99 protein-coding genes and 1 riboswitch (2 of these 100 only partly in view) are annotated in these 115343 nt (G+C 45.9%); of the genes, 60 read left to right on the top strand and 39 right to left on the bottom strand.

All coding sequences use genetic code 11. The features are described 5' to 3' along the window. The 6 genes from dnm_RS26470 to dnm_RS26495 all read right to left on the bottom strand — a co-directional run. On the bottom strand, positions 1–1147 hold the 5' portion of the coding sequence (locus dnm_RS26470) for a TonB-dependent receptor, PCPU motif-type (protein WP_419836683.1). It extends 914 nt beyond the left edge of the window; 1147 of the gene's 2061 nt are visible here — the first part of the coding sequence; it begins with the start codon at positions 1145–1147; its stop codon lies beyond the left edge, outside the window. Positions 1148–1393: 246 nt separating this feature from the next. Beyond that, complete coding sequence (locus dnm_RS26475) at positions 1394–1741, bottom strand: DUF4198 domain-containing protein (protein ID WP_207679890.1); 348 nt, start codon at positions 1739–1741, stop codon at positions 1394–1396. A 281-nt stretch (positions 1742–2022) separates the two neighbouring features. Beyond that, complete coding sequence (gene tsaA, locus dnm_RS26480) at positions 2023–2562, bottom strand: tRNA (N6-threonylcarbamoyladenosine(37)-N6)-methyltransferase TrmO (RefSeq protein WP_246556099.1); 540 nt, start codon at positions 2560–2562, stop codon at positions 2023–2025. A gap of 158 nt (positions 2563–2720) precedes the next feature. Next, positions 2721–3476 carry an ABC transporter ATP-binding protein gene (locus dnm_RS26485; protein ID WP_207679891.1) on the bottom strand — a complete coding sequence of 252 codons (756 nt, stop codon included), beginning with the start codon at positions 3474–3476 and terminating at the stop codon, positions 2721–2723. Continuing rightward, entirely contained in the window at positions 3473–4543 is a 1071-nt protein-coding gene (locus dnm_RS26490) for a FecCD family ABC transporter permease (RefSeq protein WP_207679892.1), read from the bottom strand. Before dnm_RS26490 ends, dnm_RS26485 begins: the two co-directional genes overlap by 4 nt. A gap of 134 nt (positions 4544–4677) precedes the next feature. Then, entirely contained in the window at positions 4678–5814 is a 1137-nt protein-coding gene (locus tag dnm_RS26495; RefSeq protein WP_246556101.1) for an iron ABC transporter substrate-binding protein, read from the bottom strand. A gap of 781 nt (positions 5815–6595) precedes the next feature. Here dnm_RS26495 and dnm_RS26500 point away from each other — a divergent pair. Both dnm_RS26500 and acnA read left to right on the top strand, forming a co-directional pair. Further along, entirely contained in the window at positions 6596–7417 is an 822-nt protein-coding gene (locus tag dnm_RS26500) for a BRO-N domain-containing protein (protein WP_207679893.1), read from the top strand. Positions 7418–7918: 501 nt separating this feature from the next. Beyond that, on the top strand, positions 7919–10666 hold the full coding sequence (gene acnA / locus dnm_RS26505; protein WP_207679894.1) for an aconitate hydratase AcnA: 2748 nt from the start codon (positions 7919–7921) through the stop codon (positions 10664–10666). A gap of 870 nt (positions 10667–11536) precedes the next feature. Here acnA and dnm_RS26510 read toward each other — a convergent pair. Then, positions 11537–11731 (bottom strand): hypothetical protein, encoded by a 195-nt coding sequence (locus dnm_RS26510; RefSeq protein ID WP_207679895.1) that lies wholly within the window; start codon positions 11729–11731, stop codon positions 11537–11539. A 29-nt stretch (positions 11732–11760) separates the two neighbouring features. Further along, a complete protein-coding gene (gene proC / locus dnm_RS26515) occupies positions 11761–12612 on the bottom strand; it encodes a pyrroline-5-carboxylate reductase (protein WP_207679896.1) in 852 nt (283 codons plus the stop codon). 280 nt (positions 12613–12892) lie between these two features. Here proC and dnm_RS26520 point away from each other — a divergent pair, with 280 nt between their 5' ends. The 9 genes from dnm_RS26520 to dnm_RS26560 all read left to right on the top strand — a co-directional run bounded on the left by dnm_RS26520 (position 12893) and on the right by dnm_RS26560 (position 20492). Continuing rightward, the gene (locus dnm_RS26520) at positions 12893–13192 is read left to right on the top strand and encodes a YggT family protein (protein WP_207679897.1); all 300 of its coding nucleotides are present in this window, start codon (positions 12893–12895) and stop codon (positions 13190–13192) included. 207 nt (positions 13193–13399) lie between these two features. Beyond that, positions 13400–14473 carry a type IV pilus twitching motility protein PilT gene (locus dnm_RS26525; protein WP_207679898.1) on the top strand — a complete coding sequence of 358 codons (1074 nt, stop codon included), beginning with the start codon at positions 13400–13402 and terminating at the stop codon, positions 14471–14473. Positions 14474–14647: 174 nt separating this feature from the next. After that, positions 14648–14977 carry an AccI family restriction endonuclease gene (locus dnm_RS31410; protein WP_207679899.1) on the top strand — a complete coding sequence of 110 codons (330 nt, stop codon included), beginning with the start codon at positions 14648–14650 and terminating at the stop codon, positions 14975–14977. 14 nt (positions 14978–14991) lie between these two features. After that, positions 14992–15702 (top strand): AccI family restriction endonuclease, encoded by a 711-nt coding sequence (locus dnm_RS26535; protein WP_207679900.1) that lies wholly within the window; start codon positions 14992–14994, stop codon positions 15700–15702. A 9-nt stretch (positions 15703–15711) separates the two neighbouring features. Then, entirely contained in the window at positions 15712–17283 is a 1572-nt protein-coding gene (locus dnm_RS26540) for an HsdM family class I SAM-dependent methyltransferase (protein ID WP_207679901.1), read from the top strand. A 104-nt stretch (positions 17284–17387) separates the two neighbouring features. Continuing rightward, complete coding sequence (locus tag dnm_RS26545; RefSeq protein ID WP_207679902.1) at positions 17388–18539, top strand: type IV pilus twitching motility protein PilT; 1152 nt, start codon at positions 17388–17390, stop codon at positions 18537–18539. A gap of 13 nt (positions 18540–18552) precedes the next feature. Beyond that, entirely contained in the window at positions 18553–19269 is a 717-nt protein-coding gene (locus dnm_RS26550) for a hypothetical protein (RefSeq protein ID WP_207679903.1), read from the top strand. Between the two features lie 23 nt (positions 19270–19292). Further along, positions 19293–19439, top strand: coding sequence for a hypothetical protein (locus dnm_RS26555; RefSeq protein WP_207679904.1), 147 nt, complete (start codon positions 19293–19295; stop codon positions 19437–19439). A 147-nt stretch (positions 19440–19586) separates the two neighbouring features. Then, positions 19587–20492, top strand: coding sequence for an MBL fold metallo-hydrolase (locus dnm_RS26560; protein ID WP_207679905.1), 906 nt, complete (start codon positions 19587–19589; stop codon positions 20490–20492). Between the two features lie 47 nt (positions 20493–20539). On the opposite strand, the gene dnm_RS26565 is transcribed toward dnm_RS26560, so the two are convergent. Next, the gene (locus dnm_RS26565) at positions 20540–21310 is read right to left on the bottom strand and encodes a type III pantothenate kinase (protein ID WP_207679906.1); all 771 of its coding nucleotides are present in this window, start codon (positions 21308–21310) and stop codon (positions 20540–20542) included. 412 nt (positions 21311–21722) lie between these two features. Here dnm_RS26565 and dnm_RS26570 point away from each other — a divergent pair, with 412 nt between their 5' ends. The 5 genes from dnm_RS26570 (at position 21723) to dnm_RS26590 (ending at position 30637) form a co-directional block, all read left to right on the top strand. After that, a complete protein-coding gene (locus dnm_RS26570) occupies positions 21723–24224 on the top strand; it encodes a methyl-accepting chemotaxis protein (protein ID WP_207679907.1) in 2502 nt (833 codons plus the stop codon). Between the two features lie 419 nt (positions 24225–24643). After that, complete coding sequence (locus dnm_RS26575) at positions 24644–25156, top strand: chemotaxis protein CheW (protein WP_207679908.1); 513 nt, start codon at positions 24644–24646, stop codon at positions 25154–25156. Between the two features lie 702 nt (positions 25157–25858). Then, on the top strand, positions 25859–26209 hold the full coding sequence (locus dnm_RS26580) for a response regulator (RefSeq protein ID WP_207679909.1): 351 nt from the start codon (positions 25859–25861) through the stop codon (positions 26207–26209). A gap of 220 nt (positions 26210–26429) precedes the next feature. Further along, positions 26430–27080: a HAMP domain-containing protein gene (locus dnm_RS26585; protein ID WP_207679910.1), complete on the top strand. Its 651-nt coding sequence runs from the start codon at positions 26430–26432 to the stop codon at positions 27078–27080. A gap of 104 nt (positions 27081–27184) precedes the next feature. Next, positions 27185–30637: a chemotaxis protein CheA gene (locus dnm_RS26590; RefSeq protein WP_207679911.1), complete on the top strand. Its 3453-nt coding sequence runs from the start codon at positions 27185–27187 to the stop codon at positions 30635–30637. A 213-nt stretch (positions 30638–30850) separates the two neighbouring features. Here dnm_RS26590 and dnm_RS26595 read toward each other — a convergent pair whose 3' ends face one another. Then, positions 30851–31759, bottom strand: a complete 909-nt coding sequence (locus dnm_RS26595) for a LysR family transcriptional regulator (protein ID WP_207679912.1) — start codon at positions 31757–31759, stop codon at positions 30851–30853. Positions 31760–32308: 549 nt separating this feature from the next. Here dnm_RS26595 and dnm_RS26600 point away from each other — a divergent pair. Continuing rightward, entirely contained in the window at positions 32309–33094 is a 786-nt protein-coding gene (locus dnm_RS26600; protein WP_207679913.1) for a carboxymuconolactone decarboxylase family protein, read from the top strand. Between the two features lie 208 nt (positions 33095–33302). Here the strand turns inward: dnm_RS26600 and dnm_RS26605 are convergent, their stop codons facing one another. Further along, positions 33303–33548 carry a hypothetical protein gene (locus dnm_RS26605; protein ID WP_207679914.1) on the bottom strand — a complete coding sequence of 82 codons (246 nt, stop codon included), beginning with the start codon at positions 33546–33548 and terminating at the stop codon, positions 33303–33305. Between the two features lie 227 nt (positions 33549–33775). Next, complete coding sequence (locus tag dnm_RS26610) at positions 33776–34654, bottom strand: MBL fold metallo-hydrolase (RefSeq protein WP_207679915.1); 879 nt, start codon at positions 34652–34654, stop codon at positions 33776–33778. A 557-nt stretch (positions 34655–35211) separates the two neighbouring features. Here dnm_RS26610 and dnm_RS26615 point away from each other — a divergent pair. Then, positions 35212–36219 (top strand): rod shape-determining protein, encoded by a 1008-nt coding sequence (locus tag dnm_RS26615; RefSeq protein ID WP_207679916.1) that lies wholly within the window; start codon positions 35212–35214, stop codon positions 36217–36219. 327 nt (positions 36220–36546) lie between these two features. Here dnm_RS26615 and dnm_RS26620 read toward each other — a convergent pair whose 3' ends face one another. The 5 genes from dnm_RS26620 to dnm_RS26640 form a co-directional block, all read right to left on the bottom strand. Next, positions 36547–37302: a PIN domain-containing protein gene (locus dnm_RS26620; RefSeq protein ID WP_246556104.1), complete on the bottom strand. Its 756-nt coding sequence runs from the start codon at positions 37300–37302 to the stop codon at positions 36547–36549. Next, a complete protein-coding gene (locus dnm_RS26625) occupies positions 37214–39544 on the bottom strand; it encodes an FAD-dependent oxidoreductase (protein WP_207679918.1) in 2331 nt (776 codons plus the stop codon). The genes dnm_RS26620 and dnm_RS26625 overlap by 89 nt, the downstream gene beginning before the upstream one ends. Before the next feature lie 52 nt (positions 39545–39596). Continuing rightward, positions 39597–41231: a glutamate synthase-related protein gene (locus dnm_RS26630; protein WP_207679919.1), complete on the bottom strand. Its 1635-nt coding sequence runs from the start codon at positions 41229–41231 to the stop codon at positions 39597–39599. Then, positions 41195–42325, bottom strand: coding sequence for a class II glutamine amidotransferase domain-containing protein (locus dnm_RS26635; RefSeq protein WP_207679920.1), 1131 nt, complete (start codon positions 42323–42325; stop codon positions 41195–41197). Before dnm_RS26635 ends, dnm_RS26630 begins: the two co-directional genes overlap by 37 nt. A gap of 589 nt (positions 42326–42914) precedes the next feature. Further along, a complete protein-coding gene (locus dnm_RS26640; protein ID WP_207679921.1) occupies positions 42915–43358 on the bottom strand; it encodes a DUF29 domain-containing protein in 444 nt (147 codons plus the stop codon). 973 nt (positions 43359–44331) lie between these two features. Between dnm_RS26640 and dnm_RS26645 the strand changes: the two genes are divergently transcribed. From dnm_RS26645 to pspC, 5 genes are all read left to right on the top strand, one after another. Beyond that, a complete protein-coding gene (locus dnm_RS26645; RefSeq protein WP_207679586.1) occupies positions 44332–45879 on the top strand; it encodes an ISKra4 family transposase in 1548 nt (515 codons plus the stop codon). Between the two features lie 564 nt (positions 45880–46443). After that, positions 46444–50955 carry an Ig-like domain-containing protein gene (locus dnm_RS26650; RefSeq protein ID WP_207679922.1) on the top strand — a complete coding sequence of 1504 codons (4512 nt, stop codon included), beginning with the start codon at positions 46444–46446 and terminating at the stop codon, positions 50953–50955. A gap of 489 nt (positions 50956–51444) precedes the next feature. Then, the gene (pspA, locus tag dnm_RS26655) at positions 51445–52110 is read left to right on the top strand and encodes a phage shock protein PspA (protein ID WP_207679923.1); all 666 of its coding nucleotides are present in this window, start codon (positions 51445–51447) and stop codon (positions 52108–52110) included. A gap of 64 nt (positions 52111–52174) precedes the next feature. Beyond that, entirely contained in the window at positions 52175–52423 is a 249-nt protein-coding gene (locus dnm_RS26660; RefSeq protein WP_207679924.1) for a phage-shock protein, read from the top strand. Next, positions 52420–52803 carry an envelope stress response membrane protein PspC gene (pspC, locus tag dnm_RS26665; RefSeq protein WP_207679925.1) on the top strand — a complete coding sequence of 128 codons (384 nt, stop codon included), beginning with the start codon at positions 52420–52422 and terminating at the stop codon, positions 52801–52803. The genes dnm_RS26660 and pspC overlap by 4 nt, the downstream gene beginning before the upstream one ends. 381 nt (positions 52804–53184) lie before the next feature. Here pspC and dnm_RS31415 read toward each other — a convergent pair whose 3' ends face one another. The 5 genes from dnm_RS31415 to dnm_RS26685 all read right to left on the bottom strand — a co-directional run bounded on the left by dnm_RS31415 (position 53185) and on the right by dnm_RS26685 (position 57535). Further along, the gene (locus dnm_RS31415) at positions 53185–53307 is read right to left on the bottom strand and encodes a hypothetical protein (protein ID WP_276571831.1); all 123 of its coding nucleotides are present in this window, start codon (positions 53305–53307) and stop codon (positions 53185–53187) included. Between the two features lie 109 nt (positions 53308–53416). Continuing rightward, complete coding sequence (locus tag dnm_RS26670) at positions 53417–53677, bottom strand: BolA family protein (RefSeq protein ID WP_207679926.1); 261 nt, start codon at positions 53675–53677, stop codon at positions 53417–53419. Beyond that, a complete protein-coding gene (locus dnm_RS26675) occupies positions 53656–54105 on the bottom strand; it encodes a HEPN domain-containing protein (RefSeq protein ID WP_207679927.1) in 450 nt (149 codons plus the stop codon). Before dnm_RS26675 ends, dnm_RS26670 begins: the two co-directional genes overlap by 22 nt. Positions 54106–54411: 306 nt before the next feature. After that, positions 54412–56046: an HAD-IA family hydrolase gene (locus dnm_RS26680; protein WP_207679928.1), complete on the bottom strand. Its 1635-nt coding sequence runs from the start codon at positions 56044–56046 to the stop codon at positions 54412–54414. Between the two features lies 1 nt (position 56047). Next, positions 56048–57535, bottom strand: coding sequence for an MFS transporter (locus dnm_RS26685; protein WP_207679929.1), 1488 nt, complete (start codon positions 57533–57535; stop codon positions 56048–56050). A gap of 314 nt (positions 57536–57849) precedes the next feature. Between dnm_RS26685 and dnm_RS26690 the strand changes: the two genes are divergently transcribed. From dnm_RS26690 to dnm_RS26725, 8 genes are all read left to right on the top strand, one after another. Beyond that, the gene (locus tag dnm_RS26690) at positions 57850–58266 is read left to right on the top strand and encodes a secondary thiamine-phosphate synthase enzyme YjbQ (protein WP_207679930.1); all 417 of its coding nucleotides are present in this window, start codon (positions 57850–57852) and stop codon (positions 58264–58266) included. Between the two features lie 258 nt (positions 58267–58524). Beyond that, on the top strand, positions 58525–59436 hold the full coding sequence (locus dnm_RS26695; RefSeq protein ID WP_207679931.1) for a nucleotidyltransferase domain-containing protein: 912 nt from the start codon (positions 58525–58527) through the stop codon (positions 59434–59436). 217 nt (positions 59437–59653) lie between these two features. Continuing rightward, positions 59654–60448 (top strand): LolA family protein, encoded by a 795-nt coding sequence (locus dnm_RS26700; RefSeq protein ID WP_207679932.1) that lies wholly within the window; start codon positions 59654–59656, stop codon positions 60446–60448. Between the two features lie 263 nt (positions 60449–60711). Beyond that, positions 60712–61011 carry a hypothetical protein gene (locus tag dnm_RS26705; RefSeq protein WP_207679933.1) on the top strand — a complete coding sequence of 100 codons (300 nt, stop codon included), beginning with the start codon at positions 60712–60714 and terminating at the stop codon, positions 61009–61011. Between the two features lie 47 nt (positions 61012–61058). Continuing rightward, complete coding sequence (yidD, locus tag dnm_RS26710) at positions 61059–61856, top strand: membrane protein insertion efficiency factor YidD (RefSeq protein WP_207679934.1); 798 nt, start codon at positions 61059–61061, stop codon at positions 61854–61856. Beyond that, the gene (locus dnm_RS26715) at positions 61844–62731 is read left to right on the top strand and encodes a hypothetical protein (RefSeq protein ID WP_207679935.1); all 888 of its coding nucleotides are present in this window, start codon (positions 61844–61846) and stop codon (positions 62729–62731) included. Before yidD (dnm_RS26710) ends, dnm_RS26715 begins: the two co-directional genes overlap by 13 nt. Positions 62732–63011: 280 nt before the next feature. Then, positions 63012–64055, top strand: a complete 1044-nt coding sequence (locus dnm_RS26720) for an ABC transporter permease (protein WP_207679936.1) — start codon at positions 63012–63014, stop codon at positions 64053–64055. Positions 64056–64108: 53 nt separating this feature from the next. Next, the gene (locus tag dnm_RS26725; RefSeq protein ID WP_207679937.1) at positions 64109–65923 is read left to right on the top strand and encodes an extracellular solute-binding protein; all 1815 of its coding nucleotides are present in this window, start codon (positions 64109–64111) and stop codon (positions 65921–65923) included. Positions 65924–66641: 718 nt separating this feature from the next. On the opposite strand, the gene dnm_RS26730 is transcribed toward dnm_RS26725, so the two are convergent. After that, the gene (locus dnm_RS26730) at positions 66642–66851 is read right to left on the bottom strand and encodes a hypothetical protein (protein ID WP_207683806.1); all 210 of its coding nucleotides are present in this window, start codon (positions 66849–66851) and stop codon (positions 66642–66644) included. Between the two features lie 25 nt (positions 66852–66876). Here dnm_RS26730 and dnm_RS26735 point away from each other — a divergent pair, with 25 nt between their 5' ends. Then, positions 66877–68916, top strand: a complete 2040-nt coding sequence (locus dnm_RS26735; protein ID WP_246556106.1) for an ABC transporter ATP-binding protein — start codon at positions 66877–66879, stop codon at positions 68914–68916. A gap of 331 nt (positions 68917–69247) precedes the next feature. Then, entirely contained in the window at positions 69248–69985 is a 738-nt protein-coding gene (gene pyrF / locus dnm_RS26740) for an orotidine-5'-phosphate decarboxylase (RefSeq protein ID WP_207679938.1), read from the top strand. 1541 nt (positions 69986–71526) lie between these two features. On the opposite strand, the gene dnm_RS26745 is transcribed toward pyrF, so the two are convergent. Then, positions 71527–74997 (bottom strand): flotillin family protein, encoded by a 3471-nt coding sequence (locus dnm_RS26745; RefSeq protein ID WP_207679939.1) that lies wholly within the window; start codon positions 74995–74997, stop codon positions 71527–71529. A gap of 1393 nt (positions 74998–76390) precedes the next feature. Between dnm_RS26745 and dnm_RS26750 the strand changes: the two genes are divergently transcribed. The 5 genes from dnm_RS26750 to dnm_RS26770 all read left to right on the top strand — a co-directional run bounded on the left by dnm_RS26750 (position 76391) and on the right by dnm_RS26770 (position 83045). Continuing rightward, positions 76391–76621: an FmdB family zinc ribbon protein gene (locus dnm_RS26750; protein ID WP_207679940.1), complete on the top strand. Its 231-nt coding sequence runs from the start codon at positions 76391–76393 to the stop codon at positions 76619–76621. Beyond that, a complete protein-coding gene (gene hemC / locus dnm_RS26755) occupies positions 76576–77553 on the top strand; it encodes a hydroxymethylbilane synthase (protein ID WP_246556107.1) in 978 nt (325 codons plus the stop codon). The genes dnm_RS26750 and hemC overlap by 46 nt, the downstream gene beginning before the upstream one ends. A 278-nt stretch (positions 77554–77831) precedes the next feature. Beyond that, complete coding sequence (cobA, locus tag dnm_RS26760; RefSeq protein WP_207679941.1) at positions 77832–79373, top strand: uroporphyrinogen-III C-methyltransferase; 1542 nt, start codon at positions 77832–77834, stop codon at positions 79371–79373. Beyond that, positions 79354–80508, top strand: a complete 1155-nt coding sequence (gene hemW / locus dnm_RS26765) for a radical SAM family heme chaperone HemW (RefSeq protein ID WP_207679942.1) — start codon at positions 79354–79356, stop codon at positions 80506–80508. The genes cobA and hemW overlap by 20 nt, the downstream gene beginning before the upstream one ends. A gap of 754 nt (positions 80509–81262) precedes the next feature. Then, a riboswitch (cyclic di-GMP riboswitch) is annotated at positions 81263–81338 on the top strand. A gap of 264 nt (positions 81339–81602) precedes the next feature. Beyond that, positions 81603–83045 (top strand): sigma-54-dependent transcriptional regulator, encoded by a 1443-nt coding sequence (locus dnm_RS26770; RefSeq protein ID WP_207679943.1) that lies wholly within the window; start codon positions 81603–81605, stop codon positions 83043–83045. 268 nt (positions 83046–83313) lie between these two features. On the opposite strand, the gene dnm_RS26775 is transcribed toward dnm_RS26770, so the two are convergent. From dnm_RS26775 to dnm_RS26795, 5 genes are all read right to left on the bottom strand, one after another. Beyond that, entirely contained in the window at positions 83314–83493 is a 180-nt protein-coding gene (locus dnm_RS26775) for a hypothetical protein (RefSeq protein WP_207679944.1), read from the bottom strand. Positions 83494–83659: 166 nt separating this feature from the next. Beyond that, positions 83660–83824: a hypothetical protein gene (locus tag dnm_RS26780; protein ID WP_207679945.1), complete on the bottom strand. Its 165-nt coding sequence runs from the start codon at positions 83822–83824 to the stop codon at positions 83660–83662. Between the two features lie 165 nt (positions 83825–83989). Beyond that, positions 83990–84154, bottom strand: a complete 165-nt coding sequence (locus tag dnm_RS26785) for a hypothetical protein (protein ID WP_207679945.1) — start codon at positions 84152–84154, stop codon at positions 83990–83992. A 170-nt stretch (positions 84155–84324) separates the two neighbouring features. Continuing rightward, entirely contained in the window at positions 84325–84489 is a 165-nt protein-coding gene (locus dnm_RS26790; RefSeq protein WP_207679946.1) for a hypothetical protein, read from the bottom strand. Positions 84490–85830: 1341 nt separating this feature from the next. Next, positions 85831–85992: a hypothetical protein gene (locus dnm_RS26795; protein WP_207679947.1), complete on the bottom strand. Its 162-nt coding sequence runs from the start codon at positions 85990–85992 to the stop codon at positions 85831–85833. A gap of 533 nt (positions 85993–86525) precedes the next feature. On the opposite strand from dnm_RS26795, the gene dnm_RS26800 reads away from it, so the two are divergent. Continuing rightward, entirely contained in the window at positions 86526–86693 is a 168-nt protein-coding gene (locus dnm_RS26800) for a rubredoxin (RefSeq protein WP_435051582.1), read from the top strand. Between the two features lie 78 nt (positions 86694–86771). Here dnm_RS26800 and dnm_RS26805 read toward each other — a convergent pair whose 3' ends face one another. Then, positions 86772–87002, bottom strand: coding sequence for a hypothetical protein (locus dnm_RS26805; RefSeq protein ID WP_207679948.1), 231 nt, complete (start codon positions 87000–87002; stop codon positions 86772–86774). A gap of 42 nt (positions 87003–87044) precedes the next feature. On the opposite strand from dnm_RS26805, the gene dnm_RS26810 reads away from it, so the two are divergent. After that, positions 87045–88088, top strand: coding sequence for a DUF4388 domain-containing protein (locus dnm_RS26810; protein ID WP_207679949.1), 1044 nt, complete (start codon positions 87045–87047; stop codon positions 88086–88088). Positions 88089–88148: 60 nt separating this feature from the next. On the opposite strand, the gene ispG is transcribed toward dnm_RS26810, so the two are convergent. Continuing rightward, positions 88149–89228: a flavodoxin-dependent (E)-4-hydroxy-3-methylbut-2-enyl-diphosphate synthase gene (ispG, locus tag dnm_RS26815; protein WP_207679950.1), complete on the bottom strand. Its 1080-nt coding sequence runs from the start codon at positions 89226–89228 to the stop codon at positions 88149–88151. A 916-nt stretch (positions 89229–90144) separates the two neighbouring features. Between ispG and dnm_RS26820 the strand changes: the two genes are divergently transcribed. The 12 genes from dnm_RS26820 to dnm_RS26875 all read left to right on the top strand — a co-directional run bounded on the left by dnm_RS26820 (position 90145) and on the right by dnm_RS26875 (position 99168). Next, a complete protein-coding gene (locus dnm_RS26820; protein ID WP_207679951.1) occupies positions 90145–90579 on the top strand; it encodes a hypothetical protein in 435 nt (144 codons plus the stop codon). A gap of 325 nt (positions 90580–90904) precedes the next feature. Then, a complete protein-coding gene (locus tag dnm_RS26825) occupies positions 90905–92083 on the top strand; it encodes a flotillin-like FloA family protein (RefSeq protein ID WP_207679952.1) in 1179 nt (392 codons plus the stop codon). 18 nt (positions 92084–92101) lie between these two features. Beyond that, positions 92102–92452, top strand: coding sequence for a hypothetical protein (locus dnm_RS26830; protein ID WP_207679953.1), 351 nt, complete (start codon positions 92102–92104; stop codon positions 92450–92452). Between the two features lie 395 nt (positions 92453–92847). Further along, a complete protein-coding gene (locus dnm_RS26835; RefSeq protein WP_207679954.1) occupies positions 92848–93072 on the top strand; it encodes a hypothetical protein in 225 nt (74 codons plus the stop codon). Continuing rightward, positions 93063–93293: a hypothetical protein gene (locus dnm_RS26840; protein ID WP_207679955.1), complete on the top strand. Its 231-nt coding sequence runs from the start codon at positions 93063–93065 to the stop codon at positions 93291–93293. Before dnm_RS26835 ends, dnm_RS26840 begins: the two co-directional genes overlap by 10 nt. Before the next feature lie 47 nt (positions 93294–93340). Continuing rightward, positions 93341–94159, top strand: a complete 819-nt coding sequence (gene larE, locus dnm_RS26845) for an ATP-dependent sacrificial sulfur transferase LarE (protein WP_207679956.1) — start codon at positions 93341–93343, stop codon at positions 94157–94159. Between the two features lie 34 nt (positions 94160–94193). Continuing rightward, positions 94194–94961, top strand: a complete 768-nt coding sequence (larB, locus tag dnm_RS26850) for a nickel pincer cofactor biosynthesis protein LarB (protein ID WP_207679957.1) — start codon at positions 94194–94196, stop codon at positions 94959–94961. 39 nt (positions 94962–95000) lie between these two features. Then, positions 95001–95234, top strand: a complete 234-nt coding sequence (locus tag dnm_RS26855) for a MoaD/ThiS family protein (RefSeq protein WP_207679958.1) — start codon at positions 95001–95003, stop codon at positions 95232–95234. A gap of 2 nt (positions 95235–95236) precedes the next feature. Next, on the top strand, positions 95237–96097 hold the full coding sequence (locus dnm_RS26860) for a HesA/MoeB/ThiF family protein (RefSeq protein ID WP_207679959.1): 861 nt from the start codon (positions 95237–95239) through the stop codon (positions 96095–96097). A 544-nt stretch (positions 96098–96641) separates the two neighbouring features. After that, positions 96642–96803, top strand: coding sequence for a hypothetical protein (locus dnm_RS26865; protein WP_207679960.1), 162 nt, complete (start codon positions 96642–96644; stop codon positions 96801–96803). Positions 96804–97345: 542 nt separating this feature from the next. Then, positions 97346–98533 carry a nickel pincer cofactor biosynthesis protein LarC gene (gene larC / locus dnm_RS26870; RefSeq protein ID WP_207679961.1) on the top strand — a complete coding sequence of 396 codons (1188 nt, stop codon included), beginning with the start codon at positions 97346–97348 and terminating at the stop codon, positions 98531–98533. Positions 98534–98550: 17 nt separating this feature from the next. Beyond that, entirely contained in the window at positions 98551–99168 is a 618-nt protein-coding gene (locus dnm_RS26875) for a hypothetical protein (RefSeq protein WP_207679962.1), read from the top strand. A gap of 402 nt (positions 99169–99570) precedes the next feature. Here the strand turns inward: dnm_RS26875 and dnm_RS26880 are convergent, their stop codons facing one another. The 7 genes from dnm_RS26880 to dnm_RS26910 all read right to left on the bottom strand — a co-directional run bounded on the left by dnm_RS26880 (position 99571) and on the right by dnm_RS26910 (position 110300). Then, positions 99571–100143: a nitroreductase family protein gene (locus tag dnm_RS26880; protein WP_207679963.1), complete on the bottom strand. Its 573-nt coding sequence runs from the start codon at positions 100141–100143 to the stop codon at positions 99571–99573. Between the two features lies 1 nt (position 100144). Then, on the bottom strand, positions 100145–100795 hold the full coding sequence (locus dnm_RS26885) for an XTP/dITP diphosphatase (protein WP_207679964.1): 651 nt from the start codon (positions 100793–100795) through the stop codon (positions 100145–100147). A gap of 160 nt (positions 100796–100955) precedes the next feature. Further along, positions 100956–101150 carry a hypothetical protein gene (locus tag dnm_RS26890; protein WP_207679965.1) on the bottom strand — a complete coding sequence of 65 codons (195 nt, stop codon included), beginning with the start codon at positions 101148–101150 and terminating at the stop codon, positions 100956–100958. Positions 101151–101196: 46 nt separating this feature from the next. Then, positions 101197–101490: a hypothetical protein gene (locus dnm_RS26895; RefSeq protein ID WP_207679966.1), complete on the bottom strand. Its 294-nt coding sequence runs from the start codon at positions 101488–101490 to the stop codon at positions 101197–101199. A gap of 5 nt (positions 101491–101495) precedes the next feature. Then, positions 101496–101825 (bottom strand): hypothetical protein, encoded by a 330-nt coding sequence (locus tag dnm_RS26900; protein WP_207679967.1) that lies wholly within the window; start codon positions 101823–101825, stop codon positions 101496–101498. Positions 101826–102446: 621 nt separating this feature from the next. Next, positions 102447–109421: a hypothetical protein gene (locus dnm_RS26905; protein WP_207679968.1), complete on the bottom strand. Its 6975-nt coding sequence runs from the start codon at positions 109419–109421 to the stop codon at positions 102447–102449. Between the two features lie 198 nt (positions 109422–109619). Next, the gene (locus dnm_RS26910) at positions 109620–110300 is read right to left on the bottom strand and encodes a PspA/IM30 family protein (protein ID WP_207679969.1); all 681 of its coding nucleotides are present in this window, start codon (positions 110298–110300) and stop codon (positions 109620–109622) included. A 762-nt stretch (positions 110301–111062) separates the two neighbouring features. Here dnm_RS26910 and dnm_RS26915 point away from each other — a divergent pair. The 4 genes from dnm_RS26915 to dnm_RS26930 all read left to right on the top strand — a co-directional run bounded on the left by dnm_RS26915 (position 111063) and on the right by dnm_RS26930 (position 112480). After that, positions 111063–111386 carry a type II toxin-antitoxin system HicB family antitoxin gene (locus dnm_RS26915; RefSeq protein ID WP_207679970.1) on the top strand — a complete coding sequence of 108 codons (324 nt, stop codon included), beginning with the start codon at positions 111063–111065 and terminating at the stop codon, positions 111384–111386. Positions 111387–111479: 93 nt separating this feature from the next. Continuing rightward, complete coding sequence (locus tag dnm_RS26920; protein ID WP_207679971.1) at positions 111480–111683, top strand: hypothetical protein; 204 nt, start codon at positions 111480–111482, stop codon at positions 111681–111683. A gap of 378 nt (positions 111684–112061) precedes the next feature. Further along, complete coding sequence (locus tag dnm_RS26925) at positions 112062–112268, top strand: type II toxin-antitoxin system HicB family antitoxin (RefSeq protein WP_207679972.1); 207 nt, start codon at positions 112062–112064, stop codon at positions 112266–112268. Beyond that, positions 112265–112480 carry a type II toxin-antitoxin system HicA family toxin gene (locus dnm_RS26930; RefSeq protein ID WP_207679973.1) on the top strand — a complete coding sequence of 72 codons (216 nt, stop codon included), beginning with the start codon at positions 112265–112267 and terminating at the stop codon, positions 112478–112480. The genes dnm_RS26925 and dnm_RS26930 overlap by 4 nt, the downstream gene beginning before the upstream one ends. Positions 112481–112584: 104 nt before the next feature. Here dnm_RS26930 and dnm_RS26935 read toward each other — a convergent pair whose 3' ends face one another. Next, positions 112585–112746, bottom strand: a complete 162-nt coding sequence (locus tag dnm_RS26935; protein ID WP_207679974.1) for a hypothetical protein — start codon at positions 112744–112746, stop codon at positions 112585–112587. A gap of 534 nt (positions 112747–113280) precedes the next feature. Between dnm_RS26935 and rpmH the strand changes: the two genes are divergently transcribed. The 4 genes from rpmH to yidC all read left to right on the top strand — a co-directional run. Beyond that, on the top strand, positions 113281–113415 hold the full coding sequence (rpmH, locus tag dnm_RS26940; protein ID WP_207679975.1) for a 50S ribosomal protein L34: 135 nt from the start codon (positions 113281–113283) through the stop codon (positions 113413–113415). 1 nt (position 113416) lies between these two features. Next, positions 113417–113761: a ribonuclease P protein component gene (gene rnpA, locus dnm_RS26945; protein WP_207679976.1), complete on the top strand. Its 345-nt coding sequence runs from the start codon at positions 113417–113419 to the stop codon at positions 113759–113761. Positions 113762–113776: 15 nt separating this feature from the next. Next, positions 113777–113977, top strand: a complete 201-nt coding sequence (gene yidD / locus dnm_RS26950) for a membrane protein insertion efficiency factor YidD (RefSeq protein ID WP_492208009.1) — start codon at positions 113777–113779, stop codon at positions 113975–113977. 185 nt (positions 113978–114162) lie between these two features. Beyond that, positions 114163–115343, top strand: partial view of a membrane protein insertase YidC gene (gene yidC / locus dnm_RS26955; protein ID WP_207679977.1) — the 5' portion only. The gene runs 490 nt beyond the window's last position; only the first 1181 of its 1671 coding nucleotides appear in the window; it begins with the start codon at positions 114163–114165; its stop codon lies off the right edge, out of view.

Consider the following 115343-nt stretch of genomic DNA (forward strand, 5'->3'; position numbering starts at 1 on the left):
GCTGTCCCAGTTCCTGATATTCCGCACCGAGCGTCAGCCAATGGGAGTTATCAAACAGCTTAATATCTCGATACTCTGCAATATATCCCCGGGTCTCATCGTCGCTGAACACATCCTCGGAAAAATTTTCTCCTCTGTACTGGCTGACCCAGCGCCTGCCGCTTGTGATAAATCCGTGCATCTTAAAGGTTCCTGGGCCTAATGGTATCTGGAGGATAGCATCAAGATAGGTGTTATGTTTTTCCCAGTGTGGGTCGTGGTCTCCTGGAAACTGGGGGCCGGGAAGATGCCTGAGCTGATCCGCATCTTTGACAAAATCAGGATAATCAGAATCATAATCATCACGGCCCGGATCATTGATCACCGGAAAGCCGTAAAGCACATCAGCATATTTTGCGCCGATGCTGAAACTTGCCTCATGGGGTAGATGGAATGTCAGATGTCCGTTGAATGAATCCGTTTCCTGAAAATTGTTTCTGAGATATCCGTCGGTCTCCTGCCTGCTTGCTGAAAAATGATAGGAGAGGATATTTGCCGCGCCGCCGGTCATGGAGGCGGACAGATTGTAAGTATCAAAGTCTCCGTAACCAGACCTGATTTTTACATCAGGTCTGAGTTCATCTGTCTTTTTTCCCTTTTTGGTGATGATATTAATGACACCGCCGATGGCAAAAGGATGCAGGACCGAATGTCCGCCGCGTATAATTTCTATACGCTCCACGTCATCCATGTTCAAAGTGGACCAGTCCACAATATATCTCCCCATGTGACCGGTATGATTGATCCGGCGTCCGTCAATCTCTATGACCATACGCCCCTCGTTCAGTCCGCGGATGGAGACTTCATCCCCGGGACTTGAGATTAAGGGCGTGATTCGCTGGACATCTACTCCGCCGATTTCGGTCAGCACATCCGTAAGGGTGCGGACTTCTCCCGGCTTTTTGAATTCATCTGTTTTGATCACGGTCTTATCCGTTGTGATCTCAACACCGGGCTGCGGCGCGATCACTGTGAGCGTGTCAAGATAAACCGAATCAGTTTTCTCTTGTTCAGCCTGCAAAGGACAGGCAATCAGACCCATAGCAACAAGAAGCGCACACATCAGCCTGATACTTCTTAGCAGTGGTAATTTTTCAATTTTTGCCATTTTTTTCCTTACTTAACGCTATGTGCAACTTATAATGCCACAAAGGCACAAAGGCACGAAGTCTCACGAAGATTCTTTGTGTGTCTTCGCGTCTTTGTGGTATTCTCTGTCTGTCCGAGTTCTCTCCGGTTAAAAAAAGTTGCAGATGGCGTTTACTTAATTTTTCTGTAAATGCTCATGATCCGCCGGTCTCAACGAACCATGAAAGTGAAACCGGATAAGAAAAGGAAAATGATTCGTTTCATCTTAGTTTATTCCGAAAACGAACACTGCACGCATGACGTGCTTATCATAATTTTCTGTAGCATCATTTATTTCATGCTGTACCCGTAACATCCATGTGCCAGGATGGGTTATTTTCACCTTGGCGGTTCCTTGTTCATCTGTCTCTGTAAAATAGGCATAAGTATTCGGATTTTCGGTGAAGCCGTCAAATGTCGCATAAACATTTGTGGAAAGCGGCTTTCCGTCAAAGAGAATTTTGCTGATTATAACGGATTTAGGGGAGGACCGGCCAAACCCTGTATGGGCGGCATATTTGTAGCAGCTTTTTTTTAACCGAAAAGAGAATGCCACAAAGACACGAAGACACAAAGAGACACGGAGAGCTTTCGTGAGACTTCGCGCGTTTGTGCCTTCGTGGCATTATAAGCCGCGCATCGCGTCAGTTTTTTCCGGAATGACAGTCGGAGAAAACAGCATGTTCTGATATGATAATTTCAGAAAGTTACGTTCTCCCCTGAATCCGTTATAATTAGGTCAATCCCCCTATAATTAGGTCAATCCCCCGCGGGCAGCAGGCGGGTATTTTATTTATTGGGAAATCTCTAAGAAGAACAGAATTGCAAGCGCCTAACACCTAACGCCTAACCCACCTATGAAAACTCCCTTTGTATTTGTTCCATCCATTCTGATGTCTTCACCTCTTCCGAGGGATAGAATCCGGGCGCAAATGGTTTGATATCTATCACCGGGCTTCCGTCAACCGCGTCCAATCCTTTTACTATCAAAATGTTTCCCTTTCGTTCCACCAGTTGAACCACGGTTGTAAGAACAGGATTGGGACGGGCAGGGCTGCAAGTGGCGAAAATGCCCATGAGCGGCAATTCTTTTCTTCCCATGGGATGAATTTTTGTAAGAGAGCGGCTTTCAGAAGGAATCTGATGCGCCCAGTAGAGAACCATCACATGAGAAAAATCTTCAATGCCTTCTAAAATGCCTTCCAATTCTTTTTCAATAATCACCTCGGATTCTTTTTCACGTATTTCATGAATCTTTTTTTTTGCCTGGGCAAATTTTTCCTGTAATTCAATATCATCTGAGCCGACTTTCAGAAGCGGTTCCTTTATTTCGTTTCTTACTATCCCCACAGGCATGAGTGTAACCTCGCCTGACTTTCCCATTTGTTGTGACATAGCAAACCGTCCTTTTTTTAACTATATGAAATTATAAAAAATTACTAAAAAAGTGCAGAAAAAAAGGATAAGAAAAGGAAATTTTTTCCCTTTCTTATCCGACTTCCTTGTAGTTCTTACATTAAAATCACATCCCCCACATAAGGCCCTGTGAAATTCTAATTTATCGGGACAACAACAGGATAGCCCTGATAATGCTCTATTCCCACGGTTACTCCGTAAACCGCTTCAATGATTTCAGGCGTAATATCATCGCGGTCCCCCGCAGCAAATATGAGGCCGTCTTTAAGGAAAATAAATTTATCTGAATAACGCAGAGCCATGTTGAGATTATGCATGGTCATCACGGCCGAGACCTGATGTTCTTCCACAACTTCCCTGATGATTTTAAGAATTTCAATCTGATTTTTCAAATCAAGGCTGCTGGTAGGCTCATCAAGCAGGAGAAGCCTCGGTTCCTGCACCAATGCCCTGGCAATACATATCTTCTGAAGCTCTCCCCCGCTCATCTCATTGATATATCTGAGTGCGAGAGACTCCAAACCGAGTTTCCTGATCGCGGCGTTTACGATTCGCAAATCATGTTCAGAGATATTAAATCTGACATGGGGTTTTCTGCCCAGCAAAATAGCATCAAACGCGGTCATCCGGTTGGAGTCGCTTCGTTGCGCCACATAGCCCAGCCGTTTGGCGATCTCTGTTCGCCCCAGTTTCAGAATGTCCTCATTTTCAATAAGAATCGAACCGGCTCCGGGCTTGAAGATGGCGTTCATACATTTCAGAAGTGTGGTTTTTCCAACACCGTTGGGGCCCATAATGGTGACGAGTTCATTGCAGTTCACTTCAAAACTGATATCATTCAGAACGTTTTTGCTGCGGTAATTAAATGCAACGCCGTTCACCTCAAGCATCATCGTCTGTACCCCCTGACAATCAGATAAATAAAAACAGGCGCTCCCATAAACGAAGTGAGAACAGCAACCGGGAGCGTATGCGGCGATATCATTAAGCGGGCCGCAGTATCCGAGGCAAGCAGGAGAATCCCGCCGGCCACGCAGGTTCCGGGTATCAGAAAACGCTGATCATCACCGATGAGACGCCGCACCATATGCGGACACACAAGGCCGACAAATCCGATAATACCGAGAAATGCAACAATCATTGACGTAAGCAGAGAAGCGCAGAACATGCCCAGCATCCGCACTCGGTCCACATTCACCCCCAGTCCTTTGGCCGTCTCATCTCCCGCGTTTATGGCATTGTAATTCCACTGGTTAAACATAAAATACACAACGGATAATACCAGAACCGCGGTCATCAGTCCGAGTTCATTCCAACTGGCCCTTGCCACATCTCCGAATGTCCAGAAAACCATTGCCGCCAGTTCTATGTCATCTGCAAAATACTGGATAAACACAGTGGCGGAGGTAAAAAGCGAACCCAGTCCTACGCCTGTGAGAACCATCACTTCGGGGGATGATCCCCGGATTCTTGAAACACCGATAATAATGCCCGTGGCAATGAGACTGAACATAAATGCCATAAATGTGGTAAAATAAGGATGAATGATTTTCACAGCACTTGCACTGCTGCTTTGCATGACGCCGGTTCCCATAATCATCACGGACAATGCAGCGCCGAAGGCTGCGGCATGAGTGATGCCCAGGGTAAACGGCGCGCCCAGGGGATTCCTAAGAACAGACTGCATCACTGCTCCGGCAACGGCCAGTCCAATTCCCGCGACAATCGCTGTGAGCGACTGGGGCAGCCGGATGTTCCAGATAATAATATCCCACTGCTTTGACAGGCTGTTCCCCATGAGGGTCTGTATCACTTCGGCCGGAGGAATGTGAACCGCTCCCAGGGAAATGGATAAAATAAAAAGAATCGCGAGGAGAACAACTCCGCTGATAATCAATGAAACCTTTCTGCTGATGTAACGTTTATACTCTGTCGGAAATTCAACACAGGTAAGATGCATATTCTTAAATTTTCCTCTCTGAAAAATTTTGCTCCGGAGTGCCAAACTTTCAGTTCGTAGTTCCGCGTTTAGGCGGTGTCACACCGCCTAAACGCGGAACTACGAACTGAAGAACTACGAACTGAAGAAATGCCTTAAAGGGAAAGTCTGGTAAAAACCTTTCCCTGGAAAGTTTTGTTCATCTCATCAAACACAGGCGTTCCCAGCAAAAATGTGTAAATTTCATCTGCCTTATCCCCGGGACTGATATCCCTGAACCTTTCCGGATAGAGAATGGTTCCCACATAATAGGCGTCAGCCAGGATTGAACCAAAATTCTGAGCATACCAGTTGTAAGGAAGAACACCATAAACTTGTCCTGATTTCACAGCCGTCAGTTGCTGATACGCGGGATCATGTTTCAGTTCATTCACCGCGCTTGCTTCCGGGGCTGAAATCAGCGACGCGAGATCAACAAAAAGGATGTCCGGGTCCCATTTGATAATTTTTTCTTTTGCCACGTTTGCATGGGAAAGTTCGGACAGACGTTTTCCAGAATCATAAGCGACATTTCCTGAATGGGTAAGCATAAATGGCGGATATGTCGGTTCTGTGGAGCGGAGACCCAGGGGGCCTTTGAATCCGATACCGCCCACATAACAGGATTTTCTGTCTGCATTGTCAATATCTGCTGTCCTTTTATCCAAATCCTGAATGATCCGGTTAAAAAAGGAAATGACGTTCTCCGCCCGGGTTTCTTTGCACATCACCTTAGCGATTATTCTGAGGGACTGGTACATATCTTCCCGGTAATTGGAAAAGTCTCCGTGATTCAGAACAATCACCGGAATACCGGTCTTGTTTTGAAGCTCAACCGGGTCATGCCCCGAGTTCGCAAAAGTCTTAAAGATCACCTGCGGCATGGGATTCAGACTGACAATCAGTTCGGGATTGTCATTTCCTCGAAATTCTCCGAAAATCGGGTAATCTTTGAATTGCGGGTTTGCAATGGCGTAAGGTCTTGTTTTCAAATCTGACTCCCGCTTTTCCATGTCATCTGCCGCGACAATCTTATTCTGTAATTTCAGATAAGTGAGAAATCTCAGACATCCCGGGCCTGAACAAATCACATGCTCAGGACATTTTGGCACTGTGACCTTACGCCCTGCTCCGTCTGTGACGGTGATGGTCTGAGAATCCCTGTCCGATGCCAGGCTGCTATTGCCTGCCATATAAAATATGAGAACAATTGCCGGAACAGACAGTAATATTCTTGTAATAATCTTCCTCATTTTGCACATCCTCTGTTTTTTACAATGCGCTTTTACATTTTAACTAACTGTTTTTATAAATGTTTTTAATAAAAAACCTCAGCCGTCTCATGTGGCAATAAAAAAAGCCACGAAAGCATTCGCGGAATTTTTTTTCCGTCCACAGCCTTCGTGGCTTTTTGATTATTTATTTGTCAGTAGCTCGAAAAGTTTTCAGGCTGTCGCGGGGCGGACACGACGGACGGGGGAGAAACCCGGCTTTTTCCGGCCGGGGAGACACTTCGTCCGGGAAAAAAGCCGGGTTTCTTTGCCGTCCCGCATACAGCCCGGAAACTTTTCGATCTGCTGATAGTGTTAAAGCTATTTTTTTTAATGCATGTGATTTCGTATCACATAATGAAACATTTCTTTTAAAATAGAAAATAATAATTGTCAAGTTTAAATTTTGAAGATGGAAAATAAGCGAAACGCTCTCTCTCAAAATATTCCGCCTCGGAAATCAGTTGAACCGAAAAAGAACTCAGAGCCTTTGTTCCATTGATTTTTTATTTCTGAAAATCTCTATTACACAGTCAATTTTAAGAGCAATAATATATGTCAATAAAATATAATTCAACCTATTGACAATCCATTTTCAAAAGCATAATATCCGTTATAAAATTTAATAGATAAGGAGGAAAGATAACGATGAATGAATTGAGTAATCTTCCGCTAATCTTTTGATAAAATTTTGATGGAAGCAATTTTTTTTATTGTAGGTTGGGTTGAGGAACGAAACCCAACATTTCCGTGGTCCGTCAACATGAGCGATGATCATTGGTGTTGGGTTTCGTTCCTCAACCCAACCTACGCAACTACGCAACTGAAGCGGGTCAGTGAGCCGCTTCAGTTCGTTGCAAAGGATGTCTGCGAAATTCTGACTGTTCAGAATCATCGCGACGCTCTTGCAGGACTCGATGATGACGAAAAGGGGGTAGCCAAAATCTACACCCCGGGCGGTATTCAGAAAATGCTTACACTTTACGAACCCGGGTTTTATACCCTGCTGATTCGTTCAAACAAGCCAGAAGCAAAACCGTTCCGGCGATGGGTGACACATGAAGTGTTACCGTCAATCCGAAAAACCGGTTTTTATTCTTTAGCGGACAGTGTGCAATCCCCAAAAATTAAATCTCTGAGTCACATGGCAGAAGACGATGCAGCAGTGGAAAAAATGTTCCGGAAACGAAAAAAACTGCTCACGGAACTCGGATTTGACAAAAGCGAGGCGGTGCTGAAGGCTATTGAATCCATACGCAAAGACACGGGCATTGATCTGGCCGGGCGTTTCGGATTCGACATTGCAGAACTAAAACAGCGTGTTTCCGGAACACCGGAAGGGTTACACAAAAAAGAGCCGTCCGGATCCGTTTCCGAAACAGCGGAAAAGTCCCACAGGAACACAGAATCCGGATCAGGCTCCTGTGTTCCGAAAAATTACAAAGGATGGAATCTCAAGACACGGGGCAAAAACAAAAAAGGAGAGGACATCTTCAATCTGACGAAAAAGATCGGGGGAAAAAACGACAGAAATACCTCGGGGTATGGGATCAGGAAAAAGCTGACCGGATCATTGATGAACTGAACCGGAAATACGAATCAGAAGAGAAAGCATCTTTCTGAAATATGTTCCCGTCACAAAAGCCCCTGTTTTCAGGACACGCAAAGCCGGAGCTTTGCGGACAAGTGCGTTATATTCCCATCACAAAAGCCCCTGTTTTCAGGACACGCAAAGCCGGAGCTTTGCGGACAAGTGCGTTCTCAAACCGGAGTTTGAGAACGAGGGGGAAGTGTTCTGAACACTGGATACAAACTTTATAACCATTTTGAATCAATAAATTAAATATCGGAGCGTATATATATTCAGAACACCACCGAATTCAGTACCAGCAGATCGAAAAATTCGGAATATTTCACTGAAAATCTCCCCGGCTCTTTTCTCGGAAAAAAGGGGAGATGCCAACTGTCCGGACGCTCTCGTTCCTTTTGTAAAGGGACCCAAGGGATTTTCGATCTGCTAAGTATATCTCATTTAAAAGCGTGTTTTTGCCGACGGCCGGAACTGATCAAAAAAGGGAGGAAAACTATGGAACAGAATGAATTTATAAAACAAATCAACATTAAGGGTCAGGAATATAATATTTCAGATATCAACAAGATTGAAGAAAAGGGAATGGCTGATATAAAAAGGCTGCCTTTTTCAGTCAAAATTCTTGTTGAAAATCTTTTGAGAAAACTGGATGGCCGTGTTGTCACAGAGGAAGACCTGCTGAATATCGCGGGTTGGAAAAAGCAATATGACGCGCCTGTGGAAATACCGTATCACCCCGCGCGGGTGCTGATGCAGGATTTTACCGGCGTGCCCGCAGTTGTTGATCTTGCGGCCATGCGGGATGCTGTAAAAACCCTTGGCGGCGATCCAAAAAAAATTAATCCGCTGATTCCGGTGGAACTGATTGTGGATCATTCTGTGCAGGTGGATTATTACGGCACCAAAAATGCGCTGACCAAAAATGTAAAAAAGGAATATGAACGCAACCAGGAACGATACGGACTTTTGAAATGGGCCCAGAAAAGTTTTGATAATTTCAGAGTTGTTCCGCCAAATTCAGGGATATGTCACCAAGTAAACCTGGAATATCTGGGGCGGATAATCATTACCGAGGAACTCAACGGAAACCTCATGGCTTACCCGGATACCGTGGTGGGTACGGATTCCCACACAACCATGATCAACGGCATCGGGGTCATGGGCTGGGGCGTGGGCGGAATTGAGGCTGAAGCGGTGATGCTGGGGCAGCCATATTATATGTCAATTCCCCAAGTGATCGGTTTCAAAATGGTCGGAGAACTGAAACAAGGCGTTACGGCCAGTGATCTTGTGCTGACGGTCACGGAGATGCTTCGAAAAGAAAATGTCGTGGAAAAATTTGTGGAATATTTTGGCCCGGGAATGAAAAATCTGACCATTCCTGACAGGGCCACCATCGCCAATATGTCCCCCGAATACGGCGCGACCATGGGGTTTTTTCCTGTGGATGAAAAAACCATAGAATATATGAAAATGACCTATCGGGAAGACCGCGCGGAAATTGCCGAAGCCTGCACAAAAGCCCTGGGACTTTTTTACACCGGAGAAAACGACCCGGAATATACCCGGGTACTCGAACTTGATCTTTCAACGGTCGGTCCGTCCCTGGCCGGTCCGGCCAGACCCCAGGACAGAATCGCTTTGAAAGACATGGAGAAAAATTTTCATGAAATTCTGCTCGGATGCAAACATGAAAGAGATGCGGACCTGGAAAATATCTCCACTTTTCATGACGAATCAGGAACCATGACATCCCGGGACGAAACCTGCGTGCCCGGGGATAAAAGAATGTATGAGGTGAACCTGGGAGGAACAACAAAAATAGGAGACGGGAGCATCGTCATTGCCGCAATCACCTCATGTACAAACACCTCCAATCCTTTTGTTTTGCTCGGGGCAGGATTGTTGGCAAAAAAAGCAGTCGAGAAAGGGCTGAAGGTCCCGTCTTATGTGAAAACATCACTTGCGCCAGGTTCCAAAGTGGTCGTGGATTATCTTGAAGACGCGGGACTGATGCCGTATTTTGAGGCCCTCGGATTTCATCTTGCAGGATTCGGCTGCGGCACTTGTATTGGCAACAGCGGCCCCCTGCACCCGGAGATAGAACGGGCAATTTCTGAGAATGATCTTTTTGTTGCCTCGGTTCTTTCGGGGAACAGAAATTTCGAGGCCAGAATCCATCAGGCCATCAAAGGAAATTTTCTGGCATCCCCCATGCTGGTGGTGGCGTTCGCCATTGCAGGAAGAATTGATGTTGATCTCACAACGACTCCCATGGGGTATAGCCCGAACAATGAAGCGATTTATCTCAAGGATATCTGGCCCGGGTCTGATGAGATCGCACCGCTTGTAAAAGCACATGTGAAACAGGAATTTTTTAAAGCAGAATACGAAAAAATTTTTGACGGAGATACATTCTGGAAGGAACTCCCTGTTGCGGAAAGCACGACATACAATTGGGATGAGGCATCAACCTATATCAAAAATCCGCCGTATTTTGAAAATTTCAATCTCGAATTGAATCCGCGTTCTGATATTGTCAACGCAAGAGCAATGCTTTTGCTTGGCAATTCAGTGACAACTGACCATATCTCTCCTGCGGGTGCCATCCCGGAGGAATATCCCGCGGGCCAATACCTTATTGGAAAAAATGTCTCGTCTGAGGATTTCAATTCCTATGGTTCCAGAAGAGGAAATCATGAAGTCATGATGCGGGGGACCTTCGGAAATATCAGGATAAAAAATCAGCTTGTAAAGGGAAAAGAAGGGAGTTTCACAAGGAAGTTTCCCGAGGACAGCGAGATGTTTATCTATGATGCCGCAATGAAATACAAAGACGAAGGCACGCCGTTGGTGGTGCTGGGCGGCAAGGAATACGGAACCGGCTCTTCAAGGGACTGGGCTGCAAAAGGAACAACCCTTCTGGGGATACAGGCCGTCATTGCTGAGTCCTACGAGAGAATTCACCGAAGCAATCTTGTGGGCATGGGTGTGCTGCCGCTGACGTTCAGACAGGGGCAGGGATGGGAAAGCCTCGGACTGGACGGTTCGGAGACATTCTCTGTCAGGGGAATCTCAGAAATGAAACCGAGAAAGGTCTTGCAGGCAAAAGCAGTACGAAAGGACGGAACCGAGGTGAGTTTTGAGGTGGTTGTCAGGCTGAACACGGAGATTGAGGTGGCGTATTTTGAAAATGGGGGCATTCTGCCCTATGTGATGAGGAAAATTTTGAAAGAACAATAAGCCTGGTGCTTTCTTTTCGCTACAGGGATTTTGTATAAGAAAAGGATTATAAGAAGAGGATGCGGTCCTTTTACTATGAAAATATATTTTGAAAAGCCGGGTTTTTGTCTGCTGACATTTTCATGGCCGGGGGCGAAAAGGGTATGTCCCACCTTTTACACAAGGACAGGTTTTATGTGTAAGAGGCGGGGACATATCCGTTTTTTTCGCCACAAAGGCACGAAGGCACGAAGTCTCACGAAGTCTGTTTGTGGTTTCTTTGTGGCTGATTTTCTCGGATAAGAGGCGGGGACATATCCGTTTTTTTTGCCACAAAGGCACGAAGGCACGAAGTCTCACGAAGTCTGTTTGTGGTTTCTTTGTGGCTGATTTTTTCGGATAAGAGGCGGGGACATATCCGTTTTTTTCGCCACAAAGGCACGAAGGCACGAAGTCTCACGAAGTCTGTTTGTGGTTTCTTTGTGGCTGATTTTTTCGGATAAGAGGCGGGGACATATCCGTTTTTTTCGCCACAAAGGCACGAAGGCACGAAGTTTCACGAAGTCTCTCTGTGGTTCCTTTGTGTTTTTGTGTCTGATTTTTTCGGATAAGAGGCGGGGACATATCCGTTTTTTTCGCCACAAAGGCACGAAGTCTCACGAAGTCTCTTTGTGATTCCTTTGTGTTTTTGTGGCTGATTTTTTCGGATGTGTAAAAGGTGGGACACACCCATTATAACGGATTTAGGGGAGGGCGGGAAGGCCCAGCAGGTGTGCGGCATATTTGTAGCAAATCATGTTGCAAATATGCCGCCCCCGCGGGGCTTGGCGGGGGGCCTGCAAATCTGCTGCTACAAACATGCCGCCCTTACAGGGCTTATTCGGCCCTCCTCTAAAATCCGTTATAATCAGTGGTTATCGTTTTAAAACGATCTGAGCATTGGGTTTTGACATGCCTCAATATCAGGTTTAATATTCGCTCTTTGGCATCGCTTGTCAAAGAAGGAATCTCCTCGTTATATTGCACGTCCGCATTCAGACCGGAAAATTTGAGAAGCTGCAACTCGTCTTTTGGCGGAGTAACCACATGGTAACTTCCTTTTGTGCAGCCCTTTTTTACTGACTGAGTTCCTTTGAACGTCGGGTTGCCGCAGCAATGGCATCAATAATATTTTGCCTGACCTTGTTCTCTTCCATGACCTTCAGCGCCGCCTCCGTAGTCCCTCCGGGAGAGGTGACTTTCCGACGCAGTTCTTCAGGAGATTCATCCCGCGCTTTCATGAGCTGAACAGCCCCTTCCAAAGTTGCCAGTGTCAGAACGGCTGCGTCATTCGGATCAAGCCCCACATTGATACCGGCCTGTGTCATGGATTCAGCCAGATAAAATACATATGCCGGCCCGGAACCGGAAAGCCCCGTTACCGCATCCAATTCTTCTTCTTTAAATTCAACAACCTTTCCCATCGCCTCCAGAATTGTTTTGGTCATCGTCACTTCATCGGCTGTGACATAAGCATTCGCGCTCATTCCGGACATGCCGGATAATACCAGAGCAGGGGTATTGGGCATGACCCGGATTATCGGCAATTTTTGTCTGGAACCGTCATCAAGGGGAGAATAAAGCAAAGCCTCTATTTTTCTGATGGGTATTCCCGCTGCAATGGAAATCACAAGTTTTCGATCTGATATGCCGTAGCCCTCCTGGCCTGAAATTTGGGAAAGTATCTGGTTCATCTGCTGAGGCTTGATTGCAAGCACAACAATATCACACTCCGAAAAAAGCCTGACATTATTATTCATGGTATGAATGCCGTAAGTCCCGCGCATCATATTAAGACGCTCTTCACTGATATCACTTACATATATCGTTGAAGGAGAAAATATCCCGGATTGAATGAGGGCACCCACAAACGCTTCCCCCATGTTTCCGGAGCCGATAAAACCTATTTTTTTATTTAATTCTGCCATTTGTTCTCCTTGATAGTTTTCATGTATGAAATCTGTTAAATTTTACGTTGAAATAACTTGACTTATTCTAAAAAATCAAGAATAAATATAAGGTTAAAATAATGAGTTTCGGCTTTGAACCTTTCAAAGAACAAGGTAAAACCATCAGAACCACAGATCAGACAGATGAAGGGATTGCACAGATTTTTTCAATCTTCGAAATCTGTGCTAATCTTTGATTCTGATATATAATCCAACTAATTTTTTATTATAAAAAAATCAAGCAATAAAAGGTTTTCAGATGTTTATCATTGGTCATTTTATTAAAGCAATTGCAGTTGTTCTTGAAATGGTACTAAATATATATATGCTGCTGATTATCGCCAATGCGATATTGTCATGGGTAAATCCGGATATTTACAATCCGGTTGTCCGTTTTGTCCATAATGTCACGGACCCTCTTTTGGCTCACATACGCAGAACAATTCCGGTTGTTTTCAGCGGCATTGATTTTTCACCGATTATTGTGCTTGTAGGCATTGCTTTTTTGAATAATTTTTTGGTCGGCAGTCTTTACAGTCTGGCTGCAACCTTTATGTAGAATTGAAAATTGAAAATTGAGAATTGTGGGCAAAGTATAAGGGATTTCCCCCAAAAATAAAATACCCGATTTTGTATCGGGTATGTTATTTATTTCGAATTCTCTAATGTGATGGTCTGAAATTCAAATTTATAATTTCAGATGATAACGATAGCCAGTTTCAAGTTTCGAGTTTCAAATTTCAAGTTTCAAAACAGAGGGCATATAATGGCAAAGATAGACGCTTTTTTCAAATTGATGAACGAGCAGGGAGCTTCGGATCTCCATCTCATATCGGGCCAGCCTCCCGCACTCAGGCTGAGAGGAGACCTGGAGCGGGTCAAGTACAAGGTTCTGGAAAATGACGAGTTAAAAGCCATGCTTTATGAAATTGCCCCGGAAGATAAAGTAAAAGTATTTGAAGAAACCGGGGATGTTGACTTTGGCTATGAAATCCCGGGACTTGCCAGATATCGGGCAAATTTTTTTATGCAGAAATGGGGATGTGCCGCGGTTTTCAGGGAAATTCCCAGTGATATCCTGACCGCGGACCAACTGGGACTTCCTCCTGTGTTGCGAAAACTGGCCATGCTTCCCCGGGGGCTTGTGCTGGTCACCGGCCCCACAGGGAGCGGAAAATCCACCACCATGGCAGCGATTCTTGATCTGGCGAATAAAAATCGTAAGGACCACATTCTTACTGTTGAAGACCCTGTGGAATTTGTACACAAAAGCCAGGGCTGTATTGTCAATCATCGGGAAATAGGCTCCCATACCAAGTCTTTCGGAGCGGCCCTGAAAGGTGCGCTTCGACAGGACCCGGATATTATTCTGGTGGGAGAAATGCGGGACCTGGAAACCATTGCTCTGGCTGTTGAAGCCGCGTCCACGGGCCACCTTGTCTTCGGAACCCTCCATACCAGCAGTGCCGCCAAAACCGTGGACCGTATTATCGAGGTGTTTCCGTCCAGCGAACAGGATCAGATTCGTTCCACGTTGGCAGATGGTATTCGTGCAGTGGTGGCTCAGAACCTGTTTAAAAAGAAACCCAAAGGTCGTTGTTGCGCCCAGGAAATTCTGATCGCCACTGCGGCAGTGCGCAACCTGATCCGTGAAAACAAGACCTATCAGATTGGCTCCGCCATACAGACCGGTAAAAAATACGGAATGCAGTTGTTGGATGATCACATTCAGGAGATGCTGGACAAAGGCTGGCTTTACCCGGAAGAGGCTTATCAGAAATCCATTGAAAAAGCCAGATTTGTCCCCTATTTGAAAGAAGCGCCGGATGTTCTTGATTAGCTGGCAGTTGTCAGTTTTTATTTAATTTATAATGAGCAAATAAAAGCTCCCCCTGCTGATATACGCAAAAATGCCGGACAAATCAATCAGGATGGCGGGGACCTGAACTCAGTTGAAAATATTCGACAAATCTCCCGTCATCGTTTATCTTATTGTTATATATAAAAAAATATAATGTCATATTTTAATGAAATAAGAAAATTAACTAAATCAATTCCCACATCTGTCGTTGATTTTTCACAGCCAAGAGACCGGACTTCACCACCGACACAAGCGTCCTCTAATTTCATAACAAACAAAGAACAGGGAGACTGGGCAGAAGATTTAATTTTCAGAGCAATTAATGAAGCATCTCATAATTATATTGCTGTCAGGTATGGTAAATCCGATGATTTAATAGCTGGAGAAGAGGGGTTTAATCAATTTTATAATGAATTCCAAGATGAACTGGATACAATTGGTAAAAGACCTGATTTATTAGTTTTTAAAAAAAGAAGATTTTGATTTGGAACTCGGTTATGACAAAAGCTATTGCAGGTTTAGAAATTCGTTCCGGCGCGTTTCTTATTGATAAATATGAAGAAGAAATGCAAAACAGAACGACAATACATCTTGATAAGGCAATAGAAATAAAAGACAAGATATTATCGGAATATTCAGATTTGTTAGAACACCCTAAGAAGAAACATTTTATTGAAATATTAAACGGTCTGAATAAAGATACAATAAATGCGATAAATTTCAGACGACCCAGTTGGTATGCGACAGACAGATTGTCCGAATTGTCTTTGCTTTTTAAAGACTTGAAAGAACACATTACGATTGTTCAAAAAAGAGATTATTTAAGCATTACCCCCAAAGTGGAAGATATTAAAGTTGTTTATAAATGGACTGAAAAGTTTAATGTCCCGCATTATTATTTTCAGGTATTCTTTGACAAATCTTACGGCATTTCTTTCAAAAATATATTATCCTTAGTAGCTGACCCTGAAAAGGAAGGTGAATATTACGAGATTAGCAAAGATATTAAGAATCAGAATAAGACAACAATAAAAATAAATACCCGAAAAACAACACAGGTCGCTTATAAAATAATTGAACCAGAACATAACAGTGTCAGGCGGGAAATGGGACGGGGAAGATTACTTTTCTATGTCACTTTTGAAAAAGGAACAGCATATTTGGATATTCACAGTCTGAAATCACTTTTAAATATTGAGGATTTTTAAGAGATGACTTTGGAGAAAACATACTCCCAAAAAGTTCCTTTGGCGCATCGTAAAAAATTCGCTCAGTTTTTCACGCCGGAACCCATTGCTCAGATAATGGTAAATTGGCTTTTAGGGAATGATAAGATATCCTCACTGCTTGAACCGGCATTCGGACTGGGTGTTTTTTCAAGGTTATTTTTGAAGAATCAGAAGAGAATTCAGATTACAGGATTTGATGTTGACCCTGTAATTTTTGAAATCGCAAAACAAAATTTCAATGATTTTTCAAATGTAAATTTGTTGTTGGAAGATTATATTTTCAATGATTGGGATACCAAATATGATGCAATCGTCTGCAATCCGCCATATTTTAAATTCCATGATTATCAGAACAAAAGCGCATTAGAGAAAATCAGAAATAAATTAAAAATAAATTTAAGCGGTTTTACAAATATTTATACACTGTTTCTTCTGAAATCAATATACCAGCTAAATGAAAAGGGTCGGATTGCTTATATCGTTCCTTATGAATTTCTTAATTCTGATTATGGAAAATATGTAAAAAAATATTTATTAACATCAAATACATTAAGACACATTATAATTTTTGATTTTAAACAGAATGTTTTTGATGACGCTCTGACCACAAGTGCAATTGTTTTACTTGCAAAAGATAAAAATGACAAACATATTTGTTTTTCCAAAATAAATGATATCAGACAACTAAATGAAATATCAACGATTATTAATGAATATCCAAATACAATTGGAAAAAATACAATAGATAAAAAAGTTCTGAATCCCAATATTAAATGGAGAACATATTACCAGAGACAACGAAGCCAGGAGTATAAAAATTTAATTCCTTTTAAAGACATGGCAAAAGTAGTTCGGGGAATTGCAACAGGCGCAAATGACTATTTCGCATTTAACAAGGAAAAAGCAAAAAAATATTCAATTAATGAAAATTTTTTATTACCCTGTATAACCAAATCAAAAGATACGGACACATCTTTATTTACTTCGGAACACTTTGAAAGACTTAAAAAAAAGAATGCCAATATTTATTTATTTAATGCCGGAAAAAAAATAACAGATGAAAATGTTCTGCGTTACATTGACATTGGCTTGCAGGCAGGTATTCATCAAAAATATCTGACATCAAAAAGAAACCCCTGGTATTTGCTTGAAAACAGACCGCCCGCCCCCATATGGGCAGGTGTGTTTAACAGAAATGGAATAAAATTTGTTCGTAATGAGGCAAAAATAAGTAATCTGACAGCTTTTCATTGTATATATCCGGTCAGCAATCTGTTCAGCAATGTTGAGACGGATCTGCTGTTTGCATATTTGTTAACAGATATTGCAAAACAGATTTTTAATGATAACAGACGGGAATACGGAGACGGGCTAAAAAAATTTGAGCCGAATGATTTGAATAATGCGCTGATGTTAGATTTGTCAGTATTAGACAACAAATTAAAAAAACGCATTTTAAATTTATATGCACAATACAGAGAATCAATAATTAATAATGTCGAAAATACAGAATATGTTGAAAACATAAATGAAGTTTTAAAAAAGGTTTACAAAAAATGAACCGGCGCTGTAGCGGACGTGAAAAAAGCCTGCGCCGGTGGATTTATCGTTAGCTGACAACTGACACAATGCTTCACTGACAACGCTTCAGTGACGGAGGTGTTATGAGAAAACAGGAAATTGACTTTATTCTTACCAGGATGCTGGATGCCTACAGCAGTGTGTCCGATCTGAACATTACTGTGGGCAAGCCGTTTCAGGTGGAGAGCGCGGGTCAGCTCGTGGGAGTTGATCTGGATCCGCCTTTTGAAGAACTGACACCCTTTCAAACCGAAATTTTCTCGCTGAACCTGGTGAACGGGGACCGCCGCCTCACAGAGACGCTTTTGAAAGAAGGCTCCTGCGACTCGGCTTATGCGCTTCCGGGCAAGGCCCGTTTCCGGGTGAATATTTTTTCCCAGCGGAGCAAATACTCCATTGTTCTCCGGCAGCTTTCAACCAAAATTCCCAGCTGTAAAGACCTGAATCTTCCTGAACCGTTTTATAAAATGGCCCAGGAAAAAAACGGTATTATTTTTGTCACGGGATCCACAGGAAGCGGAAAATCAACATCTTTGGCCGCGGTTCTCAATGAAATGAACGAGACCAAAGCAGCCCATATCGTGACCCTTGAGGATCCTGTGGAATTTTCGCATCCGCATAAAAAGGCAACATTTAATCAACGGGAAATGGGAAATGATTTTGATACCTTTGCCAGCGGTCTCAGGGCTGCCCTCCGCCAGGGACCCAAAGTGATTCTCATCGGTGAGATGCGTGACAGGGAAACAGTGGATATCGGTCTCAGCGCTGCTGAAACCGGCCATCTTGTCGTAAGCACGCTTCATACAGTGGACGCGGGCCAAAGCATTGACCGTATCCTCGGTATGTTCAGTATAGAAGAAGAGAAACAAATACGCATCCGGCTTGCAGGTACGATTCGCTGGATTGTATGCCAGAGACTTCTTCCCAAGGTGGGAGGCGGAAGAGTGGCGGCTTTTGATATCATCGGAAGCAATATGCGGATCAGAGACACGATCCTGAACGGAGAGTCCGAAGGAAAGACGTATTACGAGATCCAGCAGGCGAGCAAAAGCTTCGGCATGGTCACCTTTGATGATCATATGATAGAGTTGTACGAAAAAGGGCTTATCACTGAGGAGACGGCTCTGGCTTACTGTTCGCGTAAGGGAATTGTGGGCCGGGGAGTTGATATGGTCAAAAGTAAGCGCGGTGAGGCCACCACTGATATTGAAAATCTGGAAATGGATATGTCATAGGAGAGAATAATTTATGGATGTTGTATGTGATAAGTGCCAAAATAAATTCAATATCCCTGATAAAAAGCTTGAAAAAATTCCCGAAGGAAAGGTTTTCACAGTTCCCTGTCCTAAATGCAAAAATAAAATCTCGGTCAGGAAAGAACCTGCAGATGCTTCACCGGATAAGCAACCTCCGGTCAAAGCTGAAAAAACGGCTCCTCCCCCGGAGCCGCCCCCCTCTGAGCCGCCCCCGGATGACGATGATGCCAATGGTGACGATGATGCTTCATCAGGTAATCCGTTTGATTTCCTGGAAGAAGGAACGAAAACCGCTCTCTTGTGTGAGGGAGACGCGGCTGTAAGGGCTAACATCAAGGCTGTATTGGAAAAAATGGAATACCACACATCAGAGCCGGCGACCCACCGGGATGCTCTCAAGCAAATGCGCTTTCATGACTTTGACCTTGTGCTGCTAAATGAACGATTCGGTACCCGGGATCCGGATGTGAACCATGTTCTCAAGCATCTGGAACAGCTCCCTATGGTCACGCGGCGTGATATGTTTATTGCGCTTATTTCCGAACGGTTCCGCACCATGGACAATATGATGGCGTTCAATAAGAGCGTCAATCTTATTATCAACGCTAAGGACATTAATAATATGGAGAAGGTCCTCAGACGCGGTGTGAACGACAATGACGCTTTTTATCGGGTTTACAAAGAATCACTGAAAAAGATAAAAGGTTAAAATCGAAAAGGACTGAATTTGATATGGAATATACCTGCACTGACTATCGAACAGAAATGATTCTTCTGGGCTTGGAAAGACGACTGAATCAGGAAGATCTGAGCGAAGAAGAAAGACGTGCCATTCTTTCGGAAATCCGGAAGCTTGAGGAAAAAATGGGACTTGATTAATTGCGGAAGTGAGAAGTGAAAAATTCTGACAGCCGCTGTCATGTTTCATTGTGACCGCAGGGTCATGTCCGTTTAAGGTCTCAGATAACAATAAAATATATCTGAAAAAATACAACGGACTCAACATTTTATTTTGGAAAATTTAATATGAATATTATTGAAATTGCCCCCGGACTCTCACTTATCCCGCTGGATCAGGATATTCCCGGATTCGGTTCTTTTATCGGCTCGTGGCTTTATAAGGGCGAAAAGACGTTTTTGGTGGATGTCGGACCTGCCGCGACTGTCCCCCTGCTCATCAGGGCTTTGGAATCTGTGGGCGTAAAATCACTTGATGCGATACTTCTGACCCATATCCATATTGATCACGCCGGAGGAATCGGAGACCTTGTCTCCCGGTTCCCTGACACACCTGTTGTTTGCCATAATTCCGGTATCCCTCATCTTAGCGATCCCTCCCGCCTGTGGAAAGGAAGCGTGAAAACCCTCGGTGATGTTGCCCGAAGCTACGGACCCATCCGGGCTGTCCCGGGAGCGTTGCTTCGTGATGCTGCTCAGTTTCATGATCACGGAATCAAGTGTTTTATGACTCCGGGACATGCGCCCCATCACGTCAGCTATCTCATTGGTTCCTATCTTTTTGCAGGCGAGGCAGGCGGATGTTACAGTGAACTTCCTGACGGCACTTTCTGTTTAAGACCGGCCACGCCCCCCCGATTTTTTCTGGAAACAAGCATCCTAAGCATAGATACACTGATGGCTGTTCCCCATGACCTCCTTTGCTATGGTCATTTCGGTGCCACAAGAAAAACCCCTCAGCTTCTTAAAATTCACAAACGCCAATTAGTTGAATGGGCTGATATTATTCGGAGACAGATGCAGTTTGATCAGGGACAGAATCTTGTGGAACACTGTATGAAACTGCTGCTAAGAAAGGACCCGCTGCTTGCCGGATGGAATGAAATGGATCCCCAAGCTCAGGAGCGGGAACGCTTTTTTTTCCGCAACAGCATACGAGGCTTCATAGGATACCTTAAAGAAAAAGAGAAGTGAGAAGTGAGAAACAGATCTGTAACTCTCAATTCTCAATTCTCAATTCCTTATGTCCTCATTTTTTCATAAATAATGCGGAGTCCTTCCAGGGTAAGGGTGGAATCCACGATTTCAATGGTCTCGCAAACATTCGCCATGAGCGGCGCAAGTCCCCCTGTTGCAATAATTCGGGGAGAGGTTTTCATTTCCACGCCCATGCGGCGGACTATCCCGTCAACAAGACCTGCATATCCATAAATAATACCGGCTTTTATACTTCCCGCGGTATCTTTGCCAATCACTTTTTCAGGGGCTGAAAAAATTTCAACTCTGGGCAGCTTGGAGGCATTTTTGAACAGCGCTTCGGAGGCGATCATAATTCCGGGACTGATGGCTCCGCCAAGATATTCCCCTTTTTCCGAAATCGCGTCAAAAGTTGTGGCAGTGCCAAAATCTATTACAACAAGGCTGGCTTTATATTTATCATACGCGGCAACAGCATTGACAATCCGGTCTGCCCCCACTTCAGCGGGATTGCTGTAACGTATTGGCATTCCCGCGACAGTTTTGGCGTCAACCCAGTACGGCTCATGGTTCAGATATTTACGACAGAAAGAATCTAAAATGCTCATCATGGGCGGGACAACACAGGAAATGATTGTCTTGTGAACATCTTCGGAACTCATGCTGCTTCCTGCGAAAAGAGATGTTGCAAGGACATAAAACTCATCTTCTGTTGAATTCCTTTCTGTGCGTATTCGCCAGTCTTTCACCATCTGTTTGCCATCATAGATACCCATTACGGTGTTTGTGTTTCCGACATCAATAACAAAGAGCATAATTAACATTCCCTGATTGTAAAGGTTTTTGCAAAAAAGCTTGTCTGAAGGTATGTTTTGATTATATCATCATAATGATATGTCAAAGGGTTGGCTTTTTTCCTTGCATGATATTTCAATATGGATTAGTAAATAACACTTATTGAGTGTATCATTTTTCACCTGAATTTTCTTCCCTAAAGAATATTTCAAACAGAAACAATATGTCAGCATATTTGATGAGGCAGGTGATTGTCAACACTGTTTTTTAAGAAAGTGTCAGGTGTTAAGTGTTAAGTGTTAAGTGTTAAGTGTTAAGTGTTAAGTGTTAAGTGTTAAGTGTCACAAAAGACTCTGGGCTTTTTATGTTTCGTTGCGAACGCAGAGTCATGACCGTTATAGAGAATTTAACAAGAAAGGAGACCAGGAAAAAATGAAAGGATTATGGTCATGGTTTGGCAATCTTAATCTCAAGTTCAAGCTTCTTATTTTTGCCCTTTTGCTCAGTCTTGTGCCCATCATTGTTGTTACCTATCTTCTGAACAGCTCTTCGGCAGAGGCGATTACTGAGGGTTTTAAAAACAGGGTTCAGGCCATCCGGGATTCTCGCGTGGCGCATATTTCTGACTGGTTCGAACAAATGGGAACAGAGGCAAGATATCTGGCCGGAACCCGTCGGGTCGCTGATGCTGCTCAGAAGCTGGCCCCATTGTTCAGAGAATTGGGAGAAACAGGCGCACGCGCGGCTATCGGAGATATTTATTCAGAATCCCCTTTTCATAAGGCATATCGGGAAGCAGAACCCACTTTCAAACAGTTTGCGGAAAATTACGGATTACATGATATTCATTTAATTGACAATGATGGTAATATCTTGTTGACTGCGGCCAGGCGTGCGGATATCTTCACAAATCTTACGTCAGGTCCTTATTCCAATTCCAACTTGGCAAAACTTTTTCAAAAGGTCAAACGAGCCCCCGCAGCCTATGTGGAACTGGGTCTTTTTGAGTTTTACCAGCCAGCCAACAATGTGGAGGTATTCATTGCATCTCCGATTCTGGCAGGCGGAACCCATGTGGGTATTCTTGCTTTTCAGCTTCCTTATGAGGAAATGAATAAAATTCTCCAGGAACGCCAGGGGCTGGGAGAAACAGGTGAATCATACATGGTCAACCTTGGCGATCTTCTTATGCGTTCTGATTCCCGGTTCTCTTCTCAGAGTACGATTCTTAAACAAAAAGTGGATACCGAACCTGTGAGACGCGCTGCAAGAGGGGAAACAGGAATTATAATTGCAAAAGATTACCGAGGTGTCGAGGTCATCTGTGCTTATCAGCCGTTTGAAATATTGGGGATAAAAGAGGCGATTCTTACAAGTATTGATTTGGAAGAGGCAATGATACCCGTTGCCGAGATGGAACGGACAGCTTTCTTTATTGCAATAATGACCATTGTACTGGTCGTTGTTCTTGCATTGTTTATGGCAAACCTGCTTGCCGGGCCGATTACCCGTATTGCAGTAATGATCAACAAGATTGCCACAGAACGAGATTTCACCCTTGAAATTCCCATTGAATATGAGGATGAGATCGGTAATATGGCCGCGGAGGTCAACGCACTGATGCGAGTCCTGAATAATGCCTTCGTCATGGTGGATGACAGCGCCCGAAAAATAGATGAAAACGCCAGTGAAGTGTTCCAGCGTGCCTCTGCCAACAGAGAACGTGCTGAAAATCAGGAAAAAGAAGTCATAGAATCAGAAAAGATACTCAAAGCAATGGGAGCCACTGCGGGTGAAGTTCAGAAAGCCTCCTACGCTCAGAGGGATGCTGCAAATTTGTCCAGTCAGCATATCGGAGAGTTTGTGGAAGCATTGGATAAAGTGGAAGATGCTTCCAAAGGCCAGGCCAATGAGGTGGCGGTTGCCACGGACCGGGTTGTCGCCATGGGTGAAACCGGTGCTATTGTTGTGGCTACGGCAGGAAAACAGGGTGAAGCAGTGGCAAAAGTAACCGCGGCTGTTGATGAATTTGCAAGGGCTGTGGAAGAAATGACCCAGATTGCGGTTCGGTCCACAGAGCATGGAAGACAGGTTTTGGAGGCTGCAAATGAAGGAACATTGTCAGTCAACGCGACCGTTGAAGGTATGCGGGCCATTGCCGAATCTTCGGATCAGATTTCAGAGATCATTTCCGTAATCACTGAAATTGCAGAGCAGACCAACCTGCTTGCGCTTAATGCTGCCATTGAGGCGGCCCGCGCAGGCGCTCATGGTAAAGGATTTGCCGTGGTCGCGGATGAAGTCGGAAAACTTGCCCAGCGTTCCTCCGAAGCTGCCAAGGAGATCACCCAGCTGATTAAAGATTCCGCAACCCGTGTTACCGAAGGAACAAATCTTACAGATCAGTCCGCATTTGCCTTGCAGAAAATCGCCCAGGGCGGTGAGGTCAACATGCAGGCCATTGAAGAAATTTCCAGAACCTCGGATATCCTTACCAAAGGGACCCGCAACATCCACAGCATGATGCAGGAACTTAACACACTTGCCCAGGAAATCGCATCTCATGCCGGACAGCAGGGTGCTCGTCGTGAAGCAGCGCAAAAGGCCCTCTCAGTGGTGGAACAGAATGCCCAGACCATTGTTGAACTGGTTACAGAAGCTGACAAAGGCGCTGCCTCTGTCAGTGATGAAATGCAGACAATTGTCAAACGTACCGGAGAGATGGAACAAATGACCGATCTTCAGGCTGAAAGATCGAAAAATGCGTCCGGAATCGCCGCAAGACACGTCGAGGGGTCACGTTCAACAGTGGAAGGCGCGGGCAGGGTTGTAGGCATTTCAAAAGAACTACAGACACTGTCGCAATCACTCGCCAGAGAGGTAAGCCAGTTCAAACATTCTGGCGACGCTGAAAAAAAGCTTGTGAAAAAATAAAAGGGTGTTAGGTGTTAGGTGTTAAGTGTCAGGTGTTAGGTGTTAAGTGTCAGGTGTTAAGTGTTAGGTGTTAGGTGTTAAGTGTTAGGTGTTAAGTGTTAAGTGCGGGTGTCCGGTGCAGGCGTCAGGTGTCAACAATTTTATTTTTCCTGACACCTAACACCTAACACCTAACACCTGGGGTGTCTAAAAATGCCGTTTTTTACCATTATTTTTTACCCGATTTTTGTCCCGGGTTCGCTTCGGCAGGTTCAGCGAACGGCAGCCGCCGTGCCCTGAGCCTGTCGAAAGGCACGATTCAGAAGATAATCCAAAAAGCGGGCAAAGAAAATTAGCTGATTTAGACAGCCCACCTAACACCTAACACCTAACACCTAACACCCTGACACCTGACACAAATTTTAAGGAGAGCTTCTGATATGGATCAAGCTTATTTAAACCAGAGGGCGGAGCCGTCTGAAAAAGATCAGGTCATGCAGTTGGTGGGCTTTGTCATCGGTAAGGAACAATTTGGGGTTGATATCCTTTCGGTACAGGAGATCATCCGGTCGGCTTCTATCACTGCTGTCCCGAATTCTCCGGATTTCATTGAAGGGGTCATCAATCTGCGGGGAAGTATCATACCGGTCATAGACCTGCGCAAACGGCTTAATCTGCCCCTGAAAAAAAAGGAAGAAGGATCAGCAACCTGGATTCTTATTATTAATGTGGATGAGCGGGTCACCGGTTTTATTGTGGATTCAGTCACAAAGGTGCTTAAAATACAGACAAAGACCATTGAGCCACCACCTGATATTGTTGTGGCAGGATTAAAAAGCCAATATATTCATGGGGTGTGCGAGATTGAAAACGGTCTTCTCATCCTGTTGGATTTCAGCAGAATTTTGCAAATAAAAGAAATAAAAAAACTCAAAGACTTTGATGAAGACTGAGGACTCTCGTTCCCAGGCTCCGCCTGGGAACGCGTCTTCAGAGGCTCTGCCTCGTATATGTTAGTACGACCGATGATTCTTGTGAAATGCCACGCGAGGCAGAGCCTTTACTCTCGTTCCCAGGCTCCGCCTGGGAACGCGTCTTCAGAGGCTCTGCCTCGTATATGTTAGTACGACCGATGATTCTTGTGAAATGCCACGCGAGGCAGAGCCTTTACTCTCGTTCCCAGGCTCCGCCTGGGAATGCGTCTTCAGAGGCTCTGCCTCGTATATGTTAGTACGACCGATGATTCTTGTGAAATGCCACGCGAGGCAGAGCCTTTACTCTCGTTCCCAGGCTCCGCCTGGGAATGCGTCTTCAGAGGCTCTGCCTCGTATATGTTAGTACGACCGATGATTCTTGTGAAATGCCACGCAAGGCAGAGCCTTTACTCTCGTTCCCAGGCTCCGCCTGGGAATGCGTCTTCAGAGGCTCTGCCTCGTATATGTTAGTACGACCGATGATTCTTGTGAAATGCCACGCGAGGCAGAGCCTTTACTCTCGTTCCCAGGCTCCGCCTGGGAACGCGTCTTCAGAGGCTCTGCCTCGTATATGTTAGTACGACCGATGATTCTTGTGAAATGCCACGCAAGGCAGAGCCTTGGGGTATGCGTTCCCAGGCGGAGCCTGGGAACGAGTAAACGAAATTGCAAGGGGGGAAAATGGGTAAGCGTATTCTGATTGTTGACGATTCTTCCATAATGAGGAAAATGGTGAGAAAAAATCTGGAATCCGGAGGTCATACGATTGTCGGAGAGGCAAAAAACGGCAGGGAAGCTGTGAAACTTTACCGGTCTTTAAATCCGGATGTCGTAACTATGGATATCACCATGCGCGAAATGGATGGTTTCACGGCTGCCGAATATATTCGAACATATGACAACAATGCCCAGATTATCTTTCTTTCCAATCTGGACAAGGAAAGATACAGCGATAACGCAAAACGTCTCGGAGCGCTGGGGTATCTCAGCAAACATAAGACAAAAGAAATACTGACCCTTCTTAGAAGCTGATAACTTATTGTTATTCAGGTAAAAACCTCCGACGATCTCGCAATTTGCCTGATCTCGTTTCCACATGAAGCGTGGAAATGATAGGGAAACATTGCGGGAACGGGGGAAAAGCATTTCGGGAACGAAGAAAGGCCGTTTTACTGAAAATAAAAACCTGTGAAGACTTCCGAATTTTCTGAAATCTCGAAGGTCTGAATACGATTTTATAATTTTCTATATAATGAAAAAAAAATTACTGATCGTTTTTTTACTGTTTATTTTTGTACTTTTGTCCGTAAGCGGATATATAATTTTCGAGCTGGGAAATGATCATCTGTATCAGGAAATCTCGATAAGCATTACCAGCCAGTTATCTGAACATGAACAGCATAATTTTGACATGTCCGGAGTCATCCTCATTCTGACCCGTTTGCGGAATCATATGATATTCGTAATGGCTGTAGTATTATTATTTGTCATTTTCACAATGTTTTTTTTCATTCGCAATATTATGAAACCGTTGGACGACATGGCAAAAGCAGCCAAAAAAATGGCGGACGGCCGTTTGGATGAAATAATTCCTGTCCGAACCCATGATGAAATTGGTAAAATCGGAGAACGAATTAATGATCTTGCGATGAATTTGCAGGAAATCCTGCTTCATATCTGGAGTCACACCACCTGTTCAAAAGCGATTCTTGATCAAATTGATGAAATCATTCGTTCTCAGAAAAGCCGGCCAACTGAGGATTGTTCCTCCGGTATTCCTTTGCAACTTCAGGAAGATGTGCAATCCGTGCGAGAGAATATCGAAGATATGCAGGACATGGTGCAGTCATTTGACGCATTTTATGATATCCGGCTCAAGGATGGGAAAATAGTTGAAACTTGAAACTTAAAACTCGAAACACTGAACCCGTGCCCGAATAAGTATTAATTTCAAGTTTCAAGTTTCGAGTTTTAAGTTTCAAGTCTCAAATTAAGGAGAATATCACAATGGATTTATCACTGCTTCAAGATTTTATTGCCGAAGCTGAAGAGCTTCTTGAAGAAATGGAAACCAATCTGCTTCAGTTGGAAGAAGAACCTGGCAACCAGGAAGTTCTTAATGATATCTTCAGATCAGCCCATACAATTAAAGGGATCGCCGAATATCTGGGGATGGAAAAAATCGCCGGTCTTTCCCACAAGCTGGAAAATCTGTTGGAAATCCTCCGGCACGGGGGGATGTCTCCGGACAGAGAGATCATTGACATACTCATTGATTCAAGAGATCGCATCGCCATGCTGAGTGATGATCTGGAACGCACACAGACAGAAAAAACAGAAATCGGAGATCTGATTGAACGCATTGACCAGCTGTCTGCCAAAGCAAGTGACGAAGAAGTAAAAAATCAGGAATATGGTCAGTTAGTTGAAAAAAATGGGGAAACGGAATTCTCAGCGGCCACCGGCGTTGCAGACGAAGCAGTTACTCCCCCGAAAACGCCGGTGGATGAACAGGTCTGTCATGATATTGACATGGAGAAGGCTAGTCAATATTACGATGATCTTAAAGTGATTTTATACGAGATGGGCCGGGGCGATATCAATGATGAAAAAAAGACTCGGGTCATTGATATTATCAGACAGTTTATTCAAATATCAGAGTGTACGGGAAGGGATGATCTTACAAAAAATCTTGAGAACCTGAGAAATCAGGCTATGGTTCTTTCCTTTCCCGATGATGCAAATGATATGCTTGCTGATTTGCATCGTTTTATGAGGTTCTTACTTCCGGAATCATATATTGAAGAACCGACATCTGAGGCAGTGTCTCAGGAAAACAGAATCGAACCAGAGGAAACCGACGCGGTGTCCCCCGATTTTTGGGACGGAGAAGCGCAAACAGAAATCGGGGATGATGAGACGTATGAAGAAGAATATGACGATGAGTTGTTTGATATATTCCTCCAGCATATGAAAGACAATCTGTCTTTGTTAAACGTCCAAATTGGCGAGCTGGGCCGTTCAGAGAATAAAACGGAAATCCTTGACCAAAGTCTCATATATATTAACAGCCTTCGTTCTTCGGCCAACTATATGGATTATAAAAAGCTTGTCCGAATTTATGATCAGTGGACTGAAGATATTAAAGTCATTCAGGAGAAGCTGTCCCTGGGAGAGGAAATTTCTTTTGGCTATTTCACAGGGCCGGACATAGAATCGGGCATGATGGTCTATATTGACCAAATCGTAAGACGCTTTCCCAAATACGATATAGGAGCAGATTTAAAACCTGTGTCCCCTGAAACAGAGACTGTTCAGGAGGACAAAGGGCTATCTGATGGTGATCAGAAAGATGAGGTATTATCTTCTGATCTCCCGGCACTTGAAAACACGGAATTATCTCCTCCTGAGACCTCTGAAACAGAGATGTCTTCTCCAGAAGCCCCGGGTGATACAGAAGAAGAAATTTTATTCCCTCCCGGAATTCTGGATGAAATCGAAAAAGATGATTTGTCTTCTGCGGATGTTTCGAAAGCTGAAGATGCTGCTGATGAGGGAGAGGAAAGTTTGTTCCCGCCCGGAATTCTGGATGAAATCGAAAAAGATGATTTGTCTTCTGCGGATGTTTCGAAAACCAAAGATTCTGGCCAGGCTGAAACAGACGATCTGACCGCTGCGGAAGCCTTGGCTGATGAGGGAGAAGAACATTTGTTTCCGACCGAAATTCCGGATGAAATCGAAAAAGATGACTTGTCTTATGCGGATGTTCCCAAAATGGAAGCAGAAGAAGAACCGGACGATGCTCCTGATTATCAGGGGCTTTTTGATGAGCTGGATGATGTTTTTGATTCAGTGGCAGAACTGGCGGAATCCCCTGAATCCGATCCCGAACTTTATCAGGGAGATTTGGAAGCCAAACTCTCTGATTCAACTGCGGAGATTGAAATTCCGAAAGCAGAAACTGAAGTCCGGGTTGTTCCCGAAGCACCCCGAGAAAAGATTTCAGGCTCGGATCCTCTGCTTATTTCTGAAATCATTGAAAAAGAGACGGGTCTTGCTGAAACGGTTCAGACAGACGGAGAAGCCCGTGTCCGGAAAACTGATTTTACAGCACCTCCGACAGAGAAAGTTCTGAAACACAGCCTCCGGGTGGATGCGGGAAAGATAGATTCCCTCATGAATCAGGTGGGAGAACTGGTTGTGAGCCGCGCATGGTTCTCCCAGTTATACAGAGAAATGAAAGAATTACAGCGCCATCTGCACGAAAATATCGGTCTGGATCAGAGAGAAATGAAGCCGGTCCGGTCCCTCACGTTCAAGCTCAGTGAGGCGACTGTGGCGCTGGGCCGGGTGGCAAATGAATTGCAGGAAGGGGTGATGAAGGTAAGAATGCTGCCCATTGCACAGTTGTTCAACCGATATCCCAGGCTGGTACGAGACCTTGTTCATAACACAAATCAAAAAAAGAAAGTCCGTCTGGAAATTGTCGGAGAAGAGACCGAGCTGGATAAAATGGTGATTGAGGAGATATCTGACCCCCTTATTCATATTATTCGAAACGCGGTTGATCACGGATGCGAAACAACTGAAAAGCGTCGGAAATCAGGCAAGCCCGAAGAATGCATATTAAAACTTGAATCTTACCATGAAAGCAATCATGTGGTCATCGAAATCTCAGACGACGGAAGAGGAATTGATCTGGAACTTATAAAGCAGAAAGCTCTGGAAAAAAATTTTTTCTCCCAGGATGAACTGGATCGGATGGCTCCCAGGGAACTGATGAGCGTCATTATGAAGCCCGGTTTCTCCACCACGACTCAGGTCAGCAAGACATCGGGCCGCGGTGTGGGCATGGATGTGGTGAAAAAAAATGTGGAAAAGCTGAACGGAACCATAGAAATCGACTCGAAAGCAGGCGTGGGCACACGCTTTCGCATAAAAATTCCGCTGACCCTGGCAATTATTCAGGCCTTGCTGGTGAGAGTCGGCTCTGATATTTTTACTATTCCCCTTGCCGCGGTCGAGGAGACGCTTCGGATTTTTGAACATGACATTTCCATGATCGAGGGGGTTGAGGTGATTCATCTTCGTGACAGCACCCTGTCCTTACTCCGATTATCAGAGATATTCAATATTGATCCGGAAACCCAGGATGCCCATAAGGCGTTTGTGGTTGTTGTCAACACAGGCATGAGGCGGATGGGGCTTGTGGTGGACGCCCTGATCGGCCAGGAGGAAACAGTGATAAAACCGCTTGTGGATTATTTACAGGAAAACAGCGGCTTCTCCGGGGCCACAATTCTGGGGGACGGGCGGATATCTCTGATTTTGGATGTTTATGAGCTCATTAATATCTCCATTAGCAGACAGGAAAAAAAGAAAGGAGACATATCTGCTTTAGGAGGGACGGACCGGCACAGTGTTCTTTTAGACGCGCATGAACATGGGACAATCCATTAGCACAGCCCGCGATGCAGGAGAAAACTCATTTTTTTAACCATAAGTTCAGAGGAGTGCAAAGGATCCGCGTCTGCTCTGTTTTTGCACTCCTCGGGATTATCGTCGGAAAGATATGCCTGAAAACCGACTTTTTTGCCAGACTGTAAGTTTGGCACTCCCAAGCGACAACGCTTTTCCCTGACTGTAAAAATACCGATCATCGGGTGTCAGCAACTATTCAATCCTTTCATACCTCCTCATCACCTCAAGAAAACGTCCGAGCAAAGGTGTTGCTTTCTCTTTTTGCCAGACCATTGAAATTTCCACTTTCGGAAGTTCGTCGGCAACAGGACGATATACCACGCCTGGCCGGCGGAGGTTTGCCGAAGATGCAGGAACAAATGCGATGCCTATCCCTGCGGCCACCAGTGCAATGGAGGTTTGCTTTGTCACTGCTTCCTGGGTGATGTTGGGAGTGAACCCGGCGACTTCACAGCTTGCAATAATACCGTCATAAAGTTCCGGCTGAATATTTCGGGGATATATGATCACGGGGATATCTTTAAGGTTCGCCAGTGACACACGCTGTTTTTCAGCCAGCGGATGATCATATGGCAGGGCCAGCACATAAGGTTCCCTTATTAATACCCGGGCCCTGAGTGTTCCGATATCATGATGAAACAGGCGCATGAAGCCCACCTGTATTCTGCCAGAATGCAGGGCATCAAACTGGGCGTTCGTGCTGAGTTCATTCAGTGAGAGAGTCACTCGCGGGTAAAGTCTCCGAAATTCCCGAACCGCTCCCGGAAGGAAGGCGTCCATGGCCGGCCCTGCAAATCCTGCTGCTATTCTGCCTGTATTTCCCTTGGCCGTGCTTCTGACCATTTCTGTCGCTGTTTTTATTTTTTCAAGAATCAATTTCGCCTCCTCAAGAAAGATGTATCCGATCTCGGTCAGTTTGAGAGATCGGCTGGTCCGGTAAAAAAGCTGGACTCCAAGCTCATCTTCAAGGTTGCGAATCTGCATACCCAGGGGCGTCCGGAAGATATGCACGCGCTTCTCGGCCCGCCTGGAACGCAATTCCTCTGCTACTGTAACGAAATATTGTAATTGTTTTAGTTCCATAATCAGTATCTGTATCATATCAGTCATGCTATGAAAATATATTTGACATATTTTTGTTCTTTTTCTATATTTTTAATCTGTTCTGCTGATAAAAGATGAAACAGAACCTTACCGAGCATCAGCAGATCAAAAAGGTTTTCAGGCCCCCGCGGGGCAGGCAGGAGGAACGGAAAAAAAACGGGTTTTTCCGCTGTCCTGCGCACAGCCCGGAAACTTTTCGATTTGCTGAGGATGAATTATAAGTACCCCATGAGTTTTTGCTGATTGTAACGGATTTTGGGGAGGCCCGGGGTTTTTTCCGCGGTATCGGGCAATATGACAGCGGACAGGAGGATGAGACGGATGTCCCTGCCCGGAATATCCGGTAAATCCTTAAATCCGATGTCATATTCGCGGGCCTCCCCCGAATCCGTTATAATCAGAGTTTTTGATATTTGCCCGGGGAAGAAACCCGGCTTTTTTTCCGGAATGATTCACTGACCCTGAAGGAAAAAGCCGGGTTTCTCCGCCGCTCGCAGAAAAAAAATGGATAAAAAACTTTTGATCAGGTACTTACAGGAGAAAAAAATGGATAAAAGCGAACGTTATAAAACAGGATGGGACCACTTAAAATTGCTTGATGCGGCCGGGGCGGAAAAAGTATGCCGGAGCCTTAATGATATTGCACCGGATATGGAACGCTTCATCGTTGAATTTGCTTATGGTGATATTTACAGTCGTCCGGGGCTTGATCTCAAATGCAGACAGATCGCCACAATTGCCGCCCTGACAGCCATGGGAAATGCGGAACCTCAGCTCCTTTTTCACATCAATGCCGCACTCAATGTGGGATGCAGTCCCGAAGAAATCGTTGAAATTATGTATGCCACCACTGTATTCTCCGGTTTTCCTGCCGGTCTGAACGGTATCGCGGCGGCCAAAGAGGTCTTTGAAACCCGGGGCATCACAGTAAAACAAGAACAAAAAGCATCCTCCGGAGAAGAGTCAAGACGCGAGCGCGGTCTCAGAACCTTGGCGGCCGTGAGCCATGATTCCGGTAAAAAGGTATTTGACAGCCTCGCGGACATTGCTCCGGATATGGCGGAATTTATCATTAACTTTTCTTACGGAGATGTGATTTCACGTGAAGGACTTCCTTTGAAGCTGAAAGAAATTGCAATTCTCGCTGTCTGCGTCGCCAGAGGAACCATGACTCGGCAGTTTAAGCTCCATGTGCAGGTGGCCCTGAATGTCGGATGCACCCGGGAAGAAATTGTTGAGCTGATCATGCAGATGGCCGTATATTCGGGCTTTCCATCGGCGATAAACGGGCTGATTGCCGCTCGTGAAATCTTTGAGGCAAACCGGAAATAACCCCGGAGTGTGAAAATCATTTGGGTGCGGCTCCTTTGGGTTGAGTCAGAAGTTCAATTATATAAAGAGGACAGAAGCTGTTTCGATTGACTTCTGCAAATATGCCGCCCCTGCGGGGCTTTTGTCGCATACGCATCAAGCTAAAAATTTTTTTAAATAAAAATTGGATCATTATTCGCATTACCGGATTCGTCGGGCGGAAAGCTCTTCATATATGGTATTCTTTCCTCCAAAAGCTGACGCGTAGTTTTCCTTTTTTTTGTTTGCAAAGGCGCTTTGACATAACTCTTCCCAGCTCCTCGAAAAGTTTTCCGAGACGGCCTGTGCGAATCGCCTTCGCCAGACGGTCCTTCCGCATCAGCCAGCTGATCACCTTGTGAAAACTCGCCGCTTTTTTCAGATACCTGTATGCGTACCATGAGGCGTGGCCGCAGATCATTGTCACAATGGTCACGGCTGCCAGTCTGCCGTGGAAAAAATCTGATTATAACAGATTTAGGGGAGGGGCGATCAGGCCCTGTAAGGTCGGCATATTTGTAGCAGCAGGTTTGCATGCCCCCTGCCAAGCCCGCGGGGGCGGCATATTCGCAACAGATTTGTTATAAATATGCCGTCCTTACGGGGCTTGGCAGGGAGACTCCTTGCTTGTAAGGCAGAGCCTCGTAACGAGAGAAAAGCGTATCAGAAATTAAAAACAGTTCCGGCCGAAGCCATCTCAAAACGATCTCCAAAATGTTTTGCCAGTTCAACAGCCGCTTTCATGCCGGTACAGTGAGACACGCCGATCAGATCAATGGAAAAACCTTCAAGCGTGTCTATGATACGGGGAATATCTTTTGTTTCCGAATACATAAGATGGGTCCCGCCCATGACAGCAGTGAGTTCGGAGATTTTCATTTCCTCTCGGACATAATTCAGGATATTCAGAATTCCGGAATGCGCACATCCCAGAATCAGAATCGGCGATTTTTCTCCCTCAATGAGCAATGTGGCGTCATCTTTAATCAAATCCGGAGCAAAATACTCTCCCTCGGGTATGACGAGCCGGAAGTCATTCGGAACCAGTTCGGGGTCCCGTTCCGTGTCGGTGATAAACCAAAGACCCGGGGCAATTTCATGGGTATGATCAATAAAATTAAAACAGGCCCCCAGACCTTCCAATTCCTTCCGGGTATGTGGACAACCGACATACCGGGGAACTTCGTCAACAGGCATTTTGAAATTCGAATTTTGAAATTCGAATTTATTTTTCAATGCCATGTGTTCGCAAAACATATCCGGATGCGCCACGACTTCTATCTCACCTGTCTGTTCAATTGCCCACTTAAGCCCACCGGTGTGGTCATAGTGGCCGTGACTGATGATGATTTTGTTCAGACCGTTTAAATTTTTGTCTAATCGTTTGATATTATGGGGAAGTGACGCGCCGGGACTGGTGTCAAACAGGTATTTTTCATCCCCTCTCTCAATTAAAACGCTGAAACCATGTTCCCCGATCAATCCGGATTTGCTGACAGTATTCTCAGCTAATATGGTAATGGTCATTTTCATTGTTGACATTTCTCCTTAAAAATGGTGTCTGAATACCATTCTCTTTTAGATGTTAAGATTATCGTTTTGAATGAAAATTAGCAGATCAAAAATGCGTTCCTCTGAGACGACAGAGTGTCTCAGCACTGACAGTTAAAAGATTTATAACAGAACAGAAAAGAATTTGCCACAAAATTTATATGAAAGTGTCAGGTGTTAAGTGTTAAGTGTTAGGAAAAACAGTGAAACTTTCATCATTCGTTGTGACCGGCAGTTCATGCCCGTTTATATAAAAGTGTCAGGTGTTAAGTGTTGAAAAAAATGTAAAACTTTCATGTTGCATTGCAACCGACAGGTCGTGGGCTTTTATAAATCGTCAGCAGAGACCGCATCAGGGCGGAACTAAAAACTTTTTCGATCTGCTGACAGTTGCCTTTCCGGGTCCTGATGGAAAAGAACAGGCGACCCCCTTCAGTAGGAGGAGAAAAATGTTTTTTTACAAAAGTGAAATCCCTTACAACTAGCTGAACACAGCCGGGTAACTCATTTCCTGGTTCGGGATTTTTTTAATATTTTGGAGAAATATTATGTCGAATATATTTTATGTCGGAATTGATCTGGGAACAAGTCGGACATCCATTGCCACGTCAACAGGCAAACGGTTGTCCGCGACAACTTGCGTGGGATATCCGAAAGATATCATATCAAAAAAACGATTTGGCAAAGCATATCTCCTCGGAGAAGAAGCATTGGACAACCGGCTGGGTCTCAATATGGTCTGGCCCCTTGCCGAAGGGGTGATTCGTGCGGATGAAAGAGCAACCGAGGCCACAGGGCTTATTCTCAGACACATCATCGCGGAGGCGCTTTCTGATAAGCAGGAAGCGGATGAAATATATGCGGCCATCGGTGTTCCGGCCCAGGCCAGTTTCAATAACAAGCGGGCGATTATTGATATCACCGAAGATTTTATTGATAAAATTCTCATTGTCAGCGAACCCTTTGCAGTCGCATATTCCATTGACAGGTTTGATGAAACCCTGATTGTGGATATCGGCGGCGGAACCACGGACTTATGCCGGATGCACGGGGCCATTCCTGATGAAGCAGATCAGATGACGCTTAAAATCGCGGGAAATTATCTTGATGACAAGATTACAAAAGCTATTCTCGAAAAATTTCCTGATGTGCAGCTCACCCCCCGGATTATAAGACGTATAAAAGAGAAGTATGGTTATGTTTCTGATGTTTCAGAGCCAGTGAAAGTCCCTCTCACAGAAAATGGGATTCCCTCTGAGTATGATATTACAGAAATTCTCAGGGAATCGTGTTTAAAACTCACTCATCCGATCTGTGAGGCCATACAGAAACTTGTTGGCACATTTGATCCGGATTTTCAGGAGAAGCTTCGTAACAACATTATTATCGCAGGGGGCGGGTCCCGTCTGAAAGGGATAGACCGGGCCATAGAGAAAAGTCTTCAGGTCTATGGCGGAGGAAACGCCGCGACAGTACAGGACGCGGAATACTGCGGAAGCATCGGCGCATTAAAAATGTGCATGGAAATGCCCGAAGAATATTGGGAAAAGATATAATTATCCGGTGTTATAAAAGAATTAATGTTTTAAATCAAAAAAATAAAAAACTTACAGACTTTGGCCGCCTCCCCTGAATCCATTATCATCAGAAATCGTTAAGGGTGAAGGCCTCCGAGGTTTTCAAAATCTCGGAGGTCTTTTACCCATCAGATTTATTGCGCTCAGGTGCCGCGGAGATTTCTCTGGTAGAGATTGGATGAATATGAACCCACTTTAATCCTTAACAGACGGCCACTGTCGTGCTTCCGGATTTTATAAAATCAAGGGATGAGAACTGAACACCGGAGATATCCTAATTCTCAATTCTCAATTCTCAATTTTCAATTATTTCAGTTTGCGAGGATATGAAACGCGTTCCTGTTCATCAATGACAACAACGCCCTGTTTGATCAGGTTCCGCAAAATGGTTTCCGGCCTGACTTCGCCCTGTCCTCTGCAAAAGGATTTAATACTGTTGGATAACGCTATTTTCTTTGCAGGACGGTTTTTTGCGGTTTGCAAACACGTTGAAAAGTATTTCTCAACCGCGTCTTTGTTTGATAAACGAACCGGGGGTTTTCTGATCTTCCCTTTGGCTCCTGAATCGGACTTGGTTGTAACACTCGCAGCTCTGCCGTTAATGCGCTTCACTTTACGATCTGCGCTTCGCAGCATTTCAGCCACATAATCCAAATCAGAATCCTGGGAAAAAATAAGAAACTCCGTGTCCGGGGGCATTTCAGCCGCCAGTTTTCCCGCCCAGAACGCCAGCCCGAAATCCGCGGCATTCTTCCCATTCTTCTTCATTCGCACAATTTCCAATTTGCCTTCGCTCATGGCCGAAGCAAGAAGCGGGATCAGACTCAGGTGAACTTTGGGATCACTGCCGCCGTAACACCCGATGATTTTTGAAAAATCGCCGAGGGTCCGGGGCAGTTCCTCAATCTGATTCGGACAGTTGTCAATATCAATCAGTAATGCGCTTGAACGTTGATTTTCGCATAACTTCAATTCAATCCATCGGCTCGTTTTCCATAAGATTCCAGACACCGCACGGACAAGCCTGCGCACAGAATCCGCACCCGATGCATCTTGTTTCATCCACATCATATCTGAATTCACCGTTTTCCGTCTCCTGTCTGCTGATTGCTGACTGAGGACACACCGTCACACACAAACTGCAATCCCTGCATGTGCCGCAAGACGAACATTGTGACCCGCAGTGATCCATATCGTTAAATTCCGTTATCCTCGGATCAAAATATTCCAGTGTCACCCGGGCGCGGTCAATCATCTCACGGCGATGGTCTGAGGGGCGTCCGCTTTTAAAAATGTCCATAATGGCCCGGGCCGCTTTGCGGCCGGCCCCGATGGCATCTGTCAGAAGTCCCGGTCTGACCACATCTCCGATAGCGAAAACCTTGGGATCCGTGGTCTGATAATATTCGTTTACTTTGACAAATCCCCGTTCAGTTTCCACATTTTCCGGAAGAAATTCAATATCCGGGGCATCTCCGATGGAGATGACAACCGTATCCGCAGGCAACATTTCGCCGCTATCAAGTTTTACGCCCTGTTTGGTGATTTCTTTGGTAAATACCGGCCATCTGAATTTCGCGCCCGCGGCCTCGGCCGCGTCCCTTTCATGACCAAAGGACAAAGGTTCCTGAATATCCAGAAGCGTGATATCTTTGGCCCCGAGCCGGTGAGCTTCCGTGGCAACGTCGCAGCCCACATTCCCCGCACCGATGATGACCACTCTTTTTCCCGGCCGGATATTATTTGCTTTTGCCTGTGAAAGAAACTCAAGGGCAGGTATCATTCGCTCGTTTCCGGGAACAGGGGGAATTCTGGGTTTCTGCGCGCCTGCCGCGATAACAATAAAATCAAAATCTTGCTGAAGCTTTTCCACGTCATGACGTTCAAGACGTTGCTGAAGATGAACATGAGGAATGACTTTTCTGATTCTTTCCAATTCTGTTGAGATGACTTCATCGGGAATACGGCTCCCCGGAATTACAGACGTTATTTTTCCGCCCAGCTTTTTTGCCATATCATAGACGATTGCCTTATGCCCATTCTGGCGGAGCTGCCAGGCCACGGAAATGCCTGCGGGGCCGCCGCCGATGATGGCAATACGTTTCCCGCTCTCCAGAGGGAGGCTCGGAAGCTCTGCCTGAATGCTTGCTTTTCCCAACTGGGTCACGTCAACCGGCGTCATGGATGCGGATTGCCGGGTACATGCCTGCATACAGAGATTGGGGCAGAGATATCCGCAGACTGACGCGGGAAAAGGGGTATAGGAAAGCGCGAGATCAACCGCCTCATCCACACGGCCCTCCCGTATGAGACGCCATCGCTCCTGAACCGGAATCCCCGTGGGACAGGTTGCCTCACACGGGGCCATGTATTTCCGATTTTCCCACACTGGCACAAAACGTCGTAAGTCCCCTGTGGTAATGAGGGGGATGGGACTTGTGTCCATATCGGTCAGATCGCCAATCAGTCCGCCCCTGCCAAGTTCTTTGTTCCAGACTTGTTCTCGGAAAGATGCCATGGAACGGGTCTGACGGGAAATCTTTTCGCTGGCTGTCCGGGCAGCCAGCAGTTGCCACTCTTTCCGATCTGAGAGCTTTTGAAAAAGTTCGGGCTGGGCAATGCGTTCCAGATAGCGTCTGAGGTTTTCTAACAGCCAGAGCCAGTCTTCGTCCATGATGGGAATGAGTTTCGCGTCATTCTGGCTGAATCCCTCATGGGGACCGCGGAAGAAAACCTTACCGCCCACCATTCCCACAAAAGGGCGATACCCCAGGACATTGTTCGGATTCTGAGATTTATGTCCGCAAATGACCGCGATGCCGCCCGCCATGAATTCACCAAAATAATCTCCGGCTGACCCCAGGACCCAGAGTTCCGGAGGATCAAAACGGGGATTATGTTTGGTCATGGTCATTCCCCGGGCACCGATATTTCCGGAAATATAAATTTTTCCCTGGGACATGGCATTTGCCGCGCCGTTTGCCGCGCTCCCGTGAACCACAATGGTTGCGCCCGCGTTCAGCCATCCCACATCATCGGAAGCCGGCCCGAAGACATCTATAAACGTATTGGGAAAGCCCATGGACCCCGTGCGCTGTCCTGAATGCCCCGTTATTTTTACACAAACATTCTGATTGTTCGCTTTCCAAAGCCGCCCCCCGATGCCATGCTGACCAAAAGCTTCAACCTCCAGATGCCTGTATCCCCGTTCAACAGCATCCTGAATTTTTTCCTCCAGAACACGGGAATCAAGACGTATTTCATTTCTTTTGCCTGAAATTACGTAATATTGTTCTTTATTCATTCAGTTTCTCCAAATCAGTTATCAGTTATCACTTCTCACTGATATCACTGAATTATACCACATATTTAATACTCAGCCGTTCAGCCGCGTTATAGTCACTTATTCCCAGAGCGTCTGACATGCCAATGGGCAGAGCTGTTGATCTTCCCAGAGGTGCGACGATCTTTTTTAATTCCGTGTCAAAACTCAGAAACACATCCACGACACGCTGCGCCACATCTTCCGGGTCCAGACGCCGGTAAAGACGGGGATCCTGGGAGGTAATTCCTTTGGGACAGCGCCCGATGTTGCAGATGTTACATCTGTCCGTTTCCGATCCCAGACATCCTGCCGCAGCCTGCATAATGTACTTTCCAATCTGGACACCGCTCGCGCCCAGCATGATCAGCGCGGCCGCGTTTGCAGCCAGGTTTCCGCTTTTTCCCACACCGCCACCGGCAAACAACGGAATTTCATTCTGATTTCCTGTCTTCACAAGATTCAGATAACAGTCCCGGACATTGCTTGCAATGGGATATCCCATGTGGTTCATGGATACATTATAGGCCGCGCCGGTTCCGCCGTCCTCCCCGTCAATGGCAAGTCCCGAGGCATATGGATTCCGGGTGAGATTGTTTAACACGGCAAGCGATGTGGAAGTTGCTGAAATTTTAGGATATACAGGAACTCTGAATCCCCACGCCATGTACATGGACTGAATCATCTTGGCAACAGACTCTTCAATGGAATATTGTGTCTGATGCGTGGGCGGACTGGGAAGACTCACCCCCGCGGGAACCCCGCGAATCGCGGCAATCAGTTTGTTCACCTTGTACCACATGAGCAGGCCCCCGTCCCCGGGTTTTGCGCCCTGTCCGTATTTGATTTCAATCGCGCAGGGGTCTTCCTTCATTTCCGGTATGGCGTGGATAATCTCATCCCAGCCAAAATAACCGCTGGCAATCTGAAGAATGACATATTTCAGAAATCTGGACCGGAGCAGTCTGGGGGGGCATCCGCCTTCGCCCGTGCAGATACGGACCGGCATTCCCAATTCTTCATTCAGATAGGTGACACCCATCTGAAGCCCTTCCCACATGGTCGGGGACAAGGCTCCGAATGACATTGATCCGATAATCAGCGGATAAATTTCTCTGACCGGGGGTATCCAGCCGTTTTGCCTGAGATGTTTCAAATTCTCTTCAGGCGGCAAAACCCTTCCTAAAAGAGTGCGGAGTTCAAATTCATGGCGTCCCGCGTCCAAAGCAGGGTCGGTCAGCATGGATATCCTGATGAACTTAATCTGATCCAGAATGCCTCCGGGAACATTGCGCCGGCCTCCCCGCCGCCGGGGCTGTCCGCCCCGGTCAAAATGGAATTTCAGCTTATCTGCCTCATCGCTCCGGTACGGCATAATCGCGTCATTGGGACAGACCATGTTGCACACAGCGCATCCCACGCACGCATAAGCCGGATCTGTTTTCTGGCGAATGCCGTAATATATTTTGTAATCAGCCGATGATGTTTTTTCAATATCCACAGACGCGTGAATGGTTCTTTTACGAAATACCCCCAGTTCAATGGCATTTACAGGACATACGGCTGTGCAGCTCCCGCAAAGGGTGCATTTGTCCTTATTCCAGAGAATCTGCCAGGGCAGATCCTTTACGCTTAACGTAGAAGGGGTAATGGCTCTGTCTGACGACATATGGAAACCTCCTGACGATCCGGACCTACAATGGCTGTATCCAGATGCATGGGTTGAAAATCTTTGCTTTTGTCACGATCCGGTATCACCGCATCAAGACCACATACTTCAGAAGAAAAGGCAAACATGCCGGGCCTGCCCCCGACCACGCCGGGGCGGAGCTTTTTCCGATCCTGAACCATAAAGAGGCTGTGGTCAGGAAGGCTTCCGATCACACAGTTGGGCCCGTCAATGATCAGTCGTCTGCATGAGTGTTTCAGATGTTTTAAAAAATTTCCATTGGGATGCGCTTCAATGCTTTTATCCTGAAGCGGTGTGATGATATGTTTATATGTCTGAATATCAAGTCCCAGTTTCGTAAGGGTATAATGCAGAATATGTGTGAAAATTTCCGAGTCGGACTGATATCCGGTATATCCGTGAAAGTCTCTTGAGATTAAATATTCCTTTATGGGAATAAACGCTGTATTTTCTCCGTTGGTCATGGTGGAAAATCCCTCAAGGAAGAAGGGATGGCACGCATAGAGGTTGATGGCGTAATTTGTGTTCTGCCTGCCCTGGGCCATGACCACCCGCGCCATGAGGTCTTTCCGATCCAGTCCCAGATGACGGGCAACACTCAGCGGATCACCGATTTCCTTGATCATGATCACATCAGGCCAGAAAGAAAACACGATCATATCCTTTTTTTCTTCACCCATTTTCCGAAGCTCAAGACGCATGTTCATCAATCTGCTGTATTTTTCATCACTTGTCAGGTCCTCCCATTCTTCAGGGTATTCATAAGCCCGGATCAGATAGATATCCCGTTTGGGCACGCCTGGCGGCGGTGTTTTGGGAATTTTAATGGACAATTTATATTTTGTCATAAACCCGATTTCCATCATAAACCCGTCCAGCCTGCGGATGCCTTTTTCGGTGAAAATTCCCGAAAGGATAGGAGCGTCTTTCATATCATCAAAAGGCCCCCCGAGGTCCCGCAAAAACAGTCCCACCCCGGAACCGTCATGGCCTTCCCGCATCACATCCAATGCTTCTATGGCGACCATCGGAGACAGGGGATCTTTGCTGGTTATTGCAAATAAACGACACATTGTTATTTCTCCTAGTGCTTAAAAATTAAAAACCAAAATTTTAATTATAAATTTTATATTAAATATTTTCAAGATTTTTTTAAATAAAATAGAACAAACCTGCTTCAGCCCAATTGTCAAAATGATGACAATATGTTAGCAAAATATATCATGCCAAAAATCTGTGAGGGATAAAAAAGAAACCCGGATTTTTCCCCGGAGAGTTTCGCCGGACGGAGTTGCAAACTCCGTCCGAAACAGTTTCAGTTTATATACAAAAATGGGGGGGGCAGATGGCTGAGAATAGGCTTTTTCAGAGCGTTTTTCTTTTAAATTCAATGAATTTTCAAGGTTAGCCCACAGAAAGCAAGCGGATTTTATGTTGCTCGGTGTGATATTGGGAACGGCAAGAAGAGACGTTACAAGGCCGGAGCCATCTTTTATCTACACGGATTAGCGATAAGCAAGGATTTTAACGATCTCCGGCTCAGACTGACCTCAAATCCCTGCTTATCACTCATCCATGTAGATTGGATTTCGGCGGGAAGAGCTGATATGACGCATTTTTATAATCTTTATTGGGTTGATCTGGTCCGAGTCCATTCACCCTTCATATTTCTTTTGGCAGAAAATCCGTATCCAAAATTTCTTCCTGAGAATACGGGCATGTTTCAGGAAAGGTTCTCACAGAAAGCCCTGTTTCGGCAGCAGCGGCGTTTTTTGCCCGGGAATAAGCACTGTCAATTCTTTCATTCAGTTTATGTCTCAGACTCGGGCTGTCCTGTAAAAGACTGTCAATTTCTGATCGCTGCGTCACGATTGTCGATTTCCAGCTCTTGCTTCTGAAATCAGCCTCATATTGCCATTTCAGCAGGTGTGTCAGCAACACTGCGAGTCTGCTTACCAGTTCCCTTTTGTCCCGTCTTCCCATGGCTTCTATTTCCTCTGCAATATTTTCCATATCTGTTTCAGAGAATTTTCCCTCCCGTATCAGCCTGGCGTTCTTCTGAGTCCAGATATAAAAATCTTTTTCATAAAGTTCTGACGCTTCCAAAAGACGCCTCCTTTCTGTTGTCTTCAATTTTTCTAAAAAATCAATGTGATTATAACAAGGAAAAACGTGGTCTGCAAGCAAAAAACTTTCTGAAGATCATTTTGCGATGCGCTCTGTGAAAGTTCATGTGAGCCAGGCTGAGAAACATAATATACCGGAAAGGAGTGCAAAAATGGATCGGAACGGATTTTTTGCATCCCCATGATATACCGGAAAGGAGTGCAAAAATGGAGCGGAGGAACGGAGCGGATTTTTTGCATCCCTATGATATACCGATGAATTCCGGGGACACCTTACTTAATTATTGACAAAAACCAAAAGAAAAATAAGTTCATACAGGTTGGGTTGAGGAACGAAACCCAACATTTTCGTCAGTCATCAAAGATGAGCGATGTTCGTCGGTGTTGGGTTTCGTTCCTCAACCCAACCTGCACAACTCATATATTATCCATTGCCACAAATATATCGTCCCTACGGGACTCGGAAACACGGGGGCATGCCATTGCTACAAATATGCCGTCCCTACGGGACTCTTCAAACCTCCCTCAAAAAAGCGAGCGTAGGTCGGGCTGAACAACGAAACCCGACATTTTCCGGATCTCATCTACACGGATTGGTGATAAGCAAGGATTTTTTGCACCTCTGATCTGAAATACCTGCTTATCAATAATCCATGTAGATTGTAGGACAACCCTGCCTACACAACTGCGAAAAATAATTTTCGCACTCCGGAATTTTTGCGAAAAATAATTTTCGCACTCCGGAATTTTTGCGAAAAATGATTTTCGCACTCCGGAATTTTTGCGAAAAATAATTTGGGTGCGGCTCTTTTAGGTCGAGTGGAAAATTCAATCATATATAAATGATACAAATTTTTATCCTTGATTTTTTATGTATTATTTGCTATGTATGAAAAGTGGACAGTCATATGAGGGAAATGCTGATAAATGGCAAACAGGAAAGAAAATCATAATTGTCGTCCTTGTCAACAACAGAAGTTGCCTTCGCCGCCTCGACAGAGAAATATCTGGAACTCATCGGCCATCTGGAGTTGCCTGAAAGTCATTCTATGACTCACAGTGATTTGGAAAATCTTTTGTCCGGCGAAGGCCGCGAACTGATGCGAAGACTCATGGAAGATCATCTGAGAATCCGGGCTTGCGGAGATGACGTATGGAAATCCGTGACCGGTTCCGATGGCATTGAACGAACTCATAAGATATTGCGGGAAAGGACAGTGATGACAGTGTTCGGGAAGGTGAGAATAAAACGCACAGGTTATTCGCGTCCCGGGAAGAGCAGTCTGTTTCCCCTGGATGCTGTCCTGAATCTTCCCGAAGGCATCCATTCTTACGGAATCAGAAAGGCACTTGCCCTGGAAGTCTCGAAAAGTTCTTTTTCGGAAGCGACAGATTCGATCAGACGGCAGACCGGAGTGAGAATGCATAAAAGACAGGCGGAACACCTGTCCCGGAAGGCGGTGCGGTGTTTTGACGAGTATTATGAGCAGACTTGCAGCCTCCTGCCCGGGGAGGCGGAAAAACTGCCTTTGCTGATTCTGACAACGGATGGCAAGGGAATAGTTGTCAGGAAGGAGGATCTGAGGGAGGAGACAAGGAAAAAGGCTGAAAATGCCCGAAGAAAGCTGAATAAGAGAATCTCCAAGGGAGAAAAGAAAAATCGTAAGCGCATGGCAACTGTCGCGTCAGTTTATCATATGGAGAGATTTGTACGCTCCCCCGAATCTGTGGCAGGAGAATTCGCACCGGAATCGGAATCGGAAAAAAAAGGAAGGCCCCGCCCCGTGGCAAAGAGGGTGTGGGCAAGTCTGGAGAAAAGTCGGGAGGATGTCATTCGTGAGATTTTCGAGGAGGCTCTGAGAAGAGACCCGTCAAACAGCAAAAAGTGGGTGTGTCTGGTTGATGGGGATCCTCATCAGTTGAAAAGTGTCAACAGGCAGATCGAAAAATTTTCGGTGAGCGCCGTGGTGATACTGGACATCATTCACGTCATCGAGTATTTGTGGAAAGCTGCGAGGGTTTTTCATGATGAGGCAAGCAGGACATCCGAAAAATGGGTCTCAGAACGTCTTCTGGGAATATTGCGGGGCAGAGCCAGTCTTGTTGCCGGGGGGATGAGAAGGTCCGCCACCCTTCTGAAGATAAGACGGAGTTCGAGAAAACCTGTCGATGTGTGCGCCGACTATCTTCTCAAAAATTCGCCGTATCTGCGTTACAATGAGTATCTCGGAGAGGGATTGCCGATTGCCACAGGTGTGATCGAAGGCGCCTGCCGGCATCTGATCAGGGACAGGATGGATATCACCGGAGCCCGGTGGAGTCTGGAAGGTGCGGAGGCGGTGCTGAAGCTTCGATCACTGAGATCAAGCGGTGATTTTGATGATTATTGGAAATTTTATGAGCTTCAGGAATTTGACAGAAACCATTATTCAAAGTATTCCGACCCGGCCATTCTGGACGAATTGTCATCAAAGGAATTTGTGGAAGGGAAGTCGACCTAAAAGAGCCGCACCCAAATAATTTTCGCACTCCGGAATTTTTGCGAAAAATAATTTTCGCACTCCGGAATTTTTGCGAAAAATGATTTTCGCACTCCGGAATTTTTGCGAAAAATAATTTTCGCACTCCGGAGTCTCCTGTCAGATTCGGACACAGCATAAATGATGATTGCATCATAGTCAATTATGGGAAACCTATGGAAAAATATATGGGAAAAACTATAGCTTTTAATATAAACTTCCTATTTTAAAATTAAATTTTTATGAAAAAATCAGCAAGCGTAGAGCGTAGGTCGGGTTGAGGAACGAAACCCGACATTTCGTTTTTTTTTCATTTGACACTCAGTCCTCCTTTCTTTATATTTTGTTTTTTAATGCCAGCAGATCAAAAACGCCAAACCGTTTTTGTTCCCAAACCGGAGTTTAAGAACGAGGTCAAAACACTTAACACCTAACACCTGACACCTGACACCTAACACCTGACACCTGACACCTGACACCTGACACCCAACACCTGACACCTAACACCTAACACCTGACACCTCTTTTTTAAGAAAGAAAATCATAATGAGATATTTATTAAAAAACCTGTTTGTCCTGCTGGTTGGCACTCTTATCATTTTCGGATGTTCCGGCGGTCTTGAAGAAGTCTCTGTGGAAGATAAGGACATATCGCTCCGGTTGGTAAACGAGGCAGGAGAAGATATTCGTAAAATCAGTGCCGAGTCTCCGGGACGGCTGACGGCGAGTCTTAAAAAAGCAGACGGAACTCCGGTTTCCGGTGAGGTGATTCAGTTCAGCACCACAGCAGGATATATTCAACCTGCCATTGCCGCTGCTGTGACAGATGACAAAGGAGAAGCAATGGTTCACCTGCTCGCGGGAGCTGTCCCGGGACAGGGAGAAGCCACTGCAAGTTTCGGAGAATACTCGGCAGCCCTGGATTTTACCACTGACGGCGATATGGATATTGCTATTGATATCCGGTTAGAGAGCAAAGAAACCCGCGCGGCCACAGATAAAATCAGCACCACCTCTCCGGGTCGTCTGGTGGCAACCCTTACTTACGGGCCTGAAAAAAATCCCATGGCGGATCAGATGATCACTTTTACGACAACACTGGGAACGGTTCATCCCCAGACCGGCACCGCACTGACAGATGCCAATGGTCAGGCAGCGGTTGATCTGCTTGCAGGCCCGGAACCGGGCGAGGGGGTTGCCACGGTCACATATGATGAATATTCGGTGATTCAAAAGTTTACCGTTCAGGAGGTTTCCCTCTCTGTTTACCTAATAAAAAAGGAAGCCTGGGAAACAGATGGGACAACCCGGGAAACCACAAATACCATCAGCGCGGCCTCACCCGAATATCTGATGGCAATGCTTAACTATGTAAACGGAGAGCCGATTCCTGATAAGGTGATTCAGTTTAATACGACGCTGGGAGGAATTCTGCCCACGGTTGTCAATCCTCAGCCCGGAGATGTTCTTCCCGGAGAAGGCACAGCTTTGACAGATAAAGCGGGCCGGGCAATGATTCAGCTGTTCGCAGGTTCGGACCCGGGCGCGGGCGAGGTCACTGTCGCGTTTGATGAATATTCGGACACCCTCGGATTTACAACTGTGGGGAATCTGGATATCTTTCTCTCTCTCCGGCTGTCAGATGGTGAGGGGAATGAGATAAGCCATCCCCGGCGGATTCGTGCGGATGCGCCCGGATATCTCACAGCAACGCTTGCTTATGGGGACGGAATCCCCATTGTAAATGAGGTGATTAGGTTCAGCACAACACTGGGACATGTTCAGCCCAATGACGGCACAGCCCTGACAGATAAGAACGGCCAGGCAAAGGTGACGCTGCTGGCCGGTCTGGAACCGGGCGCGGGCGAGGTTTCAGCGGCATTTGGTGAATATTCGGACAGCCTGGGGTTTACGACAAAAGGGGATGGAAACGTGAACCTGTCTCTCAGGCTGACCTCCCCTGAAGGATGGGAAGTCAACAGAATCAGCGACAAGTCTCCCGGCCGTGTCACCGCGACCCTCACAGATGAAAAAGGAGAGCCAATGGCTGATGAGATTATTGCCTTCAGTACCACTCTGGGAGATATTCAGGCGACTGCGCTGACAGACGGATATGGCCGGGCGGTTGTTGACTTGCTGGCAGGTGCGGACCCGGGTGCGGGCGAGATCACGGCGATGTTTGATGAATATTCGGAGACATCGCTTAACTTTGCCATTGAACACGCGGATATCGTTCTTTCTCTGAGACTGGCTGACATTAACGGAAGAGAAACAGATAAAATCAGCAGCGATTCCCCCGGTCGTCTGGTCGCGACGCTGAGGGATGCTGAGGGATATTCCATGGCTGATGAGATGATCACCTTTGATGCGACTTTGGGAGATATTCAGGCTCCCACCGCGCTGACAGATCAATATGGCCGAGCCACTGCGGATTTATTCGCGGGGTCGGAACCGGGCGCGGCCGAGGCCACAGCCACGTTCGGACAATATCCGCCGACTGCTCTTAAATTTACTATCGAAAGCAACCAGATGCACCTTGCACTCCGGATGGTGACTTCTTACGGGCATACGACAAACAAAATCAGTGCGGATTCCCCGGGTCGTGTGATCGCTACACTGAAAGATATGAACGGCGTTCCCGTGTTCAACAAGGTGATCACGTTCACCACAACATTGGGAGATATTGATCCTCCCGCGGGCACGGCCCTGACAGACAGCAGCGGTCAGGCCGAGGTTGAGCTGTTTGCCGGTTCGGAACCGGGGGCAGGTGTGATCACGGCAACTTTCGGAGATTACTCGGCCACCGCGGACTTTGAAACCGAGGGCGATATGGGACTGAGGATTTCTCTGAAATTGGCGGATCACGCCGGAGAAGAACTCGCTGAAATCAGCGCCGACACTCCCGGGTATCTGGATGCGACGCTTACAGATGTTTACGGAAAGCCTGTTCCTGACAAGCCTGTTCATTTCAGTGCGACGCTGGGAAATATTCAGCCTGCGGATGCTGTCGCCATAACAGATGATCAGGGCAGCGCAAAGGTTCAGCTCTTCGCAGGTTCGGAACCGGGGCAGGGTGTGGCCACCGCGACATTTGAAGAAGATTCAGCTCATCTGAGTTTTTATACGGCCGGAGATCAGCCCAGGGAGATAAGTCTCTCTCTCCGATTGTCAGACGCTGAAGGTCAGGAAACAGACAGGCTCCGTGCCGGAACCACCGGAACCCTGACAGCGATCCTCACTTATGCTGACGGAACGCCAATTCCTGAGCAGACTGTCACGTTTCATGCGTCCCACGGAAAAATGACTCCCTCTGATACGGCTGTGACAGACAATGAGGGAAAGGCCACTGTGTTTTTGTCCATAGAAGCAGGCGCGGCATCAGGCGCGGGCGAGGTCAGGGTGATTTTCAATGATCCCTTATCAGGCGAACATTCCGAGACACTCACGTTTGTCATCCCTGATGTCAGTCTCTCTCTCCAGTTGTTAAACAACGCGGGAGAGCCTGCGGATCAAATCAGCGCGGATGCTCCGGGTCGGCTGGTCGCAACCCTTATGGATGAAAACGGATTGCCGATTGCCAATCAGATGCTTACGTTTGGCTCGGATTTGGGCATGATTGAGCCTGCCGCGGCCACGGGTCTGACAGACACCAATGGTCAGGCATTTGTGAAGCTGCTGGCAGGTGCTTTCCCGGGAAATGGCGAGGCCACGGTGAGATATGGTGAAACATCGGCCGCGCCGGTGGCTTTTTGGACGGCCGGGGACGGCAAAGATATAATTATCTCTCTCCGGCTGTCAGACGCGGCAGGGAAAGAAACAGACCGAATCAGCGAGGACGCTCCCGGAACCCTGACGGCAACGCTCACTTATGCGGACGGGACCCCGATTCCCAATAAAATAATTACCTTTGACGGGATACGGGGAAAAATTGAGCCTGAGGATAGCGCGCTGACAGACAATCATGGTCAGGCGAGTGTTTTCCTCTCAGCCGGTTCAGATCCGGGTGTGGGGGAGGCCATGGCAATGTATGGCGGGAAATCCGCGTCCCTGATCTTTTATGCGGATGTGATTCAGGCGGAGCATCATTTGATTATCCGTCTGACAACTCGTTCGGGGTATTCCACAGAGATCATCAGCAATGCTGTGCCAGGGCGTCTGAGGGCCACACTTACGGATAAGGACGGCTATCCTGTTCCTGACGCGGTGATTCAGTTCAGCACAACCCTGGGAAAGATTGAGCCTGAGGCGGGTCAGGCCATGACAAACAGCATTGGCGTGGCAACTGTTGACCTGCTTACCGGAACAGAACCCGGGCCGGGGGTGGCGACCGCTGTTTTTGGTGAATATTCCGCAAGTGTTGATTTTTATACTAAGGGAGATGAGCCGCCGGAGAGAATCCTGACACTTCGATTGGTAAAAAATAAAACCGGATATGTGACAGATACGGTGAGCGCACAAATTCCCGGACGATTGGAGGCAACGCTTACTGACGGGGCCGGAAGACCGCTTTCCGACGAGATTATCACATTCAGCGTAAGTTTGGGATATACAGAGCCTGAAAAGGGCGAGGTGCTGACGAACACCAAAGGCGCGGCAGCGGTTCTCCTGTTTGCAGGTTCGGAACCGGGACCCGGAATAGCCACGGCCACGTTTGGTGAGTATTCCTCGGCCCTGAATTTCACCAGCCTCGGGAATCAGTCGGAGGATCTGAATATATCTCTCCGCCTGAAAGATGCTGTGACAGGGAAAGAAACCAATATCATCAGCGCCGAGTCTCCGGGACGATTAAAAGCCATTCTCACCGATGCGGACGGAAACCCCATCCCTGATCAGGTGATCACATTCACCACAACGCCGGAACTGGGGTTTTTTGTTCCGTCCTCCGGCACTGTCCTGACAAATGAAAATGGCGCGGCCCGGATTGATTTTTTCGCAGGCGATACCCCGGGGGCAGGTGAAATCACAGCGGCATTCGGAGAATATTCAGCCACTCTGGGATTTACAACGCTCGGGGATCAGCCCCGGCCGGAAAACATAACGAGTCCGGATGGTAAATGATGAGAACGGCGATGTGACAGATACCATGAGTGCCGCATCTCCGGGACAGTTATGCTTGACGACGCGGGCGGGCTGTTTCTGACCGGGTGATTATTTTTACAAGCACGTCGGGGAGTGCGGTGGGTTGCGCTTCGCTTCACCCACCCTACATTTTTTGTATCGGGTATATTATTTATTTCGTGTTCCCTAAATGTATTCACTACAGTCTCCCAAATCGTCATAATCAGAAAACAGGTTGCTTTTGGTAAAAAAAGCTATCTGTTTGTTAATATTACGAATTTTTGGTAAAAAAAACTATGTTCATTTTAAACCATCAAATTTTTAACCTACTGAAATTTATTATTTTTTTCATGGAGATATGAGTTGGCATGATTTATGCTGTATAATTTATTGGCTGGGGATCCGCGGGCAGGGAAAGCGCGTCGCAACCCTCCGGCGGATTATTGATCAGCGATAAATAAATAATGAACAACTCAAGGAGGTCACATCATGGGAATTTTTACAAGATTTCGTGAAATTATCAATTCCAATATCAACGCCATGCTGGATAACGCGGAAGACCCGGAAAAACTGATCAAACTGATGATCCGTGAGATAGAAGACACACTGGTTGAAATCAAATCATCGTGTGCCGGTGTCATCGCTGCCAGAAAAAAAGTTGAACGCTATTTGGAAGAAGTGCGAATTCGTGAGCAGGAATGGAACGACAGGGCAAAACTTGCGGTCAAAAAAGGACGGGATGATCTGGCCCGGGAAGCGCTCATGGAAAAACGTAATTATACCGAACGGGCAGAATCCCTTGAGAAAGAAGTGAAAGAACATGGTGATTTGACAGAACAGTATCAGGATGATATTCGACAGCTTGAGGATAAGCTTAAAACAGCCCGGGAAAAGCAGCGCATGCTCGTACAGCGTCATATCCGCGCCAGAAGGAAAAAACGTGTCCAGGAAGAAATCCGCCGTATAGACACATCTCAGACGCTGGCTAAGTTTGATGAACTTGAAAATCGTATTGAACGAATGGAAGCTGAAGCGGATCTGGTAAATTTCGGCAGAAAATCCACGCTGGAAGAAGAATTTGACAAACTTGGCCTTGATGATGAGATTGAAAAGGAACTGCAAGCTTTGAAATCTCCTCTTGAAAAAAAGGAATAGAGAAACTGGAAACTGGAAACTGGAAAATCTGCCGGTTTCCGGTTTTTCATAAGAGGAGTTTATTATGAGAACACTTCTGATTGGCGCTGTCATTTTTGGGAGTCTGGTTCTGGCGTTGTCTGCTGTTGCCGGTACAATTTTTATTGTCATCAGAATCCTCAGAGGAGGGTTATCCCGTGAAGAGCGGGAAATTCTCTCTGAGGAAACCAGAATGATTCAGGACATATATCAAGGACTTTCAAAAATGGAAAGACGCCTGGACACCCTTGAAACCATCCTTCTGGATCGGGAAAGAAAGGAGCGTGAAGAATGAGACGATTTGAAAATAGGTCCGGCCGAGGGTTGTATCGTTCCCGCGACGGTGTCATTCTCGGTGTATGCAGGGGCATTGCCGAATATTTTGATTTTTCTGTTTTCTGGGTGCGGACCATCACAATTATTGTTTTGTTCTGTTCGGGATTATGGCCCATAGCGGGACTGTATTTCATCGCTGCCTTGGTGATGAAACCTGAGCCGGTGATTCCGATACTTACGGAGGATGAACAGGAATTTTATGATAGCTATACGCATTCGAGAAGAGGGGCTGTGAATCGGGTAAGACGAAGATATGACAACCTGGAGCGTCGCATTCGGCGAATAGAAGATACGGTTACAAGCCGGGAGTTTGACTGGGATCGGAGAATTGAGAATTGAAAATTGAGAATTGAAAGTGGGAAACCGGGTTTAAAAAACTGTCAGAATACCAGAAAGGCTCAGAATAAACAGCGGAATGTATGATTTAAAAGGAAAAGTCAGGCTTAATAAATATAAGGAGATAACAAATATTGCTATTTCCATTTTTGAACGGCTTCACAATAATGTTCGAGTCTGAATTTCATATTTCATAGGTAACCTTCACTTTTATCGGTCACATTGTCCCGCACCATTGCCCACGAAGTTGCGGAATCGGGCAGGGCGTTTCCGCTTGCGTCTGACTTGGTGTATGAGCGGGGATTTGTTGAGTACTGGGCATCCTGTCCGTAAAAATCCTCTCCGGGTGCGGGGCAGGGGATTTCGGCGGTGTTGTTGTAGCATTTATGTCTGCCCGGTCTCGGACAGCCCGCCTGCGAAAGCGGTGCCCTGAGCTTGTCGAAGGGTTCCGCACAGGCACAGGATCACAATGGTTAAAAAAGTTACGGTTCTGGCTGGTTTTGTCATTTTTTGTTTCCTTTTTCAGACTTATAAATGTCCTGTCGCCGAGGGATCAGTTCCCCGGCTGCTAGCGAAATGCGCTTAAGCGCACTGAATTCACTTCTGTCTTTAAGCATCAGTCATAAGAATCTGCATCTTCCACCTCGGCAGGTGTCATTGTCAGCAGACCTACGATTTTCAGCCGTTTCTCCTCATCCAGCATTTTACCCAGTCTGTCCCAGAGCATATTCTGACGCTCAATATGTGACATGCCTGAGAATGTCTCGGAGATAACAAATCCGCCAAATCTTCCTGTCGGTGTCATGTCAATCTCCAACACCGGATTTTCAAGTCCTATCTGAGACACCATATTTTCTAATTCTTCTCTGAATTCCATCGTCTTACTCCCAAGTTGATGATTTCGATTGCATTGCGGATGACTATCTCGGAATTCAGTTTCAGGGCATCACCTCTGATTCCCCTGTCAAGTTTCAGCCTTCTGAATTCCGAAGTCAGTCTTCCATAAGAGGCAAACCGGTAATTGTTTTTCCATCGCGACCACACTTCTCCCAGAAGCGCAGGCAGCCTTATCATATCTTTCTGACGGATAAAATCTGTCATTCCGCTCTCTTTCAGAAGCTTTCTGAGATCATGCCGGCTCTCAAAATCGGAATTTTCTCTTGTCCTGTATGCAAGCAGCAGACATTCCACAGCGACTCCCGCAAAATAAATCGCCTCCGGATAGTGCCGCTCATTATGAAGTTTTCTTGCAGCGTCTATCCGCTCATAAGCGGCTTCAAGATAATGTTCGGGTCTGAATCTCATATTTTGTCACCTCACCGCCTGTTTTGATCGTTGCCTTTATCCCAGTCCGAGCCGGGCGAGATGGGAGATTTTATTTCTTCCGAGTCTCTCAAATTCCGCCTGAAATATATACAGACGAACATCTGTCCCCTGTCCGGCTGCGGAATTACGCAACCATCTGAGCGATCTGTTTCAGACTCCGGAGAACATCATACACATGCCGAAGCTTTCCTGTCAATATTTTTACAGAATTAATTCAGATTGTTATCAATTTTATATTCAGGATTCTTCTGTTGTTCGGCAATTGAAAGCGAAGCATAATTTATATCAGAATAATCGTGTAATTTCATCCACTTCAAATCGGGGCCATTCTGCCGGATTTCCGTGGCTTATGGCTTCGATGCCCTGTCCCTGTTCCAGCACTTCGCCGATCACGGAGATGTTTATGCCAGCCTGCTGAATTCGGCTGATGAGTGTTTCGCAGGAATTTCCTCTGCAAGAAATGAGAAGACTGCCGGATCCGATAAGTCCCAGGGGATTAATACCCAAAAATTGGCAAACCTTTTCCGTGTGCGGAAAAACAGGAATTTTGTCCATGTCAATCCTGATTTTATGGTCCCCGGCGATACTCAGCTCTTCAATGGCAGTTGCCACGCCGCCTTCGGTGACATCGTGCATGGCACTGGTTCCGCGAGACTGTCCCGCGATTTTCGCTTCTTTCAGCACGCTGATATGAGAAAGAAATTCTCTGCATTCTCTGATTTCAGCCTCGGTCATTCCCTGTGCTTTTAATATGTTTCCAAATTCTCTGGCAATGATACTTGTTCCCTCCACAGACACTGCTTTGGTCAGCAGCACCCTGTCTCCGGGTCGTATGTTTCGCTTGTCAATCAGGTCGCGTTTTGCAACGGTTCCGGCCAGCATTCCTGTAATTACGGGTCTTGTGACCGCGTCGGTAATTTCAGTATGACCGCCGCACAACGTAATTCCCCATTTCCGGCACACATTTTTCAAGTCGTGCATGACTTGGAAAATATCAGAAGGGGTGGTTCCGCAGGGAAAAAGAAGCGTGGTCAGAAACCACCTGGGCACGGCCCCTGATGTGGCGATGTCATTGGCATTTACCAAAACCGCATAATGTCCGATGGAGTCCGTGGCAAAAGTGATGGGGTCGGACTTGAGGATAAGCACCTCTTCTCCGTTCACATCCACGGCCGCGGTATCCTCACCAATCCCCGGACTGATCAGCACCGAAGGATCATTAAACGCGAACTGATCCAGAACACCTTTTAAAAGATCATTGGGGAACTTGCCCGGACGAAGCGGTGTTCCCAGCCGGACAATATCCCTGAGTTCTCCGAGAGTCGAAATCGTATAATCGCTTGCCTTTATTGAATCGCTCCGAGTCTCCGGTTTCCAGGTTTTGGTTTCATCGTCCAGAAAAACAGTCATTGCTCCTGCATCCTGACCCGCCTGAATATCAAATATGAAATCACCTACCATAAGCGACTGGCTGGCTTCCACGCCCAGTTTTTCAGCGGCCATCAGAACACTCTTCGGGCTGGGCTTGGGTGCCACAGGATCATCCCGGGAGATAATCACATCAAAATCAGAGAAGCTGATGGTCCTGAAATTCCGCAGCGCCCGTTTTATCGCCCCGAGCTTATTCCGGCTTACAATTCCGATCTTAAGACCCTTTGAATGAAGGTAGGCAATCATTTCCTCAGCTTGCGGATTTGGCTCGGATCTGGCAGCTGCCTCAAGTTCAAAACGTTCCAATTCACACCAGGCCTCCTCCTGTTGTTTCGGATCCGTCATATTTTCTATAAATTCCAGAAGCGGCAACTCAGCAGGACAACCGAGTGTCTTTTTTATCGTGGGAAAATCCAAAGCACCCGGTTTTGTCAAGGTCCCGTCAAAATCGAACAATACCGCTTTTATATAAAACAATTTATTTTTCATTTTAATTCCTTATTTCTCGCTTCTCACTTCTCACTTCTTCGCTTCTCACTTTTTCACTTCCCACTTTCTCGATTCTTTCGGGTCCGCGCAAAAAGGCCACAATCATGCCGGTGATTGCCACGATTCCTCCCGCGGCCATGGCGTAACGGAACGCTTCCATGAAAATCGGTTCCAATTCCGGGCGATAGACTTTTAAGCTGAGTCCTCCGCTTAACGTATAAAAAGTGCTGTTAAATATGGTTCCTGCCAGAGCCACGCCCATCGCCATTCCCAAGTTGCGTGCGGTTGCCACGGTTCCTGCTGCAACGCCTTTATAAGCTGCCGGGACCGCGCTCATGGCAATCGCACTGTTGGGAGAAATAAAGATAGCTGTTCCGACGCCGACAAGGGCAAGACGCCACACAATGGGAAAGGCTGTAAAAGAAGGGGAAAGCTGCGCCAGAGAAAAAAAAGCAAGCGCAAGAATGCCCATGCCCAAAGTGCAAAGCATGCGTGTTCCGATTCGGTCTGAGATAATTCCTGAAACCGGGGAAACAACAAAAAGAAAAGCAAAGGGTGTAACCATAATATATCCTGCCTGACTTACGGAAAAGCCGCAGGGATGCATCAGATAAAAGGGCATCAGGAAAGTCATTACAAAAAGACTTGCAAAAAGAAACACTGCGGCAATAATCGGAAGCGTGAAAAGGCGAATTTCTAAAAGAGAGGGTTTCAGTATGGGATGGAGAATGCGGGTCTCAATCCGGATGAGCCATATCACAGACACGACAGAAATACCTAACAAAGAAATAATGGGCAGAGATATGTATCCCCAGCTGTATCCGTGTGTGATGGCAACAAGAAAAGATGCCAGGGAAAGTGTCAGCAAAACCGCACCGCCCCAGTCAAAAGACTCATGTCTGGAGACATCCGCATTTCCCCCTTTCAGAATTCTGGTCACAACCAGGGCCGTCGCAATACCAATGGGAATGTTGATGTAGAAAATAAACTGCCAGGAGAAAAAATGAATGATCATGCCGCCCAGTGCCGGTCCCACGGTTAATCCCGAGGCCACCACAGCGCCCACCATCCCCATAGCCTTGCCCCGTTCTGAAACAGGAAAGCTTTCAATGACGAGCGCGGGGGTGCAGGCCATGATCATGGCTGCCCCGACCCCTTGAAAAGACCGCGCCGCAATCAGCCATATGGCGTTTCGGGCCATCCCGCAAAAAAGAGAACCCAGTGAAAAGACAATAAGTCCCCGGCTGTAAACCCATCGGCGTCCTCTGATATCGCTCAGACGCCCGAAGCTCAGGAGAAGAGATGACACTGTAAGCAGATAGATCATCGGTATCCACTCAATGGTCGCAAGAGGGATAACGAGATCATGCATGATAGAAGGAAGCGCAATGTTTACAATACTTCCATCGAGAGTTGACATGAACACCCCGACAGCCACAAGAGAAAAAATCAGCCATTTGTTTTCAGTGATTTCAAATTGTTGTTTCATAAACACCCATGTAAAAAATTATTAAGATTGTATTTAGTTGTCAGAGACAGAGCTGTTTTCTCTGATAAGAAACCTCAGCGATATCGTTCCCACGCTTTATGCAAGAATGCAACCCAAAAATAATTATAGGGATGTTCTTGTAAATGGCAAGCAGTCTTATTATTTTCGAAGCCGTGGCAAAATGTCGGAAAAATTGATTGCAGTGTTGCCATTACCGTCTAAAGATGTTAAAATTTTGATCATATCAGATAAATATTCAGCAAGGTGGGTTTCTGTCCCACCGATTCTGACTTTTTAAAGAGGATGGATAAAACATGAAAACCTATCGAAAAGAATTATGGTTTGAAGTACCTACCCGGCGTGCTTTCATCAACATTACCCCCCAGGTTGAGACCTGTCTTGCAGAGAGCGGAATTAAAGAAGGGCTTATTCTTGTGAATGCCATGCACATTACAGCCTCAGTCTTTATCAATGATGATGAATCCGGTCTTCATCACGACTATGATGTCTGGCTTGAAAAACTGGCTCCCCATGAGCCGGTTTCAGGATATCGCCACAATGTGGGGGAGGACAATGCTGATGCTCATATGAAACGGCAGGTTATGGGACGGGAAGTGGTTGTGGCTGTTACCCAAGGCAAACTGGATTTCGGAACATGGGAACAGATATTTTACGGGGAATTTGACGGCCGAAGGAAAAAACGGGTGTTGGTGAAAATCATCGGGGAATAAAATCAGGAGATTGATCGTCATGGACAGAGGTAAAAACCGATGATCTTCCTGTTGACACAAGTAGCTAAAAAGGATTATGTAAACAGTTTCTTTTGCCGGACGTTTCCGGACGTTTGCCGGACGGGGTTTGCAACCCCGTCCGAAATGTTTTCCAGATCACCGTCAAAGAATTGACAAAATAAGTTCCCTGTTTTGCTTGGTTCGGATTGGCAAATTTGAACTGAGCAGCTAAAAGGCAAAAATAAGGAATAAACTAAGATGGGCAGTATTTTTCAAAGCTTGCAAAAAAAAGAACTGTTAGGGCCTCATCCGAGATTCCTAGAAACGAGTATCCAATATGAAGTGACGATGGGGTCTTTTGCCTACGGCGTTTCTGATGACACATCTGATATGGATATCTATGGATTTTGTATTCCCCCAAAAGATTATATCTTTCCGCATTTAAGAGGTGAAATTCGGGGGTTTGGCAAACCCGGGCCATCATTTGACCAGTTTCAACGGCATCATATATATGATCCGTCTGCCCGCGGAGGCCGGGGTCGCGAATATGATTTGACAATGTACTCCATTATTAAGTATTTCCGATTATGTATGGAAAACAATCCGAATATGATTGACAGCTTATTTGTGCCCAGGCGATGCGTTTTGTTCTCAACGCAGGTGGGTGAACTCGTCAGGGAAAACAGATATTCTTTTCTGCATAAGGGGTCATGGCATAAATTCAAAGGCTATGCGTTTTCTCAGATTCATAAAATGAGAACCAAAAATCCCATAGGAAAAAGAAAAGATACAATTGCCAAATATGGTTTTGATGTAAAATTTGCCTATCATGTGGTGCGTTTATTAAATGAAGTGGAGCAAATACTGACCGAGCATGATCTGGACCTGGAAAGAAACAGAGAACAACTAAAAGCCATTCGTCGGGGGGAATGGACTCAGGAAGATGTGGAAAACTATTTTGCCTCAAAGGAAAGAGACCTGGAAACGCTGTACACAGAAAGCAAACTTCGCTATAAACCTGACGAAGAGAAATTAAAAGACCTCCTGCTGAACTGTCTGGAACATCATTATGGCAGCCTGAACGCATGTGTGGTAAAACAAGATGAAGCTATAAAAGCGTTAAAAGATATTGGTGAAATTCTCAATAAAGTAAGAGGACTGTATAATTGATAATTGATAACTGATAACTGATAACTGATAACTGATAACTGATAACTGATAACTGATAACTGATAACTGATAATTGATAACTGATAACTGATAATTGATAACTGATAATTGATAACTGATAATTGATAACTGATAATTGATAACTGATAATTGATAATTGATAATTGATAATTGATAATTGATAATTGATAATTGAAAGGAGATCGTTGTATATACTATGAGATATGTCCGACAACTGAAAGAAACGGGCTGTGCTGTTCTGACAATTGGTTTTGTGTTGGCCCTGCTGCTCACTGCAAATATCGGCTGGGCGGAAGAACTGAGCTTTGTGCAGAAGCTTTGTGATGCCTATCAAAATATTGATACGATTACTTGCGAGATTCGTAAAACTACTAAGGGCGGCGGAAGAACCATGAGAATGCTCAGTCGGGTGTATTATAAAAAAGGTTATTATGTTCATGTGGATAATGTCACCCCCAGAAAAAGGAGAATTATCGCGGACAGCAAAACCCTCTGGTATTATGAAACGGACGCCCCAAGAGGCTTTTCCCGGTCCATATCAGAACTGACTGAGGTATGGATGTCAGCGATCAATAATATTCCGGGAACGCCCATGGAAAACCTTCTTAAGCTCAGAGGGCTTCCTGAAATATCCCTTCCCGCAACAGATGAATATCCCATCAGAAAAGCCTATCAGGCTGAAAAAGCTTATGTGGTTCTGTATTGTGATAATTCAGAGCGTCTGATAAAAATTGAGTTTTTTGATTCATCAGAAATGAAAAAATCAATAGCTCATTATAATTACAGCGCGTTTCAAAAAGCAAATGAACATTGCTGGATTCCATGTCTTCATAAAGCCGTCATTTCCCTGCCGGACGGTGAGGAGATGACTGAAACAAGACGTATCAACAATCTGGAAGTAAACAAACCCGTGGCCGACAGAATGTTCAAGGCAGGTATCTTCTTTAAGGATGTTGAATTTGTAGGTGATTTTGAAAAAATGTATGATTAAGGGGGCGAGGGGCGAGAGGCGAGAGGCAAGAGGCTAATATCCAATGTTTAACATTTGACACTTTAACCCCATTGCCCCTAGCCTCTCGCCCCTTGCCCTCTCGCCCCTTGCCCCTTGCCCCTTGCCCCCAAATAAAAAAATAGTGCTTGATTAAGTTCGGAACACATGGTATAGGCACTGAAAAAAAGATGAGGTTAAGGTAAAAGGAGTAGAAAAGATTATAAAATCTTTTATCAACTTATTTAAAAAGGAGGAGAAAAAAGATGAAAAAATTAGTTGCAGTGTGTTGTATTGTGGCATTGCTTGTCACACTTTGCCCACTGGCGTCAGAGGCCAAGGTCAGCGGCCGTGAACCAGGTGGCCTGGGGGCATTCTTTGTCGGATGCTGTCTGGGACTCAGAACTGGAACAGAGTGGAACGCAGGATCACAGTTGCACTGGCGTGAATGGTCCGTTCTTATTCCGTATGCAGGTCTCATAATTGCAGTATGGAACGGTATTGACTGCGCCAAAGGAATGACGGCTCATCAGTGGGCAGAGAAAAACGGAGCCAATTGGTATTAATTTTGCTTCAATTTTGCCCTAAAGTCATTGACAGGGTTTCAGGTATTATGCCTGAAACCCTTTTTCTGTTTTTTATTGTTTTGTTTCCCGCGCTTTCACCTGCCGGGCAGCTTGATCTGGCAACTGATCTTTTTGAAGAGAGAAACTGGCGCGCATGCAGAACAGAATGCAGCCGTGTTCTGTTAGCCTGTCCCGGACACGAAAAAGCCGTACTTCTCAGAGCAGTTTCAGAACTTCGTTCGGGCAAGGACAGCACAAAATCGCTCCGCCTGCTTTGTGAATCACCGGACACCTCTCCGGAAACGGCTGTTATCGCACATTATGAACTGGGCCGGGCGCTTTGGAAATCAGGAGAACCGGAAAAGGCATTTTTACATTTAAAAAAAGCCTTTGAAAATTCCCGATCCGGAAATTTGTTTCTGAGAGCGGGCTGTTCCCTTTCCCTTTTGTTGAAACAGCATTCTGAACTCGCAGAGGACTCCTCTGGTTTACAAATGCAACTGAAAAGCTGTTCTCCCCTCTGGTCCCGTGAGATCAGAGCGGAATGCGCAATCTCTCCGCGCGGAGAAAGCGGGTCATGGACAGGAAAACCCGGACAGTGGCTCATCTCTTTTTACCGCAGCCAGATCAGCCCGGCAATTGGTCAGCGATGTTCACTGAATCCCACATGTTCGGAATATGCCAGGCAGGCTTTGCGAAAACACGGCATCCTCGGGCTCGGATTTATCGGGGACAGGCTTGTGCGCGAACCTGACGTGGTGGCCGAGAAAAAATCCCCTGTCCGTATCAACGGGCGGTGGCGGTACAGAGATCCCCTCAAGGAGCATGATGATTGGATGAAATAAGAAAAAAAGTGCTGATGATTTCAGTTCTGGTTGCAAGTCTCCTCGTGACAGCTAATATCAGTTTTTGTGATTCAACTGAGATGACACGCCAGTTGGCTTTGGACATCGCAACTGAAGGGAATCATGAGGCAGCAGCCATTGAATACCGGCGCCTTGCCCTGATGGAAGAGGATGCGGAACGCCGAGCGGGATACTACTGGGCCGCAGCTTATGAATATCTGCGTATGAAGGAATACGAACTCACCGCAAAAATGCTGGACCATGCGGAAGATGATTCTCAGAAACTGACCATACCGTCCCTGCTCATAAGAGCAGAGGCTACTCTTGGCGATGACAATCCGGAAGAGGCCGGATTTTATCTGCAAAGTATTATCGGAAGTCATGGGGATGAGGATGTCAAAGCCTTTGCATCAAGACGGCTGGCACGAATTATGGTTTCACAAGGAGATATTCCCGGGGCAAAAGAATCCCTGCTGGCGTCGTCTTATGACAACTCATCAGGAATTGCCGCCCTGGAGCGTTACAAAAAAGGACGAGACAAATCCCCGCGTCTTGGCGGAATACTGGGGCTGATTCCGGGTCTCGGATACGCTTATTCCGGTGAATACGCCAATGCCCTGCGCTCTCTGATTCTTAACGGTCTGTTCATTTACGGCATGACAGACACCGCACGGAATGAACAGTGGGGCGCATTCACTGCGATCACTTTTTTTGAACTCACCTGGTACACCGGCAGCATATATGGTGGTATTGACGCTGCTCACCGATACAACCGGAACCGCCTGAACCAATGTCTCACAGACATAGACGGACGTTCCGGATTCTCCCCTGATCTTCGCCAAATCCCCATCATAATGCTTAATTTTGAATTCTGACAATCCAGAGTGCCGAACTTGCAGTTTGGCAATACTTTTGGGTGCTGACCCGAAGTGCTGCCCCCGGTCTGAAAATTTAGATATTGCATTATACGCCAAAATCCCTTATACATCCTTTATTTGAAAACCTGCGAGGTTTTGGAAACCTCGCAGGTCTGATGCGCTGTATCCGACGAAAATGTTGATAAAAATTAGATGCTATAAGAAATAAGAGCCAGAGCAGAAGAAATGCCAAACTGTAAGTTTGGCACTCCGGAAATGCTTGGCAAACAGCCCGGTTATGAAATTCAATCCGCTCACACTGAAAAAAATCAGACGCTTCAAATCCATCAGGCGGGGATACTATTCCTTTCTCATATTTATTGTGATGATATGTGTCTCCCTTTTTGCCGAAACCATGATCAACAAACGTGCCCTGATTGTACATTATGAAGGCGAATATTATTTTCCGACTTATGGCGATATGATTCCCGGAACTGTGTTCGGTCTGGATTATGATTATGAGACGAACTACCGTCAGCTGGGCAAACAATTTGAAGCCCAGGGAAAAGGCAACTGGATACTGATGCCTGTTGTGCCTTATGACGCGTATGAAAATGATCTGAGAGAGAATGAATATCCGCCCTTTCCGCCATCTCTGAAAGACAGACATTACTTGGGAACCGATACCGTGGGCAGGGATATTGTGGCCCGGCTGGTTTACGGATTCAGGATTGCAATTTTTTTCTCCCTTGCCCTGTTACTGGTGAATTATACCGCAGGCGTGAGCATTGGCAGCGCAATGGGATTCTGGGGCGGCAGATTTGATCTCTTTTTTCAGAGAATTATCGAGATATGGTCGAATATTCCGTTTCTCTATGTCATTATTATCATCTCTTCCATTGTCGTGCCAAATTTTTTTATGCTGATCGTGATCATGGCCTTTTTCGGATGGATCGGGATGACCTGGACCATGCGAACAGTGACGTATAAAGAAAAAGAAAGAGAATATGTGATCGCGGCCAAAGCCCTGGGCGCGTCCGACTGGCGGATTATCTTTAAACATATAATCCCCAACACTGTTGCCATTATCGTCACTTTTGCCCCGTTTTCGGTTTCAGGAGGAATTGTCGCACTGACATCCCTTGATTATCTCGGATTCGGACTCCCGCCGCCCACACCGAGCTGGGGAGAACTTCTGCAACAGGGCTGGGCAAATATGAGCGCATGGTGGATTGTCGGATCCGTGGTCACCGCAATGGTGCTTACATTGCTCACAGTCACGTTTATCGGAGAAGCCGTAAGAGAAGCGTTTGATCCGAAACTCCATACAACCTATGAATGAAAATTGAAAATTGAAATCGGGCAATAAAGTTTCCAATTTACGAAAGGAGAGTTATGAATAAATTTCTGAGAGTAATGATCAGGACCGTGATTGTGTCTGTTTTCTTTTTGCAGTCTGTGGCGTTTGCCGCTCCGGAGCTTCCAAAGGATATTGAATGGCTGACAAATGATTCTGATCCGGTCTTTGCTTCGCCGGAGGCAAAAAAGGGCGGCACATTGCATTCTTCAATAATGACCTTTCCAATGACGTTTCGTGTGGTGGGGCCAGATTCAAATAACAGTTTCAGAAGTGCGATACTCGATAATCAACTGGATCTGATCGGGATTCACCCGAATACAGAGAATATTATTCCGGAGCTTGCCACTCATTGGGCTTTTGATAAAGATAAGAAAACCATGTACTTCAAATTAAACAAAGATGCCCGCTGGTCTGACGGTAAAGCCGTAACCGCGGATGATTTTGCTTATACGCTGGAGTTCATGCGTTCAAAACATATTATCGCGCCATGGTACAATGATTATTACACCAAAGAAATCGAAAAAGTGATTGTGTATGATGATCATACACTGGCGGTTGTCAGCGCAAGGGCTGTGCCGGACCTCCATTTGAAGCTGGGTCTCAGTCCCGTGCCCCGTCATTTTTACGGTAAACTGAATAAGAATTTTGTCAGAAAATACAACTGGAAAATTGTTCCGAACACAGGTCCTTATCAGATTTCCGATTTCAAAAAAGGCAAGTACGTCAGGTTTAAAAGAAAAAAGGATTGGTGGGCAACAGATCTCCGTTATTTCAAAAACCGGTTTAATGTGGATAAAGTCATTTTTAATGTGGTCAGAGATATTAATATGATGTGGGAGTATTTTAAAAAAGCCAAAGAAGATGTGTTTGCCATTAATTTTCCGAGCTACTGGCATGAAAAAACAAAGATACCGGTGGTTGAAAATGGCTATGTTCACAAAATATGGTTTTTTAATAATACCCGGCAATCTGCAACGGGCATGTGGCTCAACCAGGATCGGAAAATTTTCAAAGATCAGAATGTCCGGTATGCGTTTGCCCATGCCATGAATATACAACGGGTGATCGAGAAGGTGCTTCGTAATGATTATTTCAGGCTTGAACATGGTTTCATGGGCTATGGGCGTTATTCTAATAACGCCATCCGAGCCAGGCGATTTGATCTGGACAAAGTGAATGATTACATGAAGGCATCTGCATGGAAGCGAGGGGGCGACGGTATCTGGGAAAAAGACAACATGAGGTTTTCCGTGGAGGTGAGTTACAGCATTGACGAACATGCGCCCAGACTTGTTGTTTTGAAGGAAGAGGCAAAAAAAGCGGGAGTTGAGTTAAGACTCCAGAAGCTGGATTCCTCGGCTGCGTATAAAAAGGTCATAGAAAAAAAACATGATGTGGCATGGATGGGGTGGAGTACGTCTTTGCGTCCCCAATACTGGGAACATTTCCATTCTGTGAATGCACACAAGCCCCAGACCAACAATATCACCAATACGGATGATCCTGAAATGGACAAGCTGATTGACGCATATCGTAATTCTTTGAATGAACACGAGCGCGTAAGACTTTCTCTTAAAATTCAGGAGAAAGCGCATGAAATTGGCAGCTTTGTTCCCACGTTCATGGTTCCTTATGTGCGACAGGCTTACTGGCGATGGTGGAAACTGCCAAATCCTCCGGGAACGAAACATTCCAGCAGTCTTTTTGATCCTTTCGGAAGTACTACGGGCGGATTGTTCTGGTATGACAAGAACGTGCATGAGGAAACAAAGCAGGCGATGAAAGCCGGAAAGACATTTTCGCGTGTAACGATCATTGATAAGACTTATAAAATGAAACTTCCGGAATGAAAAAAAGCCCCGGCATCAATGTCGGTGCGGATAGCAACAGCAGACAGATCAGTAAAAAACAATGAGGCTATCCGCCCTCGTACCCTGAGCTTGTCGAAGGGGGGATTGCCCGTTTCGACAGGCTCAACGAGCGGTTTTTCTGTCCGTACTCGTACTTCGTACCCGCCCCCTGAGCTTGTCGAAGGGGGGATTGCCCGTTTCGACAGGCTCAACGAGCGGTTTTTCTGTCCGTACTCGTACTTCGTACCCGCCCCCTGAGCTTGTCGAAGGGGGGATTGCCCGTTTCGACAGGCTCAACGAGCGGTTTTTCTGTCCGTACTCGTACTTCGTACCCGCCCCCTGAGCTTGTCGAAGGGGGGATTGCCCGTTTCGACAGGCTCAACGAGCGATTTTTCTGTCCGTACTCGTACTTCGTACCCGCCCCCTGAGCTTGTCGAAGGGGGGATTGCCCGTTTCGACAAGCTCAACGAGCGATTTTTCTGTCCGTACTCGTACTTCGTACCCGCCCCCTGAGCTTGTCGAAGGGGGGATTGCCCGTTTCGACAGGCTCAACGAGCGATTTTTCTGTCCGTACTCGTACTTCGTACCCGCCCCCTGAGCTTGTCGAAGGGGGGATTGCCCGTTTCGACAGGCTCAACGAGCGATTTTTCTGTCCGTACTCGTACTTCGTACCCGCCCCCTGAGCTTGTCAAAGGGGGGATTGCCCGTTTCGACAGGCTCAACGAGCGATTTTTCTGTCCGTACTCGTACTTCGTACCCGCCCCCTGAGCTTGTCGAAGGGGGGATTGCCCGTTTCGACAGGCTCAACGAGCGATTTTTCTGTCCGTACTCGTACTTCGTACCCGCCCCCTGAGCTTGTCGAAGGGGGGATTGCCCGTTTCGACAGGCTCAACGAGCGATTATTGATGTTGCTAACCCCGTTTGGCAAAAAAGCGTGTCTCCGGAGAAAGATATTGAGCGAAGTCATCTTAAAAATAAAAAATCTTGTCACGGCATTTGATACTGAATCCGGGAGAATTCGGGCCGTGGATGATGTCAGTTTTGAGGTAAAACAGGGTCAGACCCTCGGTATTGTCGGAGAGTCCGGATGCGGTAAAAGTGTTACGTCTCTCTCCATCATGCGACTTTTGCCAAAACCTGCCGGTATTATTGAAAGCGGAGAAATTCTGTTTCAAGACAAAGATATCGTGAGAACTGATCCGGACAAAATGCACAAAATACGCGGCAACCGTATTTCCATGATTTTCCAGGAACCCATGACTGCTCTCAATCCGGTTCACAAAATCGGAAAGCAGATCGGAGAAGTTTTCCGGCTTCATTATTCAGAGATGAATAAAAAGGAAATTCAGGAAAAATCTCTTGAAATGCTTCATAAGGTCGGTATTCCTGACCCTGAAAAACGTATGGGAGAATATCCGCATCAGATTTCCGGGGGGATGCGCCAACGGGTAATGATTGCAATGGCTTTGGCATGTGAACCGGATATTCTGATTGCGGACGAGCCGACTACTGCCCTGGATGTCACCATTCAGGCGCAAATTCTCGAACTGATGAAGCAGTTACAGCGTGACATCGGCATGACCATTATTTTTATCACGCATGATCTGGGCGTGATTGCGGAGATGTGCGACGAGGTGGTGGTGATGTATGCAGGAAAAGTGGCCGAAACGGCTTCTGTGTCAGACTTGTTTAAAAATCCGAGTCATCCTTATACCAAAGGTCTGCTTTCCTCGATGCCCCGGCTCGAATATCCGAGAAAAATGAAGCTGAATGTCATCAAAGGCATGGTTCCAAGTCTTTACGAACTGCCTCGGGGATGCCGCTTTCAAAACCGATGTCCCTATTTTCAGGCTGTTTGTGAGACAGAGCCGCCAATGAAATCCGTAGGTGAGAATCACTTTTCCTGTTGCCATTTTGAAAACTTGAAATTGGAAACTCGAAACTCGAAACTCGAAACTCGAAACTCGAAATTTGAAACCCGAAATTCTGACCAAATTTCAAGTTTCAAGCTTCAAGTTTCCAATTTAAAAATGCACTTTCCTGTTTATGGCGGTGTGTTTTGGCGAAAGATCGGAAAGGTCTATGCTGTTGACGGCGTATCGTTTAATGTCAGAACTGGCGAAACTCTGGGACTGGTAGGAGAATCTGGCTGCGGCAAAACCACGGTGGGGCGTGCCATATTGAGGATTTATGATCCCACTGAGGGCGATGTGTTATTCGAGGGAAAAAATATGTCACTTCTTGGCCGCAAAGCACTGCGGGATTTGCGGCGAGATATGCAGATGATTTTTCAGGACCCTTTTGAGTCGCTGAATTCCCGGCATACCATTGGCGATATATTAGAAGAACCTTTTATTATTCATGGTGTGGGCTCGCCTGAAGAACGAAAATCAAAAGTGAGACAGCTTCTGAACCGGGTCGGAATTTCCCAAGACGCTGTAACACGCTTTCCGCATGAGTTCAGCGGGGGGCAGCGTCAGCGAATCGGTATTGCCAGGGCCATTGCCCTGGACCCAAAGCTGATGATATGCGATGAGCCTGTGTCTGCGCTGGATGTGTCTGTTCAGTCACAAATTCTGAACCTGCTTTTGGAACTCCAGCAGGATATGGGGCTGACCTATGTTTTTATTGCTCATGATCTTGCAGTGGTCAAACATATTTCCGATCATATTGCGGTGATGTATCTTGGAAAAATTGTTGAATATGCGGATGCGGATACCATTTATGAAAAAGCGATGCATCCCTACACACAAACACTGATATCCGCAATTCCTGTTCCTGATCCCTCGGTAAAAAAACAAACGCGGATTCTCGCCGGAGATGTGCCCTCGCCCATTAACCCGCCTTCAGGATGCCGCTTTCATACCCGCTGCCCGATCATGACAGAGCAGTGCAAACATGAGGAACCGAAATTACGCATTGCCCCGGGTTCAGTGGGAGAGGGGCATTTGGTGGCATGTCATCGGGCAGGTGAAGTGAAAAGTGAAAAGTGAAAAGTGAAAAATTCTATCCTCATTTTCCTAACACTCAATGATCAAGTTTTTTTTTGTCATTCCTGCTTTCGCAGGAATGACAGGACTTTTTGTCCGAACCGGATCAAAAAACCTGATCATTGAGTAACATCTGATATCCTAGCATCTGACACGCTAACACCTAACACCTAACACGCTAACACCTAACACCTAACACGCTAACACCTAACACCTAACACGCTAACACCTAACACCTAACACGCTAACACCTAACACCTAACACCTAACACGCTAACACCTAACACGCTAACACCTAACACGCTAACACCCAAATTAAAGGATACAACATTTTATGAAACAAGCAAAAGATTATATCATTTTTCCTTTGGATGTCCCGTCTGTAAAGCAGGCAAAAGAATATGTTCAGCTTCTTTCGGAGCATGTGGGCATGTTCAAGGTGGGCTTGGAGCTTTTTATTCAGTCAGGACCTGAAATGATAAGCTTCATAAAAGGTTCGGGAACAGCCAAAATATTTTTAGACCTGAAACTTCATGATATTCCGGTAACTGTTTTACGGGCCATGGAACGTGTTGCGGAATTCGGGGCTGATTTTGTAACGGTTCACTGCGGAGAAACGCCCAGGATGCTTGAATATGCAGTAAAAGGGAGCCGAGAAAAAACAGGCGTACTCGGGGTCACGGTTCTGACAAGTGTTTCAGGTGAAGATATTCATCATGCCGGATTCAGAGAAGAATTTTCTTCTGATATGTCAAAACTTGTCATGAAACGGGCTGAAATGGCCAGGGACGCAGGATGTGCGGGAATTGTCTGTTCAGGGCTTGAAGTGAAAATGGTGAAGGAGAAGTTTGGGAAAGATTTTGTCACCGTGACGCCGGGGATACGCCCCTCCTGGGATGCTGTGGAAAAACATGATCAGCAACGTATCACCACACCTGCACAGGCCATAAAAAACGGTTCGGATTATCTCGTGATCGGAAGACCCATAAGGGATGCAAAAGATCCGAAAACAGCCGCCATGCGCATTTCAGAGGAAATTGAAAAAGAAACACAGGTGTCATCCGCTTTTTAAGATGAGAATATGGCTGAAAAGCATCTCAGAAAATCAGAAATTTTTTCTTTTCCGGAGTGCAAAAATAGAGCGAAGCGTTTTTTTGCACAGACAGATCGAAAATTTTTGCTTTTCCGGAGTAAGCAAAAAATCGCTTCGCTCTATTTTTGCACTCCATTTCTCCCGAAATTTTTTTGATCTGCTGACAATTTTAATTTTACCCGCAAAACAGTTCTTCCCTTTGAAACGGGATTCATAAGAAAGAGACTGAGTCCTCCTCCTTTTTTTAAGATGAGAATATGGCTGAAAAGCATCTCAGAAAATCAGAAATTTTTTCTTTTCCGGAGTGCAAAAATAGAGCGAAGCGTTTTTTTGCACAGACAGATCGAAAATTTTTGCTTTTCCGGAGTAAGCAAAAAATCGCTTCGCTCTATTTTTGCACTCCATTTCTCCCGAAATTTTTTTGATCTGCTGACAATTTTAATTTTACCCGCAAAACAGTTCTTCCCTTTGAAACGGGATTCATAAGAAAGAGACTGAGTCCTCCTCCTTTTTTTAAGATGAGAATATGGCTGAAAAGCATCTCAGAAAATCAGAAATTTTTTCTTTTCCATTTCTCCCGAAATTTTTTTGATCTGCTGACAATTTTAATTTTACCCGCAAAACAGTTCTTCCCTTTGAAACGGGATTCATAAGAAAGAGACTGAGTCCTCCTCCTTTTTTTAAGATGAGAATATGGCTGAAAAGCATCTCAGAAAATCAGAAATTTTTTCTTTTCCATTTCTCCCGAAATTTTTTTGATCTGCTGACAATTTTAATTTTACCCGCAAAACAGTTCTTCCCTTTGAAACGGGATTCATAAGAAAGAGACTGAGTCCTCCTCCTTTTTTTAAGATGAGAATATGGCTGAAAAGCATCTCAGAAAATCAGAAATTTTTTCTTTTCCATTTCTCCCGAAATTTTTTTGATCTGCTGACAATTTTAATTTTACCCGCAAAACAGTTCTTCCCTTTGAAACGGGATTCATAAGAAAGAGACTGAGTCCTCCTCCTTTTTTTAAGATGAGAATATGGCTGAAAAGCATCTCAGAAGATCAGAAATTTTTTCTTTTCCGGTTCTCCCGAAATTTTTTTGATCTGCTGACAATTTTAATTTTATCCGCAAAACAGTTCTTCCCTTTGAAACGGGATTCATAAGAAAGAGACTGAGTCCTCCTCCTTTTTTTAAGATGAGAATATGGCTGAAAAGCATCTCAGAAAATCAGAAATTTTTTTTTCCGGAGTGCAAAAATAGAGCGAAGCGCTTTTTTGCACAGACAGATCGAAAATTTTTGCTTTTCCGGAGTATGCAAAAAATCGCTTCGCTCTATTTTTGCACTCCATTTCTCCCGAAATTTTTTTGATCTGCTGACAATTTTAATTTTACCCGCAAAACAGTTTTTCCCTTTGAAACGGGATTCATAAGAAAGAGACTGAGTCCTCCTCCTCCTTCTTATAATCCCCTTCTTATACTGAATCCCCCGATATCCTCTGCCCGACAGCATATTGAGCAGCTTTTTCGTTTCATTTTTTAGGAGATTTAGGCTCATGGCTTACCACTCGCTCCACAAACGGGGCATGTCTTGGAATATTCTTTAATGTTTCTGACAACACCTTCATCATCTCTTTATAAATATCTGTTTCAACAAGTTTTTTATGATCATCGCTTAATAATATCGAAAGCGTTATCGGATCAACCTTTGACAAATCTTTCTCCAGCCTCTTGAAAATATCTCTTTTCAACTCATGAAGCGATTTCATCTGATAAAGATCGGGATTAATGATCATTAAAACAGTCGAAGAGCTTTCCAATATATTCCAGACTTTTTCAAGCCCTCCTTCAAGATGAGCCTCTAACAATGCCAAGACTAAATAACGTTGCATATCCCCTTCTTTAAATGCGATAATTTCCTCTTTTCTGACTTCGCTGATTGCCAGTTCCCTTTCTTTTTTATACATTTCCTTTTGCATCTCAATCTCTTCTTGTTCTATCTTAAGCGATTCTTTCTTTTCCCTCCAGTTTTCGGCTTTTGTAAGCCTTTCAATCTTTGCTTTTTCAGTCTGTCTTTCTTTTTCAAGAGTTGCTTTGGTGATTTCTTTCTCTTTCTGAGCAAGAAGGGATTCTTTTTCCATTAATGCCTGATGTTGGAACTCACCCAGTTCTTTTTCACGCTCTTTTTTCCTTTTCCTGAATGCTTCTTCGTTATCAAGAACCTTTCCCTCATATTCAAATTTGCCTATCTGAACATCCACGCTGTCCGGGTCTATGAAACAGAGCAGACGGTTATTTTCACCGGGGCTGAACAGACGTTTGCGACAGCCTTCAATTAATGCGACAATATCTGAAACATCGTTTTGGATTTGTTTGATGTGAGCATCTGTGAATTCAAATTTTTTGTTTTGTCCGGGATTCTTCTGCTCTTTCCGACGATATTCCTCCATAAAGCTGTAATGAATTTGATAATGCTTTTCCAGATGGTCTTTCAGGCGTTCACGGAAGTTCTCTTCGTTACTTTTTATATTCAGACAATACCTTATGACCATCTCGGCCATTCTCGGTTCGCTGCGGGCGCGTATGGTCGGGGCTGAAATATATAAACATTGGGTGAAAACGTTTTTCAGCAAATCCTGAAGTTCCCGCCGGAGATTGTCCGTAAAAGGAAGGAGTGTTTTTGACAAATTCGGAGGGGCGCTTACTTCTCCGGATGTCGGGTTTATTTTTATTTCATTTCCGGTGACAAGGGGCCACAGACTGAAAACCAGTTCAAGCCCTTCTTTTGTCAGCCGGTGGCAGATAGCCTGTAACGCATGTTTCTGATAACCGCCCATAAATTTGCTGATCAGAAACCGCCATGCCATTTCTTCCTCACACGAATCTTCATTACAGATCTGCTGGAGTCTGTGCAGGAACTCAAGGGTACTCTTTGTCAGACCCTCAGGTTCTGCTTTTTCAAAAACTTCATCAATAATATCGTCCAGCTTGCGGCGTTCGTTTTCACTTTTCTTTGCCTCTGGTCCGTATAAGTCCAGACACTTCATCACATTCCGAAATTCATCCAAAGACACATCCCTGCCTCTGTTGATGCCTTCCAATAAAACGGCCACAGGATCCAGAAGGTTGAAACGGAGAATCAGTCCGCTTTCAGGCGAAGGTCTGGGGGTTGCCCGGATCAGATTCAGCTCATCCTCTTTTTGTATAAGGTTCGTCCGGCGCTGGCCGTACATCTCAACAACTTCCTTTTCTTCATTTCCGGTATAATAAACCTTGCCGTCATCACCAAAATTAATATTTCTCAGATAATCAGGGGAGGGAAAAATATTATTAATGGTTTTCTCCTGTTCGGAAATTTCCGCGAGTTTGTCATTTTCAGCCTTTTGGTCAGGAACAACGGGACAGGTGATATAACGACCCTTTTTCCGAGTTTCAGCTTTGGACAGTTCCAGAGCCAGGGTAAATTTGTGATCCAGCCTGAAGGTAACGGGGCGAAAATCCAGCCGCAGATCGAACATTATCCGTTGGCCGTGGGTGGCATTGATATTCAGCATATGGTGATAGGGGGAATATCGTTTTAATAACAAATCATACTGGCCGGTGATCACGGCAATGTCAAAATACTGGCGGATAATGTTTTTTAAGGGACGCATCTGAAAGGAAAAACACAGGTAAATATGTGCCTGATTATTTGGTCTCAGCATACTCATGGAAAATATCAAATTTTTAAACTCTTGATATATATCAGAAAATTCCGTCTCATTAGAAATTCTCAGTTTTTCAAACACATACTCGATAAACTCGGTTCTTTCTCTCTCCGCTGCCCGCCAATCTTGCTTTACATCGGATATGTTTTCTCTCCAGATTTCAAAAAGCATTCTGGTTATCGGATAATTCCAAAATTCTTCCTCTGCCTCTGTCATCTCGTCAAAAAGATATTTATTCACAAAAAAATGCCACCATCGCAGAAAACTATCTTTCCTGGACAGAGATAAGTAGAGCCGCTTCGATAAATCTTCCAATTTTTTAGCATGTTCGCATAATTCAAAGTTTGTTAAAAATGTCTTTTCAAGGGCCTGACTCCATTTTTCTTTGAAACTCTTTTTTTCATCTTCGAGAACCGGCAAACACGTCAGTCCGAACAGTTCAAAAAAAGCATTGCCGCGGTTTGTCAGCTCAAACCGGTCTGATTCTTCTTTTATCAGCCCGAAATTTTCAAACGTATTTAACACGTCATTGAGAATAACTTCCGAATCAAGAGCGTCTTTTGAAATATTCAGATGTTCAAGAAAATTTTCTTTTGTCAGTCCGTTGAGGTATCTGAGAAAGGACAGCAGAAAAAGATGGCTGCTGGTCAGAAAGATATCCACCTGGGGCTTAAAATCCTTATAAAGTAAGAAAACATCCTTATTTGATTTTAATATTCTCGGACTTTTACCGGACACCGACTGCATATATTTTATGGTACGAATCGCCTCGATAAAATATAAAATATGCGTATTGAATTTATTATTTTTGAAATCATTTGGATAATTCAGAGCAGTCGTTTTTTGAAAAATATCTTTCAATTTAAAATCAGACCGATTTTCTTCATAATTTTCAATGATCCTTGTATCGAGAAAAACAGAAAGTTTTCCCACGATATCTGACGAATCAGTTAAGAATGGTTCCACAAGAAAAGATTCTCCGATAATAATCGGAATAATGATATCCTTGTCCTTTCCTCTGTCTTTTAATTCATTCGGAGCAGATGCCGCAGTAGCCCCGTCTGTTGCAACGCAGATATCCGCATCAATATTTAAGTGTCTTAATTCCTCGTTTATTTCATGAAGCCGGATTTTAATGGTATTGTTTGCGTTTGCCCATATTAAGACAGATAAACCCAGATCAAAAATGTTCTTTTTGATTTTATCTACCAAAGGCTTATATTTGGTTTGCCAGAAAAATCTTGCCTGCGGTGTGCGACTGCGTATATCAAATGGCTCAATGCTGATTCTGAACATCACAGTCCTCCTGATATAATATCAGATTGCGGCAGGTCTGCTGCTATTCCCCTTTAAACTGAATATTATGCAAAAGCATTTTTCATTCTTACACATCAGTAAAATTTTTTTTGACTGCAAATTTTCTGATGATAACGGATTTAGGGGAGGCCGGTCCGCACCCTGAGCCTGTCGAAGGGGGGCGGGCTCGTTTCGACAAGCTCAACGAGCGGGTCCGGGCGGGTCCCGTTTATCCGGCCCGGCATGATTCGCTACAAATATGCCGCCCCCGCGGGCTTTTCCGGCCTCCCCTAAATCCGTTATCATCAGCAAATTTTTCTGTGGAAGTATGTTTTCAACGGGCAGTGTTCAGCAGATCAGATGGTTTTCGGAGTGTGTGCGGAAGAGCGAAGAAACCCGGCTTTTTTTCCCGGACGAAGTGGCTCCCCGGCCGAAAAAAGCCGGGTTTCTCCCCATATGCATCAGGCTAAGATCGTAACTCATTGTTTTTATTAACCCGTGATCTGCCGGACGGGGTTTGCAACCCCGTCCGAAATATTTTCCGACCCCCGAAAACAAACGTTTCGGACGGGGTTGCAAACCCCGTCCGGCAGTCTTAGCCTGATGCATATGGGGTTTCTCCCCCGTCTGCCGTGTCTGATAAATATTTTATAATATATCATACTACCGGACAAAAAATTGTAACCTATTGGAATTATTCTGATTATAACGGATTTGGGGGAGGCTGGCCAAGCCCCGTAGGGGCGGCATATTTGTAGTAATTCATTATCCTGGGCCGGTCAAGCCCATACGCATCAGGCTAAGAACATAACATTCTGATTTTATTGGAACTGATCTGGCGACAGCCGAAAGGCAAAACCTTTGTTTTCGGGCGTTCCGGAATCATAAAAATCCTTAGCTTGATGCGTATGCGGTCAAGCCCCGTAGGGGCGGCATATTTGTAGTAATTCATTATCCTAGGCTGGTCAAGCCCCGTAGGGGCGGTATATTTGTAGCGAATATGCCGCCCCTACATGGCTTGGCGGGGGCTTGCAAACCTGCTGCTACAAATATGCCGCCCTTACAGGGCTTGACCGGCCTCCCCCAAATCCGTTATAATTAGGAATTATTAAATTGGGTATAAATGTTCGATTCGTTTAACTATCTGATTTTGAATAATTTAACAAAGATTACGAATTTTTTATCCGGTAGTATGATAATATATTAAAAAACCAAGTCAATGGGGCAAAAGGTGTATTCTGAGGGGGCAGAATTCTACTTAAAAAAAACAACACATTCAGAGCTATTCGGAATAAACAGGCGATTTATGATTGAAATTCTGACAAACAGTCTTAAATTTATATTGAAATTTCCAATGAACAGGAATTTAACAAACCGTACAAGGAGAATTAAAATGCCAATTTACGAATATCATTGTGATAAATGTAATCATAATTTTGAATGTCTGGTTTTAGGAAGTGACCAGCCCGAGTGCCCTTCATGCAACAGCAAAGAGGTGAACAAACTCATATCCGCGTGCGGATTTATCACCAAGGGAACTGGCGGTGAGACCGTGAGCCGTTCCGCAGCAAACTCATCATGCAGCGGATGCACAGCAACCAGTTGTTCGGGCTGCGGTCACTGATGGACAGGCATATCAAAATCGGAACCAGGGGCAGCAAACTTGCGCTCTGGCAGGCAAACTGGGTGAAATCGGCTATTGAAAAATCCGGGAACGGGGAATGGAAAGCCAAGGTTGAACTTGTCATCATAAAAACCAAAGGCGACAAGATTCTGGATGTCCCCCTTGCCAAAGTGGGCGGCAAGGGGCTTTTTGTCAAGGAGATAGAAGAGGCCCTTTTGGACGGGCGTATTGATCTTGCTGTTCACAGCATGAAGGATATGCCTTCTGAAATCCCCGAAGGGCTGTGCATCGGGGCAGTTCCGGAGCGTGAAACTCCGAAAGATGTTCTTATCTCCGGAAAAGGGCTTTTGCTTTCAGAGCTTCCCGCGGGAGCCTGTGTCGGAACAAGCAGTCTTCGCCGGGCTGCTCAGTTGCGACGGGCAAGACCGGATATTGACATTGTGCCGTTAAGGGGAAATCTTGACACGCGTCTTAAAAAACTTGAACATGGCGACATGGACGCTATTATCCTGGCTGCCGCGGGAGTGAAACGCATGAATTTTGAATCCAGAATAACCGAATATCTGGACGAGGATATCATGCTTCCGGCAGTGGGACAGGGCGCACTTTGTATTGAAACACGGGAAAATGATCCTGAAATTGAACCCGTGATTGGTCCGCTCAACCATCAGGAAACAAGATCGGTGGTCATGGGAGAACGGGCATTTTTAAACTGTCTCGAAGGCGGATGTCAGGTTCCCATTGCCGCGCATGGAAAAATTGAGCGAGGCATATTTACCCTTTCCGGGCTTGTCGCGGATGTTGACGGCAAAACCATTATTCAGGAAACCCTCTCAGGCCCTGAAACAGAATCAGAAACCATCGGGACAGACCTTGGAAACTGCCTTCTCACAATGGGGGCAAAACAAATACTTGAAAATCTGAAAGTGTAGGTGTCAGGTGTCAGGTGTCAGGTGTCAGGTGTCAGGTGTTAAGTGTTAAGTGTTAGGTGTTAAGTGTTAAGTGGCCTTAAACTTTCATGTTTCATTATAAGCAAATTTTATCCGGAGTGCCAAACTTGCAGTTTTGTACTCCGGAATGAGGTTTACAATTTTTCCTGATACTTAACACTTAACACTTAACACTTAACACCTAACACTTAACACCTAACACCTAACACCTAACACTTAACACTTATAATACCTGACACCTTTCCATTGAAAGCAAATATATGAAAATGACAAATGGTAAAGTTTATCTGGTCGGCGCGGGCCCGGGTGATCCCGGACTGATTACAGTAAAAGGATTGGAATGTATCCGCTGTGCTGATACCATCATTTATGACTATCTCGCCGCGCCGGCGCTGCTGAAATACGCGCCTGAAAATGCCGAGCTTATTTATGTGGGAAAAAAAGGCGGAGATCATACCTTGTCTCAGGACGGCATTAACGCGCTGATTGCGGAAAAAGCAAAATCCGGATTGGTTGTGACCCGTCTCAAGGGCGGTGACCCGTTCATCTTCGGACGAGGCGGAGAGGAAGCAGAGATATTGCTTGATGAAGGCGTTCCTTTTGAAGTGGTGCCGGGGGTCACGTCCGCGATTGCCGCGCCTGCTTATGCGGGAATTCCGCTCACGCACAGGGATTTTACCTCCACCCTTGCCTTTGTGACAGGACACGAAGACCCCACCAAAGCGGAAACAAGTATTGACTGGGCATCTCTTGCAAAAGGCATCGGAACCCTCGTGTTTCTCATGGGTGTCAAAAACCTGCCGAATATTACTCGTAATCTGCTTGAACACGGCATGAATGCAGATACACCTGTGGCGCTGGTCAGATGGGGAACCACGCCCGGACAGATGACGGTCACAGGAACCCTTGAGACCATTGTTGAAGAGGTAAAAGCAGCCGGACTGAAAGCGCCGGCGATTATTGTTGTGGGTAATGTGGTGGGGTTAAGGCAAAGACTGAAATGGTTTGAAAACCGTCCGCTCATGGGAAAGCGCATCGTTGTCACCCGTGCGAGGGAACAGGCCAGCGATCTGGTGAAACTTCTCTCGGATCTCGGTGCGGAATGTCTGGAATATCCCACCATCAAAGTTACTCCTCCGGAGGACCGGAACCCGCTGGATATGGCTCTTGAAAACCTTTCCGAGTATGATTGGATTGTGTTCACCAGTGTCAACGGCGTAAAATTCTTTTTTGAGCGGCTTTTTGAAAAAGGCAAAGATGTCAGGGCATTGCATCAGTTGAGGACTGCGGCCATTGGCCCGGCAACGGCAAAACGCCTGCGTGATTTCGGACTGAACAGCGATATTGTTCCTGAAAGCTACCGGGCAGAGTCGGTGGTGGATGCGTTTGAAAACGAGGAAATAAAGGGCAAAAAAATCCTGCTCCCCCGGGCAAAAGAGGCAAGACCTGTTCTGCCTGTGGAACTGAGAAAAATGGGAGCAATGGTGGACGAAGTCACGACATATTGCACAAAAGCGGTGCGTGACAATGCGGATGTTCTCGTAACTCAGCTTAAAGAGGGAGCAATAGATATTGTCACGTTTACGAGTTCCTCCACGGTAAGAAATTTCAGATCACTCCTGCCTCCCGGAGATGACGCACTAAAAAATCTGATGCAAGGCGTCACCATTGCAAGTATCGGGCCTGTCACTGCCGATACTGCGAAAGAACTGGGGTTTGATGTTCATATCAGTGCGGAATCCTATACCATACCAGGGTTATGCGAGGCAATTCAGCAATATTATGCGCCCATATCAGCCTGAACCTGCGGGACTATATGTTCATATTCCTTTTTGCATTCGGAAATGCCCGTATTGTGATTTCTATTCAATAACGGATTTGTCTTTTAAACACGCGTTTATCAATGCCTTAATGCGTGAAATGCAAATGGAAGCCGGGTTTTTTCAGAAAACCCGGTTTTTTTTTGATACACTGTATATCGGCGGCGGCACGCCTTCCGTGTTTGATGCGGAAGATATCGGACAGATCATTGAGACCGCCCGGAACGCCTTCCCAATTCTCCCTGATGCTGAAATCACCATTGAAGTCAATCCCGGCACAGTAACACCTGAAAAACTCAGGGGCTATTATCGAGCAGGCGTCAGTCGCATAAATATCGGCGTCCAGTCCTTTCAGGAAGAAAACCTCAGATTTCTCGGACGGATTCATTCTGCAGAAGAAGCGCATTTGGCGATTCAATGGGCGAGGAAAGCAGGTTTTGATAATATCGGGCTTGATTTTATTTATGGCCTTCCGGGCCAGACAGAACTTTCGTGGATTCCCGACTTGGAGCGGGCCGTTGAATCCGAGCCTGCTCATCTGTCCTGTTACATGCTCACTTATGAGGAAGGCACTGCTATGGACAAAGACCGCCGGAAAGGATGCTTTGTTCCGCTCTCCGAGGGGCGAGTGGCTGATTTGTTTCAGACGACAGTGGACTTTTTAAGCAAACAGGGTTATGCCCAGTATGAAATATCAAACTTTGCACGGTCAGGACCGGAAAGGTCGAGGCATAATCAGAAATACTGGCAGGATGTGCCGTATCTGGGATTCGGGCCTTCCGCGCATTCTTATGTCAGTCCCTGTCGTTACTGGAATCACCGTTCTGTAAAAAAGTATCTCAGCGACATTGGCGCTGGGAGATTTCCCATAGCGGAAAAGGAGATATTAACCAGAGAACAGCAGATCACAGAGGCGATTTACCTGGGACTGAGAACGACAGACGGAATAGATATTGAGAAATTTGATGAAAAATTTGGCGTAAGCTTTCACGAAATGTTCGGGGAGATGACAGACTGTTTTGAGGAAAACGGGTTAATCAAAACAGATGAAAAACGCTGTGCGCTGACCCGCCGGGGAATGCTGTTTCTTGACAGTGTGGTGTCCGCACTGGTCTGAGAATAATTGCCTGCGGGCAAGAGCTTTTAACAAAGTTGGCGACAATTCAATCTGATATGCTCCCGGATGCCAGATATCTCCGACAACAGGGGCAGGGGGAGTTCCGGAATTATCCGATCATATGTCATTTGTCAGAATTTTCTCACATCCTTTTTTCAGAACCAATGTCATTCCACGTCCGGCCGTATCTGTCCGGACTGATATATGCCTGCCAAATCTCATTCGTCAGGATTCGTCTCAGCATGATCATAACATGATCACTCTCAGCAGATCGAAAAGTTTTCGGGCTGTCACAGGGCAGACACGACGGGCAGGGGAGAAACCCGTGGTTTTCCGGCCGGGGAGACATTTTGTCCGGAAAAAAAGCCGGTTTTTTTCGTTCTCTCGCACACAGTCCGGACATTTTCTGATCTGCTGACGCTGGAAAAATTCGATTTTTTTTGAATCTGTAACCTATTTGTAACCTTTCCTGTATTACAGAGACACTGAATTAAGAAACACAGACAGATGGCTCCGGCCGGAAATTTCATTGACTGTTCTCTTCCGGAAGGGAACTGCATACGATAAAAAAGGATTAAAGCTTATTTAAGTACCCGATCAAAAATTTTTTATACATCTTTTTTTTCTGCGAACCGCGGAGAAACCCGGCTTTTTCCTTCAGGGCCGGCGAATCATTCCGGAAAAAAAAAGCCGGGTTTCTTCCCCGGGCAAATATCGAAAATTTATGGTTAGGTACTTATATTCATTAAGATCAACCAGATAAAGCCAAACCCGCTGTGAGGCGGGGACGGAAAGCTACGGATCTCGGAAGAGACAGCCGGGTTGCCTATAATGGGGTAATCCGGCTTTTTATTGAAAAAATTTATACTTGTTTTGGACGGCTCAGTAATCAGTAATGATGATAAAAATACTCTGTTCTGCATAAAAAAAATCATATCATCAGAAACAGCAAGAACCAAGACAAAATTATCAAGAAAAACGGCAAGGACATTTTTGGGTGTATTCATAAGTTGGGGAGCATTTGAAACCGCGTCTCGTCAATGCGCCCGGAATTTTTTCAATCTTTTCTAAAAATGAATACAATTGGAAGAGCTATGAAAAATAAAAATCAACTTCAACCATCGGTAATGATCGTGGATGATTCGGAAACCATGCTTCTGACCATCAAGGAACAGTTACTCGATGCCGGAGTGAGTCCTCTGATCATCTGCAATGACAGCCAGCAGGTGCTGGATCTGATTGCTGAGAACCGGGTCGGGGTTCTGGTTCTGTACCTGGTGACACCGCACATTGGCGGCGAGGAACTGCTTAAAAAAGTCAGCAACAGATTTCCGGAGATTCCGGTTATTGTTCTCACCGCGTTGGCAGAGGTGGACACAGCGGTTCGGTGCATGAAAGCCGGGGCGTTTGATTGCGTGGTCAAGGGAACGGGCATGCATGATTTCCTCAACGCTGTCCGTCATGCCCTGAAACTAAGGAAATCGGCTTGGGAAACGGAGAGCTTGGGACAGTGCATCCGGTCCGACCGGCCCGAAAATCCTGAGGCTTTCGCACACATCATCGCCCAGGACAAAAAAATGCTCTCTCTTTTCCGATATGTCGAAGCCGCTGCTCCCAGTCCTCATCCGGTGCTGATTACCGGCGAAACCGGTGTGGGAAAGGAGCTCTTTGCCACTGCCATCCACACACTCAGCGGCCGCAGGGGGAAAATGGTCAGTGTGAACACAGCCGGTCTTGATGACACCATGTTTTCAGACACCCTTTTCGGGCATGTCAAAGGTGCTTACACCGGGAGCGCTGGAGATCGCAAGGGACTGATCAGACAGGCTGCCGGCGGGACCCTTTTTCTGGACGAAATCGGGGACCTGAGCCCTGAATCCCAGGTGAAACTGCTGAGGCTGCTCCAGGAAGGGGAATACCTGCCTTTGGGCTGTGACAAACACAGTCAGACAGATGCCCGCATTGTCACGAGTACGCACAGGGATCTCTGGAAACTTCAGGAGGAGGGCAAATTCCGGGAGGACCTCATTTACCGGCTGCAAACCCATCATGTGCATATACCGCCGCTGCGTGAGCGTTCAGCGGATATTGCGCTGCTGACCAAATTTTTTGTCAGGAAGACTTATCTCAAAGAGAAAAAAGAGGTGCCGGAAATACCCGAGGCCTTTACAAATTTGTTGGAAACTTATCCTTTTCCGGGAAATGTGAGGGAGTTGCAGTCAATGATTGTTGATGCCATGGTCAGGGACGGATCAGGGGTGCTTTCTCCGGAGCTTATCCGGCCCTATGTGACAAAAATGAAGGAAAAAGAAAAGGGATCGCCATTCGCACATCTTAAAATGCTGCCTACGCTGAGACAGGCATCAGACATGCTCATTGATGAAGCTATGAAACGGAGCGGGAATCAGACCGTTGCAGCCAAATTGCTGGGCATCACGCAACCCACTCTGAGCGAAAGACTGAAAAAGCGAAGGATGATGTCAGGTGTCAAGTATCCGAGAGTACTCCGTGCAAACCCTTGTCATTTCGGGCAATAACAGCGTTCGTGTAAGCCATCCTTTGTCATCCTACCCTTATATTGCATATCATCGGCTGCACGAGCGCCGGTGCCGAAGTCCATGGCCGGTATGATGACACAATACCCGATTCCGATGATTTCACAAAGTTACTTTTACAGATGATTCAGTGTATGCGGCGGCTTGCCAGGATGGGAACGGAGGCAGTCTCGGTGACCGGATTCCCTCTCATCTTGACTCACCGCCGGAGATCGTGCTGGTTCGTGGTTTCTGTCGGACGTGGTGTGCATCAGCGAATCTTAACTTTAAGACAGTTGATCTTCAGGTCCATTCCTCCTCCTCCTCCGCACCTGCGTCTCCCTTGGCCGGTGTCTGTGCTTGAGTACATTACACCGAGTACCATAGCGAAATCGGTGTAGCCGCCTTTTACGGCTTTCATCTTTTTTCTGCTCAGTTCTTTCTGTTTCATTTTACACCTCCTTATTAATTATGACAGTTGACAGCTTATGTGAAAAATTCCTCCCTCCTGAGTTTGGCTGATCATGTAAAACCAGTCTGTCATGGCCTGCTGAGAGGAATAAGGAATTTATAAAGCAATGTGGAAGTCCCCCCTGCCGGGGCAGGGAGGGTGTGCATCAGCGAATTTTGACACAAAGCCCGGCAATCTTAAAATCCAGTCCGCCTCTTCTCCGCCTTCCAGTGTCCGTGCTTGCATAATTTACACCGAGTACCATGGCAAAATCAGTCCAGCCGCCTTTTACAGCTTTCATCTTTTTTCTGCTCAGTTCTTTCTGTTTCATTTTGCACCTCCTTACTAATTATGACAGTTGACAGTCTATGTTAAAAAATTCCTCCCTCCTGGATTTGGCTGACCATTTAAAATCAGTCTGTCACGCTCTGCTGAGAGGGATGAAAAATTTACAACGCAATGTGGCATTCCCCCTGCCGGGGCAGGGGGGCGTACATCAGCGAATTTTGACACAAAGTCCGGCAATCTTAAAATCCAGTCCGCCTCTTCTCCGTCTTCCGGTGTCCGTGCTTGCATAATTTACACCGAGTACCATGGCAAAATCAGTCCATCCGCCTTTTACAGCTTTCATTTTTTTTCTGCTCAGTTCTTTCTGTTTCATTTTGCACCTCATTATTAATTATGACAGTTGACAGTCTATGTTAAAAATTCCTCCCACCCCTCCTGGCTTTGGCTGACCATTTAAAATCAGTCTGTCACGCTCTGCTGAGAGGGATGAAAAATTTACAACGCAATGTGACATTCCCCCTGCCGGGGCAGGGGGAGCGTGCATCAGCGAATTCTGACACAAAGCCCGGCAATATTAAAATCCAGTCCGCCTCTTCTCCGTCTCCCGGTGTCCGAAGTAGCATAATTTACACCGAGTACCATGGCAAAATCAGTCCATCCGCCTTTTACAGCTTTCATTTTTTTTCTGGTCAGTTCTTTCTTTTTCATTTTGCACCTCCTTATTAATTATGACAGTTGACAGGGTATGAAAGATATTTTTTGCTCTTATAAATCTTTTCTTGCAAGATGTGTGCCTAATGTTTTTTGTCTTATACATTTTTTTGCAGGCAGAGGATATCACGGTCCTCATACACATATTATTTTCAGCGTCCTGTCGCGGGCATTATATTTTTTTAAATTATTATTACAAAATGTTATATATTATAATCAGCATTGTTTGGCGGCCGACTTTTCCGCGAACCCTGCTCCGATTTATACCAAATAGGGAACTCGAAATAAATAATATACCCAATACAAAAAATGTAGGGTGGGTGGAGCGAAGCGCAACCCACCTTGTGCGGTGGGTTGCGCTTCGCTCCACCCACCCTACACCGGGTATTTTATTTTTGGGGAAATCCCTTAAATATTTAATATCAGAATGCCCCGGAGTCCTGCCGCACCATCTAAAACAAAGAGCGGTGTCGGATATGATTGTCGGTGATGCTGACAGGTCAGTCTCCGCTCTCAGAACCAGGTCTGTTTTGAAAAATCGGGTTTCCTGATGTAAAAAAATGATTTTCTCAGAGTGTTTTTATCTTTTGATTTACAACCCAAATAAAAAAAGGTATAGGGTTTTCTATATTATTCAGTCTGAATATAATCGGCTTATGTGTGATCATAGCCATGACATCATAAGTATTATCATTCTAATCAGAGGGATAGATGTTCTAGGAAATCCTATCGGAATTATAGTATTTCCTATGAAAGCGTCCAAGGGGAGATGACAGGTCTGATATAGGCCATCTGAATCAGCTATTTTTATTTGCCTCCCCCTTCGACAAGCTCAGGGTACGCCGTTTTCGTTCCCTGAGCTTGTCGAAGGGAAAACGGCCCTGATCTTTGTATCAGCTCTTCATCGGCTCTGCTTCTTCTGAGTTTTTAAAGCTGAGGATCAAGTTCTTCTCGGATGATTGAATTTATTGATAATTCTCAGGGTGACGATTTTCTCAGGCGATTTTCGAAAAAGCCCATAGGAATTTTCCCAAAAATAAAAGCGGTTCCTGCAAACTCGATGTTTAGGACTGCCAAAAGCTGGTTATTGAGCGTCATAAGACAACCTGATAAAATATCGGAAAATTTCTGGCAGGATACTTACTGATGTGTTTTTATATGTCAGTTGTCTCTGCTTTTTTTGTTCACGAGGGTAGCAACACAGATTTTGAGGTATTTGGGGATGTGGGGGTGGTTTGTCCGGCGGTTTGTCAGGATAGGTTTTAACCTTCCTTTTTTCGACTCACCGCCGGATGTTTTGGGGTTTGTTATCCTCTTTGGGGACAATGGGAAAGTGCATCAGCGAATTTTGATTTTAAGATTATCAATTATAAAGTCCAGTCCGCCTTTCCCTTTACCCGTGTCCGTGCTAAAGTATGTGGTCATAAGTATCATATTGAAAAAAGTCCATCCGCCTTTTACAGCTTTCATCTTTTTTCTGGTCAGTTTTTTTTGTTTCATTTAGCACCTCCTTTTGTTTATGAATGTTGACAAGGCATAAAAGATAATCGCTCTTATAAATCTTTTCCTGCAAAAAGTGTGCCTAAAAATTTTCATTTTAGTTGAACTTCAAATTAATCACCCCTTTCAGCCCCCGGACGGTTTTGAAAAACTGTTTTCCTGATATAAGACAAGGCATGCCTTGTCTCTGCTGTGCCGTAAAAAGCCGGATTTTTTTCTGGTCCCGGACTCAGACGAAGGAAGAAACCTGGCTTTTTTGCTCCCGCATTCAGTCAGATACTATAAACAGCATCTCGCCTCACCTGTGTCTGAATAAGCTTAACCAGTTCGTTTAATTGTTTAAAAACGCATGTAAGTCTGTCCTGCTGTGTTGCCGACGGCTATTCTGATGCTTATTTTTTGGTAACAAAATGGGTTAATCGTAACACACATAACAAATAATCCTTTCAGATATAAAAAAAATCTGGTAAATAAAGACAGTGACCTCGCTAAAATAGAAATTTAATAATTATCAAATCAGAGTGTTGGAGGATATGATGGATAAATATGAATGCCCTTGCGGTTATGTGTATGATCCTGAAGTCGGTGATCCTGAAAACGGCGTTGAACCGGGAACCCCTTTTAAAGATTTGCCGGATGACTGGATTTGTCCCCGGTGTGATGCTGAAAAGGATTTTTTTGAAAAAATTGATGATTATTAATTCGTTTAATAACAAAAAGTCTTTTTGCCTGTGACAGGCTGAAAACTCAGGTATGTCAAATCAGGCGTTTTGCTGTTGTCATTTGCTTTGCGCCTGGTTCCCTTTTCTGCCTAACCATTTGTTTCCCCTTTTATATATTTTTTTGTATTCCTGCACATAAAAATACGGTGACACTTTTGCCCAACTACTTAAATTCTCGTATGATAAATCTGATTTCATGCCAGACACTTCTGAAACGATTAAATATTGAACTTGAAAAAAGAATAAATTGTCGTTATCAAGTGAATATCCCTGAATGATCTGTAACATGAGCAAGTTTGTCCTTTTCATATTTGGAAAAGCAGGAGGATAATGAACTTGGCTGAAGCGTCTTTTAAAATCACTGAGGACAATAACTGCCCCCTTTATACACTTGAAGATGAATTTAAGTTATCAGGAGACCTGCTTTTATTGCCCCATGACAGGGTTGCCTGTCTTATACTCGCAGAAGATATAAAAAATGCTGTCAATAATGAAAATTTTGAAACTTCTTATAACTCGTTTTATTGTAGCGGATGTACCGGTTTTGTTAAGTTAGAGTCCGGACAAGAACCGGAAGCTAAGAAAAATAATAGCGAATCCGCCATAAATGAAGATGATATTGACACCATTGCAAGCTTGCTGAGTGATTTTTCATTCTTTCAAACACTTAATGAGAATGATATCAAGAAGCTTGTTTCTTATTTAAAACTTAAAAAATTTGAGAAGAACGACACCATCATAAAAAAAGGAGAGCCTGGAACAAACTTATACATTATTATATTCGGAAGGGTTGAGGTCGTGGGTGATGATAACATCAGCATCGCATTTTTGGGAAAAGGGGAGGTTTTCGGAGAGATGAGCCTTCTCAGCGGCGATCCCGTGGGGGCCACCATAAAAGTGGTTGAAGCGACAACCATTCTCTATATAAAAGGTAAGGATTTCAGAAATGTTTTAAAACAGTTTCCGTCTCTTCAAATGTATTTTGCTCGTCTGCTTGCCCGAAGGCTTGCCAATACAAACACAGTAAGGTCAGAGGACCTTTCAGCCGGCATGACCGGCCAGTTGTCTGACATGCCCCCATCCGAGTTATTTCAAACATTGAACATCAACCAGAAAACCGGTGTCTTAACCTTGCAACTTCCCAAAGGTTCCGCAGACTTATGTTTCAGAGAAGGGGCCCTGATCAGTGTGAAATACAATAACGCTGAAAGTGAGGAAGCTTTTTATGAAATATTAAAAGAGCGGGAGGGCAGGTTTAAATTTGTCCCGGGCTTGCCTGAAGCAGATATGCAGGCCGATGAAATGGGGGATTTTATGTGGCTTTTAATGGAGGGCGTAAGGAGAATGGACGAGGCAGAAGCCGATAAAATCTGAATTGGAAGATATGGGAAACGGCCAGCAAATATTGTGAAATCTGCCGGCGTTCCCCAAGCGTCATCTCAGTTCAGCATCATATTTCTCAACCTCTTCCAGTAACACCTGAACCAGTTTGTCCTGGGGAAATTTTTTAACGACTTCTCCTTTTTTGAACAAGATTCCGACCCCGTCACCGCCTGCAATACCGATATCCGCCTCTTTTGCCTCTCCGGGTCCGTTGACAACACAGCCCATAATCGCAAGTCTGACAGGCGAGAGACTTGACAGCAGCGCCTGTTCAACTTGTTCAACAATCTCGAACAGATTAATTTTACAACGCCCGCAGGTGGGGCAGGAAATAATTTCAGGCCCCCGCCGACGAATATCCAATGCTTTCAGGATTTCATATGCTGTCCGAATTTCTTCCACCGGATCACGGGTCAGGGAAACACGGAAGGTGTCCCCGATGCCTTCCGCAAGCAGCATCCCAATACCAAGCGAAGACTTGACAATGCCTGAAAAAAGTGTCCCGGCTTCTGTTACCCCCAGATGAAGAGGAAAATCGGTCTTGGAAGAAAGAAGCCGGTAAGCAGCTATGGTACGCCGGACATCTGATGCTTTTATTGAAATTTTTATCTGATGAAAATCCAGCGAGGTTAATAATTCAATATTCCGGATCGCACTTTCGACCATGGCTTCCGGGGTCGCTCCGTTATATTTTTTCAGCAGATCTTTTTCAAGGGAGCCTGAGTTCACACCGATTCGAATGGGAATATCAAAGGATTTTGCACACTCAGCAACGGCCCTTACTTTTTCCATGGTTCCGATATTACCGGGATTTAATCTCAGCCCGTCCGCGCCCGCTTTGGCCGAGGCAATGGCCAGACGATAATCAAAATGAATGTCCGCGATCAGCGGAATTGAGATACTTTTTTTAATTGAAGTGATGGCCGTGGCCGCTTCCTCATCCGGGACAGCCACCCTGACAATTTCACATCCGGCTTCTTCCAGGCGTTTTATCTGTGAGACAGTGGCCGGAACATCCTGGGTGAATGTATTGGTCATGGACTGGACAGCAACGGGTGCCATGCCCCCGATTTTCACATTTCCGACCGTGATTTGGCGAGTTTTTTTCCGTTTTGCAGCGAACAGTGTCATAAGCAACTACCATATTTGAATTTTTTTTAGTGTTTTGGAAAACATGCTGGGAAATCCGAGTTTTGACAGACAAATTGTATTTTCTTTTTAAGACAAGGATGGTCAGTTTGCAATTGTTTTTTCAGAAAAATTGCAGTATCATTAAATGATTCCTGATTTCTCAGGTTTTTTGATTGGATAAATTATGATATGAACCGCGGAATTTCACAGATTTTACAGATTCAGCAGATTGAAAAAAAATTTTTAATATACTCAGCAGATCGAAAAAGTTTTCGGGCCGTCACAGGGCAGACACGGCGGCCAAGAAAGAAACCCGGCTTTTTCCGGCCGGGGAGAGCGCCCCGTCCGGGAAAAAAAGCCGGGTTTCTCGGCAGATGGAAAAGCCTTCGGGCTGTCACAGGGCGGACGGGAAAGAAACCCGGCTTTTTCCGGCCGGGGAGAGCGCCCCGTCCGGGAAAAAAAGCCGGGTTTCTCGGCAGATGGAAAAGTCTTCGGGCTGTCAGAGGACGGACACGGCGGACGGGAAAGAAACCCGGCTTTTTCCTGCGGGGGAGATCGCTCCGTCCGGGAAAAAAAGCCGGGTTTCTCGGCAGATGGAAAAGTCTTCGGGCTGTCAGAGGACGGACACGGCGGACGGGAAAGAAACCCGGCTTTTTCCTGCGGGGGAGATCGCCCCGTCCGGGAAAAAAAGCCGGGTTTCTCGGCTGTCCCGCACACAGCCCGGAAACTTTTCGATCTGCTGATACTGTTAAAAGGAGTTCGAAAATTGGCTACAGCGATTTTTTGTATGGGATGCAAAAAACCGCTTCGCTCTATTTTTGCACTCCGGAAAAAATATTTTCCGAGATGTATATTAATCTGCGGTTCAGAAACTTTGATAATTAACCTATTTTAAATTTATGAAAGGAGCGGAAAAATGGCACATGATGAAGATAAAAAATTTTCAGAAAAACACGGACCTGATGCAAAACCGGACATCGCTATCAGGGATGAAATTTTAAAACATGCAAAAAATGAGGCGATTTCCTGTGCAGTTGCATTTCAGATTGCAGAGGGCCTGGGAGTTTCACCGGCAGAAGTTGGTAAAAATGTTGATTTGCTGGATTTCAGACTGATAAAATGCCAGATGGGACTTTATGGCCATACGCCAGAAACAAAAGTCGTAAAAAAGCAGCATGACGCAAGCCAGGAGTTAAAGGACGCAATTTCTGAAGCGTTGCTTGATGGCAAGCTTTCATGCAAGAGCGCGTGGGATATCGCGGCCCGCTTCAATATCTCCAAGCTGGCCGTGAGCGGAGCATGCGAGGCCATGGAAATCAAAATAAAAAACTGCCAGTTAGGGGCATTTTAAGACGAACGATGTCTGAATACTCGATGTTCAAGTTTTTTCTGTCATTCCTGCGAAAGCAGGAAACCACAGCTCCCGGAAGCGACGCACCGGCCAAAAAACGGATTCCTGCTTTCGCAGGAATGACAGGCTTTTTGTTCGAATCGGGTCAAAAAAACTTGAACATTGAGTGAATAACAATTTCTGTTCTGATGAATGAATATACCGGGCTGTTTCTCAGTTCGTAGTTCCGCGTTCAGGCGGTGCGACACCGCCTGAACGCTGAACTGCAAACTGATATATTCATTTTTAGAAATGGCCTGACACTTTCATATCGCGAGGCGGTTTGATGGAAAAATATAAAATTCTCATTGTTGCTGTTTCTGCTCTTATTTTCATAATCGGAGCATTCTTATATGTGTATCATTCAAAATCTCTCTGGATTAAGTCCTTTCTCTTAGGGGTCCCGGTAAATCCTTTCAGGCTGATATTAATGAGTCTGAGAGATATAGATCCGAAAATGATCCTTGAACTGAAGATAAAGGCTGCCAAGTCAGGGGTTAAGATCACCACCTCCAAACTTGAGTCTCATATGCTTGCGGGCGCGGATGTGAAACTCATTCTGGATGCGACCATTAAGGCCGAACAGGCCGGTGTTAAAATAAATACTGATTTTCTTAAATCACATCAGCTTTCCGGAGGAGATGTAAACCTCATTGTGGAATCCAAAATTCAGGCGGATAAGGTTGGTCTTGATATTGATATTGCCAAGCTCGGGGGCCACAACCTTTCCCATGGGAATATCCCGCTGGTGATTGAAGCAATGACCATGGCGAATAACGCGGATATTCCGCTTGATTTTGAACGCGCGGCTGCCATTGACCTTACAGGCAGGGATATACTCGAAGCTGTTAAGACACAGATTCGGCCCGTAGTTATTCAGACTGAAAGAGTGACAGCGGTGGCAAAGGACGGTGTTGAATTGACAGCAATTGCCCGTGTTCTGATACGGATGAATCTTGATCGGGTCGTAGGGGGAGGGGGAAAGGATTCCATCCTTGCACGGGTGGGCGAGGGGATTGTCGCGGCTATCGGTTCAGCCAATTCTTATGAGGAATTCCAAGAGAATATCAGCAACACATCTCATAATATATTAGAAAGTTTTCTGGTCCCGGAAGTGGCTGAAAATTTGGCTTTCGATGTGGTGGATATCAATATTGAAGATGTGGATGTGGGAGAGAATGTCGGGGCAAAACATGAGGCCGAGCGTGCTGAAACCAATAAGAAGATTGCCGAATCAGAAGCGGAAAAGAAAAAGAAAGACATGGAAATCAGGCTGATTGAAATGAAAGTGAGGATTAGGGAAAAAGAAGCTGATGTCCAGGAGGCCATGGCAGAGGCTTTCAGGAAAGGCACGATGGGAGTGATGGATTACTACCGGATGAAAAGCGTAAAAGCAGATACAGATATGCGGCGTTCTTTTGCGTTATCAGGGAAGTCTGATGAAAATGAGTCCGAGGAATCATAAAAAAGCAAAGGATGAATCATGAATGCGAATTTTTTTGAACTTATTCTGAGTTTTTTTGACGCTGTGATGAAGCAGGATCCTTGTTCCCGTCAGCAGATACTCTGTTTGCTGAAAAAGCATTTTGATAATTTCAGAAAAGAGCTTGCCCAAGTGCAGGCGGGCGGAGATATGACACCGGAACCTGATTTGTCCGGGTCAGATGAGGCGGATTCTGAGCCGTCATCTCCTTCCGAGGTCGAAGAGGAGGCGAGCATCTCAGAACTGGAGAACCTCCTGATTCTCACCGAAAAAAGCCTCCGGCGGCAGATGATATTTCACGAACTTCTTTCTCCGCCGCTTTCAGAGCGGGATGAGGATGGGTTTTTTTAAGTGAAAAAGAAAGGTTTTTTTTCGGTTCAGTCCGAGGAGAATGTGTCAGACTTTCGCTTAACAAATTCTGATTATGACGGAATTAGGGGATGGCCGGCAAAGCCCTGTAGGGGGCGACATGTTTGTAGCATCTCCGGAGTGCGAAAAATGCTTTTTCGCAGGCGCAAAAATATAATTTTTGCACTTCGGATCCGTTCGGAATTACCCAGGTCAGCAGCATTGCCTGCCAAGCCCCGTAGGTGCGGCATGATGAATGCTGCGAATATGCCGCCCCGCGGGGTTTTACCGGCCTCCCCTAAAACCGTTATAATCAGGTTATATCTGAATGCGGTTTCGGAGACATTGGCAGATAATATATAATTGAATCAAGTGAATAGATGCGAAGGAGGTGTCTTATGGAAGTTACTGAAATGAGAACCAGGAGACAACATACGGTTGAAAAACTTTCCCCTGACAAACTTGAATCTGTTTTGAAGTTTTTGGAAGATTTGCAGAAAGCCGGAGATCGGGATGAGTGGGATCGTCAGATTGCCAAGGATTTTGATGAGGGAAATCTTGATTTTCTTATCAGAGAGGCTGATGAGGCACTGCATGATCAGGATATCAGGTCATGGCCATGATCTCCCTTCCGACAAGGCGATTCTGGAAATGTTACCAGAATTTGCCAGAAAGAATCCGAAGGCTTGCAGACGAATCTTACAAGCTTTGGAAGGAAAATCCTTTTCATCCTTCTCTGGAATTTGAGGAAATCAGACCTGATATCTGGCGGATAAAGATCGGCTGCCGTTATCGTGCAATTGCAAAGCGATATGATGCAATATCCGATTTATGTCAAATATAATTTCTGATGACACAAAGACAGACGCAGCGTTCGGAAGGTAAAAAAACATGGATTCACCTGAACTTAAATATCAAAATCTGCAAAATATCTTAAAAGCGCTGGGGCGTGTGCTGATCGCCTTCTCCGGGGGCGTTGACAGCACCCTGCTTCTTAAAGTGGCAAAAGATATCCTGGGAGATGATGTTCTGGCAGTCACTGTCTCATCTGAAACAACGCCGCGTTGCGAACAACAAGACGCCATCTGTTTCGCCAAAGCCTCAGATGCGGAACATCTGCTTGTCAAATCCCATGAAATGGACCTCCCGGAGTTTGTAAAAAATCCTTTGGACAGATGCTACATCTGCAAAAAAAGCCGTTTCAGCGATCTGCTCAAACTCGCGCACGAAAAAGGATTTCCTTATGTGGCGGACGGAGAGAACCATGATGATCAGAGCGATTATCGTCCGGGGAGCCGTGCTGCCCAGGAACTGGGTATCAGAAGCCCGCTTAAAGCGGCCGGGCTGACAAAAGCTGAAATACGCCTGCTTTCGAAAAAACTGAACCTTCCCACATGGGACAAACCAGCTTATGCCTGCCTGGCCTCCCGCATTCCCTATCACAGTCCCATCACAGCGGAAAAACTGAGGCAGGTGGATGAGGCTGAGGAATTTCTCAGAGGATTGGGGCTGTCCCCCCAGCTGAGAGTAAGGCATTACAACGACACTGCCCGTATTGAATGCGAACCGAAAGATATTCCGAAAATCGCCGAAAGCACCCTGCGGAGCCATATTGTGACTCATTTCAAATCACTCAGGTTTAAATTTATAACGCTTGACTTGGAAGGGTATCATATGGGAAGTTTGAACCCTGACCGCAGCTCCGTTTGAACATTCTTCAAATCGTTGAGACAAGGAAAAGTCCATGGACAGCAAATACTTAGTCAGCCTGCTAAAGCAAGTTAAAAATGGCCAGATAGAACCAGACGAGGCCATGCACGAATTAAGACATCTTCCGTTTGAAGACCTGGGATACGCCAGGATTGACACGCACCGATGTGCGCGGACCGGCGTTCCCGAAGTTATTTATTGCGAAGGAAAAAGCATTCCTCAGATTCAGGGAATTATCAACAGAATGTCTGAGCATCATTCTAATATTCTTGCCACCCGGGCCACCTGGGAAGTCTTTGAAGCGATAGAAAAAATTGGTTTGGAGTGCCAGTATCATGAACAGGCTCGGATCATGGTCGCCAATCCCAGGCCCGTTGAACAGGTCGGGAATATTGCGGTCGTGAGCGCGGGAACTTCTGATATTCCGGTAGCGGAAGAGGCGGCTGTCACGGCTGAGACCCTTGGCAACCATGTAAACCGCATTTACGATGTGGGAGTTGCCGGCATTCACCGACTGCTTAATGTATGCGATGATCTTTTTGAGGCCAATGTTTCCGTGGTCGTCGCGGGCATGGAAGGCGCGCTTGCCAGCGTTGTGGGAGGACTGGTTTCCTGCCCGGTTATCGGCGTTCCCACCAGTGTGGGGTACGGAGCCAGTTTCGGGGGAGTGGCTGCCCTCCTCAGTATGTTAAACAGTTGCGCCTCAGGCGTATCTGTGGTAAATATTGACAATGGCTTTGGCGCGGGCTATCAGGCCAGTCTCATCAACAAGATTGCCGTGAATAAAGCGCCGCCGGAGTAAGCCTGCTGATAAACCGCTGGAAAAGGAGTGATATCCGCTATGGAAAAACACATTGAAATCAAATTGTTTGCCACCTTGTCCAAATTCCTCCCCCCTGACCCTGACAAATTTCCCATATCTCCGGGGATAAAGGTCCGGGATGTGATCCGTGAGTTAAAGGTTCCGCCGGAGGATGTGAGGATAATTTTCATAAACAGCGTGAGAAAAGATATTGACACCGTCCTTCAAGGCGGTGAGAGGGTCGGTATTTTTCCGCCGCTGGGCGGAGGATAAAAATGTCCGAAACCCTTGTTTTAGAAAGTGTCGCATCAGCATCCCGAGAAAAAAAATATCCGGACGGAGAACCTTACAAAAGTCTTTCTGTCCGGGACGTTTTCCGTATTTCCGAATCCCTGCACATACATGGCAGACAGGTGGAAACAGCCGCATTGGAAAATGGCGTGATTCCTGAAAGATATGCGCGTAACAGAAAAATGCTTTTGCCGGAGGAGCAGGCAACGCTGCTTCGGAGTTCTGTCAGCGTGGTGGGACTTGGGGGGCTGGGAGGCGCTGTCATAGAGATTCTGGCTCGTATGGGGGTCGGCTTTTTAAATCTGACAGATGGCGACAAATTTGAAGACAGCAACCTGAACCGTCAGTTACTGAGTAATGAGAAAAATTTGGAACAAACCAAGGCCGGAGCTGCGCTCAGACGGATAAAGGAAATCAATTCAAGCGTGGAAGTTTCCGTGCATGAAGAATTTGTAAGCCATGAAAACATGTTCCGTATTTTGGGAAAACCGGATGTGATCGTGGATTGTCTTGACAATATAAAAACACGATTTGTGCTTGAGAAAGCAGCCCAAAAAATCGGGTGTGCTTATGTCACTGCTGCTGTGGCAGGTGTTTCTGGGCATGTGACGGTTATCTTTCCCGGAGATCCCGGGTTGGAAATGCTTTATGGTCATCCTGATGAGGCTCCGTCAAAAGGAGCTGAGGCAGAATTGGGCAATCTGCCGCCGGTTGTCACACTGATGGTGTCTCTCCAATGCTCCGAAGTGGCGAGAATTCTGCTCGGCGGAAAATCAATATTGAAAAATCGAATACTTGCAGTGGACCTTACCGATAACACATTTGAAGTCTTAGAATTGGAATAATAAGTACCTAACCATAAGTTTTCCGATATTTGTTTATAAAAAGACGGGCTGCGGAGAAACCCGGCTTTTTCCATCGGGGAAGTGGCCCATATGCATCAGGCTAAGACTGCCGGACGGGGTTTGCAACCCCGTCCGAAACGTTTGTTTTCGGGGGTCGGAAAATATTTCGGACGGGGTTGCAAACCCCGTCCGGCAGATCACAGGTTAATAAAAACAATGAGTTACGATCTTAGCCTGATGCATATGGGAAGTGGCCCCGTCCGTGAAAAAAGCCGGGTTGCTTCCCCGCGTCGCAGCCGGGAAAAAGGAACTCCGCAGAAACCCGGCTTTTATTGCGGAGAAACCCGGCTTTTTCCATCGGGGAAGTGGCCCCGTCCGTGAAAAAAGCCGGGTTTCTTCCCCAAAAGATGTACAGGGATTCTTTTAGTAAGGATTGAATCGGTGATGAGCAATTCGCTTTAATCCTTACTAAATTAATCCATGCAAATAAGACCGAATTTTATAATTTCATAAGCAGAAACAAAAGGTGTCAGATTTTAACAATATGAATAAATTATGTATATTAGTAGGTATCACTGTGTTTAGTCAGATTGGGTGGTGCCTGGGAAATTATTTTGGTATGACTGCCGCGTATCTGTTCAGTGTTGTTGGCAGTATGGTGGGAGTTTATGTTGGCTGGCGTGTCTGTCGGGATTATTTGAAATAAACGCGGACAGACAGCACTTAACATCTGACTCCTAAACTAGGCCGTCTAAAAATATCATTTTTTGCTGTTTTTTGCCTGATGATGTTCCTCCCTCTCTGACAGGCCCGTTGCGAGACGTTCCCTTCGACAAGCTCAGGGAACGTCTCGCAACGGGTCTGCCGGTTGGAACGTCTCGTTGCGGGCCTGTCCACAAGGTGGGTTGCGCTTCGCTCCACCCACCCTACGTTTTTTGTATCGGGTATATTGTTTATTTCGAGTTCCCTAAGTGAGTTAGACGGACTACACCTAAACAAATAAGTTCCGAGGGGCGGGAGAAATCAGAAAACTTATGGTCTGATACTTATTTTTCAAATTGTCCGAAAAAACAATTTAAAAAATTGTATTACATCCGGGCAGCCTGTCAGAATTTATTTAGTCGTGTCCTGACACTAACACCTAACACCTAACACTTAACACCTAACACCTAACACCTAACACTTAACACCTAACACCTAACACCTAACACTTAACACCTAACACTTAACACCTCGTATGAGAACCTTATGAAGATTGCTTATTTTGACTGTTTTTCCGGGGCAAGCGGGGATATGATCCTCGGTTCGCTCATGGATGCCGGTCTGGAATTAGAACAACTGAACAAGGAAATTGCCAAACTTCATCTTACCTGCTATGATCTCCAAGTGAAAAAGGTACTCAAAAAAGGAATTGGCGGAAGTCAGGCATTGGTATATGTGGATGAGGAACACCACCGCCAGCATCATCGCCATCTCCGGGACATTGAAGAGATTATCAAAAAAAGTACTCTCAATGAATCCGTAAAGCAAAAAAGTGCGGAGATTTTCCGGAGGCTGGCTGAAGCCGAGGCAAAGGTCCATCAAACAACCATTGAAAAGGTCCATTTTCACGAAGTCGGGGCAATGGATGCCATGATTGACGTGGTGGGCGCGGTGGCCGGACTTGCCGCGCTGAAGATAGACAAAATTTTCTGTTCCCCTTTCCGTGTGGGAACCGGAACCGTGACATGCGCCCACGGTACGCTGCCTGTACCGGCTCCGGCCACGCTTGAACTCATCAGAGGAAAACCTGTGTCTTCCTGCGAAATTAAGGGCGAACTCCTGACACCCACGGGGGCCGCTATTTTAACCACTCTCTCTTCCGGCTTCGGCCCCATGCCATCCATGACGGTGAAAGCCATCGGATACGGGGCAGGCACATCAGAACTGGCTATTCCCAATTTGCTCCGGGTCGTTATCGGAGACGCGTTGGATGAAGTCGCAGACTATGAAACAGAGCAGGTGGCGGTCATTGAAACCAGTATTGACGATATGAATCCTGAGATGTATGACTATCTCCTCCAAAAAACCCTGGATATGGGTGTCATGGATATATTTCTCTCACCGTTGCAGATGAAGAAAAACCGGCCTGGCACGCTGGTTACGGTTATCTGTCGGCCAGAGGCTGTCATGAAAATTTCCGATTTTCTCATCAGGGAGACCACCACCATCGGACTGAGATGGCGTGTGGATAATCGGATCAAGGCTCACAGAACAATAAAAAAGATTCACACGAAATACGGCCCCATAAAGTTCAAAGTGGCTGAATGCAGCGGTGAGATTGTTAATATTTCGCCGGAATACGAGGACTGTAAACGAGTAGCCCTTGAAAAAAGCATTCCTCTCAAAGCGGTTATGGAAGCAGCTCAGTCTGTGGCATTTATTCACTCATCTTAAATGCGGAGAAAAAGACATTGAAAAATCAAATGACACCAACGCTCTCTCTGATCCTTGAGACAGACAAAATTTATTGTTTCTTTCCTCTGTTACAGCATGGTGTTATGCTGCAAACCCGGATCGGGCGAAGCATCAGGGATATGCTCTGCCACGGCTTTGGTGTGAGTCCCGAATATCTTGAAAATCGGATTGAAACCATTTTTTTGAATGGAAAGCCTGTGGATGATGCGGGGTCAGCCATAGTCAGGGATGGTTCAGTCCTTGCACTTTCGGCTGCCATGCCAGGACTGGTGGGATCAACTTTTCGTAAGGGAGGGCATCTGGCTGCGTTTCGGAGTACAATTACGCATCCGAAAGAGGAAGCAGATGTTCCGGTTTACAAGGGCGTTTTTATTCTGAAACTCTTTAATCTCCTCGTCCGGGAACTGGGTCCCGTCTTTCTTAAACGTGGCGTTTGGATCAGAAAGAATGAGTTGGAGGCGTTCCTGAGACGTCAGTCGGAAATTTTCCAGGCAGAATGCAAGGCTGTCAAAAAGGACGGTAAGGAAATAAAGCCGGAGAAATTGCATGAGGTGAGTTGGTCTGACGAACATGAGATTGTGCAGTTGATTGTCAACAGCACATCTGACAGATGAGAGGTCCGGTTTACACAGTCCCTTTCCGATATTGCCAAAAAGGAGAACTCTGCCACACGAGGTTTGTAAGCCTTCTGCCCAGCCCCGTCCGTAACGTTTTTTTAGTTCGTCTGCCGGACAATGAAAACATTACAGACGGGATTGCAAACCCCGTCCGTAACATTGCTCGTTTCGACGGACTCAGCGAGCGGCGTTTCTGTCCGTACCCGGCACCTGCACCCTGAGTCTGTCGAAGGGAGCCGGACGGGGTTTGAGCAAAAAGTTAAAAATTCAGACGGCTTAGTTCCAAATCCGGATATGACCCGATATTTACCGAACGGATTCAAATCACTTATATGGATAATATCCGGAAAGGGAACACTGCCGCATTTGCCAAATCCGAACCAGGCAGCAGAGCAGACCTCAGTAATTCAGAATAATCTCCTCCGAACTTCTCTTAGGCACATGATGAACGCCTTTGTCATCCCGCCAATATCTGATGCTTCCGTCAGTGCCGACGTCTTGTGTCACAATTTCCTCTTTGGGCTTTCCCATGGCAAGGGCAAGGAGAATTTTAAATTGCGCGGGGATGTTCAGGATATCCCGGAGCTTTTCTCTGTTTATCGCTCCGATAATGCAGCCGGCAAGCCCTTTTTCTTTCGCGCCTAAGAGGATGCTCTGGCTCGCAATGCCATGATCACATCCGAAGTCTTTGCTAATTTCAGTATCACCTAAGATAATGATATATGCGGATGGTCTTTCCCCTTGGTCCGGCCCGGGCCAGTCTTTGAGATATCCTGCCCACGCGAGGCACGAAAATATCTGAGCGTTCATTTCAGGATCACAGGAGAGGATGTATTTCAGGGGTTGCAAATTCCCTGCTGAGGCTGATAATCTTGCAAGGTTTACCAGCGATTTCAAACTTTCCGAATCCACCGAATGATCCTGATAAAACCGCCGGCAGCTTCTGTTTTTTAGAATCAGCTCCTCGATCATTTTAATCCTCGCTGCATATAAATTTTTCCTGAACCGGCATATTTTGCCGAATCCAGATTAGGATTTTGTCAAATTCCTCCTGAACTTCCCTGAACGCCTTACCTCTGTGGCTGACGCTGTTCTTTTCCTCCTGGGTTAATTCTGCAAACGTCTTCTTCAGCTCCGGATAATAGAAAATCGGATCATATCCGAATCCGTTTGAGCCGGAAGGCTGTTCAGCGATCACCCCCTCACATCGGGCTTCATATGTCAGGGCCGGACCCGTGGGAACCGCAATGGAAATGACACATTCAAACGCGGCCTTCCGGTTAGTTTTCCCTTTAATTTCCTGTAATATTTTGGCATATCTTTCTTCATCTGTGGCGTTCTCGCCTGCATAGCGTGCGGAATAAACCCCGGGCGCGCCGTCAAGGGCATCCACCAACAGTCCTGAGTCATCCGCGAGCGCGGGATATCCCAGAATTCTTGCTGTAAAACTTGCTTTTTTATAAGCATTTTCATCAAAGGTATCCCCGTCCTCTTCCACTTGGGGAATGGGACCAAAATCATCCAAATTTTTGATTTCAATGGGAAAATCTTTCAGGAGTTCTCTGATTTCAGATGTTTTGCCTTTATTTCGTGTGGCCACGACAAGAGCAATCGAATTTTGCATGAAAACCTCTTTTCAATTGTCAGTAATCAGTTGTCAGCAATCAGCTATCAGAGGACACAAGGTCTGATGATAACTGTCCGCCGGGAGCTGATTACCGTTTTTCAAATAAAATACAGGGGCAATTCCTCCGGAATTGCCCCTGTTGTTTCGGAACAACTTATTAAAAATTTATAAAACACAATCCGATCATTGTAAAGCTTTTCACATTTTTTAATTCAAAATGAGTGTCTGTTTCAGCCTTCATAAGCCCTTTCTCAGACAAAATACCCTTGGGCTGACAAGTGACAACTGACAACGAGTCGTTAATAATCAGATAATTTCTTTCATTCTGCTTCCATTTGTCAGTTCCTCTCAAAAGCCTCCTCAAACACTTTGTCTTCAGGAATTGCTTCTATCTTACATTAGGGGATTTCCTCCAAAAGTTCCTGTCCGACCCCGTCATCCCACCAGCGGTCTATGATCTCTGAATCTGCGTCCGGCGGCCCCTGGGTACGCCAAATCCAAGCCTCTTCGGGTGTCAGTTTCCTCACTCCTGAAAAACCGATATCCTCGCATCTGGGATACGAACCGTCTATCAGAGACACACCCCATATTTCATGGCCGTCCATGCCCATGCACAGACACGGATGATAAGCTGAATCTTCATAAATATCACCCGGCTGAATATCTTCTATGGTATTTATTTCTTTCGGCATTTCGCTCACCTCCTGGTTTGTTTTTTCGGTAACGGATATCCTGCTTTTTTCGCTGTATTTATAATATCCTGACGTTTTCTGAGCTGATCAGGATCATCAATCACGAATCCGTGATAATATCTGACGCAGTTTTCCTCATCTGTCCGATGCAGGGGCAATACGACCAGTTCCATATTGATCGCATCATATCCCAGTCGTCTCCTCTCGCTTATGGGAACGGAATTTTCCAGAGCTGAATCTCCGTTTGTGGGACGACGTGCGATATTCCCTCTGGATTTCAGTCCGTGCTTAGGATTGTCTTCATAACAATGTTCATATGATACGCAATGTCGCATAATTTTCCATTTTTCAAAATAATTTCATATAAAAACAGAGATCTCAATATTTTTTTATAAATCCTTCCTGTAGTTATCAATCATCTTCATACTCATCGGACAAATTCTCAGTCGTCCGCTCCCCGGGTCTTTGTGGGCAAGTACCTGTCAGTACTGAAATTTGTAGCAAAGCGGAAGTAAATCATGCTGCAAATATGCCGCCCCCACAGGGCTTGCTCGGCCTTCCCCTAAATCCGTTATAATCAGCGTTTTTCAAATAATTTAAATGCAGGGGCAGTTTTTCTGGAATTGCCCCTGCTGTCTCCGGAACAGATTATTAAAAATTTATAAAACACAATCCGGTCATTGTAAAGCTTTTCACATTTTTTAATTCAAAATGAGTGTCTGTTTCGGCCTTCATAAGCCAAAATACCCAGAAATGTAGAAATGTAGGGTGGGTGGAGCGAAGCGGAACCCACCGCACTCGGACAACAAGTCTGTCATTCCGTTCGACTGAGTTCACGCCGAAGCCTGCGAAAGCAGGAATCCGTTTTTGGCCGATGCCGCACTTCTGGGAACTGTGGATTCCTGCTTTCGCAGGAATGACAAAAAAAACTGGATCATCGAGCGACAACAGTGCCCTTATTTCCATTGCTCCAGATCCGCCCGGACGATGCGAATCCGCTTTAAAATGTCTTCCCGTCTGATGTTGAACCAGATCATTCCGACCAGGATAAGGGAACCCAGCAGAATCAGCACAACCCCTTTTCCCACGTTCTGCCTGGAATAGAAAAGAAATAACTGTCCCGCGATATTCAGCACCATAAAAATGACGCCGCCGTATAAAAATGCCCGAATCCGCAGGATAATTCCCATGGCGACACCGACCAGGCTGAGAAAGAGAATCACCAGAAAAACAGACAGTTCAGGACGCAGAAAAAAATCCAGGGTTGCGCACGCGTATAATACGCTGACGCCTGCCAGACGCACGCGGTTAAGTGTGCTGTTCTTTAATTCCTTGCGATGCAGGTGAAGCAGTATCAGAACAGTTAAAGCCGCGGGAACCACATACAGTTGTATCAGATGATACTGATTTGCCCATGCAGGTATCCAAAGATAAATGGCAGCGTTGATTGAGAAAACGCCCAGATAAAGCGACATTGGACTGCCGGATGTATAACGCAGAGAAAGATATAATGCGCCGGCCGCCATCAGCGTCGCGGCCGCATGAGGAGAGGACAGATGAAACGGCACTGTCAGAAGGGCCAGTAATGGAAGACTCATGCACAGACGTGACAGCGCCGCAGACAACTTCTCTGACGAAGCGAAACGTCCCAGCATGAACAGACACCAGGCAGTTCCCATTATGGCGGCAGTGTCCTGTATGTCCGGCGGGGACAGACCGAGTAATAAGAGGCGCAGATATACACCGGCAGCACCGCCCAGCAGCGCCACGCCGTAAATCCATCCGGGTTCCTGAGAATGATAAAACCGGCGTATTCCCAACCCCATGAGGAGTCCGGCTGAGATGAATGCGGCTGTTCCATGAAGCCAGACATTTTCCATAGGGAGGTGTGCAGTCATCTGGCGGAGGAAAACCATCAGATGTAAAACCCATTCGCCCACGGCGAGGCTTGTTTCAAATGAAAGATTTCCGAGGAGTTTCTCCTGAAAAAATAAGAATCTTTCCGAGTTTCGAATTTCAAGTTTCAAGTTTCGAATTTTCACCAACAGCCATATGATCAGACTCAGTTGCAGCGAATACCAGGGAAAGAGTATCTGAAGCCTTGAAAACTGAGCTTGCAGCAGCGGCCATATCTGCCATAGGATCAGTCCCTGGGTTTGATCTGACGGAATCCACATCAGGGGCCAAGTGTGCAGCAGTATGAGCCATAGGAATCTGGCGATCCATACCAAAGTGGAGGAGCGCCGGATCCAGGCTGTTCCTGTAAAAATTCCGGCCAGCAGCCCCAGGGTCAGCAAGCTTTCAGACAGAGAAGCGACCGGCGCAAAGAGTAAAGCAGGCATAACAGTCCACTGCGTCAGAACAAGCCAGACGGATACGGCGTTGCGAATATTCCCAAAATGCCTCAGATGATGAGTGGCGAATGATGAGTTTGAAATTCGTGACCAGAAAACTGCAAGCATGAATAAAAATCCGCTCCACAACGCCAGGATAAGTGGCAAATGAGATAATGCCGACTCAGGATGAATCCACGTCAGAGTCATGGCGAAAACTGAAACAAGAAGGCTGTGAGTGTTCAGAATGCCGGGGTGCAACAGAAACAAATGCAGGAGAGAGGCGGTGAGCAGTCCTGCAATCAGCACCTGGGATGGCCAGGCGTGGGGATGATGTGAAAAAATAGCAGCTAAATTCGTTACCATGAAAATCAGGCACGGATATAAAATGGCAGCAGGCCAGAAGAGAAACGGACCGGTCAGATTATGCGCGTGCCAGTTCAGGCGATCCGCCAGTTTTTCTCCCAGATGACGCCAAAGAGAAACCATAACCAGAAGAAGATTTGCCCATATTATTGTGCCAATGACAAAGCGGTTAATTTCTTTCTCATGAACATAGATGATATGTAATCCTGCAAGTTCTCCGACATATAACACTCCTGCCCATGTCAGCGATCCCGCGGCAATCCAGGAGAGACCCGCGTTTTTACTGTTTCGCAAAATCAGGAACAGATAAACGGAGAGGGAGAGCCAATATGTCCAGTGGAGAAAAACAATAAAACCGATAGTCAGCACCGGGCTGATGATCACTAACAATAACCCGGAACAGAGCCATATACCGGTGTCAACCGCCCATCGGGGGCAGCGTTTGTTGAACCGCGTCAGGATAAAATTCGCCGCTGCCCATAAGATATAAGACCATAGCAGGGCGGCCGGGCCATACTCAGTCAGTTCGTAAACAGATATGAAACTGAACCATGCGAGACTTAAAAACAAAGTGACACCGATTCCTCGGAGAACAGGGGCACATGCAAAAGGACTCAGCAGGGGAAAAAGTCCCAATGCCAGCGTCAGAAATATCCAGGGCAACAGAGCGTTTTCAGGCAGAGATTCCAGACCGAGCAGACACCATCCGTAAGCAACGGCTGAGATAACCCATGCGGGGAATCTGAAGTCCCGGGGGCTGAAAAGGGTTTTCAGCAGCGTTTTTTCACTATCCGGATTTTGTGTTTTCTGGTGTCCGGCTTGGGAGGCAAGGTATTGGGCAAGTGCGGCCAGTCCCAGTGAGATCAGGCTCAGGTTCAGCCATTGGCTTGTGATGTCTGTTATGATCGCCAAGCTGCTGTCAAGGAGATGAAAAGCGGTGATGGTGAATCCGGTCACAATCAGCCACGGAAACACAGAGGATCGGCTGTTACGACGCATGAGAACGCAGTAAGCAGTTCCGGCCAGCACATATTTCCAATGCAGCACGGAGAACAGGTTCGCGGGTAAAAAGGATAACTGTCCGTCCCATTTGTCAAAAAGAACGAGTGAAATGAACACAAATCCTGCCCGGGGCCACGCTCCGGGAGAGATGCTCCATGCCGGAAAACGGGAATTAAAGTACGGTAAAACGCTGTTGGCAATCCCCCAGAGAGCAAAGCCCCAGGATAATAACAGCGCGTCGTTCCAAAGCGGTATGTGACTGAGGCGCAGGATACTTACAACCCATCCGGTCAGCATGAACAGAACACCTGCCCCTCGCCAGTAATGTGCTTTGGGCAAAGGTTCTGATAACGGAAACAATGTTATGCCCATGATCAGAAAGAGCCAGATTCCATAGTATCCGGTTTTCTTTTCGAGTATTGCTGACGCAAATAACAGCACTGTTCTCAGGAAAATCCAGCCATAAGTTAAAATTGCAGCATACCACAGGGGCCTGGCATACAATGACTTCCATTGCGGATATCGTGCCATGATGCAGGCCAGGAAGGAAAGCCCCATACAGATCAGAGACAGAACCAGCCAGATATCGCCGCTTCGGGGCGGCCAGAGATAAAACCGCTCGCCACTGTGAAATAAAAACATGTATATCCACAGGAGTCCAAGTTCAGCCCACAGCATTCCGGTCAGACTCAGCATCTGACTGCGTAACCTGTGGTTTGCCAATAAGAGGCCAATGCTTGCGAGACACAGCGTGAGAACAGTTGTTCCGCCAAAGTACCGGGCAAAATTTCCCCATACCAAAACAAGCTGCTGTCCTGCCGCCATAAAGGTCAGAAGTGTGGCTGCCTGTAGTAAAGGCTTACGGTAAAGACTTTGGGCAAAATTTCTCGGAAAATCTTCATTTTTAAATATCTTGCAGCCAGACAACCATGAGATGGTCCATAAACTGAGACTTAGCAAAGCAAACAATAAACCGGTTCGCGGGTCTGTAGGCAAGATTTGCAAATTGCTGATTCCCAGGACTCGGACGTGAATGACCAGCGTCACTGTCACCAAAATCGTCAGCGTAACATGACTTTGAAAGCGATTTCGGTAATGCCTGCCAGTCAGCCAGAAAAACGCCATGGCGATGATGAATGCGGGGAGGACGGTCAGACCGGGTGCGTTCAGCCAGTGCCGGACGGCTGCTGCAATTCCCGCGAGGGTAATCAGATATGCGGTGTAATATGTCTGCTCCTCCACTTGCTTCCGACCGCCGCCGTGGCCGCCGTTAAGCAGCATCACTTTTGTCAGGCGAACAGTAAGCGCACAATCCGCAAGCCATGGGATGATGAGCCAGGCCAGAAGGGCATACAGCGTGCCAATAAAACTCAGAAGCGGAAGATTTGACGTATAAGCCCGGTAAAAAGGAGCGAGCAATGCACTCAGTCCGAGAAGCAGCGGAATCCACCACATATAAAGCAGCCGGAAATAAAAGACCAGCAGCATCGCGGTCAGTGTCATCAGGCCGGAACTGAATCCCCATTTTACGCTGATTTTAAATTCAGGCAGATACCGGATAAAATGAAATAGTGATACTCCCCACAGCAGAGCCATGAACTGCTCCAAGGGGGAAACTTGAAATTTGATACTTGAAATTTGATACTTGATACTTGATACTTGAAATTTGATACTTGATACTGATGGCTGATGGCTGATGGCTGATAGCTGAGAACTCCTTTTCAATTTCCAGATTATTCCCCATGTGATCAGGATGATTACTGTTTCTGTTATGCCTGCGGAGGGATATGGGAAATGGGTGTGTTTTATTAAAGCACCCGCGGCGCTTCCGAGAATCAGGGCGCAGTAAAACAAGGCTCGCACCCGCATGGATAAACTTTGCCAGAGAAACACGCCGGCTGACACTATCAGTTGCAGATGAAGGAGGGCGTTTTTGGGAAATGTCGCTGGCTTATCTGCCAGGGATGTTATGACAATGGCGGTGACCACGCTCAGTAAGGCGCTGTTTGACAGCACTCGGGTTGTCATTGCTGCGGACTCGGTGATCCCGCGATAAGTCCGCATTCCTATGCTGGTCAGCAATAAGGCCAGCAATGTCAGGCCGAGGGGGAGCTGCTCGGTCCATCTTAATCCGCCCCATAAGGGCAAGTATGCGAGCGTGATGGCTCCGGCCAGCGGCACAATATACAGCCAGGGAGTGTTAAGATGATTTGGGGTTTGGGAGTTCCAATATGGGAGATAGCGCAGGGTGGCGTACAGCATTCCGGTCAGGGTCAGGCCGGTTGTTGCTGCTGTCCGTCCCGGGGCAGCGTGGAACAGACTCCATCCCACCAATCCCAGTGTCAGTATCATCAGCGTTTGAAAACACAATCGGGCCAGGTTTTCGGCTTTGTGTTTCAATGTCCGGTGAAAAATGCCAAGAAGAGCGGAAAGTCCCGGAATGCTCGCCAGAAAGTAGGCGTCATAAGAAAAATGCTTCAGAATCAGTTGGTGATATAAACATCCCACACAGGCCAGCAGCAGATAAAGCGGCGGTAGTGTCAGATAATGCCTGAACACGGTTGCATAAACGCCCGCGCCCAGTGTCAGGGTGATCAGTCTTGCAGTCAGTCCTTGAAAACTGAGGGACAGCGCCAGTATTGAAAGGGCATAGACAGCAAAGCTGAATCGGGACAGGAACGTGTATCGTTTGGTCCATTTTTTGAACTGAGCGTCAACATAAAATAAAAACCCGGACAGCATCATCAGAAACGGGCCGGAATACCCGGGAGGCAATGGCGTCTTACATCGCCAGGTGAGGTGAACAAAGGATACTATCGCAGCATACACCAGGGTCCCGGTTGAATAATAAGCCAGTTTTCGCTGATCCAGAAAAATGGATTTCAGCCAGTCACGAATAAAGCGAATCAGTCCGTATCCCAGTAATCCCGACAAGGTGAGATGTATCAGGAGCAGGACATACCACCCGGGAATTCGGGCTGCCATTGGCACTGCGATCTGCACAATTGCCAGTCCCATAAACACTCTCGCGTGAGGTCCCTGCAAAGAGCGGTCCATGATGCCGGATGCAAGCTGGGCAGCCCAGTAAAAGATGCTGACATTCGCCATGATCATGAGAATTCCTGCGGCGCTTGTCAGTTTATCAGGCCAGGCGATATCTGTCAGGCGAACGGACGCGGCCATACTGAGCGGAATCAGCATCATCCCCAGGGTGATAAGGACACTGCCCGCGGTGCGGAGTTCCGGCCTCCGACGTAGCAGTTGGTAAGCCCCTCCCAGCAACACCAAGGTGTAACCGAACAGGATCAGTGCAATGGTCAGGGATCTGAAAAATCCTGCGGTGTAGGTCACAAGAAAAATACATCCTGTGATAAAGAGAAATCCGCTGATAAACCAGCCGATATTCTGAACCAGAAAGGGCGCAATCACACGGGGCCAACCGGAAATCACATTCAGAGCCTGTTCCAGATCGCCTGGCTTGGCAGGCTCCCACGCATAGCGGCTGGCAGGGGCGAGGGGCTTGGGGCGAGGGGCTTGGGGCGAGGGGGTAACGGATACTGTTGCTGTTTTGAGTGATTCAGGAAGCGGCTCAGACTTTTTCTTCGGTGTGACAGGGAGGGGCGGAGGAATATCGGGTTTTGAAATCTCGCTCCTGGACAAGGGGGAAGGCGATTCAGGTTTCTTCTTTATCGGAACACGCGGTGTTGAAATTTCGATTTCAGGCAATTCCGGAGAAATTTCAGGCTTCTGCTTTGCTGTGGCAGGGAGCGGCGGGGGTGTATCATGTTTTGAAACACTTGGCTCGGAAATAAAAATGTCTTTTTTCGGTGGTTCAGCTTCAGAAACAGATTTCACAGGTGCGGAAAGCGTGGCTGTGACCGGGGATGCCAATTTTTCTTCTTGTTCCTGCCAGGGCGGATCTGATTCCGGAGGGAGTCCCAGATGCTTACAAAGATACGTCCAGGCAGCATCCCGCCGATCTTTCCACGACATATTGCCGCTCGGCAGCAATTGACGCAGCAATTTGTCAATGTGACGCTTCAGTTCCTTTTCAGACTTTCCGTCAATATGGTTAGCTGAATGCAGACGTTCCAATTCCTCCCGAAGCAGAAGCAGGTTATAGGCATTATGCTCGCGCTGCCGCCTCCTGAGCAGCAAGCCCAGCAAAATAATCGCCACAGGCCAACCCGCTAACATTAGTAACGCAATAACGACAAAGAAACCTTCCATTGTATTCGTCCTTTTAGGTGTCAGGTGTCAGGTGTCAGGTGTCAGGTGTCAGGTGTTAAGTGTTAAGTGTTAGGTGTTAGGTGTTAAGTGTTAGGTGTTAGGTGTTAAGTGTTAGGTGTTAGGTGTCAGGTGTCAGGTGTTAGGTGTCAGATGCTCGGAACCTGTGGCTTTGTTTTCTTAACACCTAACACCTGACACCTAACACTTTTTAATTCCGATTTTTTTCCTGAGTTCTTCGAGTTCCTTATCCACTTCGGTCTTTATCTCAAGCTGATCAATTTGCCGCTCCAGATCGGATGATTCATCGTAAAGTTCGGCGATGGCCTCTGTCCGGGCTTCTATCTCTGTGACTTTGTCTTCCATTCGGATAAATTTGTCCCGGGCATTGAGTCCCTTTTGAAGATGGTGTTGTGTCTTATGCATATGCTGAGTGGCCTGAGCCGCTCGCAGCCGGGCCACCAGGGCACTGCGTTTCTGACGGGCTTCTGTGAGTTTGTTTTTCAGGTCACGAAGCTGGGATTTCAGTTTTTTGCTGGTGTCTGCTGCAATTTTCCATGCACTTTCGAGGTCTTTTGCTGTCCTGTCATGTTCTTTTTTGCATATCAGGGCTTCCCGGGCCAGTGCTTCATTATCAGCCACCAAAGCAACTTCGGCTTTTTCCCGCCAGAATTCGGATTTATCGCGATGATGTGCCAGTTCCCGGGCCAACTGTTTTTCACTGGCAATGGCATCAATGACACTGTCTTCAGCGCGCTGAATGTGGTCTTCCATTTCCAGGATGACCTGCCTGATCATGCGTTCCGGGTCTTCCACCCGATCAATCATATAATTGATGTTGGCGGAAATGACATCGCTGATTCGTATAAACAGACTTCCCATGATATCCTCCTGTTATTCTGTCCCTTGAACAGATTTCGAAAAATTTTTGCAGGATTATTCCTTCTGACGCTTGAGCAATTGCTAAAAGTCATTAGATTGAAAAGTTTCCGGGCCATATGCGGGACAGCAAAGAAACCCAGCTTTTTTTTCCGGGCCAGGTGTCTCCCCGGCCGGAAAAAGCCGGGTTTCTCCCCATATGCATCAGGCTAAGATTACAACCTACTGTTTTTATTAACTCTGATTTTGCCGGACGGGGTTTGCAACCCCGTCCGGAATATTTTCCGGATCGCCGCCCGCAAACGTTTCGGACGGGGTTGCAAACCCCGTCCGGCAGCCGTGTCCCTTGAACAGATTTCGAAAAAATTTTACCGGATTATTCATTCTGTTGCTTGAGCAATTATCAAAAGTGTTTATTTTTTTCTTTCAGAAATCTATCATAGCAGTAAATATGCCAAAATCAAACAATGAATTGTATTTATACAAATCTCATACAAATCAATATTTGCAGAGCAGGAGGCTGCCTCGCCCTGCAAATACAGTTTGAGAGTTTATGGACATTTTTTGTATATGCTTAAAGGTTTCCCGAAAATTTGTTCCTAACCCGTACAGTATCGTTAGGCCCTTAACAATCTGAAATAGTAACAGTTTTTCACCGGAACAACGCTATATACTTGAAAGAAAGCATATCTTTAACATTTTGTAATTAAAGCATTTGTGCCGTCACCATATCTGTACCACTACCAAAAAAATGAGGATATCATTATGTCCAATTATATTGCCCTGATTCACAAAGATTCGGACAGTGATTACGGGGTTTCTTTTCCTGACTTTCCCGGATGTATTTCGGCCGGGGAGACAATTGAGGAGGCCGGAAAGATGGCCGGTGAAGCCCTTACCGGTCATGTTAAGACAATGCTTGAATATGGCGAAAAAGTGCCTCCGCCTTCCACTTTGGAAGATATCATCGTTCAACCTGAAAATGCGGATGCCATCGCTTTTATAGTGGTTACGATTTCTCAGCCGGAATTGGAGTTTGTCCCCATGACCGCGCCCTCTGAGAATCCTCCTGAATATACACCGGCATAATGCGGTATTCTCGTTCCCACGCTTTGCGTGGGAACGCAGCAGGGACGTTTCACGTCCTGTGTCCCGTCAGAAAGAGAGCGACAGGTGGCAGGAGTGACACGTTCCTTTGAACATCTGAACACAAAGCGTCCGGGCTACATTCCCACGCAAAGCGTGGAAATGAGAGTGATCATTCTATTTACCAGTCTGCTTTCTTCCATGCCTTCTCTTGTTCCCCGCCATCATCCCGAACTATATACCCATGTTCTGAACCGCGTTTGCCTTCCATTGCTTTATTGTTCCCAGCCTGTCCTCTGACCCAATGCTGTTGACTTAAGAGTAAGCGGGGTTTTCCGATATTTTCTCCGGAGTGCGAAAAATGCTTTTTCGCAGGCGCAGAAATAAAATTTTTGCACTCCGGATTCGTTCGGAATTACGAGTCAGTTTTGCCTTCTTGACAGCGCTCTGAGCAAATGCTATCTATGATAACAAAACTCATCGGAAATCCGTCTTCCCGCCCGTCCGGGATTGGTAAACCGCGGACATTTCCGGCGGATTTGCCAATCTCCCGGGAGCATTTCGGGGCGTTTCCGATCTGCTGACACTTTAGCTTTCACTCCCTGTTTTAGGGGATGTCTGTCCGGAAATAACGGGAAAAGGGGGATTTGAAGACGTAAGACAGAGGAGACAGTAAAAATGAATTTTATTATTGAAATTGAGAAAGAAGATGACGGGCGTTGGATTTGTGAAATCCCGGAGATTCCGGGTGCGATGGCTTACGGAAGGACAAGGAATGAGGCCATTTCAAAAACACAGTCCCTGGCACTTCGGATATTGGCGGATCGCATAGAACATGGCGAGAATGTTCCCGGAATTGAGACATTTTTTTCGGTGGCAGCATGAGCCGGTGGCCTTCTGCGAAAGCAAAGCAGGTGCTTGCGGCGATGCTTCGGATCGGGTGGAAAATCAAAAGGGAGGGCAGAGGTTCCCATCGGGTTCTTTCCCGTGACAACTGGCCTGATTTTGTCTTCTCGTTTCATGATCGGGATGAAATCGGTCCTCGCATGCTGGCCCGCATTGCCAGGCACACAGGACTCCGGCCGGGTGATTTATAATTTACACTGGGGGAGTAATTATTCTTTGAAAGATTTCCACAACGCTTTGATAATAAAATTGCCGGGCTATTTTCACCCGTCCCTACGGGACTGAAGACACCATATCAATTCTCAATTTCTTTCCACTCGCTCACATTCCGCTTCTCAAATCCGTCCTGTTTCACGGTATAAAAAATTTTGCCGTGGGCATCCGTGCTAAAAACAACGACCTTGTCCTCATAGGCAACACTGCTGATATGCTGAAGCCTTTCTTTTTGCAGATACATGGAAGACCTCATAGAAAAAGTTGGTGAAAATGAGGCTTGTTACAGAATTTTTTTCAATGTGTAAATCCAGCTGATGAGCATGATGAGCGTATGTCCGCCGGAAAAGACCAGCTTTTTTTACTACCCATTAAAAAAGATTGCCGAATTATTTATTTCTGTTGCCTGAGCAATTCGCAAACGTGTTTATTTTCTTCAGATAATTGTACTCTCGATGTTCAAATTTTTTATGTTATTCCTGCGAAAGCAGGAATAACAGGCTTTTTACTTGAACCGGGCCAAAAAATCTGATCATCGGGTGTACAGCAATAAATATGCCAAAATTATTTTGAAGCTGGCTTCAGTCTGTTTTAGCTTTCAGCCCGGATATTGATATCCGGGCCGGCCTGATGTCCGACTTTCCTGCAAAATCAGACGCATTTTTAGTTTGACAGCAAAATTCTGATTTTGGCATTTGGGTCTTGACATGACAGATTTCTTATGTCTAAATAGTGCGATTAAACTTTTTTGAATCAAAAGGAGAGGATTTATACTATTATGAAGAGGACTTATCAGCCAAGCAGAATTAAACGCGCCAGAACACATGGATTCCTGAAAAGAATGTCAACAAAACAGGGCAGAAGAATTATTAACAGACGCAGAGCCAAAGGCAGAAAGCGTCTGGCGCTTTAAAGTGGGAGCATTTTCTTTTACCAAGGCGGACAGAATTTTAAAGCGTCCTGAATTTCTCAGAATATCAAAATTCGGAAAAAAGGTTCACAACAAACATTTCCTGGCTGTTTTCTGCCCGGGACGCGGTGAACAGACACGCCTTGGTATCACTGTAACCAAAAAAGTCGGTCATGCTGCGACACGCAACAGGATCAAACGTTTTTCCCGTGAATATTTTCGGTTAAACAGACATAATATTGCAGGTAAGTGGGATATAAACATCATTGCCAAGAAAGAAGCCGCAGATATCACATCCGAGCAGGCTTTTTTTTCGCTGAAAAATATTTTTGCCAGAATATCGAGGTGATATATTATTAAGAGAATATTCCTGATACTCATCAGGACATATCAATGGACGCTGTCTCCCATGCTGGGGCCGACATGTCGTTTTTACCCGACCTGTTCAGAGTATGCCTATCAGGCCGTTTCGCGTTATGGTTTGCTTAAAGGTTCATGGATGTCTTTAAAAAGAATTCTGCGATGTCATCCCTTCAATCCTGGAGGAATTGATCCTGTTCCCTAAGCAGCGCCGCCATCCCCCTTTTTACAGTCTATTTTTGCAAATCCGAGACAGGCATAGGGAACGGTGTCAGACCGTTTCCCTATATTTTTTTATTCTGACATTTTGTTTTTGCAAATCCGAGACAGCCGTAGGGAACGGTGTCAAACTGTTTCCTTACATTTTTTTATACTAGGAGAGAGTATTATATGGAACAAGTCCGATTACTTATAGCAATAGCGCTTTCTTTTCTGGTGTTTCTTCTGTGGGAGGTTTTTGCCCCTAAGCAGCCTGTTCAGAAACCGGAAAAAGAAAAAACGCAGCAGTCCGAACAATTAGCAAAACAAGAACCATATATAAAAGAGGCCGAACCTGTAACTGATATGATCGGCCCGCCCGAAGCTCAGGATGCTTTCACGCCTTATACAGAGCCTGTCAGAGAAGCCAGAGTCATCACTGTGACATCCCCTTTTTATTCAGTGAAAATTTCGGAAAAAGGGGCGGTGTTTAAAAGTTTTGTGCTGAAAGATTACAAGGAAAAGGTGGATAAGGATTCCCCTTTCAAAGAAATGATACCGGAATCGCTTCAGCCCGGGAACATCCTTACCAAATTTGCCGGGAACAGCCTTCCCGGACTGGAAACTGCGGTCTTTTCAGCCGACAGCGAAGCCGAGTCAGTAAGCGTTGAGACTCGGAATAAAATAATTTCTTTTTCATGGGAATCTCCTCAGGGAATTGTATTTGAAAAAAGTTTTCACTTTTCTCCATCTACTTATATCATCGGACTTGCTGTGACCATAAAAAACGGTTCTGAGCAGACAATCCATGACAACCTGACCGTGTCGCTCTTAAATCCTGTCCCCCAGAACAAGCAAATGTATGGTTTTGAGGGACCCAGCGCACTGATCCGTAACAGCCTGGAACAGATAAAAATTGATGATATCGAGGAAAAAAACAAATATGACGGAGAATTGAAATGGATTGCTCTTGAAAACCGTTATTTTATGTCCGCGGTCATTCCTGTGAAACCTGCGGAATCCAGTATGCATCTTTTCGTGAAAGATAAGATATTGGAAAGCCGCTATATGAACCCGGTCAGTGATATCCGGCCCGGAACGCAGCAGCGTTTTGAATTTGACCTTTTCTTAGGGCCTAAGAGTTTGAAAATACTAAATGAGATCAATAATGGTCTGGAAAAGGCGATCAATTTTGGCTGGTTTGATTTTATTGCCAAGCCATGCCTCTGGTTAATGAATTTCCTGCACAGTTTTATCCCCAACTACGGTTTGGCGATTATTATCTTAACGATACTTCTCAAATTGATTCTGTGGCCTCTCGGAAACATAAGCTACAAATCCATGAACGAGATGAAAAAACTTCAGCCGCTCAT

Origin of the sequence: Desulfonema magnum (assembly GCF_017377395.1) — a bacterium.
Lineage (GTDB): Bacteria > Desulfobacterota > Desulfobacteria > Desulfobacterales > 4be13 > Desulfonema_C > Desulfonema_C magnum.

What these genes read in the sequence shown, in the direction of transcription:
- tsaA (WP_246556099.1), bottom strand. Translation starts at nt 2,562, where the DNA reads ATGTCACAACAAATGGGAAAGTCAGGCGAGGTTACACTCATGCCTGTG.
- dnm_RS26485 (WP_207679891.1), bottom strand. Translation starts at nt 3,476, where the DNA reads ATGATGCTTGAGGTGAACGGCGTTGCATTTAATTACCGCAGCAAAAAC.
- dnm_RS26490 (WP_207679892.1), bottom strand. Translation starts at nt 4,543, where the DNA reads ATGCATCTTACCTGTGTTGAATTTCCGACAGAGTATAAACGTTACATC.
- dnm_RS26495 (WP_246556101.1), bottom strand. Translation starts at nt 5,814, where the DNA reads ATGAGGAAGATTATTACAAGAATATTACTGTCTGTTCCGGCAATTGTT.
- dnm_RS26500 (WP_207679893.1), top strand. Translation starts at nt 6,596, where the DNA reads ATGAGCGATGATCATTGGTGTTGGGTTTCGTTCCTCAACCCAACCTAC.
- acnA (WP_207679894.1), top strand. Translation starts at nt 7,919, where the DNA reads ATGGAACAGAATGAATTTATAAAACAAATCAACATTAAGGGTCAGGAA.
- proC (WP_207679896.1), bottom strand. Translation starts at nt 12,612, where the DNA reads ATGGCAGAATTAAATAAAAAAATAGGTTTTATCGGCTCCGGAAACATG.
- dnm_RS26520 (WP_207679897.1), top strand. Translation starts at nt 12,893, where the DNA reads ATGTTTATCATTGGTCATTTTATTAAAGCAATTGCAGTTGTTCTTGAA.
- dnm_RS26525 (WP_207679898.1), top strand. Translation starts at nt 13,400, where the DNA reads ATGGCAAAGATAGACGCTTTTTTCAAATTGATGAACGAGCAGGGAGCT.
- dnm_RS31410 (WP_207679899.1), top strand. Translation starts at nt 14,648, where the DNA reads ATGTCATATTTTAATGAAATAAGAAAATTAACTAAATCAATTCCCACA.
- dnm_RS26535 (WP_207679900.1), top strand. Translation starts at nt 14,992, where the DNA reads ATGACAAAAGCTATTGCAGGTTTAGAAATTCGTTCCGGCGCGTTTCTT.
- dnm_RS26545 (WP_207679902.1), top strand. Translation starts at nt 17,388, where the DNA reads ATGAGAAAACAGGAAATTGACTTTATTCTTACCAGGATGCTGGATGCC.
- dnm_RS26550 (WP_207679903.1), top strand. Translation starts at nt 18,553, where the DNA reads ATGGATGTTGTATGTGATAAGTGCCAAAATAAATTCAATATCCCTGAT.
- dnm_RS26555 (WP_207679904.1), top strand. Translation starts at nt 19,293, where the DNA reads ATGGAATATACCTGCACTGACTATCGAACAGAAATGATTCTTCTGGGC.
- dnm_RS26560 (WP_207679905.1), top strand. Translation starts at nt 19,587, where the DNA reads ATGAATATTATTGAAATTGCCCCCGGACTCTCACTTATCCCGCTGGAT.
- dnm_RS26565 (WP_207679906.1), bottom strand. Translation starts at nt 21,310, where the DNA reads ATGCTCTTTGTTATTGATGTCGGAAACACAAACACCGTAATGGGTATC.
- dnm_RS26570 (WP_207679907.1), top strand. Translation starts at nt 21,723, where the DNA reads ATGAAAGGATTATGGTCATGGTTTGGCAATCTTAATCTCAAGTTCAAG.
- dnm_RS26575 (WP_207679908.1), top strand. Translation starts at nt 24,644, where the DNA reads ATGGATCAAGCTTATTTAAACCAGAGGGCGGAGCCGTCTGAAAAAGAT.
- dnm_RS26580 (WP_207679909.1), top strand. Translation starts at nt 25,859, where the DNA reads ATGGGTAAGCGTATTCTGATTGTTGACGATTCTTCCATAATGAGGAAA.
- dnm_RS26585 (WP_207679910.1), top strand. Translation starts at nt 26,430, where the DNA reads ATGAAAAAAAAATTACTGATCGTTTTTTTACTGTTTATTTTTGTACTT.
- dnm_RS26590 (WP_207679911.1), top strand. Translation starts at nt 27,185, where the DNA reads ATGGATTTATCACTGCTTCAAGATTTTATTGCCGAAGCTGAAGAGCTT.
- dnm_RS26595 (WP_207679912.1), bottom strand. Translation starts at nt 31,759, where the DNA reads ATGATACAGATACTGATTATGGAACTAAAACAATTACAATATTTCGTT.
- dnm_RS26600 (WP_207679913.1), top strand. Translation starts at nt 32,309, where the DNA reads ATGGATAAAAGCGAACGTTATAAAACAGGATGGGACCACTTAAAATTG.
- dnm_RS26610 (WP_207679915.1), bottom strand. Translation starts at nt 34,654, where the DNA reads ATGTCAACAATGAAAATGACCATTACCATATTAGCTGAGAATACTGTC.
- dnm_RS26615 (WP_207679916.1), top strand. Translation starts at nt 35,212, where the DNA reads ATGTCGAATATATTTTATGTCGGAATTGATCTGGGAACAAGTCGGACA.
- dnm_RS26620 (WP_246556104.1), bottom strand. Translation starts at nt 37,302, where the DNA reads ATGAAACAAGATGCATCGGGTGCGGATTCTGTGCGCAGGCTTGTCCGT.
- dnm_RS26625 (WP_207679918.1), bottom strand. Translation starts at nt 39,544, where the DNA reads ATGAATAAAGAACAATATTACGTAATTTCAGGCAAAAGAAATGAAATA.
- dnm_RS26630 (WP_207679919.1), bottom strand. Translation starts at nt 41,231, where the DNA reads ATGTCGTCAGACAGAGCCATTACCCCTTCTACGTTAAGCGTAAAGGAT.
- dnm_RS26635 (WP_207679920.1), bottom strand. Translation starts at nt 42,325, where the DNA reads ATGTGTCGTTTATTTGCAATAACCAGCAAAGATCCCCTGTCTCCGATG.
- dnm_RS26650 (WP_207679922.1), top strand. Translation starts at nt 46,444, where the DNA reads ATGAGATATTTATTAAAAAACCTGTTTGTCCTGCTGGTTGGCACTCTT.
- pspA (WP_207679923.1), top strand. Translation starts at nt 51,445, where the DNA reads ATGGGAATTTTTACAAGATTTCGTGAAATTATCAATTCCAATATCAAC.
- dnm_RS26660 (WP_207679924.1), top strand. Translation starts at nt 52,175, where the DNA reads ATGAGAACACTTCTGATTGGCGCTGTCATTTTTGGGAGTCTGGTTCTG.
- pspC (WP_207679925.1), top strand. Translation starts at nt 52,420, where the DNA reads ATGAGACGATTTGAAAATAGGTCCGGCCGAGGGTTGTATCGTTCCCGC.
- dnm_RS31415 (WP_276571831.1), bottom strand. Translation starts at nt 53,307, where the DNA reads ATGACAAAACCAGCCAGAACCGTAACTTTTTTAACCATTGTGATCCTG.
- dnm_RS26670 (WP_207679926.1), bottom strand. Translation starts at nt 53,677, where the DNA reads ATGGAATTCAGAGAAGAATTAGAAAATATGGTGTCTCAGATAGGACTT.
- dnm_RS26675 (WP_207679927.1), bottom strand. Translation starts at nt 54,105, where the DNA reads ATGAGATTCAGACCCGAACATTATCTTGAAGCCGCTTATGAGCGGATA.
- dnm_RS26680 (WP_207679928.1), bottom strand. Translation starts at nt 56,046, where the DNA reads ATGAAAAATAAATTGTTTTATATAAAAGCGGTATTGTTCGATTTTGAC.
- dnm_RS26685 (WP_207679929.1), bottom strand. Translation starts at nt 57,535, where the DNA reads ATGAAACAACAATTTGAAATCACTGAAAACAAATGGCTGATTTTTTCT.
- dnm_RS26690 (WP_207679930.1), top strand. Translation starts at nt 57,850, where the DNA reads ATGAAAACCTATCGAAAAGAATTATGGTTTGAAGTACCTACCCGGCGT.
- dnm_RS26695 (WP_207679931.1), top strand. Translation starts at nt 58,525, where the DNA reads ATGGGCAGTATTTTTCAAAGCTTGCAAAAAAAAGAACTGTTAGGGCCT.
- dnm_RS26700 (WP_207679932.1), top strand. Translation starts at nt 59,654, where the DNA reads ATGAGATATGTCCGACAACTGAAAGAAACGGGCTGTGCTGTTCTGACA.
- dnm_RS26705 (WP_207679933.1), top strand. Translation starts at nt 60,712, where the DNA reads ATGAAAAAATTAGTTGCAGTGTGTTGTATTGTGGCATTGCTTGTCACA.
- yidD (WP_207679934.1), top strand. Translation starts at nt 61,059, where the DNA reads ATGCCTGAAACCCTTTTTCTGTTTTTTATTGTTTTGTTTCCCGCGCTT.
- dnm_RS26720 (WP_207679936.1), top strand. Translation starts at nt 63,012, where the DNA reads ATGAAATTCAATCCGCTCACACTGAAAAAAATCAGACGCTTCAAATCC.
- dnm_RS26725 (WP_207679937.1), top strand. Translation starts at nt 64,109, where the DNA reads ATGAATAAATTTCTGAGAGTAATGATCAGGACCGTGATTGTGTCTGTT.
- pyrF (WP_207679938.1), top strand. Translation starts at nt 69,248, where the DNA reads ATGAAACAAGCAAAAGATTATATCATTTTTCCTTTGGATGTCCCGTCT.
- dnm_RS26745 (WP_207679939.1), bottom strand. Translation starts at nt 74,997, where the DNA reads ATGTTCAGAATCAGCATTGAGCCATTTGATATACGCAGTCGCACACCG.
- dnm_RS26750 (WP_207679940.1), top strand. Translation starts at nt 76,391, where the DNA reads ATGCCAATTTACGAATATCATTGTGATAAATGTAATCATAATTTTGAA.
- hemC (WP_246556107.1), top strand. Translation starts at nt 76,576, where the DNA reads ATGCAGCGGATGCACAGCAACCAGTTGTTCGGGCTGCGGTCACTGATG.
- cobA (WP_207679941.1), top strand. Translation starts at nt 77,832, where the DNA reads ATGAAAATGACAAATGGTAAAGTTTATCTGGTCGGCGCGGGCCCGGGT.
- hemW (WP_207679942.1), top strand. Translation starts at nt 79,354, where the DNA reads ATGCGCCCATATCAGCCTGAACCTGCGGGACTATATGTTCATATTCCT.
- dnm_RS26770 (WP_207679943.1), top strand. Translation starts at nt 81,603, where the DNA reads ATGAAAAATAAAAATCAACTTCAACCATCGGTAATGATCGTGGATGAT.
- dnm_RS26775 (WP_207679944.1), bottom strand. Translation starts at nt 83,493, where the DNA reads ATGAAACAGAAAGAACTGAGCAGAAAAAAGATGAAAGCCGTAAAAGGC.
- dnm_RS26780 (WP_207679945.1), bottom strand. Translation starts at nt 83,824, where the DNA reads ATGAAACAGAAAGAACTGAGCAGAAAAAAGATGAAAGCTGTAAAAGGC.
- dnm_RS26785 (WP_207679945.1), bottom strand. Translation starts at nt 84,154, where the DNA reads ATGAAACAGAAAGAACTGAGCAGAAAAAAAATGAAAGCTGTAAAAGGC.
- dnm_RS26790 (WP_207679946.1), bottom strand. Translation starts at nt 84,489, where the DNA reads ATGAAAAAGAAAGAACTGACCAGAAAAAAAATGAAAGCTGTAAAAGGC.
- dnm_RS26795 (WP_207679947.1), bottom strand. Translation starts at nt 85,992, where the DNA reads ATGAAACAAAAAAAACTGACCAGAAAAAAGATGAAAGCTGTAAAAGGC.
- dnm_RS26800 (WP_435051582.1), top strand. Translation starts at nt 86,526, where the DNA reads ATGATGGATAAATATGAATGCCCTTGCGGTTATGTGTATGATCCTGAA.
- dnm_RS26805 (WP_207679948.1), bottom strand. Translation starts at nt 87,002, where the DNA reads ATGTTACAGATCATTCAGGGATATTCACTTGATAACGACAATTTATTC.
- dnm_RS26810 (WP_207679949.1), top strand. Translation starts at nt 87,045, where the DNA reads ATGAACTTGGCTGAAGCGTCTTTTAAAATCACTGAGGACAATAACTGC.
- ispG (WP_207679950.1), bottom strand. Translation starts at nt 89,228, where the DNA reads ATGACACTGTTCGCTGCAAAACGGAAAAAAACTCGCCAAATCACGGTC.
- dnm_RS26820 (WP_207679951.1), top strand. Translation starts at nt 90,145, where the DNA reads ATGGCACATGATGAAGATAAAAAATTTTCAGAAAAACACGGACCTGAT.
- dnm_RS26825 (WP_207679952.1), top strand. Translation starts at nt 90,905, where the DNA reads ATGGAAAAATATAAAATTCTCATTGTTGCTGTTTCTGCTCTTATTTTC.
- dnm_RS26830 (WP_207679953.1), top strand. Translation starts at nt 92,102, where the DNA reads ATGAATGCGAATTTTTTTGAACTTATTCTGAGTTTTTTTGACGCTGTG.
- dnm_RS26835 (WP_207679954.1), top strand. Translation starts at nt 92,848, where the DNA reads ATGGAAGTTACTGAAATGAGAACCAGGAGACAACATACGGTTGAAAAA.
- dnm_RS26840 (WP_207679955.1), top strand. Translation starts at nt 93,063, where the DNA reads ATGGCCATGATCTCCCTTCCGACAAGGCGATTCTGGAAATGTTACCAG.
- larE (WP_207679956.1), top strand. Translation starts at nt 93,341, where the DNA reads ATGGATTCACCTGAACTTAAATATCAAAATCTGCAAAATATCTTAAAA.
- larB (WP_207679957.1), top strand. Translation starts at nt 94,194, where the DNA reads ATGGACAGCAAATACTTAGTCAGCCTGCTAAAGCAAGTTAAAAATGGC.
- dnm_RS26855 (WP_207679958.1), top strand. Translation starts at nt 95,001, where the DNA reads ATGGAAAAACACATTGAAATCAAATTGTTTGCCACCTTGTCCAAATTC.
- dnm_RS26860 (WP_207679959.1), top strand. Translation starts at nt 95,237, where the DNA reads ATGTCCGAAACCCTTGTTTTAGAAAGTGTCGCATCAGCATCCCGAGAA.
- dnm_RS26865 (WP_207679960.1), top strand. Translation starts at nt 96,642, where the DNA reads ATGAATAAATTATGTATATTAGTAGGTATCACTGTGTTTAGTCAGATT.
- larC (WP_207679961.1), top strand. Translation starts at nt 97,346, where the DNA reads ATGAAGATTGCTTATTTTGACTGTTTTTCCGGGGCAAGCGGGGATATG.
- dnm_RS26880 (WP_207679963.1), bottom strand. Translation starts at nt 100,143, where the DNA reads ATGATCGAGGAGCTGATTCTAAAAAACAGAAGCTGCCGGCGGTTTTAT.
- dnm_RS26885 (WP_207679964.1), bottom strand. Translation starts at nt 100,795, where the DNA reads ATGCAAAATTCGATTGCTCTTGTCGTGGCCACACGAAATAAAGGCAAA.
- dnm_RS26895 (WP_207679966.1), bottom strand. Translation starts at nt 101,490, where the DNA reads ATGCCGAAAGAAATAAATACCATAGAAGATATTCAGCCGGGTGATATT.
- dnm_RS26900 (WP_207679967.1), bottom strand. Translation starts at nt 101,825, where the DNA reads ATGCGACATTGCGTATCATATGAACATTGTTATGAAGACAATCCTAAG.
- dnm_RS26905 (WP_207679968.1), bottom strand. Translation starts at nt 109,421, where the DNA reads ATGGAAGGTTTCTTTGTCGTTATTGCGTTACTAATGTTAGCGGGTTGG.
- dnm_RS26910 (WP_207679969.1), bottom strand. Translation starts at nt 110,300, where the DNA reads ATGGGAAGTCTGTTTATACGAATCAGCGATGTCATTTCCGCCAACATC.
- dnm_RS26915 (WP_207679970.1), top strand. Translation starts at nt 111,063, where the DNA reads ATGTCCAATTATATTGCCCTGATTCACAAAGATTCGGACAGTGATTAC.
- dnm_RS26925 (WP_207679972.1), top strand. Translation starts at nt 112,062, where the DNA reads ATGAATTTTATTATTGAAATTGAGAAAGAAGATGACGGGCGTTGGATT.
- dnm_RS26930 (WP_207679973.1), top strand. Translation starts at nt 112,265, where the DNA reads ATGAGCCGGTGGCCTTCTGCGAAAGCAAAGCAGGTGCTTGCGGCGATG.
- dnm_RS26935 (WP_207679974.1), bottom strand. Translation starts at nt 112,746, where the DNA reads ATGTATCTGCAAAAAGAAAGGCTTCAGCATATCAGCAGTGTTGCCTAT.
- rpmH (WP_207679975.1), top strand. Translation starts at nt 113,281, where the DNA reads ATGAAGAGGACTTATCAGCCAAGCAGAATTAAACGCGCCAGAACACAT.